This window comes from Burkholderia sp. BCC0044 (genome assembly GCF_902832955.1).
Taxonomy (GTDB): Bacteria; Pseudomonadota; Gammaproteobacteria; order Burkholderiales; family Burkholderiaceae; genus Burkholderia.
The window spans coordinates 1,078,151-1,189,422 of the sequence record NZ_CADFDO010000003.1 but is presented as its reverse complement, the minus strand read 5'-3'; the positions used below and the strand labels follow the sequence as shown (position 1 = coordinate 1,189,422).

General features: G+C 68.5%; 107 protein-coding genes (2 of these 107 running past the window's edge). 57 read left to right on the top strand and 50 right to left on the bottom strand.

Annotated features, from left to right (window positions below):
- Positions 1–345, bottom strand: partial view of an SDR family NAD(P)-dependent oxidoreductase gene (locus HWX14_RS22350; RefSeq protein ID WP_175884524.1) — the beginning only. The gene continues 534 nt to the left of window position 1, outside the view; only the first 345 of its 879 coding nucleotides appear in the window; it begins with the start codon at positions 343–345; the stop codon falls past the left edge of the window.
- Positions 346–512: 167 nt separating this feature from the next.
- On the bottom strand, positions 513–1,091 hold the full coding sequence (locus tag HWX14_RS22345) for a TetR/AcrR family transcriptional regulator (RefSeq protein WP_175884523.1): 579 nt from the start codon (positions 1,089–1,091) through the stop codon (positions 513–515).
- A gap of 202 nt (positions 1,092–1,293) precedes the next feature.
- Between HWX14_RS22345 and zwf the strand changes: the two genes are divergently transcribed.
- Entirely contained in the window at positions 1,294–2,769 is a 1,476-nt protein-coding gene (gene zwf, locus HWX14_RS22340; RefSeq protein WP_175884522.1) for a glucose-6-phosphate dehydrogenase, read from the top strand.
- Positions 2,770–2,839: 70 nt separating this feature from the next.
- Here zwf and HWX14_RS22335 read toward each other — a convergent pair whose 3' ends face one another.
- Positions 2,840–3,781, bottom strand: a complete 942-nt coding sequence (locus HWX14_RS22335; protein WP_175884521.1) for a LysR family transcriptional regulator — start codon at positions 3,779–3,781, stop codon at positions 2,840–2,842.
- 101 nt (positions 3,782–3,882) lie between these two features.
- Between HWX14_RS22335 and HWX14_RS22330 the strand changes: the two genes are divergently transcribed.
- The 7 genes from HWX14_RS22330 to HWX14_RS22300 all read left to right on the top strand — a co-directional run bounded on the left by HWX14_RS22330 (position 3,883) and on the right by HWX14_RS22300 (position 10,187).
- Complete coding sequence (locus HWX14_RS22330) at positions 3,883–5,085, top strand: MFS transporter (RefSeq protein WP_175884520.1); 1,203 nt, start codon at positions 3,883–3,885, stop codon at positions 5,083–5,085.
- A gap of 28 nt (positions 5,086–5,113) precedes the next feature.
- On the top strand, positions 5,114–5,437 hold the full coding sequence (locus HWX14_RS22325) for an adenylate cyclase (protein ID WP_175884519.1): 324 nt from the start codon (positions 5,114–5,116) through the stop codon (positions 5,435–5,437).
- A gap of 19 nt (positions 5,438–5,456) precedes the next feature.
- The gene (locus tag HWX14_RS22320) at positions 5,457–6,407 is read left to right on the top strand and encodes an LLM class oxidoreductase (RefSeq protein WP_175884518.1); all 951 of its coding nucleotides are present in this window, start codon (positions 5,457–5,459) and stop codon (positions 6,405–6,407) included.
- A 149-nt stretch (positions 6,408–6,556) separates the two neighbouring features.
- The gene (dkgB, locus tag HWX14_RS22315; RefSeq protein ID WP_175884517.1) at positions 6,557–7,363 is read left to right on the top strand and encodes a 2,5-didehydrogluconate reductase DkgB; all 807 of its coding nucleotides are present in this window, start codon (positions 6,557–6,559) and stop codon (positions 7,361–7,363) included.
- Positions 7,364–7,431: 68 nt separating this feature from the next.
- Complete coding sequence (locus HWX14_RS22310; RefSeq protein ID WP_175884516.1) at positions 7,432–8,547, top strand: alkene reductase; 1,116 nt, start codon at positions 7,432–7,434, stop codon at positions 8,545–8,547.
- Positions 8,548–8,567: 20 nt separating this feature from the next.
- The gene (locus HWX14_RS22305) at positions 8,568–9,530 is read left to right on the top strand and encodes a cyclase family protein (RefSeq protein ID WP_175884515.1); all 963 of its coding nucleotides are present in this window, start codon (positions 8,568–8,570) and stop codon (positions 9,528–9,530) included.
- Between the two features lie 138 nt (positions 9,531–9,668).
- Positions 9,669–10,187 (top strand): DUF3455 domain-containing protein, encoded by a 519-nt coding sequence (locus HWX14_RS22300; protein WP_175884514.1) that lies wholly within the window; start codon positions 9,669–9,671, stop codon positions 10,185–10,187.
- A gap of 122 nt (positions 10,188–10,309) precedes the next feature.
- Here the strand turns inward: HWX14_RS22300 and HWX14_RS22295 are convergent, their stop codons facing one another.
- Positions 10,310–10,975, bottom strand: a complete 666-nt coding sequence (locus HWX14_RS22295) for an O-methyltransferase (protein WP_175884513.1) — start codon at positions 10,973–10,975, stop codon at positions 10,310–10,312.
- A gap of 49 nt (positions 10,976–11,024) precedes the next feature.
- Between HWX14_RS22295 and HWX14_RS22290 the strand changes: the two genes are divergently transcribed.
- The 3 genes from HWX14_RS22290 to HWX14_RS22280 all read left to right on the top strand — a co-directional run bounded on the left by HWX14_RS22290 (position 11,025) and on the right by HWX14_RS22280 (position 14,355).
- The gene (locus HWX14_RS22290) at positions 11,025–11,702 is read left to right on the top strand and encodes a TetR family transcriptional regulator (protein WP_175884512.1); all 678 of its coding nucleotides are present in this window, start codon (positions 11,025–11,027) and stop codon (positions 11,700–11,702) included.
- A gap of 459 nt (positions 11,703–12,161) precedes the next feature.
- Entirely contained in the window at positions 12,162–13,550 is a 1,389-nt protein-coding gene (locus HWX14_RS22285; RefSeq protein ID WP_244130296.1) for an NCS2 family permease, read from the top strand.
- A gap of 211 nt (positions 13,551–13,761) precedes the next feature.
- On the top strand, positions 13,762–14,355 hold the full coding sequence (locus tag HWX14_RS22280; protein WP_175884511.1) for a hypothetical protein: 594 nt from the start codon (positions 13,762–13,764) through the stop codon (positions 14,353–14,355).
- A gap of 9 nt (positions 14,356–14,364) precedes the next feature.
- Here HWX14_RS22280 and HWX14_RS22275 read toward each other — a convergent pair whose 3' ends face one another.
- Both HWX14_RS22275 and HWX14_RS22270 read right to left on the bottom strand, forming a co-directional pair.
- Complete coding sequence (locus tag HWX14_RS22275; RefSeq protein ID WP_175884510.1) at positions 14,365–14,766, bottom strand: CopD family protein; 402 nt, start codon at positions 14,764–14,766, stop codon at positions 14,365–14,367.
- Positions 14,763–15,071 carry a DUF3817 domain-containing protein gene (locus tag HWX14_RS22270; protein WP_089470733.1) on the bottom strand — a complete coding sequence of 103 codons (309 nt, stop codon included), beginning with the start codon at positions 15,069–15,071 and terminating at the stop codon, positions 14,763–14,765. Before HWX14_RS22270 ends, HWX14_RS22275 begins: the two co-directional genes overlap by 4 nt.
- A gap of 107 nt (positions 15,072–15,178) precedes the next feature.
- On the opposite strand from HWX14_RS22270, the gene HWX14_RS22265 reads away from it, so the two are divergent.
- The 4 genes from HWX14_RS22265 to HWX14_RS22250 all read left to right on the top strand — a co-directional run bounded on the left by HWX14_RS22265 (position 15,179) and on the right by HWX14_RS22250 (position 19,457).
- Entirely contained in the window at positions 15,179–16,126 is a 948-nt protein-coding gene (locus HWX14_RS22265) for a helix-turn-helix domain-containing protein (RefSeq protein WP_175884509.1), read from the top strand.
- Positions 16,127–16,186: 60 nt separating this feature from the next.
- Positions 16,187–17,107, top strand: a complete 921-nt coding sequence (locus HWX14_RS22260) for a LysR substrate-binding domain-containing protein (protein ID WP_175884508.1) — start codon at positions 16,187–16,189, stop codon at positions 17,105–17,107.
- A gap of 226 nt (positions 17,108–17,333) precedes the next feature.
- Positions 17,334–18,116, top strand: a complete 783-nt coding sequence (locus HWX14_RS22255; protein ID WP_124548619.1) for an ABC transporter substrate-binding protein — start codon at positions 17,334–17,336, stop codon at positions 18,114–18,116.
- A gap of 225 nt (positions 18,117–18,341) precedes the next feature.
- The gene (locus HWX14_RS22250) at positions 18,342–19,457 is read left to right on the top strand and encodes a succinylglutamate desuccinylase/aspartoacylase family protein (RefSeq protein ID WP_175884507.1); all 1,116 of its coding nucleotides are present in this window, start codon (positions 18,342–18,344) and stop codon (positions 19,455–19,457) included.
- A gap of 167 nt (positions 19,458–19,624) precedes the next feature.
- Here the strand turns inward: HWX14_RS22250 and HWX14_RS22245 are convergent, their stop codons facing one another.
- A complete protein-coding gene (locus tag HWX14_RS22245) occupies positions 19,625–20,431 on the bottom strand; it encodes a MetQ/NlpA family lipoprotein (RefSeq protein WP_011694873.1) in 807 nt (268 codons plus the stop codon).
- A 310-nt stretch (positions 20,432–20,741) separates the two neighbouring features.
- Here HWX14_RS22245 and HWX14_RS22240 point away from each other — a divergent pair, with 310 nt between their 5' ends.
- The 10 genes from HWX14_RS22240 (at position 20,742) to HWX14_RS22195 (ending at position 30,312) form a co-directional block, all read left to right on the top strand.
- Positions 20,742–21,899, top strand: coding sequence for a porin (locus tag HWX14_RS22240; protein ID WP_175884506.1), 1,158 nt, complete (start codon positions 20,742–20,744; stop codon positions 21,897–21,899).
- 221 nt (positions 21,900–22,120) lie between these two features.
- Positions 22,121–22,381 carry a DUF2866 domain-containing protein gene (locus HWX14_RS22235; protein WP_011548992.1) on the top strand — a complete coding sequence of 87 codons (261 nt, stop codon included), beginning with the start codon at positions 22,121–22,123 and terminating at the stop codon, positions 22,379–22,381.
- Positions 22,382–22,505: 124 nt separating this feature from the next.
- A complete protein-coding gene (locus tag HWX14_RS22230) occupies positions 22,506–22,889 on the top strand; it encodes a DUF6232 family protein (RefSeq protein ID WP_175884505.1) in 384 nt (127 codons plus the stop codon).
- Positions 22,890–23,072: 183 nt separating this feature from the next.
- On the top strand, positions 23,073–23,300 hold the full coding sequence (locus HWX14_RS22225) for a hypothetical protein (protein WP_175884657.1): 228 nt from the start codon (positions 23,073–23,075) through the stop codon (positions 23,298–23,300).
- A gap of 231 nt (positions 23,301–23,531) precedes the next feature.
- The gene (locus HWX14_RS22220) at positions 23,532–25,811 is read left to right on the top strand and encodes a TonB-dependent hemoglobin/transferrin/lactoferrin family receptor (RefSeq protein WP_175884504.1); all 2,280 of its coding nucleotides are present in this window, start codon (positions 23,532–23,534) and stop codon (positions 25,809–25,811) included.
- 49 nt (positions 25,812–25,860) lie between these two features.
- Positions 25,861–26,952, top strand: a complete 1,092-nt coding sequence (locus tag HWX14_RS22215) for a ChuX/HutX family heme-like substrate-binding protein (RefSeq protein WP_175884503.1) — start codon at positions 25,861–25,863, stop codon at positions 26,950–26,952.
- On the top strand, positions 26,949–27,866 hold the full coding sequence (locus HWX14_RS22210; protein WP_175884502.1) for a helical backbone metal receptor: 918 nt from the start codon (positions 26,949–26,951) through the stop codon (positions 27,864–27,866). The genes HWX14_RS22215 and HWX14_RS22210 overlap by 4 nt, the downstream gene beginning before the upstream one ends.
- A gap of 15 nt (positions 27,867–27,881) precedes the next feature.
- On the top strand, positions 27,882–28,970 hold the full coding sequence (locus tag HWX14_RS22205) for an iron ABC transporter permease (protein ID WP_175884501.1): 1,089 nt from the start codon (positions 27,882–27,884) through the stop codon (positions 28,968–28,970).
- A 19-nt stretch (positions 28,971–28,989) separates the two neighbouring features.
- A complete protein-coding gene (locus tag HWX14_RS22200; protein WP_175884500.1) occupies positions 28,990–29,811 on the top strand; it encodes a heme ABC transporter ATP-binding protein in 822 nt (273 codons plus the stop codon).
- A gap of 105 nt (positions 29,812–29,916) precedes the next feature.
- Positions 29,917–30,312 (top strand): VOC family protein, encoded by a 396-nt coding sequence (locus HWX14_RS22195; protein ID WP_175884499.1) that lies wholly within the window; start codon positions 29,917–29,919, stop codon positions 30,310–30,312.
- A gap of 31 nt (positions 30,313–30,343) precedes the next feature.
- On the opposite strand, the gene HWX14_RS22190 is transcribed toward HWX14_RS22195, so the two are convergent.
- Both HWX14_RS22190 and HWX14_RS22185 read right to left on the bottom strand, forming a co-directional pair.
- Positions 30,344–30,955 (bottom strand): trimeric intracellular cation channel family protein, encoded by a 612-nt coding sequence (locus tag HWX14_RS22190; RefSeq protein ID WP_175884498.1) that lies wholly within the window; start codon positions 30,953–30,955, stop codon positions 30,344–30,346.
- An 8-nt stretch (positions 30,956–30,963) separates the two neighbouring features.
- A complete protein-coding gene (locus HWX14_RS22185) occupies positions 30,964–33,099 on the bottom strand; it encodes a PBP1A family penicillin-binding protein (RefSeq protein ID WP_175884497.1) in 2,136 nt (711 codons plus the stop codon).
- 242 nt (positions 33,100–33,341) lie between these two features.
- Here HWX14_RS22185 and HWX14_RS22180 point away from each other — a divergent pair, with 242 nt between their 5' ends.
- From HWX14_RS22180 to HWX14_RS22165, 4 genes are all read left to right on the top strand, one after another.
- The gene (locus HWX14_RS22180) at positions 33,342–34,136 is read left to right on the top strand and encodes an aminoglycoside phosphotransferase family protein (RefSeq protein ID WP_175884496.1); all 795 of its coding nucleotides are present in this window, start codon (positions 33,342–33,344) and stop codon (positions 34,134–34,136) included.
- Between the two features lie 149 nt (positions 34,137–34,285).
- The gene (locus HWX14_RS22175) at positions 34,286–34,552 is read left to right on the top strand and encodes a hypothetical protein (protein WP_175884495.1); all 267 of its coding nucleotides are present in this window, start codon (positions 34,286–34,288) and stop codon (positions 34,550–34,552) included.
- 171 nt (positions 34,553–34,723) lie between these two features.
- A complete protein-coding gene (locus HWX14_RS22170; RefSeq protein ID WP_175884494.1) occupies positions 34,724–35,491 on the top strand; it encodes a hypothetical protein in 768 nt (255 codons plus the stop codon).
- Positions 35,492–35,699: 208 nt separating this feature from the next.
- Positions 35,700–35,924, top strand: a complete 225-nt coding sequence (locus HWX14_RS22165) for a hypothetical protein (RefSeq protein ID WP_175884493.1) — start codon at positions 35,700–35,702, stop codon at positions 35,922–35,924.
- A 712-nt stretch (positions 35,925–36,636) separates the two neighbouring features.
- On the opposite strand, the gene HWX14_RS22155 is transcribed toward HWX14_RS22165, so the two are convergent.
- The 5 genes from HWX14_RS22155 to HWX14_RS22135 all read right to left on the bottom strand — a co-directional run bounded on the left by HWX14_RS22155 (position 36,637) and on the right by HWX14_RS22135 (position 40,793).
- Entirely contained in the window at positions 36,637–37,473 is an 837-nt protein-coding gene (locus HWX14_RS22155) for a bifunctional allantoicase/(S)-ureidoglycine aminohydrolase (RefSeq protein WP_175884491.1), read from the bottom strand.
- 841 nt (positions 37,474–38,314) lie between these two features.
- Positions 38,315–38,752 carry a hypothetical protein gene (locus HWX14_RS22150; protein ID WP_006496212.1) on the bottom strand — a complete coding sequence of 146 codons (438 nt, stop codon included), beginning with the start codon at positions 38,750–38,752 and terminating at the stop codon, positions 38,315–38,317.
- 376 nt (positions 38,753–39,128) lie between these two features.
- Complete coding sequence (locus HWX14_RS22145; RefSeq protein ID WP_175884490.1) at positions 39,129–39,788, bottom strand: isoprenylcysteine carboxylmethyltransferase family protein; 660 nt, start codon at positions 39,786–39,788, stop codon at positions 39,129–39,131.
- 161 nt (positions 39,789–39,949) lie between these two features.
- Positions 39,950–40,114, bottom strand: coding sequence for a hypothetical protein (locus HWX14_RS22140; RefSeq protein WP_162836114.1), 165 nt, complete (start codon positions 40,112–40,114; stop codon positions 39,950–39,952).
- Positions 40,115–40,373: 259 nt separating this feature from the next.
- On the bottom strand, positions 40,374–40,793 hold the full coding sequence (locus tag HWX14_RS22135) for an HIT domain-containing protein (RefSeq protein ID WP_089492911.1): 420 nt from the start codon (positions 40,791–40,793) through the stop codon (positions 40,374–40,376).
- 242 nt (positions 40,794–41,035) lie between these two features.
- Here HWX14_RS22135 and HWX14_RS22130 point away from each other — a divergent pair, with 242 nt between their 5' ends.
- Entirely contained in the window at positions 41,036–42,457 is a 1,422-nt protein-coding gene (locus HWX14_RS22130) for a serine hydrolase (protein ID WP_175884489.1), read from the top strand.
- 78 nt (positions 42,458–42,535) lie between these two features.
- Here HWX14_RS22130 and HWX14_RS22125 read toward each other — a convergent pair whose 3' ends face one another.
- The 6 genes from HWX14_RS22125 to HWX14_RS22100 all read right to left on the bottom strand — a co-directional run bounded on the left by HWX14_RS22125 (position 42,536) and on the right by HWX14_RS22100 (position 48,100).
- Entirely contained in the window at positions 42,536–43,159 is a 624-nt protein-coding gene (locus HWX14_RS22125) for a glutathione S-transferase (RefSeq protein WP_175884488.1), read from the bottom strand.
- Positions 43,160–43,231: 72 nt separating this feature from the next.
- A complete protein-coding gene (locus HWX14_RS22120) occupies positions 43,232–44,731 on the bottom strand; it encodes a TIGR01777 family oxidoreductase (RefSeq protein WP_175884487.1) in 1,500 nt (499 codons plus the stop codon).
- Entirely contained in the window at positions 44,728–45,597 is an 870-nt protein-coding gene (locus tag HWX14_RS22115; RefSeq protein ID WP_175884486.1) for a DUF393 domain-containing protein, read from the bottom strand. Before HWX14_RS22115 ends, HWX14_RS22120 begins: the two co-directional genes overlap by 4 nt.
- Before the next feature lie 94 nt (positions 45,598–45,691).
- Positions 45,692–46,162 carry a DUF2269 domain-containing protein gene (locus HWX14_RS22110; RefSeq protein ID WP_059238660.1) on the bottom strand — a complete coding sequence of 157 codons (471 nt, stop codon included), beginning with the start codon at positions 46,160–46,162 and terminating at the stop codon, positions 45,692–45,694.
- The gene (locus tag HWX14_RS22105; protein WP_175884485.1) at positions 46,159–47,478 is read right to left on the bottom strand and encodes an SDR family oxidoreductase; all 1,320 of its coding nucleotides are present in this window, start codon (positions 47,476–47,478) and stop codon (positions 46,159–46,161) included. Before HWX14_RS22105 ends, HWX14_RS22110 begins: the two co-directional genes overlap by 4 nt.
- An 88-nt stretch (positions 47,479–47,566) precedes the next feature.
- Positions 47,567–48,100 (bottom strand): MarR family transcriptional regulator, encoded by a 534-nt coding sequence (locus tag HWX14_RS22100; protein WP_006480371.1) that lies wholly within the window; start codon positions 48,098–48,100, stop codon positions 47,567–47,569.
- A 164-nt stretch (positions 48,101–48,264) separates the two neighbouring features.
- Here HWX14_RS22100 and fabV point away from each other — a divergent pair, with 164 nt between their 5' ends.
- A complete protein-coding gene (fabV, locus tag HWX14_RS22095; RefSeq protein WP_175884484.1) occupies positions 48,265–49,467 on the top strand; it encodes an enoyl-ACP reductase FabV in 1,203 nt (400 codons plus the stop codon).
- A 61-nt stretch (positions 49,468–49,528) separates the two neighbouring features.
- Here fabV and HWX14_RS22090 read toward each other — a convergent pair whose 3' ends face one another.
- Positions 49,529–50,233 carry an SDR family oxidoreductase gene (locus HWX14_RS22090; protein ID WP_175884483.1) on the bottom strand — a complete coding sequence of 235 codons (705 nt, stop codon included), beginning with the start codon at positions 50,231–50,233 and terminating at the stop codon, positions 49,529–49,531.
- A 341-nt stretch (positions 50,234–50,574) separates the two neighbouring features.
- On the opposite strand from HWX14_RS22090, the gene HWX14_RS22085 reads away from it, so the two are divergent.
- Entirely contained in the window at positions 50,575–51,159 is a 585-nt protein-coding gene (locus HWX14_RS22085; RefSeq protein WP_175884482.1) for a TetR/AcrR family transcriptional regulator, read from the top strand.
- 42 nt (positions 51,160–51,201) lie between these two features.
- Here the strand turns inward: HWX14_RS22085 and HWX14_RS22080 are convergent, their stop codons facing one another.
- From HWX14_RS22080 to HWX14_RS22070, 3 genes are all read right to left on the bottom strand, one after another.
- The gene (locus HWX14_RS22080) at positions 51,202–51,780 is read right to left on the bottom strand and encodes a hypothetical protein (protein ID WP_175884481.1); all 579 of its coding nucleotides are present in this window, start codon (positions 51,778–51,780) and stop codon (positions 51,202–51,204) included.
- A 139-nt stretch (positions 51,781–51,919) separates the two neighbouring features.
- Positions 51,920–52,705 (bottom strand): YhfC family glutamic-type intramembrane protease, encoded by a 786-nt coding sequence (locus tag HWX14_RS22075; protein ID WP_175884480.1) that lies wholly within the window; start codon positions 52,703–52,705, stop codon positions 51,920–51,922.
- Positions 52,706–52,716: 11 nt separating this feature from the next.
- Positions 52,717–53,247, bottom strand: a complete 531-nt coding sequence (locus HWX14_RS22070; RefSeq protein ID WP_175884479.1) for a GNAT family N-acetyltransferase — start codon at positions 53,245–53,247, stop codon at positions 52,717–52,719.
- Positions 53,248–53,444: 197 nt separating this feature from the next.
- Here HWX14_RS22070 and HWX14_RS22065 point away from each other — a divergent pair, with 197 nt between their 5' ends.
- The 3 genes from HWX14_RS22065 (at position 53,445) to HWX14_RS22055 (ending at position 54,863) form a co-directional block, all read left to right on the top strand.
- Positions 53,445–53,810, top strand: coding sequence for a metalloregulator ArsR/SmtB family transcription factor (locus HWX14_RS22065; RefSeq protein ID WP_175884478.1), 366 nt, complete (start codon positions 53,445–53,447; stop codon positions 53,808–53,810).
- On the top strand, positions 53,782–54,267 hold the full coding sequence (locus tag HWX14_RS22060) for an SRPBCC family protein (RefSeq protein WP_175884477.1): 486 nt from the start codon (positions 53,782–53,784) through the stop codon (positions 54,265–54,267). Before HWX14_RS22065 ends, HWX14_RS22060 begins: the two co-directional genes overlap by 29 nt.
- Before the next feature lie 119 nt (positions 54,268–54,386).
- Positions 54,387–54,863, top strand: coding sequence for an SRPBCC family protein (locus HWX14_RS22055; protein ID WP_175884476.1), 477 nt, complete (start codon positions 54,387–54,389; stop codon positions 54,861–54,863).
- Between the two features lie 16 nt (positions 54,864–54,879).
- Here the strand turns inward: HWX14_RS22055 and HWX14_RS22050 are convergent, their stop codons facing one another.
- From HWX14_RS22050 to HWX14_RS22035, 4 genes are all read right to left on the bottom strand, one after another.
- Complete coding sequence (locus HWX14_RS22050) at positions 54,880–55,995, bottom strand: amidohydrolase family protein (RefSeq protein ID WP_175884475.1); 1,116 nt, start codon at positions 55,993–55,995, stop codon at positions 54,880–54,882.
- 1 nt (position 55,996) lies between these two features.
- Complete coding sequence (locus HWX14_RS22045) at positions 55,997–57,307, bottom strand: MFS transporter (protein WP_175884474.1); 1,311 nt, start codon at positions 57,305–57,307, stop codon at positions 55,997–55,999.
- 83 nt (positions 57,308–57,390) lie between these two features.
- Positions 57,391–58,683 (bottom strand): CaiB/BaiF CoA-transferase family protein, encoded by a 1,293-nt coding sequence (locus HWX14_RS22040; protein WP_175884473.1) that lies wholly within the window; start codon positions 58,681–58,683, stop codon positions 57,391–57,393.
- Entirely contained in the window at positions 58,680–59,666 is a 987-nt protein-coding gene (locus HWX14_RS22035) for a hydroxymethylglutaryl-CoA lyase (protein WP_175884472.1), read from the bottom strand. The genes HWX14_RS22040 and HWX14_RS22035 overlap by 4 nt, the downstream gene beginning before the upstream one ends.
- Positions 59,667–59,838: 172 nt before the next feature.
- Between HWX14_RS22035 and HWX14_RS22030 the strand changes: the two genes are divergently transcribed.
- Both HWX14_RS22030 and HWX14_RS22025 read left to right on the top strand, forming a co-directional pair.
- Positions 59,839–60,657 carry an IclR family transcriptional regulator gene (locus HWX14_RS22030; RefSeq protein ID WP_175884471.1) on the top strand — a complete coding sequence of 273 codons (819 nt, stop codon included), beginning with the start codon at positions 59,839–59,841 and terminating at the stop codon, positions 60,655–60,657.
- A gap of 145 nt (positions 60,658–60,802) precedes the next feature.
- Positions 60,803–61,441: a 2-hydroxychromene-2-carboxylate isomerase gene (locus HWX14_RS22025; protein ID WP_175884470.1), complete on the top strand. Its 639-nt coding sequence runs from the start codon at positions 60,803–60,805 to the stop codon at positions 61,439–61,441.
- Between the two features lie 29 nt (positions 61,442–61,470).
- Here HWX14_RS22025 and HWX14_RS22020 read toward each other — a convergent pair whose 3' ends face one another.
- Complete coding sequence (locus HWX14_RS22020; protein WP_175884469.1) at positions 61,471–62,454, bottom strand: LysR family transcriptional regulator; 984 nt, start codon at positions 62,452–62,454, stop codon at positions 61,471–61,473.
- Positions 62,455–62,555: 101 nt separating this feature from the next.
- On the opposite strand from HWX14_RS22020, the gene HWX14_RS22015 reads away from it, so the two are divergent.
- Complete coding sequence (locus tag HWX14_RS22015) at positions 62,556–63,794, top strand: MFS transporter (protein WP_175884468.1); 1,239 nt, start codon at positions 62,556–62,558, stop codon at positions 63,792–63,794.
- A 424-nt stretch (positions 63,795–64,218) separates the two neighbouring features.
- Positions 64,219–64,911: a phosphatase PAP2 family protein gene (locus tag HWX14_RS22010; RefSeq protein ID WP_175884467.1), complete on the top strand. Its 693-nt coding sequence runs from the start codon at positions 64,219–64,221 to the stop codon at positions 64,909–64,911.
- Between the two features lie 96 nt (positions 64,912–65,007).
- Here HWX14_RS22010 and HWX14_RS22005 read toward each other — a convergent pair whose 3' ends face one another.
- Both HWX14_RS22005 and HWX14_RS22000 read right to left on the bottom strand, forming a co-directional pair.
- Positions 65,008–65,667 carry a glutathione S-transferase family protein gene (locus HWX14_RS22005; RefSeq protein ID WP_175884466.1) on the bottom strand — a complete coding sequence of 220 codons (660 nt, stop codon included), beginning with the start codon at positions 65,665–65,667 and terminating at the stop codon, positions 65,008–65,010.
- 127 nt (positions 65,668–65,794) lie between these two features.
- Complete coding sequence (locus HWX14_RS22000; protein ID WP_175884465.1) at positions 65,795–66,865, bottom strand: MBL fold metallo-hydrolase; 1,071 nt, start codon at positions 66,863–66,865, stop codon at positions 65,795–65,797.
- A 304-nt stretch (positions 66,866–67,169) separates the two neighbouring features.
- On the opposite strand from HWX14_RS22000, the gene HWX14_RS21995 reads away from it, so the two are divergent.
- Entirely contained in the window at positions 67,170–68,075 is a 906-nt protein-coding gene (locus HWX14_RS21995) for an HTH-type transcriptional regulator ArgP (RefSeq protein WP_175884464.1), read from the top strand.
- Positions 68,076–68,245: 170 nt separating this feature from the next.
- Positions 68,246–68,458 (top strand): DUF1059 domain-containing protein, encoded by a 213-nt coding sequence (locus tag HWX14_RS21990; RefSeq protein WP_175884656.1) that lies wholly within the window; start codon positions 68,246–68,248, stop codon positions 68,456–68,458.
- Positions 68,459–68,562: 104 nt separating this feature from the next.
- On the opposite strand, the gene ltaE is transcribed toward HWX14_RS21990, so the two are convergent.
- The 3 genes from ltaE to HWX14_RS21975 form a co-directional block, all read right to left on the bottom strand.
- Positions 68,563–69,576 carry a low-specificity L-threonine aldolase gene (ltaE, locus tag HWX14_RS21985; RefSeq protein WP_175884463.1) on the bottom strand — a complete coding sequence of 338 codons (1,014 nt, stop codon included), beginning with the start codon at positions 69,574–69,576 and terminating at the stop codon, positions 68,563–68,565.
- 119 nt (positions 69,577–69,695) lie between these two features.
- Positions 69,696–70,247, bottom strand: a complete 552-nt coding sequence (locus HWX14_RS21980) for a YMGG-like glycine zipper-containing protein (RefSeq protein WP_175884462.1) — start codon at positions 70,245–70,247, stop codon at positions 69,696–69,698.
- Positions 70,248–70,260: 13 nt separating this feature from the next.
- Positions 70,261–70,587: a hypothetical protein gene (locus tag HWX14_RS21975; RefSeq protein WP_023477963.1), complete on the bottom strand. Its 327-nt coding sequence runs from the start codon at positions 70,585–70,587 to the stop codon at positions 70,261–70,263.
- A gap of 469 nt (positions 70,588–71,056) precedes the next feature.
- On the opposite strand from HWX14_RS21975, the gene HWX14_RS21970 reads away from it, so the two are divergent.
- Genes HWX14_RS21970 through HWX14_RS21960 form a run of 3 tightly spaced genes read left to right on the top strand, consistent with a single transcriptional unit; the run spans position 71,057 to position 73,657 of the window.
- Positions 71,057–72,469 carry a cytochrome ubiquinol oxidase subunit I gene (locus HWX14_RS21970; protein WP_175884461.1) on the top strand — a complete coding sequence of 471 codons (1,413 nt, stop codon included), beginning with the start codon at positions 71,057–71,059 and terminating at the stop codon, positions 72,467–72,469.
- A 29-nt stretch (positions 72,470–72,498) separates the two neighbouring features.
- Positions 72,499–73,506, top strand: a complete 1,008-nt coding sequence (gene cydB / locus HWX14_RS21965) for a cytochrome d ubiquinol oxidase subunit II (RefSeq protein ID WP_175884460.1) — start codon at positions 72,499–72,501, stop codon at positions 73,504–73,506.
- Positions 73,478–73,657 carry a hypothetical protein gene (locus tag HWX14_RS21960; RefSeq protein WP_050012191.1) on the top strand — a complete coding sequence of 60 codons (180 nt, stop codon included), beginning with the start codon at positions 73,478–73,480 and terminating at the stop codon, positions 73,655–73,657. The genes cydB and HWX14_RS21960 overlap by 29 nt, the downstream gene beginning before the upstream one ends.
- 210 nt (positions 73,658–73,867) lie before the next feature.
- Here the strand turns inward: HWX14_RS21960 and HWX14_RS21955 are convergent, their stop codons facing one another.
- Positions 73,868–74,062 carry a YqaE/Pmp3 family membrane protein gene (locus HWX14_RS21955; RefSeq protein WP_034206306.1) on the bottom strand — a complete coding sequence of 65 codons (195 nt, stop codon included), beginning with the start codon at positions 74,060–74,062 and terminating at the stop codon, positions 73,868–73,870.
- Positions 74,063–74,204: 142 nt separating this feature from the next.
- Complete coding sequence (locus tag HWX14_RS21950; RefSeq protein ID WP_175884459.1) at positions 74,205–75,881, bottom strand: alkaline phosphatase family protein; 1,677 nt, start codon at positions 75,879–75,881, stop codon at positions 74,205–74,207.
- Positions 75,882–76,132: 251 nt separating this feature from the next.
- Here HWX14_RS21950 and HWX14_RS21945 point away from each other — a divergent pair, with 251 nt between their 5' ends.
- Positions 76,133–76,354: a hypothetical protein gene (locus HWX14_RS21945; RefSeq protein ID WP_175884458.1), complete on the top strand. Its 222-nt coding sequence runs from the start codon at positions 76,133–76,135 to the stop codon at positions 76,352–76,354.
- Positions 76,355–76,407: 53 nt separating this feature from the next.
- On the opposite strand, the gene HWX14_RS21940 is transcribed toward HWX14_RS21945, so the two are convergent.
- Positions 76,408–80,244: a DUF748 domain-containing protein gene (locus HWX14_RS21940; RefSeq protein WP_175884457.1), complete on the bottom strand. Its 3,837-nt coding sequence runs from the start codon at positions 80,242–80,244 to the stop codon at positions 76,408–76,410.
- Positions 80,245–80,395: 151 nt separating this feature from the next.
- Positions 80,396–81,832, bottom strand: coding sequence for a DUF1254 domain-containing protein (locus tag HWX14_RS21935; RefSeq protein ID WP_175884456.1), 1,437 nt, complete (start codon positions 81,830–81,832; stop codon positions 80,396–80,398).
- Positions 81,833–82,200: 368 nt separating this feature from the next.
- On the opposite strand from HWX14_RS21935, the gene HWX14_RS21930 reads away from it, so the two are divergent.
- Both HWX14_RS21930 and HWX14_RS21925 read left to right on the top strand, forming a co-directional pair.
- Positions 82,201–82,524: a toxin-antitoxin system HicB family antitoxin gene (locus HWX14_RS21930; protein WP_175884455.1), complete on the top strand. Its 324-nt coding sequence runs from the start codon at positions 82,201–82,203 to the stop codon at positions 82,522–82,524.
- 194 nt (positions 82,525–82,718) lie between these two features.
- Positions 82,719–85,778, top strand: coding sequence for a heavy metal translocating P-type ATPase (locus tag HWX14_RS21925; RefSeq protein WP_175884454.1), 3,060 nt, complete (start codon positions 82,719–82,721; stop codon positions 85,776–85,778).
- 147 nt (positions 85,779–85,925) lie between these two features.
- Here HWX14_RS21925 and HWX14_RS21920 read toward each other — a convergent pair whose 3' ends face one another.
- The 4 genes from HWX14_RS21920 to HWX14_RS21905 form a co-directional block, all read right to left on the bottom strand.
- Complete coding sequence (locus HWX14_RS21920) at positions 85,926–86,405, bottom strand: GNAT family N-acetyltransferase (protein WP_011548929.1); 480 nt, start codon at positions 86,403–86,405, stop codon at positions 85,926–85,928.
- Between the two features lie 151 nt (positions 86,406–86,556).
- Positions 86,557–86,712: a hypothetical protein gene (locus HWX14_RS21915; protein ID WP_162838117.1), complete on the bottom strand. Its 156-nt coding sequence runs from the start codon at positions 86,710–86,712 to the stop codon at positions 86,557–86,559.
- A gap of 175 nt (positions 86,713–86,887) precedes the next feature.
- On the bottom strand, positions 86,888–88,393 hold the full coding sequence (locus HWX14_RS36570; RefSeq protein WP_244130295.1) for a flagellar hook-length control protein FliK: 1,506 nt from the start codon (positions 88,391–88,393) through the stop codon (positions 86,888–86,890).
- Between the two features lie 105 nt (positions 88,394–88,498).
- Positions 88,499–89,197, bottom strand: a complete 699-nt coding sequence (locus tag HWX14_RS21905) for an MgtC/SapB family protein (protein ID WP_175884453.1) — start codon at positions 89,195–89,197, stop codon at positions 88,499–88,501.
- Positions 89,198–89,312: 115 nt separating this feature from the next.
- Here HWX14_RS21905 and HWX14_RS21900 point away from each other — a divergent pair, with 115 nt between their 5' ends.
- Positions 89,313–90,422, top strand: coding sequence for an AGE family epimerase/isomerase (locus HWX14_RS21900; RefSeq protein WP_175884452.1), 1,110 nt, complete (start codon positions 89,313–89,315; stop codon positions 90,420–90,422).
- Here the strand turns inward: HWX14_RS21900 and HWX14_RS21895 are convergent.
- Positions 90,395–92,014, bottom strand: a complete 1,620-nt coding sequence (locus HWX14_RS21895) for a methyl-accepting chemotaxis protein (protein ID WP_175884451.1) — start codon at positions 92,012–92,014, stop codon at positions 90,395–90,397. The two genes, HWX14_RS21900 and HWX14_RS21895, sit on opposite strands and share 28 nt — an antisense overlap.
- Before the next feature lie 279 nt (positions 92,015–92,293).
- Between HWX14_RS21895 and HWX14_RS21890 the strand changes: the two genes are divergently transcribed.
- A complete protein-coding gene (locus HWX14_RS21890; protein WP_175884450.1) occupies positions 92,294–92,737 on the top strand; it encodes a PaaI family thioesterase in 444 nt (147 codons plus the stop codon).
- 58 nt (positions 92,738–92,795) lie between these two features.
- Here the strand turns inward: HWX14_RS21890 and HWX14_RS21885 are convergent, their stop codons facing one another.
- Both HWX14_RS21885 and HWX14_RS21880 read right to left on the bottom strand, forming a co-directional pair.
- Positions 92,796–93,848: a CaiB/BaiF CoA-transferase family protein gene (locus HWX14_RS21885; protein ID WP_175884449.1), complete on the bottom strand. Its 1,053-nt coding sequence runs from the start codon at positions 93,846–93,848 to the stop codon at positions 92,796–92,798.
- A gap of 86 nt (positions 93,849–93,934) precedes the next feature.
- Positions 93,935–94,699, bottom strand: a complete 765-nt coding sequence (locus HWX14_RS21880) for a helix-turn-helix domain-containing protein (protein WP_175884448.1) — start codon at positions 94,697–94,699, stop codon at positions 93,935–93,937.
- Positions 94,700–94,833: 134 nt separating this feature from the next.
- Between HWX14_RS21880 and HWX14_RS21875 the strand changes: the two genes are divergently transcribed.
- The 7 genes from HWX14_RS21875 to HWX14_RS21845 all read left to right on the top strand — a co-directional run bounded on the left by HWX14_RS21875 (position 94,834) and on the right by HWX14_RS21845 (position 102,348).
- Entirely contained in the window at positions 94,834–95,616 is a 783-nt protein-coding gene (locus tag HWX14_RS21875) for a crotonase/enoyl-CoA hydratase family protein (protein WP_175884447.1), read from the top strand.
- 80 nt (positions 95,617–95,696) lie between these two features.
- Complete coding sequence (locus tag HWX14_RS21870; RefSeq protein ID WP_175884446.1) at positions 95,697–96,917, top strand: CoA transferase; 1,221 nt, start codon at positions 95,697–95,699, stop codon at positions 96,915–96,917.
- Positions 96,914–97,714, top strand: coding sequence for an enoyl-CoA hydratase-related protein (locus tag HWX14_RS21865; protein WP_175884445.1), 801 nt, complete (start codon positions 96,914–96,916; stop codon positions 97,712–97,714). Before HWX14_RS21870 ends, HWX14_RS21865 begins: the two co-directional genes overlap by 4 nt.
- 79 nt (positions 97,715–97,793) lie before the next feature.
- Positions 97,794–98,846 carry a porin gene (locus HWX14_RS21860; protein WP_175884444.1) on the top strand — a complete coding sequence of 351 codons (1,053 nt, stop codon included), beginning with the start codon at positions 97,794–97,796 and terminating at the stop codon, positions 98,844–98,846.
- Between the two features lie 10 nt (positions 98,847–98,856).
- Complete coding sequence (locus HWX14_RS21855) at positions 98,857–100,179, top strand: MFS transporter (RefSeq protein WP_175884443.1); 1,323 nt, start codon at positions 98,857–98,859, stop codon at positions 100,177–100,179.
- A gap of 37 nt (positions 100,180–100,216) precedes the next feature.
- A complete protein-coding gene (locus HWX14_RS21850) occupies positions 100,217–101,371 on the top strand; it encodes an acyl-CoA dehydrogenase (protein WP_175884442.1) in 1,155 nt (384 codons plus the stop codon).
- Between the two features lie 38 nt (positions 101,372–101,409).
- Positions 101,410–102,348, top strand: a complete 939-nt coding sequence (locus HWX14_RS21845) for an alpha/beta hydrolase (protein ID WP_175884441.1) — start codon at positions 101,410–101,412, stop codon at positions 102,346–102,348.
- 58 nt (positions 102,349–102,406) lie between these two features.
- On the opposite strand, the gene prpF is transcribed toward HWX14_RS21845, so the two are convergent.
- The 4 genes from prpF to prpB form a co-directional block, all read right to left on the bottom strand.
- Positions 102,407–103,597, bottom strand: a complete 1,191-nt coding sequence (gene prpF, locus HWX14_RS21840; RefSeq protein ID WP_175884440.1) for a 2-methylaconitate cis-trans isomerase PrpF — start codon at positions 103,595–103,597, stop codon at positions 102,407–102,409.
- 26 nt (positions 103,598–103,623) lie between these two features.
- Positions 103,624–106,218 (bottom strand): Fe/S-dependent 2-methylisocitrate dehydratase AcnD, encoded by a 2,595-nt coding sequence (acnD, locus tag HWX14_RS21835; RefSeq protein WP_175884439.1) that lies wholly within the window; start codon positions 106,216–106,218, stop codon positions 103,624–103,626.
- A gap of 81 nt (positions 106,219–106,299) precedes the next feature.
- Positions 106,300–107,472 (bottom strand): 2-methylcitrate synthase, encoded by a 1,173-nt coding sequence (prpC, locus tag HWX14_RS21830; RefSeq protein ID WP_006480321.1) that lies wholly within the window; start codon positions 107,470–107,472, stop codon positions 106,300–106,302.
- Positions 107,473–107,511: 39 nt separating this feature from the next.
- Complete coding sequence (gene prpB / locus HWX14_RS21825) at positions 107,512–108,405, bottom strand: methylisocitrate lyase (RefSeq protein ID WP_006480320.1); 894 nt, start codon at positions 108,403–108,405, stop codon at positions 107,512–107,514.
- A 170-nt stretch (positions 108,406–108,575) separates the two neighbouring features.
- Here prpB and prpR point away from each other — a divergent pair, with 170 nt between their 5' ends.
- Positions 108,576–110,564, top strand: a complete 1,989-nt coding sequence (gene prpR, locus HWX14_RS21820; protein ID WP_175884438.1) for a propionate catabolism operon regulatory protein PrpR — start codon at positions 108,576–108,578, stop codon at positions 110,562–110,564.
- 60 nt (positions 110,565–110,624) lie between these two features.
- On the opposite strand, the gene HWX14_RS21815 is transcribed toward prpR, so the two are convergent.
- On the bottom strand, positions 110,625–111,272 hold the 3' portion of the coding sequence (locus HWX14_RS21815) for an ABATE domain-containing protein (RefSeq protein ID WP_175884437.1). Its footprint extends 6 nt past the window's final position; only the last 648 of its 654 coding nucleotides appear in the window; its start codon lies off the right edge, out of view — the gene reads right to left on this strand; its stop codon occupies positions 110,625–110,627.

Genomic DNA, 111,272 nt, shown 5'->3' with positions numbered 1-111,272 from the left:
CGTCAGGTTGATCACGCCGAACAGGTTCGTTTCGACCTGGTCGCGGAACACGTCGGCGCCCATCTGCTCGAACGGCGCCGTATGGCCGTAGCCCGCGTTGTTCACCAGCACGTCGATGCGGCCGAACGCGGCGCGTGCCGCCGCGACGGCCTGCTCCGCCGCCGCTTCGTCGGTGACGTCCAGTTCGACCGGCAGCAGGCGGTCGCCATACCGTTCGGCCAGATCGGCCAGGCCCGCCGGGTCGCGCGCGCCGGCCACCAGTCGGTCGCCCGCCGCCAGCACGGCTTCCGAAATCGCTCGCCCGAGGCCGCGCGCGGCCCCCGTTACCAACCAGACTTTCGACATTTTCCACTCCTTGATCGTGGTGAAACGATGAAAATGAATGATTACTCACTCATTAATAGGGGCGATGAAGCGATCCTTCCTGACCTGCATCGCCCTCTCCGATACTCACTGCCCGCCAAAGGGCGACACGCGCAACCGCACGCGTCGCCATGACGTCCATGCTCGACTCACACCGTGTGCAACACGGCCCACATCGCGCGAAATCCGGCTTCCCGGTACGCATCGGCCCGCGCCGGATCGCGTGCGATGGATTCCATCGCGGTTTCCGCGATCGACGTAAACAACGCCGAGCAGAACGCATGCGCTTCGTCGCGGTTCAGCGCGCCCGACGCGGCGACCTGTTCGCGCAGCAGCGTGCCGAGCCCGCCGAAGCCTTCGGCGCCGGCCGCGCGATGCGCGTCGTCGACGCGCCCGCTCACGCTCAACTGCCGCAGCGCGCGCCGGCCGTCCGGATTCGCGACGCCCCACGACACATAGCCGTTCCACGCATGCCGCACCGCCTGCTCGGCCGGCGCGTGTTCCGGAAACCCGGTCATCATCGCCTCGCGCAGGCCGGCCTTCAGGCTCAGATACAGCGCGTTCAGCAACGCATCCTTGGTCTCGAAGTACGTGAACACCGTGCCTTCCGCCACGCCGGCCAGCCTTGCGATGCGCGCGGTCGTCGCGCTCGCGCCGTCCTCGGCGAGCGCCCGCGCGGCCGCGGCGAGGATGGCTTCGTGCTTGTCGGGACTGCGCGGTCGGGCCACGTTCGATTCCTTTAATGAGTGAGCGCTCAATCATAATCGGACCATGATCGGGAAGGCAAGCGCTGTTACATCGGGGGGAACGCATACGCAAACCATCAAAACGGTGCACTATTGCGTTTTGCCGTACCGGCGCCGGCGCATCCGGCGCCTCATTGCCCTCGACGTTCGTTTCACGTTCACCGTTTCAAACCGCGAACCTCCCATGACGAATCAGCCTTCCCAGACCGCGGCCGACCGGCCCGTCGACATGATCATCTTCGGCGGCGGCGGCGACCTGGCCGCCCGCAAGCTGTTGCCCGCGCTGTACATGGCGCACCTGCACTGCAATCTTCCGCCCGAGACGCGCATCATCGCCGTCGGCCGCCGCGACTGGGGCATCGACGGCTATCGCAAGTTCATGGACGAGCAGTCGCGCCCGTTCATCGACGAGAAGGCGTTCGACGCCGATGCGTGGAGCCGCTTCCTCGACCTGTTCAAGTACGTGCTGATCGACGTGAACGCGCCGGACGACTACCTGCGCCTCGCCGAAGCGGCGCGCGGCGACGCGGTGCGCGTGTTCTACCTGTCGACGTCGCCGGAGCTGTTCACGACGATCTGCGACAACCTGTCGGCCGCACACCTCGTCGACGCGCACTCGCGCGTCGTCCTCGAAAAGCCGCTGGGCCACGATCTCGCGTCCGCGAAGGCGATCAACAACGCGGTCGGCAAGCACTTCGAGGAATCGCAGATTTACCGGATCGACCACTATCTCGGCAAGGAAACCGTGCAGAACCTGATGGTGCTGCGCTTCGGCAACCCGATCTTCGGGCCGCTGTGGCAGGCGCCGAACATCCGCAGCGTGCAGATCACGGTCGCGGAAACGGTCGGCGTCGGCAGCCGCGCGGGCTTCTACGACCATACCGGCGCGCTGCGCGACATGGTGCAGAACCATCTGCTGCAACTGCTGTGCATCGTCGCGATGGAGCCGCCCGTGTCGCTCGACCCGGACGCGGTGCGCGACGAGAAGCTGAAGGTGCTGCGCTCGCTGCGGCCGATGTCGCTGTCGGACGTCGCGCGCGACACGGTGCGCGGCCAGTACACGGCCGGCGCGGTCGACGGCCAGCCGGTCAAGGGCTATCTCGAGGAAGACAACGTGCCGGCGGACAGCCGCGCGGAAACCTTCGTCGCGCTGCGCGCGCACATCAACAACTGGCGCTGGGCGAACGTGCCGTTCTTCCTGCGCACCGGCAAGCGGCTGCAGCGCCGCCAGTCGGAAATCGTGATCGAGTTCGCGGACATGCCGTTCTCGATCATCCCGACCGGCCCGCGCAATTACGGCAACCGCCTCGTGATCCAGCTCCAGCCGGAAGAGTCGATCCAGCTGCAGATGCTCGCGAAGGAGCCGGGCAGCGGGATGAACATGGTGCCGGTGAGCCTGAACCTCGACCTGCAGCAGGCGATTCCGGAACGGCGCGCGGAAGCGTACGAACGGCTGCTGATCGACGTGATCCGCGGCCGCCTCACGCACTTCATGCGCCGCGACGAACTCGAAGCCGCGTGGTCGTGGGTCGAGCCGATCCTCGACGGCTGGAAGCAGCTCGGCGACCGGCCGCGCCTGTACACGGCCGGCACGTTCGGCCCCGCGGCTTCGTCGGCGCTGCTCGCGCGCGACGGAATGTCGTGGGCCGAAGAGGCGTAACGCCAGCACGACGGCGTGCCGCCGCGCGGCACGCCCGTTCCCGAAAGGCGGCGCCGCCTGCGCCGCGTCGCTACTGCGGCTCCATCCACGCGGCCTTGCGCCGCGCCGGCGCATCGCCGCCGCTGCCGCCGCCCAGCACCTCGATCAGGTAGTCGACGAACGACGCGATCCGCGACGAGATCGCGGTATTGCGGTAGTAGACCGCGTGAATCGGCTGCTGGACGTCGAGCGTCTGGCGCGCGAGCACCTGCACGAGCCGCCCGGCCTCGCGATCCTGCGCGGTCACGAAATCCGACAGACACACGACCCCGGTGCCCTCCAGCGCGAGCTGCCGCAGCGTCTCGCCGCTCGACGACCAGACGTCGGGTTCGATGCGGTAGGGCTCGCCGTCCGCGCCGAGAATCGGCCATACGTTCAACGATTCGGGCTGCGTGAAGCCGAGCAGCGCGTGCTTCGGCAGATCCTCGACCTTGCGCGGCTGGCCGTGCGCTTCGATGTAGTCGGGGCTCGCGAGGATGCGCACCCGGCTGTTGCCGATGCGCCGGCTGTGCAGCGTCGAATCCTTCAGCCGGCCGATCCGGATCGCGACGTCGGTGCGCCGCTCCAGCAGGTCGATGATGCCCTCGTTGCTGTTCAGCTCCAGTTCGACCTTCGGGAAGCGCTCGCGGTAGCCGCGCACGAGCGGCACGATCACGTGCAGCATGAACGGCGTCGCGGCGTCGACGCGCAGACGCCCCGACGGCATCTCGCGCCGCGCGAGCATCTGCTCCTCCGCGTTCTCGACCGATTCGATGATCGCGCGCGCGTCCTGCAGGAACGCGCGCCCTTCCTCCGTCAGTTCGAGCCGGCGCGTGGTCCGGCGCAGCAGCGTGGTCTTCAGCTTTTCCTCGAGCCGCGCGAGCGTGCGGCTCGTGGCCGACACGGTGAGGTCGAGCTGCTGGGCGGCGGCGGTGATCGAACCGGTGTCGACCACGGCGGCAAAGGCCTGGAGTTCGTCGAGCGTGATCTTCATTGTTGATTTGAAATCAAAACAATTTGGTTTATAGACGAGTTTTTCAGCAAAAGTAAAGGCGGCACACTGCGATCCATTCCTACTGAAACCTGGATCCCGTCATGCCACTCGCGTTGCTTGCGCTGACCATCAGCGCCTTTGCCATCGGCACCACCGAATTCGTGATCGTCGGGCTGATCCCGACGATCGGCGCCGACCTCGGCGTCAGCCTGCCGTCCGCCGGCCTGCTCGTCAGCCTCTATGCACTGAGCGTCGCCATCGGCGCGCCGCTCCTCACCGCGCTCACCGGCCGCGTGCCGCGCAAGGCGCTGCTCGCCGGGTTGATGGCGCTCTTCACCGTCGGCAACCTCGTCGCGTGGCAAGCGCCCGGCTACGAATCGCTGATCGTCGCGCGCATTCTCACCGGCCTCGCGCACGGCGTGTTCTTCTCGGTCGGCTCGATCATCGCGACCACGCTCGTGCCGAAGGAGAAGGCCGCCAGCGCGATCGCGACGATGTTCAGCGGGATGACCGTCGCGTTCGTCGCCGGCATTCCGCTCGGCACCTTCATCGGCCAGCACTTCGGCTGGCGCGCGACGTTCCTGATCGTCGCGCTGTTCGGCCTCGTCGCATTCCTCGGCGCGGTCGCGTTCGTGCCGCGCGGGCTGCCGCAGACGCCGCCCGCCCCGCTCGCCCGCCAGCTGCGCGTGCTGGCCCAGCCGCGCCTGCTGCTCGTCTATGCGATGACGGCCGTCGGTTACGGCGGTTCGCTGATCGCGTTCACCTATATGGCGCCGCTGCTCGAACAGATCGCCGGCTTCACGCCGTCGCAGGTCAGCCTCGTGCTGGTCGGCTACGGCGTGTCGGTCGCGGTCGGCAACGTGTGGGGCGGCAAGCTCGCGGACGCCGTCGGCCCCGTGAAGGCGCTCAAGCGGATCTTCCTGCTGCTCGCGATCGTGCTGCTCGCGCTGACCTTCACGATCCACGTGAAATGGCTCGCGGTGCTGACGATGCTCGCGTGGGGCGCCGTCGCGTTCGGCAACGTGCCGGGGCTGCAGGTGTACGTCGTCAAGCAGGCGCGCCACTTCGCGCCGGACGCCACCGATGTCGCATCGGGCTTCAACATCGCCGCCTTCAACCTCGGCGTGGCCGGCGGCTCGTCGCTCGGCGGCCTGATCGTCGCGAACGTCGGCCTCGGCCACACGCCGTGGATCGCCGCCGTCGTCACGCTCGGCGCGTTTGCGCTCACCGCATTGAGCGGCCGTCTCGACAGCCGTCAGGGCCTGCCGGCACGCACGGCCGAACCCGTCGAACTCGCCCATTGAACGTCACCTTTTCACAGGAGCCACCAGCATGAACGCATCGACCCAACGTCCGCCGTTCGCCGGCAAGACTTTCGAAGTCCGTTACGACGGCCTCACCGCGCTCAACGCGTACGACGAGGACGGCCTCCACATGCGCTACGAGATCACCGAAGGCCCGTACGCGGGCGCGAAGGGTGAAGTCGAATACACGTGGCAACTCATCGCCGGCGAGGCCTACGCGATCTCGTGGCAGGAAGCCGATCGCGCCACCGTCGTGCACATCGACGATTTCGCCGCCGGCACGTCGCGCTCGTTCTTCACCGCGGCGTCGCTCGATTTCTACCGGCTCGACGGCAGCCTGCGCGCGGTCTGAACGGACGGAGCTGCCAACCATGCCCACTTCACTCGACACGCTCGCCGCCGGCGGCTTCAGCATCGGCATCGAACTGCCGCTCGACAACGACTGGACCCCGTCCGGCAACGCGAAACGCCGGCATGACGGCCGCCACCCCGGCGTGCCCGACCTCGACATCCACGCGGAGCTCGCGCAACTGGCCGACACGCTCGGCTTTCGCGCGCTCTGGGTGCGCGACGTGCCGGTGTACGACCCGTCGTTCGGCGACGCCGCGCAGGTGTTCGAAACGTTCTCGTATCTCGGCTACCTCGCCGGGATCACGCGCGACATCCTGCTCGGCACCGCGGCCGTCGTGCTGCCGCTGCGCGAACCGCTGCTGACGCTGAAATCGGCGGCAACGATCCAGGAACTGAGCGGCGGGCGCCTGCTGCTCGGCGTCGCGAGCGGCGACCGGCCGGTCGAATATCCGCTGTTCGGCCGCGATTTCGACACGCGCGGCGCGAACTTCCGCGACCAGATCGCGCTGCTGCGCGACGGCGCGCGCCGGCATCTGCCGCCCGGCCTGGAAGTGCTGCCCGCCGCCCGTTCGCCGGTGCCGCTGCTCGTCGCGGGCCTCGCGCAGCAGACGCCCGCGTGGATCGGCGAGCACATGGACGGCTGCCTCGCGTATCCGGGCACGCCGGCCGATCACCTGCAGCGCGCCGCGAACTGGCGCGCGGTGGCCGGCGACAAGCCGTACGTGAGCTTCATCCACCTCGACCTCGCGGAAGATCCGCACGAACCGCTGCAGCGGCACCGCTTCGGCGCCCGCGCGGGACGCATCGCGCTGACGGAAGAACTCGCGGCGATGCGCGACGCGGGCGTGCAGCACATCGGCCTGCATTTCCGCCGCAACCGGCGGCCGCTGGACGAGACGATGGCCGAGATCGCAGCGGACGTGCTGCCCGCGTTCCATTCGAAGACGAATCCGCAGACGCGCGCCGCATAAGGCCGGACACGGCCCGCACGCGCCCCGGCACGACCAATATTTGACTTCAAATCAAATATTTTTGACTTATGAAGGCGTTTATCTCATCAGTCTGAAGCGCCAGAATGACTTCCATACCGCAATCGTTCCCCCTCTTTCAGGAGCACATGATGAGCAAGATTCCCGCATTCGGCCTCGGTACGTTCCGCCTGCAAGGCCAGGTCGTCATCGACTCGGTCCGCAACGGCCTCGAAGTCGGCTACCGCGCGATCGACACCGCGCAGATCTACGGCAACGAAGCCGAAGTCGGCGAAGCGATCGCCGCGTCGGGCGTGCGCCGCGAAGACCTGTTCCTCACGACGAAGATCTGGGTCGACAACTACGCACCGGAGAAACTGGCGGCCAGCCTCGAGGAAAGCCTGCGCAAGCTGCGCACCGACGTCGTCGACCTGACGCTGATCCACTGGCCGGCCCCGGGCAACGGCGTGTCGATCGACGCGTTCATGACCGCGCTGGCCGACGCGAAGACGAAGGGCCTCACGCGCCAGATCGGCATCTCGAACTTCAACATCGAACTGACGAAGGAAGCGATCGCGGCCGTCGGCAAGGACGCGATCGCGACGAACCAGATCGAACTGAGCCCGTACCTGCAGAACCGCAAGCTGGTCGAGTTCCTGAACGCCGAAGGCATCCACGTGACGTCGTACATGACGCTCGCATACGGCAAGGTGCTCGGCGATCCGGTGATCGGCGCGATCGCGCAGCGTCACAACGCGACGCCGGCGCAAGTCGCACTCGCGTGGGCGCTGCAACTCGGCTACTCGGTGATTCCGTCGTCGACCAAGCGCGAGAACCTCGCGAGCAACCTGCTCGCGCAGACGCTCCGCCTGACCGACGAAGACATGGCGCAGATCGCCGCGCTCGAGCGCAACGGCCGCGAAGTCGACCCGGACGGTCTCGCGCCGAAGTGGGACTGAGCGGGCTGCACTTTCATCCGATATGACCCGTCCGCGGCCCGCCGCCGCGGCACCGACAGGAATTCACCATGACCCAGGACCCGCTTTTCCAACCGCTGCGACTCGGCGCGCTGACTTTGCCGAACCGCATCGTGATGCCGCCGATGACGCGCTCGCGCGCGAGCCAGCCCGGCGACGAAGCCAACGAACTGATGGCCGCGTATTACGCGCAGCGCGCGAGTGCGGGCCTGATCGTCAGCGAAGGCACCTACATCGCGCCGCTCGGCAAGGGCTATGCATGGACCCCCGGCATTCACACGCCGTCGCAGGTGGCCGGCTGGCGCAAGGTGACGGACGCCGTGCATGCCGCGCACGGCCGCATCTTCGCGCAGCTGTGGCACGTCGGCCGGCTGAGCCACACGAGCCTGCTCGGCGGCCAGCAACCCGTGTCGTCGTCGCCGCTCCAGGCGAAGGGCGTGAACGTGTTCGTCGCCGGTGAAGACGGCAGCACGCCGGGCTTCGTGCAGGCGTCCGAGCCGCGCGCACTGTCGATCGACGAGATCCGCGAGATCGTCGACCAGTACCGCGCCGCCGCCCGCCACGCGATCGAAGCCGGCTTCGACGGCGTCGAGCTGCACGGCGCGAACGGCTATCTCGTGAACCAGTTCATCGACTCGAACGCGAACACGCGCACCGACGCGTACGGCGGCTCGCTCGAAAACCGGCTGCGCTTCCTGCGTGAAGTCACGCAGGCGCTGATCGAAGGGACCGGCGACGCATCGCGCGTCGGCATCCGCCTCGCGCCGCTGACCACGCTGAACGGCTGCGTCGACGACGATCCGGAAACGACCTACCTCGCCGCCGCGAAGCTGCTCGGCGAACTCGGCGTCGGCTACCTGCACATCGCGGAAGCCGACTGGGACGACGCACCGCTGATGCCGGTCGCCTTCAAGCAGCAATTGCGCGCCGCGTTCCCGGGCGTGCTGATCTATGCCGGCGCGTACACCGCCGAGCGCGCCCGCGAAGCGATCGCCGCCGGCTGGGCCGACCTCGTCGCGTTCGGCCGCCCGTTCGTCGCGAACCCCGACCTGCCCGAACGCCTGCGTACCGGCGCGGCCCTCACGCCGCACGACCGCAACACGCTGTTCGGCGGCGGCGCGCACGGCCTGACCGACTACCCGACGCTTGCGGAAGCCGCGGCGTGATCGAACCGAAGGAATCCGTCATGAAAGCAACGCTCGCCCGGCTCGTGCTCGCCGCGATCCTGCCGTTCGCGGCAGCCCAGGCGGCGCACGCCACGCCGGCCGCCCCCGCGGCCGACTGGTATCCGTCCGTCTACGGCGCCGATGACGAAATCGGCGCGGCCAACCTGCTGACGCCCGACGTCGTCAAGCAGGCGGTCGGCCTCGTGCAGGCCGGCAAAACCTATCCGCTCGCCGTGCCGGTGGACAAGAACCTGCCGGCGTTCCGCCATCGCAGCTTCCGGCTGTACAACGTGCAGGTCGGCCAGCAGGCCGGCAAGAGCCTCGGCCCGAACCAGTTCACGTTCAACGACGAACTCGTCAACGCATGGGCCGGCGTCGGCACGCAGTTGAACGGCATCGGCCACATCGGCATCGACAACGTGTACTACAACGGCAACCAGGCGGCCGATTTCGTGACCGTCGACGGCGTGAAGAAGCTCGGCGTCGAGAAGGTGCCGCCGATCGTCACGCGCGGCGTCGTGCTCGACATGACCGCCCACTACGGCAAGCCGATCGTGCCGGGCGGCACGGAATTCACGGTCGCCGACATCCAGGCCGTGCTGAAGAAGCAAGGGCTGACGCTGCGCAAGGGCGACGTCGTGCTGTTCAACACCGGCTGGCTGGAGCTGATCGGCAAGGACGACAAGCAGTTCCTCGAAGTCGAGCCGGGCATCGGCATGGAAGCGGCGAAGTGGCTGGCCGACCAGGGGATCGTCGCGTTCGGCGGCGACACGTGGGCGTCGGAGGTCTATCCGAATCCGCACACGCGGGACGAATTCCCGATCAACCAGTACATGCTCGCGAAGCGCGGCATCTACAACCTGGAGCTGATCGACAGCCGCGCGCTGGTGCGCGACCACGCGTGGGAATTCCTGTTCGTGCTCGGCCAGCCGCTGTACGTCGGCTCCACGCAGGTCAACGTCAACCCGGTCGCGATCCGCTGATCGCGCATCCGCCCTCCGGCAATCGCGGCGACTATCGCCGCGATTGTCATTTCCGCATTGCAGCCTGGGCGATCGGCGTCTAACGTTGACGGGATCGACGCCGTACGACCGTCACCCGACCTGAAAGGACGCCCCGTCATGCCAAGCCGCTCCCCGACACGCGACATGCTGCTGGCCCTTGCGGCCGGTTTTTCCCTCGCGGCTTTTACCGCGCCTTCGCACGCCGACGAGCCTGCCGGCCTCACGGCGCCAGCGCCGGCCACGCCGGTGCTGTCGACCACCGCAAGCGGCTTGCAGGTCTACACGTGCGAATACGATGCCGAACACCGGCTCGCGTGGACATTCCAGCACCCCGAAGCGCTGCTGTTCGATGCCGGCGGTACGCTCGTCGTGCGGCACGGCGCGGGGCCGTCGTGGGAAGCGCTCGACGGCAGCCGCATTACCGGCAAGAAGCTCGCGGAAGCGCCGAGCGCCAGCCCGGCCAGCGTTCCGCAACTGCTGCTCGCGGCGACGCCGGCCGCCACCGGCACGCTCGCCGGCGTGCGCTTCGTGCAGCGGCTCGACACGGCGGGCGGCATGCCGCCGGCCGCGACGTGCACGACCGAGCATGCGGTCGGTCGCTTCCCGTACTTCGCGCGCTACGTGTTCCTGAAGTGACGCGCACGGCGTCGCAAGCGACGGGCATCATCCCGTCGCCGTTCGCCACGCCTCCCTTTAATCAGTTTTCCTATATTTGATACAGGGAAGCGTGAAATCGTCGACACCCTCGTTCCGTCTGCTCAGCGTGTCCGCATCGACAATTCGACGTCGCCGCCGAACGGCACGGACAGATAGCCGTTTTCCGGCGCACGCACGTAAGCAAGGTAGTCGGGGCTGTATTCCGCGTTGTCGGCCACGACGAACGCCCCCGCCCTGAGCCGCGGCTCGACCAGCGCGAGTATCTCCGGATACAGCGCCTTCGCGCCGTCGAGCAGCAGCAGGTCGACCGAATCCGGAAGATCGGCAGCCAGCGTGCGCAGCGCATCGCCTTCGCGAATCTCCACGAGATCGGCCAAGCCGGCCGCCGCCAGGTTGGCCTGCGCGCGCACGACCTTCGACGGCTCGAACTCGCTCGTGATCAACCGGCCGCCGCCGTTGTCGCGCAGCGCGGCCGCGAGATGCAGCGTCGAAATGCCGAACGACGTGCCGAATTCGACGATTGTCTTCGCGCCGCCGCTGCGCGCGAGCATGTACAGCAGCGTGCCCGTCTCGCGCGACACGGGAAGCGGATAGTCCTTCAGGCGCGCATACAGCTCGGCGTAGTCCGTCTTGCTGCGCATCAGCCGCGCTTGCTCGTCGCGCGACACGTTGGCGAAGGCCGGGCTCGTCGCGGGCGACGATGCGTCGGCTTCGTCGAACAGGCGCGCCAGCAGCGAAGCCAGCGGGTCGAGCATCAGGGTGGTCATGCGATATCTCCGGTATCGGGTTGAGTGCGTCGTTGCACCCGACTAGAATATGACGAACTATTCAGGTTTTACTATTCGCATTGGCAAACCGCCCATGACCGACCGCCGAAACGCCCCGATCGCCACGCGCAAGCAGCCTCGGCAGGCGCGCTCGACCCGCCTCGTCGAGGACGTCCTGCAGGCGGCTATTCAGGTTTTGGCGAGCGAAGGCGCGCAGCGCTTCACGATGGCGCGCGTCGCCGAGCGGGCCGGCGTGAGCGTCGGCTCGCTGTACCAATACTTCCCGAACAAGGCGTCCGTGCTGTTCCGGCTCCAGCACGACGAGTGGCGGCAGACGCACGACATGCTGTGCGCAATCCTGCAGGACACGCAGAAGACGCCGCCCGAGCGGCTGCGCACTGCCGTCCACGCGTTCATCCGTTCGGAATGCGACGAGGCGCCGATGCGGACCGCGCTCGACGACGCCGCCCCGCTCTATCGCGACGCCCCCGAGGCGCAGGACGTGAAGGCCGAGGGCAACCGGGCGTTCAGCGCGTTCATGCGCGAAGCGCTGCCCGACGTGTCCGACGCCATGCATGCGATCGCGTGCGAACTGATTCTGACGACGCTCACGACGGGCGGCAAGGCGTTCTCCGAAACCGCGCGCACATCGGCGGAAATCGACGCGTATTCGGATGCGATGGCCGACATGTTCTGCACCTATCTCGCGCATCTCGCGCACAGTTGAAAGCCGCGCCGCGCCGGGACGGACACCGCGCACACGCGCCGGCCTCCCGGGCCACCTTGAAAGCCGTTCGTAATATCGAATGCCCCGCCCGGCCCGCCGACCCTGCATTCAAATAGTCGCCTTAACGGATTCGAACTAGGCGTATACACGCGTGTCGGCGCGACGGAGCCCCGTTGCACGCCGATATAAGCGCTGCGACATGCGCTGCATGCTCGTCCCCCGATGGGACGTGATGGGCCGCTCGCCTAACCTTCGCTACGGCAAAGCACACGTGACGGGATCGACACCGCAACGCGTCGCACGACGCGACATCCTCGCGATCGTTTCGATTCGCACGTAACGACACGCATCACGCGTCATGCGTCCCCACGACGTTGCCGATCAATCCAACCAGATACGAGACACCCTGACGACGGTTCGCGACGAGCCGTTTCAGCATGCTGATAAAGGAGCAAGCTCATGAGTGATACCCCGGTGCAGCCGACGGTCGGCGTCGGCGCGGAAGAAACCGGCTTGGGCGCCAACGGCGCCATCGACCGGTACTTCGGCATTTCGTCGCGCGGCAGCACGCAGCGCCGCGAGATCATTGCCGGCGTGACCACCTTCCTCGCGATGGTCTATTCCGTGTTCGTCGTGCCCGGCATGTTCGGCAAGGCCGGCTTCGACACGAGCGCCGTGTTCGTCGCGGTGTGCCTCACCACCGCGTTCGGCTCGCTGCTGATGGGCCTGTGGGCGAAGCTGCCGATCGCGATCGGCTGCGCGATCTCGCTGACCGCGTTCACCGCGTTCGGGCTCGTGCTCGGCAAGGGGCTGCCTCCGACGGTCGCGCTCGGCGCGGTGTTCCTGATGGGCCTCGTGTTCACCGGCATCTCGGTCACCGGCGTGCGTTCGTGGATCCTGCGCAACCTGCCCGCGGGCGTCGCGCACGGCACGGGGATCGGCATCGGCCTGTTCCTGCTGCTGATCGCGTCGAACGACGTCGGCCTCGTGATCAAGAACCCGGGCGCCGGCCTGCCGGTGTCGCTCGGCCAGATCACCGCGTTCCCGGTCATCATGTCGGTCGTCGGGCTCGCCGCGATCTTCGGCCTCGAAAAGCGACGCGTGCCGGGCGGCATCCTGCTCGTCGTGATCGCGATCTCGGTGTTCGGCCTGATCTTCGATCCGGGCGTGAAATACCGCGGCATCTTCGCGCTGCCGTCGCTGAGCGCACCGGGCCACGCGTCGCTGATCGGCGCGATGGACATCAAGGGCGCGCTGTCGATGGCCGTGCTGCCGAGCGTGCTCGCGCTGGTGATGACCGCCGTGTTCGACGCGACCGGCACGATCCGCGCGGTCGCGGGCCAGGCCGGCCAGCTCGACGCGAACGGCCGCATCATCAACGGCGGCCGCGCGCTGACCGCCGATTCGCTCAGCTCGATCTTCTCCGGCTTTCTCGGCGGCGCGCCGGCGGCGGCCTACATCGAGTCGAGCGTCGGCGTGGCCGCCGGCGCGAAGACGGGCCTCGCGGCCGCCGTGGTCGGCCTGCTATTCCTCGTCGTGATGTTCTTCTCGCCGCTCGCGGGCCTCGTGCCGTCGTATGCGACCGCGCCCGCGCTGATGTACGTCGGGCTGCTGATGCTCGGCAGCGTCAGCAAGCTGCACATGGACGACATGGTCGACGCGATGTCGGGCCTCGTGTGCGCGGTGTTCATCGTGCTGACCGCGAACATCGTGACGGGCATCATGCTCGGCTTCTCGACGCTCGTGATCGGCCGCATCGCCAGCGGCGAATTCCGCAAGCTCAACGTCGGCACCGTGCTGATCGCGGCCGTGCTCGTCACGTTCTATCTCGGCGGCTGGGCCATCTGAGCGCGACACCTGCGCGACGTCGCCCGCAGAAGGACGGCGCGCATCGGGACGGCACCGTCTCCTCCACCATCGTTGATGGTCTCCGGCCTGGGAACGCGAGTTTCCAGGCTTTTTTTGTCGATGCGCCGCGGCGCGACGCGCTTCGCGAAAGCGGCGCGACACCCATTCGCGCGCGGTGCTACGATCGCGTTTTGCCCCTTCAGGAGTCGCGATGAACGCGCTTGGCATCGTCTCCGAATCGACCACCCGGGCCTCGGCGCGCAAGCCGCCGTTCATTCCGTCGTTCGGCTTCCACGAAGTACACGAATCGCAACCGATCGACGCGCCGCCCGCATGCATCATCGATGTCGTCGCCTCGCTCGACATGCGTGCCGATCCCGTCATCGACACGCTGCTGACGGTGCGCGAATTCCCGGCGGCCATCGCCGGCGCACTGCGCAACGCGCCGGCCCGCCCCGAACGCGCACGCTTCGGCTTCGACTCCTTCACGCCGCTCCATCGCGACGACACGTCGCTGTCGCTCGGCCTCGTCGGACGCTTCTGGCGCCCGACGCCCGACGTGCGCCCCGTCGCCGATGCCGACGCGTTCGTCCGGCACGACGATCCGCGCGATGCGAAGCTGGTGCTCCGCTTCGAGGTCGTCGGGCTCGCGTCGGGCGCGCACATCCTGCGCACCGAAACCTTCGTCCATTGCCCGAGCACGCGCACGCGCTGGCTGTTCACGCCATACTGGCTCGCGATCCGGCTGGGCAGCGGCTGGATCCGGCGTCGCACGCTGGCGGCGGTGGAGATCGCGCTGGCCTGATTCGCCGCATCAGAACGGCTTGATCACGGCCAGCCCGACGACGATCGCGATCGCGACGATCACCGCGCCCGCCGCGTGCCCGAGCCACGGCGCCGGCACGACGACGAGATCGTCGCGCTCCATGCGCCGCAGCGTGCCGGCCAGGATCCCGTGCAGCACCGACAGCGCGACGACGATCGCGAGCTTCACCGACAGCCACGCGGCGCCGAACCAGTGACCGCTCAGCGCGAGCGCGATGCCAGCGATCCACACGATCGCGAGCGCGGGCGCCGTCATCGTGCGATCCCAGCGCCGCACCGCGCGATGCACGGCGAGGTTCGCAATACGCACCGCGACGGACGACAACAGCAACCCGCCGACGAACGTGACGACGGCGACCAGATGCACGGCCTTCAGCACGAGGTAGATCATTGCGCGTGCCGCCTGCGCGCGATCCAGCCGGCGCTCGCCAGCCCCGCGAACGGCACGACGGCCGACAGCACGAGCCGCGCGACCTCGCCCTTGCTCCACAGCCCGCTCGACGCGGTGCCGACCACCGCCCACACGTACATCGCGAACGCGATGCCGTGAACCGGGCCCATGATCGATACCGCGACCGGATAGCCGGCCAGATGCTTGAGCGGCACGGCCACGCACACCAGCGCGACGAGCGTGGTCGCCTCCAGCAGCGACAGGTATTGCAGGTTCCGCAACGCGTTGCGATCGTCTTGTTTCATCGGCAGGGCTCCGGGTGGGTCCGCCGCGATTGTCGCGTGTGGTGCCGGTTCGAGCCATTGGCTAGAATGACATCTTTCAACGGATTCTGGCCACGGCCGCACACGCCATGCACACGGTCGCCGTTCTTGCGTTGCCCGATGTCGTCCCGTTCGATCTGGGCGTCGCCTGCGACACGTTCGCCCGCGTGCGGGCGCCCGACGTCGCGCAGGCCTACCGTGTACGCGTGTGCAGCGAGCAGCCGCGCGTCGGCGGCGACCTGTTCGAGCTGCGCCCGCCGTTTCGCCTCGCTGCGCTGGCCGACGCCGATACGATCATGGTCCCCGGCACGTCGGTGCCGCTCGCGCCCACGTCGCGCCGCGTGCTCGACGCGCTGCGCGCGGCGGCCGCGCGCGGATGCCGGATCGCGTCGATCTGCAGCGGCGCGTTCGTGCTCGCGGAAGCCGGGCTGCTCGACGGCCTGCGCGCGACGACGCACTGGCTCGCGGCCGCCGAACTCGCGCGCCGCTATCCGAACGTCGACGTCGACCCGAACGTGCTGTTCGTCGACAACGGCCGGATCCTGACCTCGGCCGGCGCGGCGGCCGGCCTCGATCTGTGCCTGCACATGATCCAGGCCGACTATGGCGCGGCGGTCGCCGTCGACGCCGCCCGCAGCGCGGTGGCGCCGCGCGTGCGGGAAGGCGGGCAGGCGCAGTTCATCGCGCCCGAATGGCCGGCCGGCGGCGACGGGCTGCACGACCTGATGGACTGGCTGCACGCGAACCTGCGCCAGCCGCTGACGCTCGACGCGATCGCGCGCAAGGCGTCGACGAGCGTGCGCACGCTGACCCGGCGCTTCCAGGAGCAGACGGGCACGTCGCCCGGGCAATGGCTGCAGACCGCGCGCGTCCGGCATGCGCAGCAGTTGCTGGAAGTGACCGAGCTGTCGATCGAACATGTGGCGACCGAAGCCGGGTTCGGTTCGGTCACCGCGTTTCGCGAGCGCTTCGCGCGCATCGTCGGCACGTCGCCGCAGCGCTACCGGCAGGCGTTCCGCGCGCGCGCCGACGCGTGACCCTCATCGCGCTCGCCACCTGAACCCGCCGCCCCCTTTCGCGCCAACCGGACCCGACCGATGACCCGCATCCGCAATCCCCTGAACATCGCGCAGCTCCAGGCGTTCGTCTCCGCCGCGCACCTGAAGAGCCTGCGCGCCGCCGCGCGCGAGCTCGGCGTCACGCAGCCGGCGATCACGCATACGATCCGCGAGCTCGAAACGGCACTCAACGCGGAACTGCTCGTGCGCAGCGTGCGCGGCGTCGAGCTGACCGCCTGCGGCGCGGCGCTGCTGCCGCGCGCCGAGCAATTGCTCGGCGACGTCCGCCGCACGGTCGAGGCCGTCGAGCAGGTGAAAGGCGAGATGTCGGGCCGCGTCGCGGTCGGCACGATGCCGTCGATCGCGCTGACCGCGTTGCCGCACGCGGTGACGGCGTTTCGCCGGTCGATGCCGAACGTCAGCCTGCATCTGGAGGAAGTGACGGTGCCCGACGCGCTCGCGCAACTGCGCAACGGCACGCTCGACATCGCTGCGATGCACCATGTGCCCGCGCTCGACCGCGATTTCACGCAATTGCCGCTGCTGTCGACCGAATTCACGATCGTGATGCGCGACGGCCACCCGCTCGCGCATGCGCGCCGGTTAGAGGAATTGCTCGACGCCGAGTGGATCGTCACCGTCGGCGCCGAGCAGTTTCCGCACAGCGTGATGGTCGGGATGTTCGAGGCGCACGGGCTGCCGCTGCCGAAACGTCTGCTGCGCTCGCCGATGTCGTTCGCGGTGACGCTCGGGCTCGTCGCGCGTTCGGACGTGATCGGCTGCTTCACGCGCCCGCTCGCCGCGATGGTCGCGCCGCTCGGCATCCGCACGGCCGAACTCGACGAAAGCATGCCGCGCTTCGACCTGTCGATCATCGCGCGGCGCGACCTGCTGCCCACGCCCGCCGTGTCGCATTTCGCCACGTGCCTGCAACGCGCGGTCAACGAAACGCTCGGCTGAATCGTTCCTGTGTGTGAAACGGCGGTGCGTCCGACGCGCCGCCGCCGGGCCCGGTATCGGGGCTTGTCCTAGGCGCCCTGCCGGTATTTTGTCTTGATAATCTTCCGCACGTCGCGCGCCCCCATCGGGCGGGCGAAACGGACTGTCCGACGCGAAGCCGCGACGGGCCGAAGGCTTACGGCGCGGCACAACCGCGCACCCATCGAACAAAACGAGGAGTCACCGAGTGAAAAAGATTCTTGCGGCAGTGACCGTGGCCCTGCTCGCCGTATCGGCCGGCAGTGCATACGCGAAGGACTGGTCGACCGTGCGGTTCGGCGTCGACGCAAGCTACCCGCCTTTCGAATCGAAAGGCGCCGACGGCAAGGTGGTCGGCTTCGACGTGGATCTCGGCAACGAGATCTGCCGCCGCATCAACGCGAAGTGCGTGTGGATCGAAAACGACTTCGACGGGATGATCCCGGCGCTGAAGGCCCGCAAGTTCGACGGCGTGCTGTCGTCGATGTCGATGACGCCGGCGCGCGCCGAACAGATCGCGTTCTCGGCGAAGCTGTTCAACACGCCGACGCGCCTCGTCACGAAGAAGGGCGCCGGCCTGCAGCCGACGGCCGAATCGCTGAAGGGCAAGTCGGTCGGCGTCGAGCAGGGCACGATCCAGGAAACCTACGCGAAGACGTACTGGGCGTCGAAGGGCGTGAACGTGGTGCCTTACCAGAACCAGGACCAGGTCTACGCCGACCTGATCTCCGGCCGTCTGGACGGCGCGCTGCAGGACGCGGTGCAGGCTGAAATCGGCTTCCTGAAGACGCCGCGCGGCGCGAACTTCGACTTCGCCGGCAAGGACCTCGACGATCCGAAGACGCTCGGCAACGGCGCCGGTATCGGCCTGCGCAAGGAAGACACCGACCTGAAGACGAAGATCGACGGCGCGATCGCCGGCATGCGCAAGGACGGCACGTACGACAAGATCGCGAAGAAGTACTTCGATTTCGACGTCTACGGCAAGTAATCCGGCTGAACGACGCGCGATTCGGCGCGATGCAAACGGGCTCCGCAACGGAGCCCGTTTTTTTTGCGCCCGGCGCGGGCGGCGTTATTTTTTCCGCGCCAACCTGATGATTCTCAACGGAAAACCGCGTGGCCTGGCACCGGTTTGATGGCGGCGAGGAAGGCAACGTACAATCGATCTTCCACGCACACGGATCATTCGCGGCTGCGCCGCACTCCCCTCATCATGCAAACGCAGACCCATCCGCTGATTTCCCCCGCCGTCGGTACCGAACGCCAGATCACCAGCTTCCACTACGGCCCGCGCGGCGGCAAGAAGGTCTACATCCAGTCGTCGCTGCACGCGGACGAGCTGCCCGGCATGCTGGTCGCCACGCTGCTGCGCCGCAAGATCGCCGCGCTCGAGACGGCCGGCAAGCTGCAAGGCGAAGTCGTCATCGTGCCCGTGCCCAATCCGATCGGCCTGTCGCAACACGTGTTCGGCGATCACCTCGGCCGCTTCGAGCTCGGCTCGATGCAGAACTTCAACCGCAATTTCCACGATCTCGCGGCGCTCGTGCTGCCGCACGTCGAAAGCCGCCTCACGAACGACGCGCAGCGCAATCTCGCCGCCGTGCGCGGCGCGATGCGCGAAGCGCTCGACGAACAGAAGCCGCGCACCGAACTCGACTCGCAGCGCCTCGCGCTGCAGAAGCTGTCGTTCGACGCCGATATCGTGCTCGACCTGCACTGCGACAGCGATGCGGTGATGCACCTCTACACGAATCCCGATCTGTGGGCGGACGTCGAGCCGCTGGCGCGCTATCTCGATGCAAAGGCGTCGCTGCTCGCGCTGAATTCGGTCGGCAACCCGTTCGACGAAATCCACAGCTTCTGCTGGTCGGATCTGCGCAGCCGCTTCGGCGATCGCTTCCCGATCCCGAACGGCGCGATTTCCGTCACGGTGGAACTGCGCAGCGAACGCGACGTGTCGTACGAGTTCGCGGAAAAGGACGCGCAGGCGATCGTCGAATACCTGACCGAGCGCGGCATCGTCGAAGGCACGCCGGCGCCGCTGCCGCCGCTCGCGCATCCGGCCACGCCGCTCGCGGGCACCGATCCGCTCGTCGCGCCCGTGTCGGGCGTGATCGTATTCCGTACCCCGGTCGGCGCGATGATCGAGGCCGGGCAAGCCGTGGCCGACATCGTCGATCCGCTGACCGATCGCGTCGTCACGCTGAAGAGCAGCGTGTCGGGCGTGCTGTACGCGCGCCAGGTCGTGCGCTTCGCGACGGCCGGCATGGAAGTCGCGCGGATCGCCGGCGCGACCGCGATCCGCACCGGTTCGCTGCTGTCGGCCTGAGCCTGCTGGGCGCGCGGCCCGCACGCCGGGCCGCGGCGCGCATCGCACGCGATCGCACGCCATAGGCTGCATCAAACGAAATCGCCCGCTTGCGCGGGCGATTTGCTTTCCGGAGCGGGCGTCGGCAGCCGACGCTGCACGGCCGGCGCGCTACATGCGAAGGAAGTTCAGAACGCCGGCACGATCGCACCGCCGAACTTCTGGTCGATGAACTTGCGCACGTCGTCCGATTCATAGGCCGCGACGAGCTTCTTCACCCACGGCTTGTCCTTGTCCTGCGCGCGCACCGCGATCAGGTTCGCGTACGGCCCGCGCAGATCCTCGATCGCGATCGCATCCTTCACCGGCGTGAGCCCGGCCTTGACCGCGTAGTCGGTGTTGATCGACGCGGCATCGACGTCGGGCAGTGCGCGCGGCAACTGCGCGGAATCAAGCTCGACGATCTTGATCTTCTTCGGGTTCTCGGCGATGTCGAGCGGCGTCGCGTTCACGCCGTTCGCGCCGACACCCGGCTTCAGCTTGATCACGCCGTACTTCTGCAGCAGCAAGAGCGCGCGGTTGCCGTTCGACGGATCGTTCTGGATCCCGACCTTCGCGCCGACCGGCAGATCCTTCAGCGACTTGATCTTCTTCGAATAGAAGCCCATCGGCGCGGTGTAGGTGAGCCCGACGTTGACGATCTTGTAGCCGCGCTGCTTGATCTGGCTGTCGAGGAACGGCTGGTGCTGGAAGCCGTTCGCGTCGAGGTCGCCCGCATCGAGCGCCGCGTTCGGCTGCACGTAGTCGTTGAATTCGATGACCTTGATCGCGAGGCCTTCGCGTGCGGCGACCTTCGTCACTTCGGTCCAGATTTGCGCGTCGGGGCCGCTCATCGTGCCGATCTTCAGCGTTTGGGAGTCGGCGTGCGCGCCGGGCGCGGCGAATGCCAACGCGGCGGCGAGTGCGCCGAGGCCGGTCAGAATCGAACGTCGCATGTGGTGTCCTCTTGTCCCGTGTCGTTTGTTGGAGGACGGATCGTGGCATAGGGCCCCGAACGCGATCAACCAAGCTTATTTCATGTGCATATTCCTGTTCGGAATCGAACGACAGGCGAATTCGGTATAACCCCCAATGGCACAACCGGGCAGAATTCGGTGTCGCATCGGCACCACACATTCTTCATATGACAGTCACTGTCATATTCATTACGTGGCCCGCCGATAAAGTTGCGCCGGTCCGTGAAAGCGCCCATAGAGAGCGCCGGAACCGCAACTGGACACGCCATTTATTCGCTCGGAGAATCCTTTGAACAAGAAACTGTTGACCCTCGCCGCCCTGGCAGCAACGGCCGGCACGGCGCACGCACAAAGCAGCGTGACCCTGTACGGCGTCATCGATGCCGGTATCAGCTATGTGAACCACAGCAAGACCGCCAACGGCGGTACGGGCAAGCTGTTCAAGTACGACGACGGCGTGGCCCAGGGCAGCCGTTGGGGCCTGCGCGGCACCGAAGACCTCGGTGGCGGCCTGAAGGCGATCTTCGTGCTCGAAAACGGCTTCAACAGCGGCAACGGCACGATCGGCCAGGGTGGCGCGATCTTCGGCCGCCAGGCTTACGTCGGCCTGAGCCAGTCGCAATACGGCACGGTCACGTTCGGCCGCCAGTACTCGTTCTCGACCGACATCCTCGGCTCGAACTACTCGACGGGCGGCAACACGGTCGCGGGTAACTACGCGTACCACGTGAACGACCTCGACCAGCTCACGTCGAGCCGCATCAACAACGCCGTGAAGTTCCAGAGCGCGAACTACTCGGGCTTCACGTTCGGCGCGTTGTACGGCTTCTCGAACTCGACCGACTTCGCCGGCGCACCGGCCACGACGTCGGGCACGACGACGACGGCAGGCTCGTCGCGCGCATACAGCTTCGGCCTGAACTATGCGAACGGCCCGGTCTCGGTCGGCGCGGCGTACACGGACATCCGTTTCCCGAGCCAGTCGACGCCGGCCTTCTCGACGACGATCGCGAACATTGCGACCGGCAACGTCCGCGATCTGCGCACGTACGGCGTGGGTGGCCGCTACGTCTGGGGCCCGGCGACGGCATGGCTGCTGTGGACGCGTACGCAGTTCTCGACGGTGTCGGGCGCGGGCGGCACGTTCTACAACGCGTATGAAGCAGGCGCGAAGTACGCATTCACGCCGGCCCTGTCGGGCGGCCTCGGCTACACGTACACGAACGCGACGCAGAACGGCAACTCGTGGCACTGGAACCAGGTCAACGGTATCGCCGACTACGCACTCAGCAAGCGGACGGACGTGTACGGCCTGGTCGTGTACCAGCAGGCTTCGGGCAAGGGCGTGCAAGCGCAGATCGGTTCGAGCACGAGCTACTTCAATACGTCGGGCACGGGTTCGAAGAACCAGATCGCCGCACGTATCGGTATCCGTCACAAGTTCTAAAGCATCCGCTTAACTGGCCGCGTCACGCGCGGATCAGGACGGCAAGAAGCGCCCCGCTGCATGCGGGGCGCTTTTTTATGGGCTTTTAAGTTTCGCTTAATTCTGGGCTGAGAGGATACTTCCACCCCCCCTGTTGGCCGCCTGAGCATCGGCGGCTTTTTTTTTGAGACACCACTACGGCACCGCCATCAACTGCCCACAAGACAGGATCGGAGGCCACGATGATCGAAGATACCGTTTTCAGCCATCTGCACGCGATTCTGACGTGCCAACACTCGCTGCCGGTCCAGAGCTGCCGCGTCTCGGTGGAAATGCAGCGGCCCTGGGGCCGTCCGTATCGCCTCGTCGAGTGGACGATGCATCTTGACGCACCCGCGCGGCGCCAGATCGTGCCGGCCGAATCGACCGACGAAGAGATCGCCGAGGTCGTCGCGTCGCACGTGCCGGGCCGCCTCTACGGCGACGGCCGGCTGCAGTTCTGAATACGCTCCCGTTCCATCCGCTTCCCGTCTATCGGCCGCGCGGCACGCCTCGTGCGGCAGTCGGTCTCGTTTGACGCGGCAACGAAACCTGCTACGCTGCGCGTTTTCGTCCACGCAACACACGATGGAAAACGCATTCAACGAACGTGGCGTCATGGTCACGCGCAACGGCCTGTCGGCCGCCGGTCAGGTATTCGCACTGCGTGACATCCGCCAGGTCGACGTCGTCAAGATCCCGAAGAACCGTGTCGTGCCGTCGCTGATCTCGCTGATCGGCGCGGCGATCGCCGTCGCGGGCGGCATCGGCGCATCGAGCGCCGCGCTCGTGGTCGGCGTGATGCTCGTCGTCGTCGGCTATCTGTCGTGGGTCACGCAGGACATCACGTACCGGCTGATGGTCGAGATGCCCGACGGCAAGCGCGAAGCGCTGTCGAGCGTCGATGCCGAGTTCGTCGAACGCGTCGCGCAGGTCGTGCGCGATGCGCAGTCCGCCACCGCTGCCGGCTGATTCCATTCGCATGCGCGCACGCTTGGCTTCGCGCGGGCCGCACGCCCGCGGCGAGCATCGGCTCGCGCGGCCTTCCCGGCGAATCGCGTGCCACCGCGACACACGCATCGCGCCGCCACGGCAGACGCCGACCGCCTAGTATGGAAGGAGCGGCTCGCCGCCGCATCGTCCGAGGAGGCCAGCATGAACGCTCAATCGCTGTCCGGCATGCTTCGCGCGCAGGAACTGCTGATCGTGTCGATGATCCGCGCGCTTCCCCCTGACACACGCCGTGCGCTCGTCGAGCTCTACACCGATCAGATCGCGTTCGCCGAACAGGCCGGGATCGAAAGCCACACCGATCGCGCGACGCACGACGCGTTCGTCGCCCATGCGCGCAATCTGCTGATTCGCATCGAAGCGCTGGCTTAGGCCCGTTTCTCTCAAATTTCCGTCACGGCTCGCGCGAGCCCTACATGCGAGCGCTCACTCGTATCGGCCGCTTTGCGATCTTGTATCGATAATGATTCTCATTTACACTGGTAATGTTGTCAGTTACCTTTCAAATCGCCGCTTGCCGCATGTCGCGCGCAAACGGGCCAGCCAGGTGAACGCGTCGCCCAGCCAGCCTTCGGGCTTGTTATCGTCAATGGGAGACCACCTGTGCATTGCTATACGCTGGCGCGGCGGCCGATCTGTGCCGCGCTGTTCGGCGCGTTCGGCCTGTCCGCCGCCCCGGCTCACGCCGATTCGTCGCCGCGAGGCGCCACTCCGCCTTCCGCCGTCCTGACCACCGCCGCCGCGTCCGCGCGCGGCGAGGCGGCGCTGCTCGACCCCGTCACCGTCACGGCCACCCGCACCGCCACCGCGGCGAGCCGCACGGCGGCGTCGGTGTCGGCGATCACCGACGAGGATCTCGAAGAGCAGCAGGTCACCAACATCAAGGACGCGCTGCGCTACGAGCCCGGCGTCACGGTGCGCCGCACCGCGTACCGGCCCGGCAGCGCCGCGCTCGGCGGCGGCCGCGACGGCGATTCGAGCATCAACATCCGCGGCCTCGAAGGCAATCGCGTGCTGCTGATGGAAGACGGCATCCGCCTGCCGAACGCGTTCTCGTTCGGCCCGCTCGAAGCGGGCCGCGGCGACTACGCCGATCTCGACACGCTCAAGCGCATCGAGATCCTGCGCGGGCCGGCGTCGGCGCTCTACGGCAGCGACGGGCTGACCGGCGCGGTGAACTTCATCACGAAGGACCCGAAGGATCTGCTGTCGATCTACCGCAAGCCTTACTACTTCTCGTTCCGGCCGAGCTACGACTCGACCGATCGCAGCATCGGCGCGACCGTGTCGGCCGCGGGCGGCAACGATCGCATCCAGGGGATGATCATCGCCGACGGCCGGCGCGGTCACGAGGTCGACACGCGCGGCGGCAACAACACGGCGAGCACGCTGCGCACGACGTCGAACCCGCAGGACGTGTATTCGGAATCGCTGCTCGGCAAGCTCGTGCTGACGCCCACCGCGCGCGACACGATCAAGTTCACCGCCGAAACGGTGCAGCGGCGCGTGAGCACCGACGTGCTGTCGGCGATCAATGCGCCGGCCACGCTCGGCCTCACGACGAACGACCGGCTCGAGCGCAACCGCTTCAGCGTCGACTACGACTTCCGCGACGACACGTTCCGGTGGTTCCAGACCGCACACGTGCAGTTCTACTACCAGGACGCGAAGCAGGACCAGTACGCGTTCGAGACGCGCGGCAGGCTGCCCTCGCGTTCGCGCGACAACCAGTACAAGGAACGCACGTTCGGCGGCTCCGCGTTCGCCGAAAGCGGCTTTTCGACCGGCCCGCTCGCGCACAAGCTGCTGGTCGGCGTCGACGGCAGCCTGTCGCGCGTGACGAACCTGCGCGACGGCACGGTGCCGGGCGTCGGCGAAGCGTTCCCGAACAAGGCGTTCCCCGACACCGACTACACGCTGTTCGGCGCGTTCGTGCAGGACCAGATCGGCTACGGCCGCCTGCTCGTCACGCCGGGCCTGCGCTTCGACACGTATCGGCTGAGCCCCACCGAAAACGATCCGCTGTTCACCGGCAAGGCCGTGTCGACGAGCGCGAACGAACTGTCGCCGCGCGTCGCCGTGCTCTACGAGATCACGCCCGCGGTCATTCCGTACGTGCAGTACGCGCACGGCTTCCGCGCGCCGACGCCCGACCAGGTGAACAGCAGCTTCTCGAACCCGGTGTACGGCTACACGTCGATCGGCAATCCGAACCTGAAGCCCGAAACCAGCGACACGTTCGAAGCCGGCCTGCGCGGCAAGGCCGGCACCGGCTACGGCGTCGTGCGCTACAGCGCGGCCGCGTTCACCGGCCGCTACCGCAACTTCATCTCGCGCACGACGATCGCGGGCAGCGGCCGGCCGGTCGACCCGTTCGTGTTCCAGTACGTGAACTTCGCCGACGCGCGCATCCATGGCCTCGAAGGCCGCGCCGAATGGGTGATGCCGAACGGCATCACGCTGAAGACGGCGATGGCCTTCACGAAGGGCTCGACGCAGGACAACGGCGCGGCCAGCCAGCCGCTCGACACGATCAACCCGTTCTCGGCCGTGTTCGGCGTGCGGTATGAACCGAGCGAACGCTGGTTCGTACAGACCGACCTGCTGTTCCAGGCCGCCAAACGCGACAAGGACGTCCCGGCGAACGCGTGCCCGGGGGCGAGAACGTCGTGCTTCGCGCCACCGTCGGCATTCGTCGTCGACCTGCGCGGCGGCTACCGCTTCAACAAGCACGTGAGCGCGACGATCGGCATCCGCAACCTGTTCGACCGCAAGTACTGGAACTGGTCGGACGTCCGCGGCCTCGCGTCCGACGCGCAGGTGCTCGATGCGTATTCGTCGCCCGGCCGCACGGTCGCCGTCAGCATGAAAGTGGATTTCTGATGCGCGTTGCCACCGCGCCTACCCCAACCGTTACTCGAAGGACTCCGACATGATGCATTCCGCCCTTCCCGGTCAATCGTCCACGCCGGCCCGCGCGGCCGCCGCGCTGCGCGACGCGTTCGTCAAGCTCAAGACCGAGCGGCAACTGCGCAACCGCGACGTCGCGCAGGCGCTCGGCGTCAGCGAAGGCGAGGCGCTCGCCGCGTTCGTCGGCGAGCACGTGGTGCGGCTCGACGCGCGCTTTCCGGCGATGTTCGAGGAAATGCCGCGCCTCGGCCGCGTGATGGCGCTCACGCGCAACGACACGGCCGTCCACGAAAAGGATGGCGAATATGCGCAGATGAGCCACGACGGCCCGGTCGGGCTCGCGCTCGGCGACATCGACCTGCGCATCTTCTATCGTCACTGGGTGTCGGCGTTCGCGGTGCGCGACGAGACCGCGCACGGCCCGCTGAAGAGCCTGCAGTTCTTCGATGCGCAGGGCCATGCGATCCACAAGGTCTATCTGCGCGCGCACAGCGATCACGCCGCATACGACGCGTTCGTCGCACGCTGGCGTGCGCCGTCGCAGGAGCCGGGCCTCGCGGTCGTGCCCGCCGCGCCGAAAACGCCCGAGCGCGCCGATAGCGAGATCAACGTCGCCGGCTTTCGCGCCGCATGGAACGCGATGACCGACACGCACCAGTTCTTCGGTATCACGCAGCGCTTCGGCGTGAGCCGCCTGCAGGCGCTGCGCCTCGCCGATCCGCACTACGCGTATCCGGTCGAAACCGCGCATGCGTTGCGCCACGTGCTCGAACACGCGGCGAAAAGCGGCCAGCCGATCATGGTGTTCGTCGGCAACGCGGGGATGATCCAGATCCATACGGGCCCCGTCGCGAACGTGCGCGAAGTCGGCGCGTGGATCAATGTCCTCGATCCGGGCTTCAACCTGCATGTGCGCGAAGACCTGATCGCCGCCGCCTGGGTCGTGAGGAAGCCAACGAGCGACGGCATCGTCACGTCGCTCGAACTGTTCGACCGGCAGGGCGACCACGTCGCGCTGCTGTTCGGCGAGCGCAAGCCCGGCAAGGTCGAACGCGACGACTGGCGCGCGCTCGTCGCGACGCTGCCGGCGGCCGCACGCGGGGCCGCGCGATGAGCGCGCGGCCGTTCGATCCGCGCCGCCGTACGCTGCTGGGCGGCGCGGCGGCCGGTGCGCTCGCGGGCGCGCTGCCCGGTGGCGTGCTCGCCCAGGCCGCGGCGGCCGCGCCGAAGCGCGTGATCGTGATCGGCGGCGCGCTGGCGGAAACCGCGTTCGCGCTCGGTGGCGCCGAGACGCCGCGTTACCGGCTCGTCGGCGCCGACACGACCTGCACGTATCCCGACGCCGCGAAGCGCCTGCCGAAAGTCGGCTACCAGCGCGCGCTGTCGGCCGAAGGGCTGCTGTCGCTGCGGCCCGATCTCGTGCTCGCATCGGCGGAAGCCGGCCCGCCGACGGCGATCGCGCAGGTGAAAGGCGCCGGCGTCACGGTGACGACGTTCGGCGAGCGTCACGACGTCGAATCGGTGCGCGCGAAGATCACCGGCGTCGCGCAGGCGCTCGACGTGCGCGACGCCGGCACCGCGCTGCTGCAGCGTTTCGATCGCGACTGGCAAGCCGCGCGCGACGCGGTCGCCGCACGCGTGCCCGGCGGCGCGCAACCGCCGCGCGTGCTGTTCGTGCTGAACCATACCGGCGCCCAGGCGCTCGTCGCGGGCCAGCGCACGGCCGCCGACGCGATGATCCGCTACGCGGGCGCGCGCAACGCGATGCAGGGCTTCGATCACTACAAGCCGCTGACGACCGAGGCGCTCGCGGCGGCCGCGCCCGACGTCGTGCTGATCTCCGACGAAGGGCTCGCGGCCGTCGGCGGCCACGCCGCGCTGCTCGCGACGCCCGGCTTCGGTGCGACGCCGGCCGGCCGCGCGCGGCGCGTCGTGTCGCTCGACGCGCTGTTCCTGCTCGGCTTCGGCCCGCGCCTGCCGCTCGCCGTCACGACCCTGCATCGACGCCTGTCGGATGCGCTCGCCTGATTCCGGATCGACCCGATGCCCGCTCACGCTTCACCCTTCAACGCGCCGTCGCCGCCCTCACGCTCAGGCGCCGCGCGCCTCGGCACGTCGCGCCGCTTCGCGCCGTTCGTCCTGGCCGCGCTCGCCGCCCTGGTGGGCGCGATGTCCGTCGTCGCGCTGTGCGTCGGCGCATACCGCATTCCGCTGGCGGAAGCCTGGGCCGCGCTGAGCGGCGACGCGGCCGCGCAGCAGGCGCGCGCGGTGCTGCTCGACATCCGCGCGCCGCGGGTCGTGCTCGCGCTGCTGGTCGGCGGCGGCTTCGGTGCGACCGGCGCCGCGATGCAGGCGCTGTTCCGCAATCCGCTCGCCGATCCGGGGCTCGTCGGCGTATCGAGCGGCGCCGCGCTCGGCGCGACCACGCTGATCGTGCTCGGCCCCGCGCTCTTTGCCGCGCACGCGAGCGCGGCCGCATTGCCGGTTGCCGCGTTCGCGGGCGGGCTCGCGGTCGCGGCGCTCGTCTACCGGCTGGCCGCGTCGCGCGGCCGGCTGGCGCTGCCGCTGCTGCTGCTCGCCGGCATCGCGATCAATGCGCTGGCCGGCGCGGCGATCGGGCTGCTCACGTTCGTCGCCGACGACGCGCAGTTGCGCTCGCTGACCTTCTGGAGCCTCGGCAGCCTCGGCGGCGCACAGTGGTCGACGCTGGCGGCCGTCGCGCCGTGCGTCGCGCTCGGCTGCGTGCTGCTCGTGCGCGAACGCGATGCGCTGAACGCGCTGCAACTCGGCGAAACCGAAGCGCTGCATCTCGGCGTGCCCGTACAGCGACTGAAGCGGCGCGTGCTCGTCGCGGTCGCGCTCGCGGTCGGCGCGCTCGTATCGTGCGCGGGCATCATCGGCTTCATCGGGCTCGTCGCGCCGCATTGCGTGCGCCTCGCGTGCGGCCCCGACCAGCGCATCGTGCTGCCCGGCGCCGCGTTGCTCGGCGCGTTGCTGACGCTCGCGGCCGATCTTGCCGCGCGCACGATCGCCGCGCCCGCCGACATTCCGCTCGGCGTGCTGACCGCGCTGCTCGGCGCGCCGTTCTTCCTCGCGCTGCTGTGGAAGAACCGCGGCGCGCTCGGCGGATGATCCCTTCTTCACGACGACCATGCTGACTGCCCACCACCTCGACGTCGCCCGCCGGCACGACACGATCCTGCGCGACCTGTCGCTGTCGATCGAACCCGGCCACGTGACCGCGCTGCTCGGCCGCAACGGCGCGGGCAAGAGCACGCTGCTGAAAACCTTCGCCGGCGAGCTGACCGGCAGCATCGCGCCGAACGGCGTGCGCGTGACGGGCGACGTCACGCTGAACGGCGAACCGCTCGCGCGCATCGACGCGCCGCGGCTCGCGTGCCTGCGCGCGGTGCTGCCGCAGGCCGCGCAGCCGGCGTTCCCGTTCAGCGTCGACGAAATCGTGCTGCTCGGCCGCTATCCGCATGCGCGGCGCGGCGGCGCCACGTCACATCGCGATCGCGACATCGCGTGGCGCGCACTCGAACGCGCGGGCGCCGATGCGCTCGTCGGCCGCGACGTCACGACGCTGTCGGGCGGCGAACTCGCGCGCGTGCAGTTCGCCCGCGTCCTCGCGCAGCTGTGGCCGGACCATGACGCGATGGAACCCGGCCCGCGCTACCTGCTGCTCGACGAGCCGACCGCCGCGCTCGATCTTGCGCACCAGCACCGGCTGCTCGATACCGTGCGCGCCGTCGCGCGCGAATGGCAGCTCGGCGTGCTCGCGATCGTCCACGATCCGAACCTCGCCGCGCGGCATGCGGATACGATCGCGATGCTCGCCGGCGGCACGATCGTCGCGCAGGGCGCACCGCGCGACGTGATGACGCCGGCCCACATCGCGCTGTGCTACGGTTTCGCGGTGAAGATGGTGGAAACCGGCGACGGGACGCCGCCGGTGATGGTGCCCGCGTAGCGCGGGCGTGTCTCGCATGATCGTTGCGTCGCTCGACGTCGTGCGCTGCCTTGGACGGCGGCGTTCTCTCCAGGTCTGTCGTCTCTCCCCTTCGAGGAAACCCCCGTGCCGCTTCCGATGACCCGCATCATCCTGTACGTCCGCGACGTCACGTTGCTGAAGACGTTCTATCAACGGCATTTCGCGCTGCCCGTCATCGAGGAAATCGGCGGCGAATGGGCCGTGCTCGACGCAGGCGCGATCGAACTCGCGCTGCATCGGGCCGGCCCGGCGTTCCGTGATGCGGCCACACTTGCATCTGCAAGCACGAACGCGCACGCAGCCACCAGCAACGTGAAACTCGTATTCACGATCGACGCCGATATCAACGAACATCGCGACCGGCTCGCCCGTGACGGTGTGACCGTACGAGATATCAAGCGCTATGACGGCTTCCCGTACCGGATGTATGACGGCGTCGATCCGGAAGGGAACGTCTTTCAGCTGATGCAGCCGGACTGAGTGCCGGCGCGGCAACCTCCAGCGCGAGCGCTCAATGCTCGACGTCCGCCGCACCGAAGGTCCGCATCTTCCAGCCGAGCCGCACCGCGAGCATCCGCATCGAGAAGCCGGCCGCGAGCGCGGCGAGCGTCGCGAACCCCGCGTCGATGCCGACATGCTGCATCCCGACATACAGCCCGCCCGTGACGAACGCGACGCTCGCATACAGCTCCTCGCGCAGGATCAGCGGCATCTCGTTGCAAAGTAAATCGCGCAGCATCCCGCCGCACACGCCCGTGATCGCGCCGGCCAGCACGACGATGATCGGCGCCGTGCCGGTCGACGCGCCGACGTCGCAGCCGATGATCGTGAACGCCGCGAGGCCGATCGCATCGACGGTGACGAACAGCGTCTTCATCCGCGCGACGTGCCGCGCCGCCCACGACGCGACGGTCGCCGCGACGAGCGTGATCACCAGGTATTCGGGATGCGCGATCCAGCCGAGCGGATAGTGGCCGAGCAGCACGTCGCGCACGGTGCCGCCGCCGAGCGCCGTCACCGCGCCGACGAGCGCGAGCCCGAAGCGGTCCATCCCGCGGCGCATGCCCATCAGCGCCCCCGACATCGCTTCCGCGACGATCGCAATCAGATAGAGCGTATGCATCGCGCGCGTCAGTCGTCGGTCCGGAACAGGTCGAGCACGCGTTCGCGCTCGGCCGCATCGACGGCGGCAGGCATCGGTTCGTCGCGCTTGCCGTCGCCGGCCCGCGCGTCCGACGCATCCGACGCATCGCTGGCCGCCGCGCCGCCGCACGCGAAGCGGCTGCGGATATACGCCGGCACGTCGGCCGTGCAGGTGCCGCGCGTGTATTCGGCGTAGACGAAATCGCCGTCGACGAGCGCGACGTCCTGCGGCGGCGCGGCGTCGACCGGTGTGCGCCCGTCGACGGCCGTCTTCATGTAGTCGAGCCAGACCGGCAGCGCGAGCGTCGCGCCGGTCGCGCGCCCCATCGGGCGCGGCGTGTCGTAGCCGAGCCACGCGACCGCGACGATGCCCGACGAATAGCCGGCGAACCATACGTCCTTCGATCCGTTCGACGTGCCCGTCTTGCCCGCCGCGTCGTCGCGCCGCAGCGCGAGCGCGCCGCGCGCGGTGCCGGCCCGCACGACGTCGCGCAGCATGCTGTCCATCACGAACGCATTGCGCGCCGACACGACGCGCTCGCCCGCCGGCACGGTCGCCTCGTACATCGCGCCGCCGTGGCGCTGCTTCACCGACAGGATCAGGCGCGGCTCCATCCGCGTGCCGCCGTTCGCGAACACGCTGTATGCGCTCGCGAGTTCGAGCGGCGTCACGGCGCCCGCGCCGAGCGCGAGCGGCAGCGACGCCGGATTGCGCTGTGCATCGAAGCCGAAATGCACCGCGTGCTGCTGCACGTAGCGCGCGTCGGTGGCCTGCATCAGGCTGACCGCGACCAGGTTCTTCGAGCGCACGAGCCCCCGCCGCACCGGGATGAAGCCTTCGTAGCGATTGCCGAAATTGCGCGGACGCCACGGCCGCGCGCCGGTTTCCGCGTGCGTGAGCGTGCGCTGCGTATCGTCGACGAGCACGCCCGGGAAGTAGCCCTTCTCCAGCGCCGCCGAATAGACGAACGGCTTGAAGCTCGAACCCGGCTGCCGATACGCCTGCAGCGCATGGTCGAACACATTGCGATTGAAATCCGCGCCGCCGACCAGCGCGAGCATGTCGCCGGTGGCCGCATCGAGCGACACGAGCGCGCCTTCGAGCCCGTTGCGCGTATCGCGTGTCGCGCGCGGCTGCCGGCTCAGCGTGCGCTCGAGCGCGGCCTCGGCCGCGCGCTGGTCGCGCATCGAGATCGTCGTCGTCACGTCGAGGCCGAGCGTGTACGCGTCGTCACGAAACCGCTCGACCATCATCCGGCGCGCGCGCTCGGCAACGTACGGCGCCGCGATGATGCCGGGCGGCGGCGTCGTCGCCAGTGCGATCGGCGCGTCGACGGCCGCGCGATACGTCGCGTCGTCGAGCTGGCCGAGCGCGTGCATCCGGCCGAGCACGTAGTTGCGCCGCGCGGTCGCGCGCGCCGGATTGACGACCGGGTTGAACGCGGACGGCGCCTTCGGCAGCCCGGCGAGCATGGCCGCCTCGCCCGCGCTCAGCGCGTCGAGCGGCTTGCCGAAGTACACGTGCGCGGCGGCCGCGAAACCGTATGCGCGCTCGCCCAGATAGATCTCGTTCATGTACAGCTCGAGCAGCTTGTTCTTGCTGTATGCGCGTTCGAGCTTCGCCGCCATCAGGATCTCGGCGAGCTTGCGGCTCAGCACCTTGTCGCGCGTCAGGTAGAAGTTGCGCGCGACCTGCATCGTGATCGTGCTGCCGCCCTGCCCCGGCTGCCCCGTCACGACGTTCGCGAACGTCGCGCGCGCGAGGCCGCCGACATCGACCGGGCCGTGCTCGTAGAACTTCGCGTCCTCGGCCGCGAGCAGCGCATGGCGCATCAGCGGCGGGATGCGTTCGAGCGGCACGAACTCGCGCCGCTCGACGCCGTATTCGGCCAGCAGGTCGCCGTCGCGCGAGAAGATCCGCAGCGGCAGCGCGGGACGATAGACGGCCAGGTGTTCGACGGACGGCAATTGCGTCCAGATGCGATCGATCGTCCAGGCGCCGATGCCCGCGCATGCGAGCGTCAGGCCGAGCAGCGCGCCCGCGAGCGTGCGCCATACGCGACGGCGGCGCGGCGGTACGGATGGCGGCACGGGCGGCGGCGGGTTGGCGGTGGGGTCGGTCATGTCGGGCTCCTTCGTCAGTGCCGCGACGACCGGCGCGCGAGCGGCGCCGATCGGTCACGAAAGGCGCGCATTGTCGAAGGGATGGCGCGAAACCGGAACATTCTTTAGCCAAAGTTTGGCTGGCTAAATTTTATTTAGGAAAGCGCCTTGGGGGCCGCTCGCACCGTGGATGCGGGGTTGCGGCATGCCGTTGCGGTCGAGTGTGCCGGGCGCGCGGGCCGGTTCGCTTGTACCATCGTCGGATGTTCGATCGATACCTCGACCTGTGGAGCCTCGTCCCCGACGGCGGCCCGATCCTGACCGCCAGCGGCGGCCTGCTGCCGGTCGTTTGGCGCACACAGCCCGCGATGCTGAAGGTCGCCACTTGCGACGAAGAGCGGCGCGGCAATGCGCTGATGACCTGGTGGAACGGGCAAGGCGCCGCGCAGGTGTGGCAGCACGACGGCGACGCGATCCTGCTCGAACGCGCGCAGCCGGCCCCCACGCTCTCCGCGTTGTCGGCAGCGGGCCACGACGACGACACGATGCGCATCGCCTGCGATGTCGTCGCGCGGCTGCATGCGCATCGTGCGCCGCAGGTGCCTCCGGTCGTGCCGCTGCATGACTGGTTCTACGCGTTGCTGTCCAACGACGCCGACAACGACGCGTTGCGCCGCTCGGCGACGATCGCTCGTCAGTTGCTGGCTGGGCCGTCCGTCGACGAAGTCGTGCTGCACGGCGACATCCATCACGACAACATTCTTCATTTCGGCGATCGAGGCTGGCGCACGATCGACCCGAAAGGGCTGCGCGGCGAGCGCACGTTCGATTACGCGAACCTGTTCTGCAATCCTGCGCATGACATCGCGGTCGATCCGGTGCGTTTCGAGCGGCGCGTTGTGCTCGTGGCCGATGCTACGCGGCTCGACCGGCGGCGGTTGCTGCAGTGGATACTCGCGTGGTCGGGGCTGTCGGCCGTGTGGTTGATGGAAGACGAGTTGCCGGCCGATACGCGGCTGGAAGTTGCGATGCTTGCCGCGGGTGCACTCGGGCTGTAGCGATACGCACCGACCATGAAAACAGGCCCATCGCGGGTTTCTGCGGGAAAGCTGCGAAGACCACCGGTATTCGGCCAGCTTCAGACACTCGACCATAGGGACTAGATCACCGACAATCTTCAGTACCCGCTTGCCTTTGGTCAATATCGATGAAAGTTTCGAGAGATTTCGGAATCGTTGTCCGGCGGGCTGCGCTAGCAGCCAAGAATGTCGACCTATCCACGGTCATGGTCGAATTCAATTTTCGGGAATATTTTGACGAATCCGATAGCCTCATATCGCTTGGCCCGTTCTTCGGAGGCGATGCGGCCGATGAGTGCACGAAGTCATTGGAACGGCTTGGGCTGACATACATCGACGACTTTTTTGTCTTCGAGACGTTCGTGCCCGACTGGTGTTCGTTCGAAGTATTTTGACGTGAGCGCCGATATCGGGTTTCCGAGGTCGGCTAACGGCCAATTTCGAGCGCTCGACCGCGGTGGCCAAATCGTTGACAATCGAAACGCTCCGGCAATCGGGTGGAGATATCAATAACTATTCGTGGAAGCAGCGGGGCGAGTTAACTAGACGCATGGGAGAGGAATAAAATGATTGCGAATTGGAGCATCAGCGCCGCCACCATTTCTCGGTGGAAGCGCCTCGTCGAGGAAAACAAGAACAAGGACTTGGCGATTCAGCGTCGCGCCCGAAACGTGAAGCGGAGCGAAGCGCTTGACCTCTCGGAAGAGAAAATCTGGCGAGTTCTCGTTGGCTGCAACGTGACCACGCAGCAGCGGTCCGGCCCGAAGTCAGTCGCGAGCAAATTCCTCCAGTCGGACAGCCCGGCTCTCAATTTGGAGAGATGCAGGAATTCCAAGGACGTTCAACGCTTGATCGAGACAGAGTGCACCCAAGCAGGTCTACGGCGCTCGGTGACCATCGCGAAGAATCTTGCGAAGACGCTCAACAACCTTCAGAAGTTGGACGGCTGGGCCGAACTGCAGGCGCAACTGGCAACCCTTGAAAAGAACACGACGTCGCGAAAGGAGCGCCTGGTCGCCGACTATTTGCGCTCCGGCGACTTTCCCGGCCTCGGCCAGAAGCAAGCCCGGAACTTCATTCAATGGATAGGGTTGTCCAGATATGAGGTGCCCTTGGACAGCAGAGTTCTCAAAAGGCTGCGGGAGTTCGGTGCGAACTTCGTGCCCAGAGGCGCTGCCATGACTGACGAAGCGGTATACCTCTTCGTTCAAGACCTGGTGCAGCGGATTGCAAAGGAGCTCGACATCTACCCCTGCGAGCTCGATGCCTGCATCTTCGCCAGCTTTGGTGATGATGAGCCCGCGATTGAAGCGGAGGATACAGACACAGAGTAGGTTTCGCTAGCTGTGCATATTCGACAATCAAGACTGGATCGGCAACAATTCCTCAGTCAAGTCAACACGGCAGCCCTTGCGAGCTACCTACTGCCCGATCATGTGCGTCGACAGTCAGTCTCTTCCGTTTGCGTCAGAGCAAGAGGTTCTTTCTCAAATAGCCCAATTTAGTCCGGCTGGTGGGGACTGGTTGCCGCTCCAGCGTCTTTTGGACGATCTCTGGAGCATCGGGGTGTCGGAGAAGTCGCTGAGTGTTCTATTCGGCCTTTTTGAACGATTCCCCGATAGTGATGGGGCGGGTGTGCTGTGGAGCATTGTTCACGGGATCGAGCATCTTGGCATCGCTTACGAACAAGAGTTGGCGAAGTCGCTCACGCGATGCCCGTCCTTGATGGGTGACATCATGATGTCGCGATTGTTGCGAGCACGCTGAGTTGCAAGTGACCCTTGAGTCGAAATGAATAAGCTCGCTGAGTTCAGCTTAACGAAGACAGAATTCATATCTCGTTTCCAATATGCGTCTATACAGATTATTTTTCTTATGCGCTGTCGCGTTGACAGCATGCGCCACGGTTCACCGTACGCCTACTCCAGCCAATACACCAGTTGACAGTTCATTAACCGGCTCGCCTGACCAAGGTTCGTTTCCTCGGCATACGGAAGCGGAATTGCAGGCAGCTTACGAGCGGACGATGCGGTTCGCTGCGTTTCGTCGCAGATGTGGCATGGTCCCAAGAGTGTTCTATCCTACTGAGTCCGCTGTGGCCGGGGAGCATGGGACGGTGATAGTAGAAATCTTGATCGGCTTGAACGGCGACATCGATCGCACCGAGATTGTCCAAAGCAGTGGCTCCCCGCGCCTCGATCAAGCTGCCATTGATGGAGTCCGATACTTGAAGTGCCGTCCGGAGATAATTGACGGCAAACCTGCTCGCGCAGTCGTACGTATACCAGTTTCCTTTGACCTAAATAAATAGCTACAAGACGATGAATGCCGTGTCCCAGGTCATCGCCGTGAATGTCCGGTTTTTGGGGCAATGAGAGACCGCTCCGGATCGCCACCAGACATCCAGGGAACCCCACGAAGAACCGAAAAAAACCGCCGGCATACACCGACGGGTTTTCATGTCCGACCTGCGCGGCGCTTAGCGCGCCGGATTCAGCGTCAGGTTCATGTGCCGATTCACATCCTTGTACAACAGATAACGGAACCGCCCAGGCCCGCCCGAATAGCACGCCTGCGGACAGAACGCACGCAGCCACATGAAGTCGCCGGCTTCCACCTCGACCCAGTCCTGGTTCAACCGATAAACGGCCTTGCCTTCCAGCACATACAGGCCGTGCTCCATCACGTGCGTTTCGGCGAACGGAATCACGCCGCCCGGCTCGAACGTCACGATGTTCACGTGCATGTCGTGGCGCATGTCGCTCATGTCGACGAAGCGCGTCGTCACCCATGCGCCGTTGGTGCCCGGCATCGGGATCGGCTCGACGTCCTGCTCGTTCGTCACGAACGCTTCCGGCAGCGGAATGCCGTCGACGGCCTGGTAGTGCTTGCGGATCCAGTGGAAACGCACCGCGGCATCGCTGACGTTGTGCAGCGTCCAGTCCGCGCCCGGCGGAATAAACGCATAACCGCCCGGTTTCAGCGTGTGCTGCTTGCCCTGCAGCGTCAGCTCGGCCTCACCTTCGACGACGAACAGCACGGCTTCGGCGTTCTTGTCCTGCTCGGGCTTGTCGCTGCCGCCGCCCGGATTCACTTCGACGATGTACTGCGAGAAGGTTTCCGCGAAACCCGACAGCGGGCGGGCGATCACCCACAGGCGCGTGTTGGTCCAGAACGGCAGCCAGCTCGTGACGATGTCGCGCATCACCCCCTTCGGGATCACCGCGTACGCCTCGGTGAACATCGCGCGATCGGTCAGCAGATCCGTCTGCGGCGGGTGGCCGCCGTGCGGCGCGTAATACGTTGTCTTAGACATAGTGCATCCAGGCAATGGGTTGGTCCGGCCCCGGGCGCAAACGGCATCGGGCGGTTCGCACGCGCGTGGGGCACGCAGGCGACGGCGGGACATCGTTGCCGGGGTGGCTTGAAGGCGCATGCGCCTTCGGTCGGTCGGCCAGGCTTCGCGTCGGGTCCGTCCGGTTCAGCGGACCCGGCGGCCCGGGTCGTCGGGCCGGCGGCCGGGCCGCGGCGCTCGCGATCAGGGCGAGACGCGGACGGCAGCACGGTTCGACTCCGTACACGAGCATCGCCGACGATAGCCAAGTCGATCCCGATCGACCAATTAAATGTTGCGATGACATGCATTCGATTTCCCACTACCGGCCGGCGCCCGCGATGCGCGGTGGGAAGGCGTTGCGGGGCGCGCCGACTATCAGGGAAATCCTGACGGTTGCGACGTCCCGGCGATGCGTCCTTACCTGGCAACGCGCCCCGCACGTGCAGGTTCCGGTGCTTGTCGTTACGCGGATGGAAAGCAGTCGATACGTGCGGGGCAGCGGATTGCTACGAGACGGTCAAGTCCGGTCAGGTCGGAACGAACCGACGTGTCGAAGGAAAAGCGGATGGCATTCGACCGATCCTGTCCGGACGCATTCGGACGCGGCAGACGATGTCGTCGAGAAACGGAGAAAACAGCGGAGGGAAAATTGCCGGCCTGCAAATCGGGCCCATGGCAGCGGCTGATGAAGCCGGAGGAGAATCGCCGGTCTGGCCGGGGAAGCGGCCCGGCAGGGGCGCCGGGCTGAAGCTCGCGTCGGGGTGCCGACGCCGTCAGCGCGCCGGTGCGCGGGTCGCGCACCGTGCCGCGCCAGCGGCGATCAGTCCCAGTCGCGGTGGTGACGATGCTTGCGGTGACGGTAGCCGCGGTCGCCGTGATCGCGATCGTACGAGCTGCGCGACATGTTGCCGCCGAGCGCCGCGCCGGCGCCGCCGCCGACGGCCGCGCCCAGCAGGCCGCCCGTGCGGCCGCCCATCGCGTTGCCTGCCGCGGTACCCGCGCCGCCGCCGAGGGCGCCGCCGATGATCGCGCCGGTGCGCTCGCGACGGTTCGACGTCACCGCGCCGCCGGCGCCGCCGCCGATCGCGCCGCCGATGACGGAGCCCGTGCTGCCGCCGACCGCGCCGCCGACCGCTGCGCCGGCAACCCCGCCGAGCGCGCCGCCGAGCGCGTTGTTCAAGTCACCGGCCATTGCCGGCAGTGCAGTCGCGCCGGTCAACGCGGCGACGACGAGAGCGGGGGCGATTTTCTTCCACATTCCCGTATTCTTCCTTGTTCGCAATTCTGGTTATCGAGGTCCGCTCGGTACGACGATCTGAATCGATCGACGTCGGGCCAGGCATTGTGCCGAACCGCGGACCAATTCATTTCAACGAGCTTGCGGCGAAGAATAGCACCGGTCCCGCATTCGTGCCGTGGACATTGTGGTAACAAGTTGTTTACGAATAACAGACGTTGAAGCGCCCGCCGAATCCGGCTGAAACCCTTGCCGGTATTGGCTTCCGCAACGGTCCGGCCCTGCATTCAGACAGGCCGGTCATGCACCCAGTCGTGCATTCGAGACACACGTGGCAACACATCTGCACACGCCGGGGGCAAGCCTCCGAACGACGGTGAGCGGAAAAATGACGGGGTCAGTACACGCCGGGCAGTAAACGCCACGTCCGCGCGCAATACGCGTCGTATTCGGCGCCGAATTGCGAACGCAGCAATGCCTCCTCCGAGCGGATTCGCGCGACGAGCGGCACCAGCGTCAGCACGACCAGCAGCACGCCAACGCCCGAGCGGAACGCCAGCGCCCAGCCGAACGAATTGACGACCAGGCCGAGATAGCTCGGATTGCGGATACGGCTGTAGATGCCGCCGGTCACCAGCGTATGGCCCGGCTGGATCGCGACGAGTCCGCTGAAGCGCTTGCCGAGCACGAACACGGGCCAGATACGCAGCACGCCGCCCGCGAGGTACAGCACGACGCCGATCCAGCGCACCGTGTCGCCGCCGAAGGTCCACACGTCGAGCCGATCGGTCAGCGCGGGCAGGTATGCGAGCAGGAAGCCGCTCACCGCGAACGCCGCGAGCACCCAGCGGTTGTCGCGGCTTTCGCGCTCGCCGCTGCTCAGGTTGCCTTCGGTGAACAGCGCGGCGACGGCCATCGCGAGCGTCGCGATCGCGACGACGGTCAGTTGCGGATGCGAGAAGAACGCAGCGAACCCGCCGCTGCCGAGCACGGCGAGCCCGAGATAGACGAGTATGGATACGCCCGTCAGGACGATGACCTTGCGGGTGACACTCATGACGGCCTCGCGGAATGCGGTTTCCTGTGAAGTATAGGAACTGCGCACACCCAGTGCCGTGCGTCGCCGTCATGCGTGGCGCGAGTTCGCGCGTATCGTCCGCCTAACGACAGCCGACGGGGCCGGTGTGGCCGGCGCCGGGGCCCTCGCGCTGCGACGGATCAGCGGATACGGAAGTTGCCGCCGATCCCGACGCTGACGGGCGGCGCGTAATACGCGGGCGCATAGCCGTAGTAGGCCGGCGCGGGCGCGTAGCCGTACGGCGGCGCGACGTAGCAGCCGGACAGGCCGCCGATCAGGGCAAGCGTGATGAGAAGTCTGGACATGGCTCGGTTCCCCGCACGAAAGACGAATGGCATCTCACGAAGGCCGCGCCCCGCGCCCGCGATGGGCGGCGGCGCGGCAAGAAGGCGGTGTGCGCCCTTCCCTTCGCTCGATGAAACAATGCGCGGAGTCTAGCGCCGGGCCCGGCCGGCCGAGTTTCCCGGGCGGTTACACGTGTTACCTCACGTGACCGTTGAAACAAGCTTGGGCGGCGCAGCGGCCGGCCGGTGGGCGGCCGCCGCGCCGGCGGCGGTCGGGCTGTTACACGAAGCGGGCACGGATGCGCTGCGCGAGCGCTTCGAGCGTCGCCGCGTCGGCGATGTCGCGCGCATGCATCCGCAGCTCCGCGCCTTCCCAGCGCGGAATCACGTGGAAGTGCACGTGCGGGACCGTCTGGCCGGCGGCCGCGCCGTTGAACTGGCCGATGAACACGCCGTCCGGCTCCAGCGCCGCGCGCACCGCCGCCGCGACCCGCTGCGTCATGCGGATGCCGGCCGCGGCCGCATCGCCGGACAGCTCGAAGATCTGCGCGGCCGGCTCCTTCGGGATCACGAGCACGTGACCGTCGGCCTGCGGCATCAGATCCATGATCGCGAGCGTCGCGTCGTCTTCGGCGACCTTCACGCACGGCAGTTCGCCGCGCAGGATTTTGGCGAACGGGTTGTTGTTGTCGTAGGACATGGCGTTTTCCGATCTCGATTGGACAGTGGGACTGGGACAGCAATGCCGGACGATTATCGGCCGATGGCCGGCCCGATATCAACTCGCGCGACACGCGGCGCCGGCCGAACGACCGGACACGCGGCAGCGCGCACGCTTGCGGCCGTCATCGCGCGTCACGCGGCCGCGATTGCATCGCATCGCCCGAACCTGCGACACTGCCGAATCGTTGCCGGCCGGCACGCCACCGAGGACGCTCGCGCATGACGATCCCCCTCAGGAAGCTGATTCTGCGCGGTGTCGCGCTCGTGCTCGTCGCCGCGATCGGTTACACGGGCTATATGTTGTCCCGGCTCGCGCCGATCGCGACCGGCTATGCGGCCAAGGCGCTGTGTTCGGGCGTGTTCGTGTCGGGCCGGCCGGCCGCGTCTGTGATCGACGTCGACATCATGGCCGGCGTCCATCCGCTGCTGAAACTGGTGCGCCCGTCGCTCGATCCCGACCATCATCGCGCGGTGGCGACCTTCGCCGGCTTCGCCGAACGCGAAGCCGACTTCCGGCCCGGGCTCGGCTGCACGCTCGCACTTGGCTCCCCGACCGGCGCGGCGGCGGCCACCTTGCCCGCCGCGTTGCCGCCCCTCCCCGATCCGCCGCTCGCGCAACCTGACCCGCCCGCACCGGCCACGCCGCCCGCCGGCATCGACGCCCACAAGCTGCAGACCGCGCTCGACCGCGCGTTCGACGAACCCGATCCGGCGCGGCCGCGGCGCACGCGCGCGGTCGTCGTGATGTGGCGCGGCCACGTAATCGCCGAACGCTATGCGCCCGGCTTCACGGCCGATACGCCGCTGCCCGGTTGGTCGATGACGAAGACCGTGACGGCCGCGCTGGTCGGCACGCTGGTCGCGCAACACAAGCTGTCGCCGGACGCGTCGGCGCTGCTGCCCGAATGGCGCGGCAGCGGCGATCCTCGCGCGGCCATCACGCTCGACGAGCTGCTGCGGATGACGAGCGGCCTGCAATTCAACGAGGACTACGACGATCCGCTGTCCGACGTCGCGGTGATGCTGTTCACGCAGCCCGATACCGCGCGGTTCGCGTCGGCGAAGCCGCTCGCCGCGACGCCGGGCGCGCAATGGTCGTACTCGAGCGGCACGAGCGCGATCGTCGCGCGCGTGATGCGCGAAGCGCTGGGCGGCAGCGACGCCGACTATCTCGCGTTTCCGCGCCGCGCGCTGTTCGCGCCGCTCGGGATGCGCAGCGCGGTGTTCGAGCCCGATGCATCCGGCACGCTCGTCAGCGCGTCGTACCTGTATGCGAGCGCACGCGACTGGGCGCGCTTCGGGCAGTTTCTTCTGCAGGACGGCGTGTGGAACGGGCAGCGGCGGCTGCCGGAAGGCTGGGTGCGCTACCTGACGCGCGCGACGCCGCAGTCGTCAAGGCAGGAATTCGGCGCGCAGCTGTGGGTGAAAGTGCCGGAGCCGTTCAACGATCGCGATCCGCACGCGCGCGCGATGCCGGCCGACGCGTTTCACGCGGTCGGCCATGAAGGCCAGTTCGTGAGCGTGGTGCCGAGCCGCGAGCTGGTGGTCGTGCGGCTCGGGCTGTCACGGCCGGAAGCCGCGTGGAATCACGAGGCGTTTCTCGCGCGCGTGCTCGACGCGGTCCCGGCGCCCGGTGCGTGACCGGCGGGTGCGTAGATGAGTCGGTCGTGAAGTGGCGGCGATTGCAATGCCGCCGCTTCACGCGCTACCCGCGCTGCATTACGGATTCGCGCTCCCCGCGTACTGCTTGAACCCTTCGCGCGTCGCGAGACGTTCGATATAGCGCGACACCGCCGGCAGGTCCGGATGCTCGAACGGCGTGCCGAACCAGCGGTTCACCGACAGGCCGATCGGGATATCCGCGAGCGTGAACGTGTTGCCGGCCACGTACGCGCCGGTCTTGTCGAGCTGCGCATTCAGCACGCGCATGTGCGTCGTCCAGCCCGCGATCGACCGCGCGATGTCGTCCGGATCCTGATGATCGGGCGACTTGCGCACGAGACCCAAGAATGCGCCGACCCACGAGCGGTTCAGGTCCGAGCCCTGCCAGTCGATCCACTGGTCGACCCGCGCACGCGCCTGCGGCTCGGCCGGATACAGCGCATCGCCGCCGTAGCGGTTCGCGAGATAGCGGATGATCGTGTTCGATTCCCACAGCACGAAATCGTCATCCTGGATGACGGGCACGAGCGCGTTCGGATTCAGCGCGAGATAAGCCGGATCGTGGGTCGTGCGGAAGCCCGCGCCCCAGTCTTCCTGTTCGAACGGCAGGTTCAGTTCGGTGCACAGCCACAGCACCTTGCGGACGTTGATGGACGGAATCTTGCCGAGGACGTGCAGCATGCAGTCTCCTTGAGGGGTCGGGTGCGGAGCGTTCGGCGCGCACGGCACGCGCCGAACGCGTTCACGCCGAATTTATACACGACCTCGCGGGAAACGGCAGACCGCGGGCGCGAAATCGGTGTGCGGCCGATTCGTCAGGTCGCGCAGCGCGTGCTCGGCCGTTGGAAAGCGGAACATGAATCCGTCCTGATGCAGCCGTGCCGGCACCACACGCTGCCCGTCCAGCAGCAGCTCGGCCATCTCGCCCATCGCGGCGCGCAGCGGCGCGGCCGGCACGTGCAGGAACGCCGGGCGGCGCAACACCTTCGTCACGACCTGCACGAACGCGCGCTGGGTCAGCGGCACCGGTGCGACCGCGTTGTAGACGCCATGCATGCCCGTGTTGGACATCGCTCGCGCGACGATCCGCAACACGTCGTCGCGGTGAATCCAGCTCATCACCTGCGCGCCGTCGCCGAATCGGCCGCCCAGCCCGAAGTAATGCGGCAGCAGCATCGGGCGCAACGCGCCGCCCGGGCCGAACACGATGCCCAGCCGCAGCACCACCGCGCGCACGCCGTGGCGCTCGAGCGGTTGCACGGCCGCCTCCCATTGCCGGCACAGCTCGGACATGAAGCCGGTGCCGGTACGGCTGTCCTCGTCGAGCCGTTCGTCGCCCGGCCGCACGCCGTAGTAGCCGATCGCGGACGCCTGGATCCACGTGCGCGGCTTGACCTCGGCGGCGTCGACCCAGCGCATCAGCGCCTGCGTGACGCCGACGCGGCTGGCGAGCAGCAGCGCCTGCCGGCGCTGGCTCCAGCGTGCGCCCAGCACCGGCGCGCCGGCGAGATTGATCACCGTGTCGAAGCGTTCGTGCGGCTGCAACTGGTCGATGGACGTCACGCTGCGCATGCGGCCTTGAAACAGGTAAGCCGCGCGCAGCGGATCGCGCGCCAGCAACGTGACCGTGTGCCCTGCATCGAGCAGTTGGTTCACGAGCGTTTCGCCGATGAAGCCGGTCCCGCCGGTGACGAGCACGTTGCCCGGCCGCTGCCCCGCGAACGGCTTGGCGGCCGGCGCGCGTCGCGCGATGCGGCACGCGGCGATTCCGTCGCGCACGCCCGACACCGTCACGCCGACGGCGAACAGGCTGAGCAGCCAGCCGCGCCAGCCGACGTCGATCGCGTGCAGCGCGGTCGGTTCGTGCGCCCACACGGCGAGCTGCATCGCGATCATCCCGAACAGCGCGCCGCCGTTGACGGCCAGCAGCGTATGCAGCACGCGCTCGGTCGCCGGCAGCTTGCGGCTCTGGTCCTCGACGACGAAATCCCACAACGTCAGCACCACTTCGACGAGCACGACCGCCGCGAGCGCCGCGACCCACGCGCCGTGAAACGCGACGTTCGCGATCGAAGCGAACACGAGGCCGTACAGCACGGACCGCACCGCGTGAATCGCCAGTTCGCGCCGCGCGCGTGGGCTGTGCGGCAGGTCCTGCGTGAGTTCGTGGTGGTAAAGCGTATCGAATGCGCCCATCGCGCCCTGCGCGATCAGCAGGTTGAGCGCCCAGTCGAAAGCCGGCAACGTGTTCATGCGGTATCCCTCCTCCACAACCAGACAAGCGGCGGCACCATCGCGACGAGCGCGGCCACATCGATCGCCACGTGCCCCCACACCTGCGCCTGCCACGACAACAGCATGTCCTGCGGCGCCCAGATCAACAGGCCGGCCAGCAGCCAGCCCCATACTTCCCGCGTCCGCAACCGGTTGCCGAGATGGACGAGCGCGAGCATCCACACCGCCGCGCACTGCACCGTCGCGCCGAGCAGCGACATCCACCAGACCTGCTGGGCGCGCGCGGCTTCGGGCGCCGCTGTCGACCAGAAATGCCGCTCGATGCCGCGGTGATACGCGTCGAGCCATGGCGCGCCGGCAATCCACGGAATCACCACGCCGACGAGCAGATGCGCGATTGCGGCTGCGTACATCGCGTTCACAGCGACGCGGCGCAGCTTGTCGCGCGGCGGGCGATGCGCCGCCGCGCTGTCGGCGTTCCTGCCGATGCTGCACACATCGCCTTCGCAGCAGGCTTGCGCGCGATATCCGAGCCAGCGCGATACGGCATATCGGTTGCGTGCGAGGCGGCGATACAGCGGCGCGAACACGGCACGCATCGCCGGTACGCGAAGCAGCCAGGCGAACCCGCGCCGCCCGACCAGCGCATGGGCGGCCACGATGCCGTCGATGCCGGTCAGCATGCGTCCGTCGGGCAGACGCGCATGCAGCTCGCGATTGAGCGCGGGCAGGTCGACGCCCAGCGGCGCCGGATCGAAACCCGGCTCGGCGATATCGACGAACGCCAGCCGGTGTCGCGCGTCGCGCTCGCCGAGACGCCGGATTTCCGCGACGCATAACGGACATCGCCCGTCGAAATACAGCACCAATTCATTTTCATTCATGCTTTGCACTCCTTCTTGTTTTCGCAAGCATCATGAACCGATCGATCGACTGCTTTCCCGCGTACGCCGCCGCTCCTGCGCGACGACGACAGGCTTACATCGGCTTGACCACCATCAGGAAATACACGGTCAGCATCGCGAAGAACGCCGGATAACCGAGCAGTTCCCAGCGCTTCGCATAGCGCCAGTAGCGCTCCGGCAACGCAGCGTCGCCGTTCGCGTGCGCAAGCTTCGCCATCGATGCAAGTTCGAGCTGCAACCACACGACCGGCAGCCAGCATGCACCGGCGACCGCGTACAGCACGATCGACGCGAGCAGCCACGGCGTATGCCACGGCCAGCCGGCCGTATGCGCGAGCCACAGCCCGGACGCCGGCTGGAAGATCACGGCCGGCGTCGTGAACCACCAGTCCGCGCGCACCACGAGCCGCGACACGGCCGCGATCGCGGGCACCGACCGCGTGCGGTTCGCGAAGAACAAGTAGAACGCGGTGCCGAACCCCGTGCCGACCAGCAGCACCGAGGACAGGATGTGAAGCGCCTTGATGACGAGATAGGTATTCATGCGTGTTCTTCTTCTGAATAGAGGATCAACAGGATGGCGAGAATCGGTACGTTCTTCAGCACGGGGCCGAACGGTTCGGCCAGCAGGCCGGGCATCGTGACCGCGATGACCGCCGAATACGCGACGATCAGCGCTGCTTGCGCGGCCCACAGGCGCCGCGACGGCGCGACGACGGTCGCGATGCCGAACGCGAAATCCAGCGCGCTGGCCGCGTAAAGCGCGATCAGCGCGGGCAGGCCCGTCACGTGCGCGGGCGCAAGCAGCGCAAGGCTCGCGCGCAGCGGATGGATGAAGGCGCTCGCGATCGCCGTCCAGATCCACACGATCGCGAGCGCGCCCATCAGCAACGGGCGCCGCCACATCGAGAGCGCGTCGTGGCGCAGCGCGGCGGCTTCCGCGCCGATGAAGCTGCCGAGGCCGCGCGGCGGCCGGCCGAGCACGGCCGTGGCGGCCGCCGGATCGCCGGTGTTGCCGCCGCGCAGCATCGTCCACGTGTCGCGCGTCAGCATCGCCCCCGGCAGCGCGCCGAGCAATGCGGCCGTTGCCCCGACCAGCGGGCCGGGCAGCGTCACGCGGGCCGCCGGCGGAAAACCCAGCGCGGCGCGGTAGCCCGCCAGCATCTCGCGGTATTCGACTTCGTCGCTGCCGACCACGTCGATCACCCCGCTGCCGGCCGCCCGCGAATCGCCCGTTTGCACGACGAGCCGCGCAACGATTTCGGCGAGATCGTCGACATGCACCGGGCGCAGCCGCTGACGGCCGCCCGCCGGCAGTACGTGCACGGGCAGGCTCGCGAGCATCCGGAAAAACCGCGCGGACGCGCCGGCCGCCCCGTAGACGAGCGCGGGGCGCACGATGCGGAAGTCGATCGGCAGCGTCTGCAGGAACCGGTCGGCCGCCTGCTTGCTCGCGAAGTACCGCGTGTCGCCGCGCTCGACGCCGAGCGCCGAAATCTGGATCACGCGCCGCACGCCGGCCAGGCAAGACGCGATAAAGAGCGCGCACGGCGCGGCGCGATGCACGGCGTCGAGCGTCGCGCCGCGTCGATCGGCCAGCATGCCGACCGCGTTGATCACCACGTCGACGCCCTTCAGCCGCGCGAGCCACGCTTGCGGATCGACGTCCTGCGCGAAGTCGATCGCGACGTCGTGCGGGCCGGCCGCGCGACGCACGCCGCGCAGCACGCGATGCCCGCCGGCTTCGAGCTGCGCGCACAGCGCCCGGCCGATGAAACCGTTCGCGCCGCAGACGAGCACGGTCATGCCGCGCGCGCCGGTGCGCTCGGGCAGGCAGGTCGACGGCAACGTTGCGCTCATTTTCATCCTCTTATTACAGTTATTTCTGTAAAAACAGAAATATCAACCCCGAAAAAAGCGGGCTGCCTGCCCGCTCTGCCGTTACCGCTTACTTCGACGGCTTGCGCCTGACCGTCTGGCTGATCTTCGCGCCGATGCCCAGCGCCTTCATCAGCGTATCGGGCTTGAGCCGCAGCATCTCGTCGGACCAGGTCGTCAGCGTCTCGACGAACTGCAGCGTGTCGCGAATCCGCTGTTCGGTCTCGCGGCTCTCGTTCGCGATCTCCGGATTCGTCAGGCAATCGCGCAGCACCGTGAGCGTCGGCTCGATCTCGCGCTGCCGCCGCCCTTCGACGATCAGCTTGAACAGCTCCCAGATGTCGGTCGACGTCTCGAAGTGGTCGCGGCGATCGCCCAGCACGTGCACGACCTTCGCGAGCCGCCACGCCTGCAGCTCCTTCAGGCTCGTGCTGACGTTGGAGCGCGCGACGTTGAGCGTCTCGGCGATCTCGTCGGCCGCAACCGGCCGTCCGGCCAGGTAGAGCAGCGCGTGAATCTGCGAGACAGTGCGGTTGACGCCCCACCGCGAGCCCATTTCGCCCCAGTGGAGAATGAATCGTTCGGCAATCGGTGTGAGTTCCATGGTGGGGAATTTAGTTTTTTCAGTTATTTCTGTCAATAGAGAAATAACTGACCGATCCGGCGCGTTCCGGCCGCGCCCGCCCGCGATCGGCCGCTTCCTTTACAATGCGCGGGATTTTTCCGATTTCAGGCCGTCCCCGCCTTTCTGATTAGACTGAGGTTTTCATGATCATCAAACCGCGCGTGCGTGGCTTCATCTGCGTGACGACTCATCCGGTCGGCTGCGAAGCCAACGTCAAGGAACAGATCGACTACGTGACTTCGCACGGCCCGATCGCCAACGGCCCGAAAAAGGTGCTCGTGATCGGCGCGTCGACCGGCTACGGCCTCGCCGCCCGGATCTCCGCCGCATTCGGCTCGGGAGCGGACACGCTCGGCGTGTTCTTCGAGCGCGCCGGCAGCGAAACGAAGCCGGGCACGGCCGGCTGGTACAACAGCGCCGCGTTCGAGAAATTCGCCGCCGAAAAGGGGCTGTATGCGCGCAGCATCAACGGCGACGCATTCTCCGACAAGGTCAAGCAGGTCACGATCGACACCATCAAGCAGGATCTCGGCAAGGTCGACCTGGTCGTCTACAGCCTCGCCGCACCGCGCCGCACGCACCCGAAGACGGGCGAAACCATCAGCTCGACGCTCAAGCCGATCGGCAAGGCCGTCACGTTCCGCGGTCTCGACACCGACAAGGAAGTGATCCGCGACGTGTCGCTCGAACCGGCGACGCAGGAAGAGATCGACGGCACCGTCGCGGTGATGGGCGGCGAGGACTGGCAGATGTGGATCGACGCGCTGGCCGAAGCCGGCGTGCTGGCCGACGGCGCGAAGACCACCGCGTTCACGTACCTCGGCGAGCAGATCACGCACGACATCTACTGGAACGGCTCGATCGGCGAAGCGAAGAAGGATCTCGACAAGAAGGTGCTGTCGATCCGCGACAAGCTGGCCGCGCACGGCGGCGATGCCCGCGTGTCGGTGCTGAAGGCGGTCGTCACGCAGGCCAGCTCGGCGATCCCGATGATGCCGCTGTACCTGTCGCTGCTGTTCAAGGTGATGAAGGAAACCGGCACGCACGAAGGCTGCATCGAGCAGGTGTACGGGCTCCTGAAGGACAGCCTGTACGGCGCGACGCCGCACGTCGACGAAGAAGGCCGCCTGCGCGCGGACTACAAGGAACTCGATCCGCAAGTGCAGGCGAAGGTCGTCGCGATGTGGGACAAGGTGACGAACGAGAACCTGTACGAGATGACCGACTTCGCCGGCTACAAGACCGAGTTCCTGCGCCTGTTCGGCTTCGAGATCGCCGGCGTCGACTACGACGCGGATGTGAACCCGGACGTGAAGATCCCGGGCATCATCGACACGACGGTCTGACGATGACGCTCGCCGCCGCCGCGCTCATGGCGCGGGCGGCGGGTTCGCATTGCCGGCAGCGTCAACGCGGCGCCGGTTCTTCCAGATAGACGCCCGACGACAGCGTGGCCTTCACCTGCCGCGTGAACTCGTCGGTCGACACTTCCTCCGCCCCTGCCTCGATCGCGTCGTACGCCTGGCGCACGACGTCGGACGGCGTGGCCTTCGGCACGTCGAGGCCGGCCGTCAGGTCGGTGTCGATGAAGCCGGCATGCAGCCCGACCACTTGCGTGCGCTGCTCGCGCAGCGAATGGCGCAGGCCGTTGGTCAGCGCCCATGCGGCCGACTTCGATACGCCGTAGCCCGACAGGATCGGCCGGTTCACCCAGCTCGCGACCGACAGGATGTTCAGGATCGCGCCGCCGCCATGGGCCGCGAGGGTTCCCGCGAATGCGCGCGACATCGCCAGCATCCCGAACACGTTGGTCTCCAGGTGAGCGCGCAATGCGTCGACCGCGCCGTCGTCGGTCAGACTGCCGAGCCGCGCGATGCCGGCGTTGTTGATCAGCAGCGTGACGTCGCGCGCCGCATCGGCCGCCGCGGCGACGGACGCCGGGTCGGTCACGTCGAGCTTCACGGGCACCACGCCCGGCAGCGTCACGCTGGCCGGATCGCGTGCGCCCGCATAGACCTTGCGCGCGCCCCGTTCGAGCGCCTGCTTCGCGAACTCGAGGCCAAGCCCGCGGTTCGCGCCCGTGATGAAAACGACTGCACCTTCGATCTTCATGACCCATCCTTTCGGAGATTGAATCCCGTGCGCGCCGGTTCGCCGCACGCCCGGAATCCGGTGAAAAACCACGCTGCCATCGCGTACCGAACCGTTGCCCCGCCGGTGCCGCAAGCCGGGCCGTCCCGCCGCCCGCGCCTCGCCGCACCCTGGAGCCAGACCGACTTCGATCCATGTTGCGCCGGTTGCTTCGCTTCGTCCGCGAAGTCGGCTACACTCGAATCTCAATGTCGATCACCCTCGTCTTTGCGATGCATGGTGCCAGCGCGATGACGGCACGTCAATGGTGATCGCCATTGTGATTTTCAATCGCGATAATTGCTGGAATGAGGGAGGGATCGATGGGCGTCTCGAGACAACAGGCTGCCGACAACCGCAACGCGATCGTCGCGGCGGCCGAGCGGCTGTTCCGCGTGCGCGGCGTCGACGCCGTCGGGCTGACGGAATTGATGAAGGAAGCCGGCTTCACGCAGGGCGGCTTCTACAACCATTTCAAGTCGAAGGACGCGCTGGTCGCCGCCGTGATGGACAAGGCGATGCAGGATCGCGCGGATTCGCCGAATGCCGGCAGCGTCGCAAAACAGGTGACGGCGTACCTGTCGGGCGCGCATCGCGACAACGTCGAAGGCGGTTGCCCGCTGTCGGGCTTCGCGGGCGATGCGCCGCGGCTGACCGATGCGGCGCGCGCCTGCTACACGCGCGGCGTCGCCGCGTATCTCGACCGGCTGGAACGCATGGTGGCCACGGAGGGCTCGGCCGCGGCCGACGCGCGCGGCGACGCGATCGCCGTCCTCAGCCGGATGGTCGGCGCGCTGGTGCTGTCACGGGCGGTGGCCGGCATCGATCCCGCATTCGCCGACGAGATCCTCGATGCGACGCGCCGCACGCTCGTCGGGCAGCCGGACGATCCGGCCGTGCCGGCATAGCGGCACGTCGCCATTCGCGCGCGACCGCGTCGCCGTCGCCCGCTATCGGACTGCCCGCGCGGCATCCCACAGCGGCTGCGCGCCGCGCGCCGCATTCCACGCGGCAAACTGCGTGCGCCACGACTCGAACGGTTGCGCGAGCGGATGGCGCGGATCGTCGCTGAGCGCATACGCCATCCCTTCGATCAGCCAGCGCGGCTTCGTCACGACCGCCACATTGCCGAGCACTTCCGCCTGGCGATGATGAATCAGCTCGTGCGCGAGAAAGTAGGTCTGCCAGCCGCGCGGCGCGATCACCACGCCGAAATCGCCGAGCGTCAGCCCCGCGCGCGGGCCGAGGCCGAACGCATCGGCGCACGTGCGCGTCGAGCAGAACACGACGCGCGGTGCGGCGCGGAACGCGCCGACGGCCGCCGCCGCACGCGCGTAGCCGTCGCGATAGAGCTGCTGCGCGTCGCCGAGCTTCGCGGCATCGTCCGTGCAGATGTCGGCGCTCGGGCACGACACGCCGGGAATCAGCGCCGGCGCGACGACGCGCAGCGGCTTGACGAGCGCATACGCGGCAATCGGCAGCGCGACGAGCAGGCCCGTGAGGGCGAAGGCGACATGGGAGCGTTTCATCGAGGCGGCGGTTGCGTGGCGTGTTGTTGGTGTGCTTCTGCGTGACCGTGAATATATCGGACCGGAGCTGCGTCCGGCCCTGCTTTTCATTCCGGCTGGTTTCCGTTCGCGAGGCGGCAGCCGACACGTGCGAAACCCGTCACGCGACGTGCCCCGTATGCGTGTCGCCTGCACCGGCGCTCAGGCGGCTCCAGCGCACGCCCAACCGCAGCAGCGCAACGCTGCCGACGAACAGCAGCCCCTCGACCAGCACGGTATCGACGTGCCAGTACCGTGTCAGCAGCACCGCGGCGAGATCGAACGCGAAATGAAGCGCGATCGCATACGCGAGCCAGCGTTTCGCGCCGCGCACGAACGTCTGCAACACGATCAGCGACAGCCCGACATGCGCAGCCATCGCACTCACGCGCTCGAACAGCGCGAGAAACGGCGACGCGAGCGTCATCCCCACGAACTGCGACCCGATCAGCGACTGCGCGCGCTCCGGCACGACGACGCCCGCATGCGCGAGCAGATAGCCGGTACTCAGCACGACAAACCCGACGCCGACCAGCAACATCGCCTCCAGCCCGCCGTGCCCGAGCCCGAGCATCACGGCCGTTGGCGCGTCGTGCCGCTTCGGCAGCAGATACCGGAACGCGACCCAGCGCCCGCATTCCTCGAAAAGCCCGGCCGTCAACGCGGCGAACACGAGCATCGGCAGATGCCAGCGCGGACCGGTGCCGAGCCAGTGGAACAGCGGCGCCTGCCACGACAGGCGCAATACGGGCTGGAACACGAAGAAGGTCAGCATCCCGTAGCAAAATACGCGCAACGGCACCTGCGTGCGGCGCCGCCACACGGTGGCGAGCCACGCCGGCGCGATCAATGCCACCACACCGGCCGCAAGCGTGGCGAACAGCAGCGCCGGAGCAATCGGATGCATCGCGGCTTCCGTTACGCGAGCTGCTTGTGGAAATACGTCGTCGCGCACAGCGCGCCGTCAGGCATCAGCGCGTAGTTCGGCACGACGCCGACGCGCTGCCAGCCGGCCCGTTCGTACAGCCGCTCGGCGTCGCCGCCCGTCACCGTGTCGAGCACGAGCACGGTCTTGCCGGCGTCGCGCGCGGCCGCGTCGGCCGCCGCCATCAGGCGCGCGGCGACACCCTGGCGGCGCGCGTGGCGCGACACGAGCATCTTCGCGATGTCCGCGCGGTGCGGCTGGTTCTCGGGCAGCGCGGTCACGACCTGCACGGTGCCGACGATCCGGCCGGACGCATCCTCGGCGACGAGCAGGATGCGCTCGTCGTTCGCGACGCCTTCGGCCACACGCGTCCAGAACGCGACGGCGGTCGACCGCTCGATCGGCAGCATGAAGCTGACGGATGCGCCGCCTTCGACGCAATCGATCAGCACGTCGGCCAGCGCGTCGACACAAGCCATCGCTTCGCTCGCGCCGACGCGGCGGACGGTAACAGGTTCGGTCATGCCATCTCCGGTAGTCAGGTGGGCCGCACGCGCGGGTTCGGCATGGGGCGGAATCGGCAGGAACGCCGGCCGGGGCGTCGAGGCTCACGCCATGGCGGCCGGCAATGCGGCGCCCGCTCGGCGCGCGTTACCGCCCCATCATCGTACGCGACGAAAATTGTCGCTGCATCGCTGGCACATCGCCTACACTTAGCCAAATGGATAACTTTCAACCCGGCATCAGCGACGTGTTCCATGCGCTCGCCGATCCGACGCGCTGCGCGATCGTCAGCGCGCTCGGCCACGGCGAGCGGACCGTCTCCGCGCTGGCCGCGCCGTTCGACATGGCGCTGCCGTCGTTCATGAAGCACGTCGCCGTGCTCGAGCGCAGCGGCCTCGTGGAGACCCGGAAAACCGGCCGCTCGCGCACCTGCGCGCTGGTCGGCAGCCGGCTGACCGAGGCCGAGGCATGGCTCGCCGCGCAGCGCGCGCAGTGGGAAGCGCGATCCGATCGTCTCGTCGAATTCGTCGAACGCCGTCACCAGGAGGAGCAAGATGTCAGCCAGCCACGTCGAACCCGCTGAAGCCCACGATCTCGTCATCACGCGCACGCTGCGCGCGCCGCGCCACGCGCTGTGGCGCGCATGGACCGACCCGGAACTGCTGAAGGAATGGTGGTGCCCGAAACCATGGACCACCGAGGTACGCGCGTTCGACCTGCGGCCGGGCGGCGCCTTTCATACGTTCATGCGCGGCCCCGACGGCGGCACGAGCGACAACCCCGGCTGCTTCCTCGACATCGTGCCGGAATCGCGCATCGCGTTCACGTCGATGCTCGCGGGCGGCTGGCGGCCGCAGGCGCCGTGGCTGGGCTTCACGGCGATCGTCACGATGGCCGACGACGACGCGGGCAGCCGCTACGAGGCGCGCGTGATGCATCCCGACGCCGCGACGCGCGAGCGCCACGAAGCGCTCGGCTTTTTCGAGGGCTGGAACACCTGCATCACGCAGCTCGACGACTTCGCCGCCGCCCTGCGCTGAACGCCGCTTCGCGTGCGGTCATTGCATGCCGCCGCACCCGCGCCTAGGATTCCTGAAGGAAGCATGACGACACGCCGGGCGCCGGCGTGCACCGTCTCGCACGCTTCGCGGGAGGCGACATGTTGCACACGCACACGCATTCGACCCGGGTCAGCCGGCACCTGAACGCGCCGCGCGGGCGCGTCTATCGCGCGCTGCTCGACCCGCACGCGGTCGAGCAATGGAAGGTGCCCGACGGCATGACCTGCCGCGTGCACGCGTACGACACGCGCGAAGGCGGCGCGCTGCGCGTGTCGCTGAGCTACGACGCGCCGTCGACCGGCACCGGCAAGACCACCGTGCACACCGACACCTATCACGGCCGCTTCGTCACGCTCGTGCCCGACGAGCGGATCGTCGAGATCGATGTATTCGAAACCGACGACCCGATGCTGCGCGGCGCGATGACGATCACGATCACGCTGTCCGACGAAGCGGGCGGCACGCGCGTGGACGCGGTGCACGACGGCGTCCCGCCCGGCGTGCCGGCCGCCGACAACGAGACCGGCTGGCAGATGGCGCTGGCGCGGCTCGCGGCGCTGGTGGAAGCCGGGTGACGCCGCGGCACACGCGTCAGCCGAGCCGGTAAGCGCGCGTGACCGTGCCGCGGAACAGCGCGTCGCGCTCGTCCGCGCCGGCCTGCGCGGTCAGCCGCTTGAACGCGTTCCAGCCGTTCACGAACGAATACGAGCCCTTGTCGACCGGGAAATTGCTCTCGAACATGCAGCGCCCGGGCCCGAACGCATCGATGCAGGTCATCATCCACGGCTTCCACGCGTCGGCAAGCTGTTCGGACGACGGCGGTTTCGCGCCTTTCTCGAAATCGAAGCCGTTGATGCGCATCCCGAGCCCGCCGACCTTCACGTATACGTTCGGCAATTGCGCGAGCGTGCGCATCGACGCCGACCAGCGCGCGAACACCTCCGGCCGCTTGTCCGCATAGCTGCCGATCCGCACGACGCCGCCGCAGTGGTTGACGATGATCCGCGTGTCGGGGTTCGCTTTCGCGAGATCGAACAATTCGGGCAACTGCGGAAAGAACAGCCACGCGTCGTACGACAGGCCAAGCGGCGCGAGCTGCGCGACGCCGGCCCGGTACGCGGGATCGAGCAGCAGCCCGCGCGGCACCGCCGACAGCGGATTGGCGAGCGTCGGATCGGCATCCCACGTGCTCAGGTGCCGCACGCCGCGAAACCGTCCGCGCCCCGCTTCGACATGCGCTTCCAGCACGTCGCGCACGCGTTCGCCGAGCCGCAGGTCCGCGTGGCCGACGATGCCTTTCGCGACGGCCACGGGGCCGTGCTGCAGCGGCTCGGTCACGCCGGCGACATAGGCCGTCTCGCCCACCGGCTTCAGCTCCGCCGGGCCCGAATCGCGATAACGCGTCTGCGCCTGCATGTAGACGGATGCCTGGATGTTGTGGCCCGAGCGCGCGTCCTGCAGATAGTCGTCGAGCAGGTAGATCCAGCCCGGCCGTTCGTAGAAGTGATGATGCGCATCGACGATCGGCAGGTCGGGCTCGAGCGCGGGTTCGAGCGCCGACGCGAGCCAGTCGGGACGGACCGCGAGGTAGTTGCTTTGCGTCATGCGGGGAACTCCATCGTTGGCTGCCGTCTCGGCGAACGCGGGCAGCGCGAGCGAGGCGGCGGCCGCGCCGATCAACCGGCGCCGCTTGATCGAAAAGGTCATGTCATTCGCTCCGGTCGAACGCGTACAGCGACAGCGTGAGCAGCGTCGTAATCGCCAGCACGATCGCGAGGCCGAGCATCCCGGCCGTGAAGGTGCCGAAGCTGTCCTTCAGGTAGCCGACGAGATAGGGGCCCGCGAAGCCGCCGAGCGCGCCGATCGAATTGATCAGCGCCAGCCCGCCGGCCGCGGCCTGGCCGGACAGGAAGCGCGACGGCAGCGTGTAGAAGATCGTGCGGCCGGCAATCGTGCCGATCAGCGCGAGCGTGATGCCGACGAGCGCGGGCCCGAGCGTCAGGAAATGGGTCGACACGCCGAGCGCCACCGCGCCGATACACAAGCCGATCGCCAGGTTCGCGACCGGGGCGCCGCGACGGTCCACCCGCTTCGCCCACCACAGCAGCGCGATCGTGGCGAAGAAGTACGGCACCGCGGAGAGCCAGCCGGTCTGCATCGTCGACATCCCGTGCGCCTTCAGCATTTGCGGCAACCAGATGCCGATCCCGTACGAGCCCATCGTGAAACCGAACGAGATCAGCGCGAGCACGTACACGCGCACGTCGCGCAGCGCGACGCCGAAGCGCTTCTTGCGGCCGGCGGCCGCCGCGCCGTCGCGCTCGAACGCACGCTGCAGCGCCGCACGCTCATCGTCCGACAGCCACGCGGCATTCGCCGGCGAATCCGACAGCAGCTTCAGCACGAGGAAGCCGAGCGCGCACGCGGGCAGCCCTTCGACGATGAACATCCACTTCCAGCCGGCGAGGCCGAGCACGCCGTCGAGCTGCAGCAGCCACGTCGACAGCGGCCCGCCGATCAGCGACGACAGCGGCGTCGACACGGTGAACCACGCGAGCACGCGCGTGCGGTAGCTCGCCGGAAACCACACGGCGAGGAAGAAGATCACGCCCGGAAAGAAACCGGCTTCCCCGATGCCGAGCAGCAGCCGGATCGCGTAGAAACTGGTCGGCCCGGTCGCGAGCGCGGTCGCGGCGGCCATCAGCCCCCACGTGATCATGATGCGGGCGAGCCAGCGGCGCGCGCCGAAGCGGTACAGCGCGAGATTGCTCGGCACTTCGAACACGCAGTAGCCGGCGAACATGATCCCCGCGCCCCAGCCGAACTGCGTCGCGGTCAGCCCGAGATCGCGGTTCATCGTGAGCGCCGCGAATCCGACGCTCGTGCGATCCAGATAGTTGAAGAAATACGCGAGCGCGAGCAGCGGAATGAAGCGCCACGCGGCCTTGCGCACGGCCCGTTGCTCGATCGACACGTCGGTCTCGCGATCGGCGGGCAGCGCCGGGGAAGCGGATGTCATGGTTGTCTCCGTGGATGCGGCGCTCCTCTGCCGCGCGGTGCGCGGCCCGGACGCCTTTGTTCGTTCGATGAATCGCGGCTGCGCTACGCGCTCGCCACTTCGTTCGCCGACGGCGCGCCGCCCGGCGCGTCGCCGTGCGCGGCGACGTCCGCGCCGTACCGCCCCGCGACGACGCCGGCCTCGATCAGCGCACGCGCGTCGTCCGGCGTGTAGCCGAGTTCGCCGAGCAGCGCGCACGTGTCCTGGCCGAGCGCGGGCGGCGCCGAGCGCAGCCGCAGGCGCTCGCCCGCGAGCGTCAGCGGCAGCAGCGCGGTGCGCGTGTCGACCGGCCGCCCGGCGCTGCTCGCGTCGGCCGGCAGCGTCACGGCTTCGAGGCCGCCCGTGGCGAGCAGATGCGGATCGTCGAACAGGTCCTGCGGCTTCGTGATCGGCGCATACGGCAGGCCGGTCGATTCGAAGATCGCGCCGATCTCCGCGGCCGAGTACGGCGCGAGCCGCGAACGCAACTCGGGCAGCAGCCATTCGCGCGCCTGCACGCGCAGGTTGTTGGTCGCGAGGCGCGGGTCGTCCTTCAGCGCGGTCAGGCCGAACGCGTCGCAGAACAGCGCCCACTGCGTGTCCGACACGACCGCGAGAAAAATCTGTTCGTCGTCCTTGACGGAGAACACGTCGTAGACGGCCCACGCGGAAATCCGGCTCGGCATCGGCGACGCGGCCTGCCCCGTCACCGCGAACTGCATCATGTGCTGCGCGACGAGGAACACGTTGTTCTCGAACAGCGAGCTCTGCACCTGCTGGCCGCGGCCCGTGCGCTCGCGCTGCGCGAGCGCGGCCATCGCGCCGATCGCGCCGAACATGCCGCCCATGATGTCGTTGACGCTCGCGCCCGCACGCAGCGGCCGCCCTTCGGGGCCGGTCATGTAGGCCAGGCCGCCCATCATCTGCACGACCTCGTCGAGCGCGGTGCGATGCTCGTACGGCCCCGGCAGGAAACCCTTGTGCGACACGTAGACGAGGCGCGGATTCAGCGCGTCCAGTTGCGGGTAGCCGAGCCCGATCCGGTCCATCGTGCCGCTCTTGAAGTTCTCGCTGAAGACGTCCGCCGTCGCGACGAGCCGCCGCACGATCTCCAGCCCGCGCGGGTCCTTCACGTCGACCGCGACGCTCTTCTTGTTGCGGTTGAACATCCCGAAGAAGCCCGCGCCGGAACCGCGCAGCGCCCGCGTGCTGTCGCCCGCGATCGGCTCGATCTTGATCACTTCCGCGCCCAGATCCGCGAGCAGCATCCCGCACGTCGGGCCCATCACCATGTGCGTCATCTCGATCACGCGCACGCCCGCGTACGGCAGCGCGGCAGCCTGTTGTCGATCGTTCATCGTGCGACTCCCGTCACGCATCCTTCCGGTTGCGCGGCCGACGGCGCGCGCCCATCCGCATAGCGGAAGCCCTTCGGCAACCCGGCGTCGGGCACGTGGCCGTACAGCGCGTCGGACGGCAGCGCCGCATGCAGGATCGCGCGTGCGGCGAGCAGCGCGTCGACGTCGATGCCCGTGTCGTATCCCATCGCTTCGAGCAGGAACACGAGATCCTCGGTGACGATGTTGCCGGTCGCGCCCGGCGCATACGGGCAACCGCCGAGGCCGCCCTGGCTCGCGTCGATCGTCGTCACGCCGGCGTCGAGCGCCGCGACGACGTTCGCGAGCCCCTGCCCGCGCGTGTTGTGGAAATGCGCGCCGCCGGCCTTGTCGCCGACTTCGCGCTGCAGCCGCGTGAACAGCCGGCGCACCTGCGCGGGATTCGCATAACCGCTGGTGTCGGACAGGCCGATCTCGTCGACCCCGCATTCGGCCATCGCGACGGCCATCGCGATCGTCTCGTCGTCGGAGACCGCGCCCGCAATCGTGCAACCGAACGCGACCGACACGCCGGCCTCGATCTGCACCGACGGAAAGCGCGCGTCGCGCAGCGCGACGATCGCGCGCACCTCGTCGATCATCTGCGCGGGCGTCTTGCGGATGTTCGCCAGCGAATGCGCTTCCGTTACCGAGACCGGCAGCGTCAGCTTGTGCACGCCCGCGTCGAACGCGCCCTCGGCGCCGCGCAGGTTCGGCGCGAGCGCAGCGACGTGCAGCCCGGGAATCGCAAGCGCATGCGCGACGACTTCGCGCACGTCGGCCATCTGCGGCAACAGCGTGGCCGGCACGAACGACCCGACCTCGATCTCGCGCAGGCCGGCCGCGGCCAGCGCGGCGATCCAGCGCAGCTTGGCGGCCGTCGACATCACGGTCTTGATGCTCTGCAGCCCGTCGCGCGGGCCGACCTCGCTGACCAGCACCTTTGGATTTTCAGCAACCTTCATTGAACACCTCATCGTTCTATCTGAAAGAACATAGTTCTGTTTGACAGAACTTTAAGCCTGCGTCGAATGGGCGATAAGCGGGGTATACCCGTGAAATTGCGTTTTTCTGGAACTTGCGTTCTGTCAGATAGAACGATATAGTCCGCCGACCATCATTCGAAGGAAGCAGGCCGTGCCCAGGAACCCAGCAGATCACGCCGGCGACGCAGCCGATCCGGCGACGGAAGAAGCGTCCAGCGGCGTCGCGGTGCTCGACCGCGCGTTCGCGATCCTCCGCGCGTTCGGCCAGACCGACGACCGGCTGTCGCTCGCCGAGTTGTCGCGCCGCACCGGGCTGTACAAGAGCACGCTCCTGCGCCTGCTCGCCGCGCTCGAGCATGGCGGCTTCATGCGCAAGCTCGACGACGGCCAGTACGCGGTCGGGCACGAGCCGTTGCGGCTCGCCGCGCTGTACCAGCGTTCGTTCCGCGTCGGCCCGGTGGTCGAGCCGCTCCTCGAGACGCTGAGCCGCGAACTCGGGGAAACGGCATCGTTCTATGTGCGCCAGGGCGACGTGCGTTCCGTGCTGTATCGCGTCGAGCCCGCGCGGGCGGTGCGCGTATCGATCCGCGTCGGCGAGGAGTTTCCGGTCGGCCAGGGCGCATCGGGCAAGGTGCTGCTGGCCTTCACCGACACGCACGACGCCCGCTGGAACGACGTGCGCGAACAGCTGTGGGCCGCGTCGTACGGCGAGCGCGACCCGGAAACGGCATCGGCGTCCGTTCCCGTGTTCGGCGCGGCCGGCGAATGCGTCGGCGCGCTGACGGTGTCGGGCCCGAAATCGCGGCTCGCCCCCGCGCCGGCGATGACGGCGGCGCTCGCACTGCTGCTGCCGCTCGCGCAGAAGGCGACCGTCGCCCTCGGCGGCGCGGGCGCGCGCTACGACGCGGCGGCCGTGCGCGACAGTCTCGCGCGGCTCGCGTCGTCGGCGGATGCGGACGGCGGGTCGTAGGAAGCCGCTTGCGCGCGGCACGCGATACGGCAGCGCGAAAGGCGGCCGCGTGCGACACTGGCCGCCGATGCACGCAGCGCGCCGTTCGCCGACGACGCACCGAACGTGCAACCGTCAACCGGATCCGCCCGAGGAGACTCCCGCGATGAACGCCGCGCGCACCGCCAGCTGGTATTTCGATTTCGTTTCGCCGTTCGCCTACCTGCAACAGGAACAGTTCGACCGGTTGCCGCCCGCCGCCGCGTTCGAGCCGCGACCGATCGTGCTCGGCGCGCTGCTCGCGCACTGGGGCCAGAAAGCGCCGGCGGAGATCGCGGCCAAACGCGTGTTCACCTATCGGCATGCGCAATACCGCGCGGACAAGCTCGGCATTGCGTTCCGGATGCCGCCCGCGCACCCGTTCAATCCGATCAAGCCGCTGCGTCTCGCGATCGCGATGGGCAGCACGCGCGACGCGATCCGGCGGATCTTCCGGCATATCTGGCGCGACGGCCAGGACGTGTCGACGCCGGCAGGCTTCGCCGCGCTGTGCGAAGCGGTCGGCTTTCCGGACGGCGTGACGGCCGTCGAGGCCCAGCCGGTCAAGGACGCGCTGCGCGCGAACACGGATCGCGCGATCGCCGAGAACGTGTTCGGCGTGCCGACCTTCGTACTCGACGGCGACCTGTTCTGGGGCGAGGACGCAACCGACATGTTCGTCGACTGCGCGACGTCGCGCGCGTGGCTCGACTCGCCCGAAGTGCGCCGCATCAGCGCGCTGCCCGAAGGCGTCCGGCGCGGCTGACGGCGAGCCGCCGCCCGGCGCCGCCCGCCTCAGCCGTCGCGCCCTTCGACGAGCGCCGGCACGGCCTCGCGCATCATCGCGGCGAACCGCACGAGCCGCGACGGATAGAACTGCGCATGCGGATAGGTCAGGTAGACGGGCAGCGGCGCGGCCTGCCATTCGGGCGCGAGGTGCACGAGATCGCCGCGCGCGAGATCGTCGGCCAGCATCCATGACGATCCGACGCACGCGCCGACGCCCAGCAGCGCCGCGCTGCGCAGCGCATACAGGTTCGCGGTGGTGATGCGCGGGCGGATCGCGATGCGCCGCGTGTCGCCGCTGGCCGCATGCGTCAGCGCGAGCTCGGTGCGGTAGTACGTGCGCAACGCGAGCCACGGCAGCGCGGCGAGCGCGTCGGGATCGGCCGGCACGTCGGCGCCGTTCAGCACGGACGGCGCGGCGACCACGAAGCGCGGCACCTTCGTCAGCCGGATCGCGACCACGCCCGGATCGGTCGGCTCGCCGACCTGGATCGCGCAATCGATGCCGCTGCCGACGAAATCGCGCACCTCGTCCTGCAGCAGCCACTCGACCGACACGCGCGGATAGTCGCGCAGGAACTGCGCGAGCGGCGCAACGAAACGTTGCTGGCCGAACGCATGCGGCACCGCGACGCGCAGCAGCCCGTCCGGCTCCTCCTGCGCGCCGCGCAAATCGGCTTCGAATGCCGCCCAGCTCGCCAGCAACTCCTTCGCCTGCTTGAAGCACCGCTCGCCGTCGACGGTCAGCCGCATCGTATGGGTCGTGCGTTGCAGCAGCCGCATGCCGAGCGAATTTTCCAGCGCCTGCAGCCGGCGGCTGATCGTCGGCTGCGTCGTATGCAGCTGCACGGCGGCCGCCGACAGGCTGCCGGCCTCGACTATGCGCACGAAGGTTTCCATCAGCTCGAAACGATAGCCGGCGCCGTCCACCGGCACCGCCTGAACGCGCCGAGACCCGCCAGCAGCGGGAGAAGGAGAAGATTTTTCGGTCATTCGTGGAGCGTATAACAAATCTGCGCCGTGCGGCACTACCGTCGCCAGCCGCGTACCGCCACACTCGCGTCCATCCCATTCTTCAACCGAGGATGTACGCGATGTCCACCCCGACCCGTCTCGATGCCGCGCCCCGCGCGGCGCATGCCCCGGCCCGTCCGGCCGCGGCCGTTCATTCGATGCCCGATCGCCGGCTCGTGCTGCTGCTCGCGGCCGCCGCGGGCCTCGGCGTCGCCCCGCTCTACTACGCGCAGCCGATGCTTGGCGCGCTCGCGCCCGATCTCGGCGCGTCGGCGCGGGCGATCGGCTTCGTGCCGACGCTCACGCAGCTCGGCTATGCGCTCGGCATCCTGCTGCTCGCGCCGCTCGGCGACCGCTTCGACCGGCGCCGCGTGATCGTGACCAAGGCCGCCGCGCTGGTCGTCGCGCTGCTGCTCGCGTCGATCGCGCCGTCGCTCGGGCTGCTGCTCGCGGCGAGCTTCGCGATCGGCCTCGCCGCGACGATGGCGCAGGACGTCGTGCCCGCCGCCGCGACGCTCGCGCACGACACGCATCGCGGCCGCATCGTCGGGACGGTGATGACGGGGTTGCTGCTCGGCATCCTGCTGTCGCGCGTCGTGGCCGGGTTCGTCGCCGAGACGGCCGGCTGGCGCGCGATGTTCGCGCTCGCGGCCGCGAGCGTCGCCGCGATCGGCGTCGTGGCCGCGCGCGGGTTGCCGCGCTTCGAGCCGACCACGCGGCTGCCGTATCGCGCGCTGATCGGCTCGCTCGGCGCGCTGTGGCGCGCGCATTCAGCACTGCGCCGCGCCGCCCTCGCGCAGGGGCTGCTGGCCGTCGGGTTCAGCGCGTTCTGGTCGACGCTCGCGGTGATGCTGCACGGCGCGCCGTTCCATCTCGGCAGCGCGGCCGCCGGCGCCTTCGGCCTCGCGGGCGCCGCCGGTGCGCTCGCCGCGCCGATCGCCGGCCGCCTGGCCGACCATCACGGCCCCGAGCGCGTCACGCGGATCGGGATCGGCATCGCGACGCTGTCGTTCGCGTCGATGGCCGCCGCGCCGCTGATGTCGCCGCATGCGCAGCTCGTGCTGCTCGCGGTCGCGACGATCGGCTTCGATCTCGGCGTGCAGGCCACGCTGATCGCGCACCAGTCGATCGTCTACCGGATCGATCCCGCGTCGCGCAGCCGCCTGAACGCGGTGCTGTTCGTCGGCATGTTCATCGGGATGGCGGCCGGCGCCGCGATCGGCAGTTCGTTGCTCGCGCAACTGGGCTGGAATGCGGTGACCGCGCTGGCCGTCGCGTCGTCGCTGGCCGCGCTCGTCGTGCGGATGTGGCGCAACTGAGGTCGGGCATCGCGTCACGTCGGCGGGCAAGCCCATGAGGCTTGCCCGTTTTTTTTATTTTTGACCGGCGCGCATGACGCTGCGCCGCCCGGCAGATTCGCGCCGCGCCAGCACGGCAATCATTCATCCGGCGCAAGGTCCGCACCGGCCTGCCGAATTGTCCAGTTCACCCAAATATTTTTCCGGCGTCCGTGCATGCCCGCACGCAAACGTCGGACGATTCGGCCTTCCCGCGCGGCACGGCGCGCTCCCATCCGGCCCCACCACCAAGCCCCGCTTTATCAGGGGAATCCCGGTATTTTTTCGCATTTTCTTCGAAATAACGGGTGACATACTTGCCCCCCATTGCGCTCCGTGCGAGCGCGCTTTTCGATCCAGCCCGCCGCCTGTGATGCGCTGCGCGGCCGCCCGGGTCGCACAGGACATGAATAACTTCGACACCACGATCCAGATCTTCCTCACTCACGTGACGTTCGGCCCGTTGATGAATCACGCGATCCGCGTGGTCGCGGGCCTCTACACGTTCAAGGGCTTCGTGCTCGTTCCGGTGCTGTGCTGGCTGTGGTTCCAGCCCGGCCCGAACCGCGAGCGGCAACGCGAGCTGGTGGTCGCCACCGTCGCGAGCGGGCTCGTCGCGCTCGCCGTCGGCCGCGTGCTCGCGCAGGTGCTGCCGTTCCGCGTGCGGCCGATCTACAACCCCGATCTGCACCTGCACTTTCCGTCGGCCGGACTGCGCGCGGCGACACTGCAGACCTGGAGTTCGTTTCCGAGCGATCACGCGATGCTGTGGATGGCGATCGCGACCGGCATCTTCATCATCGCGCGCCGCGTCGGCATCGTCGCGCTGCTGTATTCCGTCGTGTTCATCTGCCTGCCGCGCGCGTATCTCGGCTTTCACTATCCGACCGACCTGATCGCGGGCGCGGCGATCGGCATCGCGATCGCGTGGCTGCTGACGCGCGACGCGATCCGCTCGCGCTTCGCGCCGCAGGTGCTGGAGATGATCCGGCGCTTCCCCGCGCCGGCCTATACGCTCGCGTTCCTGCTGTGCTTCGAGTTGATCACGCAGTTCGACGAACTGCTGACGCTCGCGCAGTCGGCCACCCGCACGATGTGACGGGCGCCTGCGCGATGCTGCTGCTGTCGTTCCGTCGCCCCGGCGCGCGCTGCCGGCCATGCGCGGCAGCGGCGCGCCGTGCGACGGCCGCGCCCGTCAGTCGCGATCGGGCGCGCCGAGCGGAAAGAACGAACGATATGGCCGCGCCTCGTCGACCGCGCGCGCAAACGACGGCCGCGCGAGCAGACGCTGGCGGTACGCGATCACGTTCGCGAATGCCGGATCGATCCGGTGCGTCCAGTCCGCATAGAACAGGAACGGCGCCGCGCCACAATCGGCGAGGCTGAAACGATCGCCGGCCGCCCATTCGCGATCGGCCATCGTCTTGTCGAGCCACGCATACGACGTGTCGAGCATCGCACGCGCATCGGCCACCCCGCGCGCATCGCGCTCGGCTTCCGGCCGCAGCGCATCGAACACGACCTTCTGCTGCGGCGTCGCCACGTAGTTGTCGAAGAAGCGGTCCATCGTCCGCACCTCGAGCGCGGCGCGCGGATCGTCGGGCAGCAGGCGCACGGGGCCCGGATGGGTCAGGCCGAGATACTCGATGATGATCGACGCCTCGATCACCGTGCGGCCCGCATCGACGAGCACCGGGAAGCGCTTCAGCGGCCACAGCGCGGTCAGTTCCTGCATCGGCTTCGGATCGTCGTGCGCGAGCACGCGATACTCGAACGGCGTGCCGTTCTCGTACAGCGCGGTCAGCACCTTCTGGCAGTAGGACGAAAAGGGATGGGCGTAAAGCGTCGGCATCATCGCGAGGTCTCTCTGGGTTTCGGCGCCACGCCGTGCGGCGCCACGTGATCGGATACCTTGACGACGAACGGCGCCCGGCCGTTTCGACATCGGTCCGACATTTTTTTTCGAGGGACTGCCGGGGCCGCTACGACCGGCCGTCCATCACGACGCGCCCTTCGGCGCGCCAGCGCAGCATCCCGCCGCCGAGATTCGCGACCGCGTCGAAGCCGGCCTTCTTCAGGATCACGGTGGCCTGCGCGGAGCGCCCGCCGGCCCGGCACACGGTCACGACCGGCCGGTCGCGCGCGATCTCGCCGGTGCGCGCGGCCAGTTCGCCGAGCGGGATCGGCGTCGCGCCGGGCAGATGGCCGAGCGGGCCCGCGAATTCGTCCGGTTCGCGCACGTCGACGACCTGCACGGCCGGCAGATGATCCTCCAGCCATTGCGGATCGATTTCCCAGAAGCCGGCGAACGTATAGACGAGCGGCGCCCAGTCGGCGGCCGCCTGCGCGTCGGGCGCGTTCGCGGCGACGCCGCACTGCAGGTTCGCCGGCACCGCGACGTCGATCTGGCGCGGATGCGCGAGCCCGAGGTTGCGCATGTAGCCGGCGAAATCGTCTTCGCTGAGATCGCCGCCGAGGCGCGGGTTGAAGCGCCGCTCCTCGCCGACGCTCGTCACCGTGAGCCCGCGATAGTCGTGCGCCGGATACAGCAGGCACGCGGCCGGCAGCGTGAAGAGCCGGCCGTGCACCGCGCGATACAGCGCGCGCGGGTCGCCCTGCTGGAAGTCGGTGCGGCCGGTGCCGCGGATCAGCAGGCAATCGCCGGTGAACGCCATCGATTCGTCGTCGAGCACGAGGCTGATGCAGCCGCTCGTGTGGCCGGGCGTCGCGCGCACGGTCAGGTAGCGCGCGCCGAACGCGCAGCGGTCGCCGTCGTTCAGGTAGCGGTCCGCGCCCTGCGCGCCGCTCGCGGCCGAGATCGCGATCGCGCTGCCCGTGTGCTGCTTCAGCAGCCACGCACCCGTCACGTGATCGGCATGCACGTGCGTGTCGACGGTCGCGACGAGCCGCAGCCCGAGTTCGTCGAGCAGCGCCGCGTCGCGGCGCACCTGCTCGAACACGGGATCGATCAGCAGCGCTTCGCGCGAGGCGCTGTCGGCGAGCAGATACGTGTACGTCGACGATTGCGGGTCGAAAAGTTGCCGGAAGATCATTGCTCGGTGGCTCCGTCGCGGGTTCTTCAGTGGGGTGTAGTCGGATCGGCGTGCTGCATGGCGTCGTCGGGCACCGGCGTCGGCATGACGACATCGCCGCCGCGCGAGCGGCATCGCGTCCGCCGCGTTTCGCCCATTCATACAGCGTAGATGAAAATGCCCGCGCCGCCGCGGATCCCATACGCGGCGACCGATTCCGACGACGAATCGCGCATGGCGGGACGATGCGCCGCGCCGGGACGGCTGCGCACGCTGCCTTACACTACCGCCTGTTCTCGTCTCCGATCACAGGAATTGCACCGACATGTCGATGACGATCGATCCGAAGCAGGCCGCCGCGCTGCTGGCCGTCGCCGACACCGGCAGCTTCGAGCAGGCCGCCGTGCGCCTGCACGTGACCGCGTCCGCCGTCACGCAGCGGGTCCGTGCGCTGGAAGCGAGCCTCGGCACGCCGCTCGTGCTGCGCACGCGGCCGTGCCGCCCGACGGTGGCCGGGCAGCGCGTGCTGCAGCACCTGCGCCGCGTCGCGCTGCTGCAGGCCGATCTGCAGAGCACGCTCGCGGCCGAGCGCGAATCGCCGATCTCGGTCACGATCGCACTCAACTCCGACAGCCTCGGCACGTGGTTCCTGCCCGCGCTGACGTCGGTGCTCGCGGGCGAGCGGATCCTGTTCGAGCTGATCGTCGAGGATCAGGATCACACGTTCGCGCTGCTCGAAAGCGGGATGGCGGTCGGCTGCGTGACGACCGAGCCGAAGCCGATGCGCGGCTGCATCGCGACGCCGCTCGGCACGATGCGCTATCGGCTGCTCGCGGCCGCCGCATTCGCGGCGCGCTGGTTTCCGCGCGGGCTGAACCGCACGAGCGCGCGCCGCGCGCCCGTCGTCGCATATTCGCGGCGCGACACGCTGCAATCGTCGTTCCTGAAGGAGAAGTTCGGGCTACCCGAAGGCGCGTACCCGTGCCACTACGTGCCGGGCACCCATTCGCACTTCGCGGCGGTGCGGCACGGGCTCGGCTACGCGATGGTGCCGGAGCCGCTGATCGGCACCGCGCCGCTCGATGCGCAAGGGCTCGTCGATCTCGCGCCCGCGCATCCGACCGACGTCACGCTGTACTGGCACGCATGGACCGTGCAGTCGCCGACGATGGCGTCGCTGTCCGCACGGGTCGTCGAAGCGGCGCGCCGGCTGCTCGCGCCATTGCCGTAACGCGGCTGGCTGGCGTGAGCTGGCGCGCGGGTGATCGGCACTGCCGGCGCAATAAGCACCGCGACGAGAAAGTCGGCCGCGCCGCCTATACTTTTTCCATCGGCCTCGCGAACGCGCCGCGCGGCCGATCATCCAGGTCCGGCCGTTCCCTTTCATGTGAGGAGAACATCATGTCCCGCCGCTATATCGATTGCCGCGAGTTTCCCAGCGCGATGAATTGCTCGGTCGCGATTTCCGCCGACTCCGACAACGAATTGCTGGAGGCCGCCGTGCAACACGCGGTCTCGGTGCACCAGCACACCGACAGCGCCGAACTGCGCACGCAGCTGAAATCGCTGTTCCACGACGGCACGCCGCCCACCGACACGCCGCGGCAAGCGTAATCCGCCCGCACGGCAACGATCGATCGACGACGCGCCGCGTCACCCCTCCGTGTGTTTCATCCTGCCACGTCGCGCCGGCCCGTCGCCGGCCGGCGTATTCCGCTTCACGCGCGACGCTGCGAGAAATACTCGCCGACCGCGCCGAGGAACGTGTCGATGTCCGCGCGCGACACGTCGCAATGCGTGACGAAGCGCGACGCGTACAGCATCTGCGTGAGAATCCCGCGTTCCTTGAGCCACGCCTCGAGCGGCGCGCAATCGGCTTCGGGGAATTGCGCGAACACCATGTTCGTCGCATGCGACAGCACCTTCACGCCGTCGATGCGCGCGAGGCCGGCCGCGAGATGCGCGGCGTTCGCGTGATCGTCCGCGAGCCGCTCGACGTTGTGATCGAGCGCATACAGGCATGCCGCCGCGAGAATGCCCGACTGCCGCATCCCGCCGCCCAGCACCTTGCGCCAGCGCTGCGCGCGCTCGATCAGCGCACGGCTGCCGACCAGCACCGAGCCCACCGGTGCACCGAGCCCTTTCGAGAAGCAGATCGACACGGTGTCGAACGGCGCGCACAGCTCGGCGATCGGGCGCCCCGACGCGACGGCCGCGTTGCACACGCGCGCGCCGTCGAGGTGCGTGGCCAGCCCACGGCTGCGCGCGAACGCGACGGCTTCCTGCACATAGCCTTCCGGCAGGACCTGGCCGCCGATCGTGTTTTCGAGCGCGAGCAGGCGCGTGCGGGCGAAGTGATTGTCGAGCGGCTTGATCGCCGCGGCGATCTTCGCGAGCGGCAGCGTGCCGTCCGGCGCGTTCTCGATCGGTTGCGGCTGGATGCTGCCCAGCACGGCCGCGCCGCCGCCTTCGTACTTGTAGGTGTGCGCGAGCTGGCCGACGATGTACTCGTCGCCGCGCTCGCAATGCGACATCAGCGCGGCCAGGTTGCTCTGCGTGCCGCTCGGGAAGAACAGGCCGGCTTCCTTGCCGGCCCGCTCGGCCGTCACCGCCTGCAGGCGCAGGACGGTCGGGTCGTCGCCCCAGACGTCGTCGCCGGTTTCGGCGGCAGTCATTGCGGCCAGCATCGCCTGGCCCGGACGTGTCACGGTATCGCTGCGTAAATCGATCATCGCTGTGCCCTGAGTGAACGCGGGCCGGCCTTCGTGCGCCCGGCCCCGCCGAAAACGAGACTCAGAGTGTACGCAATTCACGCGGCATGTGCCGATGGACGCAGCGCGACTCGCGCGCGTCAATATCGCGGCGGCGGCGGCTGGACGCCCGCCGGCGGCATCGGCGGCGCCGCGCGCGGCGCGGTGCCGTATCCGCCCCCGCCATACCCGCCGCCACTACCGCCGCTCATCCCGCCCGGCACCGGCACGCGATTGCCGGTCGCATACATGCACTGCAGATACGCGTAGTCGTAGCGGCGCTGGACATCATAGGCCGAGCCCTGCGCGGCGCCCGCGCCGACGACGCTGCCCGCGAGCAGCCCCGCGCCCGCGCCGACCGCCGCGCCGGTGCCGCCGTTGAACGCGGCGCCGGCCGCCGCGCCGAGCGCGGTGCCGACGGCCGCGCTGCCGACCGCGCTCGCGGTCGACGCCTGCCCGGCGCTCATGCCGCCCGATTGCTCGAACGCATACTGCCGGCAACTGCCGTCGTCGGCGCGGAACTGGTCGAACGACTTGCCGGTGCCCGGCAGCGCCATCACGCTCGGGCCGGTCGGCAGGTAGGCGCACGCACCGAGCAGCGCGGCGAGCGCCAGCACGGCCGGCACGCGCAGCGGTCGAAATACGGTTTTCATGGTTGCGCCTCCGTCACTGCGGCCGCGCCGGCACCGAGCGCCAGCCCGACTTGCAGGTCTTCACGTACGGGTAGTAATGCTTCGACGCGTCGCAGTAGTACCAGAGGTTCGCGTCGCCGTTGTCCTGTGGCTGCCCCTGCTCGACATACTCGGGCGGCGGCGGCGGAGCGACCGGCACCGCGACGACGGGCGGCGGGTAGTAGTACGGCGCAGGTACGACGGGCGCGTAATACGGGTAGCCGGGGCCGATATAGACCCCGACCCGGGCGGCATGCGCCACGCCGCCCGTCGCGACCGCCAGCGCGGCCGCCGCGCCCAGTGCGAGCTTCAATCCATTCACGTCACGTTCTCCGGCAGGCCGGTTCGCCGATGCGAACCCGGCATCCCGAACGCTACGCCGCACGCGATCCGGCATCCATTACGGGCGAGCGCGCGAATGTTGCGCGACGTTACCCGTGTGACAAACGGCCCCGCGCGTCCGGACGGTCGCGTTACGCGCTAACGGATCGAAACCGATCGCCGTCCCGGCACGCGGTTGGCGCGCACGCAAAACCGTTCCGATGACGCGACGCGCCATATTGCCGCACGTGCGGCAGACCGCCACGCCGCGGCCGCGTGCGCGGCGAACGGCGTTCTTGATACGAATCAACGATTTATCCGGAAATGGCGCGCGACGGGCTGGACATCTGCGACGAGTTGGCGCATTTCGCAGTGCAACATCGCGGCCCATACTCCAGCCAACCCCGACGCCCGTCCGCCGGGGTCCGCCGGCACCCGTCGGCGGGTATCGTCAGCCTCGGTCATCTGGTATGGACACCGCACTTTCGGCCCTCGATCTGGCCCGCCTGCAATTCGCGTTCACCGTCTCCTTTCACATCGTCTTTCCGGCGCTGAGCATCGGCCTCGCCAGCTTCATCGCCGTGCTCGAATATCGCTGGCTGAAGACCGGCAAGCAGTACTACAAGACGCTCTGCCTGTTCTGGTCGAAGATCTTCGCGGTCGCGTTCGGGATGGGCGTCGTCTCCGGCGTCGTGATGAGCTATCAGTTCGGCACCAACTGGTCGGGCTTCTCGAGCTTCGCCGGCGCCGTCACCGGCCCGCTGCTGATGTACGAGGTCATGACCGCGTTCTTCCTCGAAGCCGGCTTCCTCGGCATCATGCTGTTCGGCTGGAACCGCGTGAGCCCGCGCGCGCACTTCGGCGCGACGCTGATGGTCGCGATCGGCACGCTGATCTCGACGTTCTGGATCCTCGCGTCGAACAGCTGGATGCAGACGCCGCAGGGCTTCGAGATCGTCGACGGCCGCGTCGTGCCGACCGACTGGTTCGCGATCATCTTCAACCCGTCGTTCCCGTACCGCCTGTTCCACATGGCGATCGCCGCGTTCATCGTCGCCGCGCTGGTGGTGGCCGCGACCGGCGCGTGGCACCTGCTGAAGGGCCGCCGCGACAAGGGCGTGAAGAAGATGTTCTCGATGGCGCTGTGGCTGCTGCTGGTGCTCGCGCCGCTGCAGGCCGTGATCGGCGACCAGCACGGCATCAACACGCTGAAGCATCAGCCCGCGAAGATCGCTGCGATCGAGGGGCTGTGGGAAACCGAGAAGGGCGGCACCGCGCTGAACCTGTTCGGCATTCCGGACATGCAGGCCGAAACGACCCGCTACGCGGTGAAGGTGCCGCACCTCGGCAGCCTGATCCTCACGCACAGCTGGGACGGCGAGATCCGCGGGCTGAAGGACTTCCCGCCTGAGGACCGCCCGAATTCGACGGTCGTGTTCTGGAGCTTCCGGATCATGGTCGGCCTCGGCTTCGCGATGATCGGCCTCGCCGCGCTCGCGTGGCTGCTGCGCCGCCGCGGCCGCCTGTATGAATCGAAGTGGTTCCAGCGCTTCGCGCTCGTGATGGGCCCGACCGGTTTCGTGTCGCTGCTCGCGGGCTGGGTCACGACTGAAGCCGGCCGCCAGCCGTGGGTCGTGTATGGCGTGATGCGCACCGCGCAGGCCGTGTCGCCGCTGTCGGTGCAGCAGGTCAGCCTGTCGATGATGACGTTCGTGATCGTGTACTTCCTCGTGTTCGGCACCGGCGTGTACTACATGCTGAAGCTGATGAAGGCCGGCCCGGCGCTGCCCGACGCCAAGCACGACGATAAACCGGACACCCGCGCCGATCACACCGCGCGCCGCCCGATGTCGGCCGTCGACGACCTGATCGAGACCGTCTGAGCCCACCCCATTCGCAAACGAGAAAACCTATGGACGTCACCGTAATCTGGGCCGCGATCATCGCATTGGGGCTCTTCATGTACGTCGTGCTCGACGGCTTCGACCTCGGCATCGGCATCGTCTTCCCGTTCTTCCCCGACGAAAAGGAACGCGACCTGATGATGAACACCGTCGCGCCCGTGTGGGACGGCAACGAAACGTGGCTCGTGCTCGGCGGCGCCGGGCTGTTCGCGGTGTTTCCGATCGTCTATTCGACGGTGCTGTCGGCGCTGTACCTGCCGCTGATCTTCATGCTGGTGTGCCTGATCTTCCGCGGCGTGTCGTTCGAGATCCGCGCGAAGGCGCGGCGCACGAAGCAGCTGTGGGATCTCGCGTTCATCGGCGGCTCGGCCGGCGCGACGCTGTTCCAGGGGATCGCGCTCGGCGCGTTCCTGCAGGGCATCGACGTGAAGGACGGCGTGTACGCTGGCGGCGCGTTCGACTGGCTCACGCCGTTCAGCCTGCTCACCGGCCTCGGCCTGATCGTCACGTACGCGCTGCTCGGCTGCTGCTGGCTCGTCGCGAAGACCGAAGGCGACCTGCAGCGCCGCCTGCATCGCGTCGTGTGGCCGCTGACCGTCGTGCTGCTCGGCTTCATCGCGGTGATCAGCCTGTGGACGCCGCTGCAGGACCCGGCCATCGCACAGCGCTGGTTCGATTCGGGACTGTTCTGGCGCCTGCTGCCGGTGCCGTTCCTGGTGGCCGCGTGCGCGGTGTGGATGCGCCGCGCGGTGCGCGACCGGCACGACATGACGCCGTTCGTGCTCGCGCTGGCGCTGGTGCTGCTCGGCTACGTCGGCCTGCTCGTCACGCTGTTCCCGTATGCGATTCCTCAGACGATGACGATCTGGGAAGCGGCGGCGCCGCATTCGAGCCAGACCTTCACGCTGGTCGGCGCAGCGGTTATCCTCCCGATCATCATCGCCTACACGACGATGGGTTACTGGGTATTCCGAGGCAAGGTGCGCCATGAAGACCAGCATTACTACCACCACTGATTCCACTGCCGGCCAGCCCGGCGCGCCGCGGCCGCGGATGCGCGGCTGGATGTGGTTCGTCGTTCTGTGGGCCGGCGGCGTGATCGGCGCCGTCACGCTCGGCTATGCGTTCAAGATCTTCATGAATTTGACGCTGTTTGCGGTGAAGTAGGCGGGGTGGCCGCCCGGGTCGAACGATGGCCCGGGCGGCCGTTTTGTCGTTGGGCTGCGGCTTCGGCCGGCTGCATCAAGCCGCACAGCGCACGAATCCGCCATTTAGGCAGAAATCCATACAAATCACATCGTCGATGTGAACAAGATAGATAGATTTCTACCGAAATACGAACCACGCGGCTGAATCACCCCACCGCGCACTGCGCGTCTACCCCCGCCCGCGCAACGCCGCTTCGATCTTGCGATCGGTCTTGTACTGGCTCAGCGCATACACCGACCAGATCGCGGCCGGCAGCCAGCCGATGATCGTGAGTTGCAGGAGCAGGCAGATGATCCCTGCGATCGGGCGGCCGATCGTGAAGAACTGGAACCACGGGAGCAGCAGGGCAAGCAGTAGGCGCATGAACGATCCTCTTGGTACGTCGTTGAACGGGTGATGCGCGACGAATATGCCGGTGCACGCGCCTGAATTCAAGCCATGCACCAGCATCGCGGCGCCGTGATGCGCCCGGGTCATGCCGCAGGCGTACCGCCCTTCCCCACGCTCAACGCCCGATACCAAGCCCTGGCAGCACGCGCGTATTCTCCGCCACGACCGCCTGCAGCAGGCGCGGATCGGCGCCGAGCAGCGCGAGGATCGTCGGCGCGACCTGCTTCGTGCCGACGAGATCGTTCACCGTGCGCGCACGATGAATGCCCGGGTACGACACGAGCAGGCCGAGGTGGCTGTCGTCCGGCGCGTTGCCGCCGTGCTCCTCGTCCTTCTTCGTGCTCGACGTGTAGATCACGCCCGGATTCGGCTGGACGACGATGTCCGGCGTGCGGCCGTTGGCCGGATCGCCGAAGCGGTCGGCCAGCGCCGCGCCGTACAGCACGTATGCCTGCGGGCCGTCCGCGCAGATCCCGGGCGCGTTGCAGCCGAGGTTTGCCTTCAGCGTCTGCACGACGGCCGTGCGCTGGCTGCGGTCGCGCAGCCAGATCAGCCCGACGTCGTCGGTCTGCACGAAGCCCGTGCCGACCAGGCCCGAACCGTCGTTCAGGTTGCCCGTCGTCGTATTGTTCTGGCCGAAGTTGCCGTTCGGATCGAGGAAGTCGTTCGCTTCGAGCAGCTTCGTCAGCGTGTCGCCGTTCTTCACGAGCTTCGTGTGATCGCTCGGCGACTGGCCGTGCTTCGCCGTGACGATCACGGCCGTCGACGTGTACAGGTTCGCCTGCTTCAGCGCCGCGACGACATGGCCGATCGCGTCGTCGACATACGTGATCGCGTTCGCGACCTGCCCGTTCGGCGTGAAGTCGGCGTCGAGATAGCCGCCGCCCTTCGCGACCGGCGCCTTCTGCGCGACGCTCAGTGTCTGGAAGTTCGCGCCGAACAGCGTCGGCACCGGCGCGGTCTTCGTGCCGCTCGAATCGCGGCCGCCGATCTGGTGGATCAGCGCCTGCACGTGCAGGTTGTCGAAGCGCGCGGTGTGCGAGTAGACGTCCGTATAGTCGGTGTTGGTCGCCGGGTCGATCGAATTGATCTCGGTGCGCATCAGGTCGTCGACGCCGGTGCCCGATGGGCCGTTCAGCCAGTCGTAACCCCACGCGTGCTTGTCGGCCCACGCGGTGTGCGCATTCGGCACGCCGGCCTTCACGGCCTCGAACACCGTGTTGGTCTTCACGTAGTTGTGCGGGTAGACGGGCACGCACTGCCCGTTGACCTTCGCATGCGGGATCGCCTGCGGATTGAACGCGCCGCCGCCGTCGAGGTGCAGGAGCGCGCCGCCGTTCTGCGCATCGATGCCGGTCGTCTCGTCGAACACGACGTTCCAGCCCTGCTTGCCCGAGCACGTCGTGTCGCTCGGCGCGTACAGGTTGCGGTCGTACGACACGTCGTAGAACAGCCCGGCCGTCTTCGGCGAGCCGCCCGTCACCAGTGCGGCGAGGCCCGGGAACGAATCCGACAGCCCCGGCGTGTACGCATTCGCGTACGTCACGCCGCTCTTCGCGAGCACCGCGAGGTTCGGGCACGTATTCGCGCCGATGCAGCGCGCCAGATCCTGCTCGTGCAGGCCGTCGATGCTCAACAGCAAAACGTGCTTCACGACGCGGCTCGCCCGGCCGTTGCCCTCGCCCTGAGCGTTACCGTCCTGTTGCGCCGCGTGCACGCCTGCGCTTGCGAGCGCCAGCGCACCCGCCACCATCACCGCCATGTTTCGTTGCTTGACGAACCTGGAAATCATCACCCCACCTCATCGATTGATGTTGAACCGCGTGACCTGCCATCAGGCGCGCAAAATATCGCCGGATCGTGCGGCGGTCGGATGAAGCGGGGCTTTCTGTTCTCTGTCAAACGTAACCAATCGCAAATGACACGAAGCGGTCGCAATCCGCGGCCGTCGCGTGCGCCGGCCCGCGCGGCCGGATTTTTTTTCGGGTTGGCCCGCGACTATTGGCGTGGCATAAAGGGTTTTCCCTGACCCGGAGCACGAGTATGTCGACCCTGGAAGCCCTCCGGTTCGTGCTGGACGATGCACGTACCCCCGAAATCATTCGCCATCACGTCGTCGACGCGCTGCAGTACGCGTTGCGCAACTACGGACAGGTGTTTACCGCGAAGGAAGTCGAATGGCTGACGCAGTGGGACGACGCGCGTCTGCCGCTGGCCGCGAGGAAGGAGCTGGACAAGCGCGAACCGGCCGTCGCCGGCCGCTGAAAAAAACCGCCGCGCCCGGCGGGTACGGGCGCGGCGGCGGATGGCGATGACGCTTACTGCAGCCCGAAGTCGACGCGGGTGGTCGCGCCCTTGTCCGAGATGCCCTTCGCGTCGAGCTTCGGCGCGACGACGAACATGCGGCTCGAATCGATCTTGCCGTCGAGATACTGGCGCACGGCCTGCGCGCGCTGCTGCGCGAGCGCACGCAGCGCGTTGTCGTCGGCCGGTGCGTGATCGGCGAGCGCCTGCTTCATGTCCGCATCGGGCAGCGTCTTCTGCAGGCCGACCAGGTTGCGCGGCTTCTTGAAGTCGGCGGCCTTGTATGCGCGCGTCAGGTACTTCGAGTATTCGGCCTTGTCGACCTTCACCGACATCGGATCGACGCTCTCGCCCTGGCCGATCACGTCCTTCAGCTTCTGCTGGCGCACCAGCCGCTCGACGTACGCGTCGCGCAGCCCCGGCGTGTCCTGCGCCGGATCGACGCGGCCGATCAGGTCGAGGCGGATCGACGGCTTCTCGGTCAGCATCTTCACGACGGTGTCGAGCTTCTTCTGTTGCGCGTCGGTCAACTCGTACGAACCCGGCGCGAACTCGACGTAGCCGAGATCCTCGCCGCCGCCCCCGCCGAACGCATTCGCGAGCAGCGTGAACGGCGACGTGACGGCCTTCGCGATCAGGTTCAGCACCGCGTGCCAGATCAGCCCGCCGACGCTGAACTCCGGATTGGACAGCGAGCCCGACACCGGCAGGTTCACGTCGATCTGGCCGCGCGTGTTCTTCAAGAGCGAGATCGCGAGCTTCACCGGCAGCTTCGTCGCGGTGTCGTTCTCGACGCGATCGCCGAACGTGAGCTGGTCGATGAAGATGTGATTGTTCGCCGACAGCTGGTCGTTCGCGAGCTGGTAGTGCAGATCGACGTTGAGCTTGCCCTTCGTGATCGGATAGCCCGCGTACTTCGCCGAATACGGCGTCAGGTTGGTCAGCTCGATGTCGTGTGCGGTCGCCGTGAGGTCGAGCGCCGGCTTCTCGATCAGCGGGTTCACCGAGCCCTTGATCGAGATCGGCCCGTTGCCCGCGAGGTTCGCGGCGACGTCGACCGGCGCGGACGTCGTCGAATCCGTGCCGAACGCACCGACCGTGCCCTTGATCGCGACGAGGTTCGCCGTGTAGTTCGGCTTGATGAAGTTGTCCGTGTACGTGACGCGGCCGTTCTGCAGCAGCAGTTCGCCGAAGTGCATCCGCACCGGGTTCTGCGGCTGCGGCGCGGCCTTCACGACCACCGTCGCCGACGCGGCGGCCGGCACGGACGCCTGCTGCACGGCCGCGGCCGAGGCGGCCTGCGCGGCGGCCGGCGGCGTCACGCCCGGCGACAGCGGCACCGGTTCGCCCTTGCTCGCGTCACGCGTGAGCGACTGCGCGGGGCCCGTCTCCTTCGCGACCACGTCCTTCAGGTTCAGCCGGCCCTGCGCGTCGAGCAGCACGCGGCCGTAGAAGTTCGAGAACGTCACGCGCGCGGCGTCGACGTCGGTGCCCTTCTCGTCGTAGTTCGCCTTCAGGTTCGACAGCGCGAGCGAGCGCCAGCCGGCGAACGGGTCGGAAGTCGCCTTGTCGAGCATCCGCACGTCGACCAGCGCGAGGTCGCCACGATAGGTCGCGCGCGGCTTGTCCTTCACCTGCGCGAACGTCAGGTTGCCCTGCGCGTTGAGCAGCGCGCTCGCGATCGTCGCGTTCAGCGCGCTGCCGAAGTACGGCTCGAACGCGGCCGCGTCGAGGCGGTTGCCGTTGATCTTCAGGCCGAGCTTCAGCGGCTGCGCCGTCACGTCGCCCGACACGTTCAGCGAGCCCTTGCGGTTCAGCGTCGCCTTCAGCTGCACGGGCAGCGGCTTCGTCAGGTCGTCGCTCACCTTCTGCACCGACAGCTCCAGCGGCTTGATCGCCAGCTTCGCCGGGCGCGGCGTCGACAGGTCGGTGAAGTTCGCGGACGCGTCCTTCACGTTCAGCGCGTCGATCCGGTAGTGCCACGACGGCGCGGCGGCCTGCGCCTTGCGCGCGACCGTGCGCTGCGGCACCGCGGCTTGCGCCGGTTCGGCCAGCGCCGCGAGATCGATCTTGCCGTCCTTCAGGCGCTTCACGTCGAGCGCGAGCCCGCTCGCGTCGACGCTCGCGATTTCCGCGGTGCGCGCGGCGACGTCGACCTTCGCGATCTTCGCGCTCGCGTCGGGCAGCACGATCGCCGGCGCCTTGTTGTCCGGCGCGGCGATCTTCAGCGACTTCAGCGTGACCGTGCTGTCGGCGACTTCCGCGGCCAGCGGCGTCTTGCCCCAGTCGGTCTTCGCGTTGACGGTCGCGCCGAACGTGCCGTCGAGCACGCGCGCGCGCGTCGCCTCGCCGAGGTACGGCTGCAGCGCCGGCAACGCGAGCGCGGCGACCGTCAGCTTCGTGTCGGCCTGCTTCGCGGCGAGATTGAACGACCCTTCGGCGTTCACGTCGCCGCCGCGCGACAGCGACGTCGACAGCGTGTATTTTGCGGGCGTCTTGCCCTGCAGCGTGAAGCCGTCGAGCGTCGCGGCGAGTTTCGTCAGCGACAGCGCGGTCGGCGTGGCCGGCACGCGGTCGTCGACGTTGATCGTGCCGCCGTCGATCGCGACATGACGGATCGTCAGGTCGAGCGGCGGCGCGGCCTTCGCGGCGGCGCTGGTGGCGGCCTTCGCGCCGCTGGCGGCGGCGACGGCGGCAGCGGACGACGCGCCGGAAGCGGTCGCGGCAGAAACGGCGGCGGCCGACGCGGCCGGCTTGCCGGCTTCGGCCTTCGGCGCGGCGGCCGGCTGCGCGACGAGCTTCTCGACGTTCAGCACGCCCTGCTTGTCGCGCGACAGGTCGACCACCGGCTGGTCGAACCGGATCTCGTCGAAGTGCATCGCGTTGCGCAGCGGTTCCAGCCCGGCCGCCGCGACGTGCACGCCGCGCGCGGCGAACAACGGCGCGGACGCGCGGTCGGTCACCTTCGCGTCGTTCAGGTCGACGGTGCCCGACACGCGCAGCGCCGGCGTCTCGCCGCTCATCACGAAATTGACCGTCAGGTCGCTGCTCAGCAGGCCGCTCGTGACGGCCACCGGCAGCTTCGCCGGCACGTACGAGATCAACTTCGGCACGTCGAGCCGATCGAACTTCAGCGCGATCTCCGATTCGCGCGACTGCGCGAACGGCTTGGTCTTGCCGTCGATCGAGATCGGGCTGCCGTCGAAGCGCGCGCGCAGCTTCGGTTCGACGAAGATGTCGGTCTTCGAGGCGAGCGTCGCGATGTACGGAATGCCGAGCGTCCAGTTGTCGACCACGTGCTTTTCGTTCAGCAGGCGATCGTCGAAATCGATCCGGCCGTCATTGACCTGAATGTTCGACACCGAGAACTGCGCCGGCTTGCTGTCGGGGGTCGGCGACGGCGACGAGAACTTCTCGATCAGGTCGGTGAAGTTGAAGCGCTGCGCGTCGTAGCGGACGATGTGAAAACGCGGCGAGTCGAGCCGGACCTCGTTGACGATCGGCGCGCCGCGGAACAGCGACGACCACGACGGCCTCACGACGAGCTTGCCGATGTCGACGAAGTCGCCCTGGCCGCCGCGCTCGCCGAGGTGGACGCCGTCGGCTTCGAGGTTCAGCGTGTACGGGTTCAGCGCGATGCGCTGGATCGTGGCCGGCCGGTCGAGCTGCTTGCTCAACTGCTGTTCGGCGACATGGCGGATCAGCGGCGGCGCCGCGAAGAAGCCGAGCAGTCCGAACAAAACGATGAAGATCAGCACGCCGATGCCGATACGCCGGGCCCGGCGCGAGCGTGCAACGCCGCCGAGGGCATGGAGGGTCGAGGGTAGGGTTTCTTTGTCTGCGCTTGCCATGCTTGAATGCCTCGGGAATGGATGCCGGGCCGCACCGGAGAACCGGGCGGCCGTGCACGCTATCCCGAAAGTATAGGCTCAGGAGGTGACGGTACGGAGATCGGGCGCCGCCGCCGCGCCCGCCGGTCGGACAACGGCGGCGGTCAACCGTTCACTTCCGGACGACGACGGGCGGCATCCACGACCCGTCGCTCGCCTGCGGCTTCGGCGCGTACAGGCGCAACGCGAGCGCGAAATCGGTACGCGGCGCCGGCAGCCAGTTGGCCGCATGCGCGCCGCCCGGCGACGCCGACACGACGATGTCGATCGAGCCGTCGTGGTTGCGGCGCAGCCGGTCGCGATCGCCGAGCGAGCGGCGCGCCGACCCGACGTCGGGCAACGCGCCGCCGGTCGTGTACGGTGTGAGCGTCCAGAATGCGCGCACCGGCGGCAGCGCGCCCGGCGCGAAATGCAGCACATAGCGGTTCGCGCCGTTCAGCGCGTGGCCGTCGCTGTCGACGCGGGTGATCGCGAGCGTCTCGTCGTCGCGCGTCGCGGTGCCGAACTGCGTGTAGGCCGCATACGCGCGCAGCGCGTAGTCCTGGCCGTACTTGCCGGCCGTATCGCCGATCCAGGTCCAGCCGTTCGCGTTCAGCAGGTTCGACGGCGGCGTCGCGAGCCGCGCGCGCGCTTCGGCCACGCCAGCCGTCGCGGCCGTGAGCCGGTCGCCCGTCCACAGCACCGGATAGCCGGCGGTCACGCCGATGTCGCCGAGCGATTCCTGCGCGTGCGCATCGTCGGCCGATGCCGGATTGTCCTGCAGCGCCCGCGCGAAGCGCGTGAAGAACGCCTTCGGGTCGAGCGCGGCCACCTGCTCGGCCGGCGTGCCGCCGCTCACCGCCTCGGACGGCGCGCTGCCCGCATGGACCGCGACCGACGCGCCGCGCTCGGCGCCGGTGTAGACCGACAGCGGCACCACGCGGATCGCGCGCTGCAGCTTCTTCACGTTCGTCAGGTCGCGCCCGCCGCTCGTCTGCAGCCGCACTTCGAGCCACGCATTGGCGGACGGCACGTCGACGCGCAGCACGCCCTTCGGCAGCGTGCCTTGCCAGTCCTTCGCGGCGAAGGCAATCGTTTGCGATCGCGCGGCGCCACGAGCGCCGCGCGCCGCGACGCTCGACGACGACCACAGTACGTTCGTCCACATGTCGAGCGCGCGCGCGTCCCAGTAGCGGCCGCGCGTGTCGGGCAGCGCGACGATCACGGGTTCGGCGGCGACGTCGAGCCAGCCGGTCGAGTCGAGCGTGTCGACGCCCGGCAGCGGCGGATTGACCGCGCCGACGGGCGGCAGCGCCTGCGCGTGGCGCAGCGTGTTGAGCGGCGCCTGCCCGGGTTGCGCACCGTCGCCGCCCGTCGCCGCTTCCTTCGCGACGTCCATCAGCACGAGCGGATACGCATAGATATAGGAGTCGGCGACTTCCGCGCGCATCCAGCCGGTTTTCCGCTGGATCGCGTCCGGTTGCGACGCGCATCCTGCAAGCAACGCCGCCATGGCCAGCGACGCGCATGCGCGTCGCAGAGAAACTGATTCTCGCTGGTTTTCAATCATCGATTACTGGCCGAATATCGTTCTTTTCAGTCAACGCCCTGTTCGTCTCGCGAACGGCGAAGCAAGGCACCCCAGCGTGCCCGGATGACCGTTCCGTGACGTTTCGTAACGGTGGGCGCTGATGTCAGGCCGGTATCATAGCGCCTAAGGGCATCCCCCAATATGCCGAATAACGGGTAAAACGCTAGCCGAATCGTCAAGAAATCTGAAATAGTTCACGGGATTCCGCAAAAATCCGAAACGGCGCGATCGCGCTGGAATGAGGGTCGGGCGAGGACCGCCGGCGAGGATGGATAAACGGTGTCACTATTGACACCATAGGCTGTGGCAGGATCCTCGACCAATGATCGACTGAAGGCACCAAAATCATGACCCAAGACCACTTTACGTACCGCGTAACGTGGTCCCCGGAGGACGGGGAGCACGTCGGCCTCTGCGCGGAGTTCCCGTCTCTTTCGTGGCTCGATGCAACACCCGAGGGCGCACTGGTCGGCATTCGCCAGCTCGTCGCCGACGTCGTGGGCGAGATGACGGCGAACGGCGAGAAGGTACCCGAACCGATCGCCGACCGAGCCTACAGCGGCGAATTCAAGGTCCGCATCCCGCCGCAAGCGCATCGCGCGCTGGTCATCCAGGCCGCCGAACAGGGCGTCAGCCTCAATCGCCTCGCGAGCGCCAAGCTCTGCGCCTGAGCGCGTACGCGTGCACCACGCACGATCGCCCGGCTCGTCCGTCTCGAAGCCGGGCGATCGCTTTTTCCGGGTTGTGACACCCTGTGCGCATCGACCTGCGTCGCATCGTCGTCGCCGACGCTTGACCTTACCATCATGGGAATGTTGATACTGGAACCATTCGCGGCACGAACCGCGCTTTTGGGAAATCCGACATGACTGAACCACTTGCTTCCGCAGCGCTGCAAACGATCGAACTGAGCGTCGACGGCATGCATTGCGGCGGCTGCACGGGCCGCGTGCAGCGCGCGCTGGCCGCCGTGCCCGGCGTCGTCGAGGCGGCGGTCGATCTGGATGCGCATGCAGCGACCGTCACCGCGCAGGAAACCGTCGAGCCGAACCAACTGATCGACGCCATCCGTGAGGCCGGCTACGGCGCAGCGGTGCGCGAAGCGGAGGTCGAGGCCGTCGCGGCCGCGCATGTGGCGGACGCGGCAACGCCGCTTGCGCCGGCTGCCGCCGCGACGATCGAACTCGATATCGACGGGATGACCTGCGCGTCGTGCGTGTCGCGCGTCGAGAAGGCGCTCGCGAAGGTACCGGGCGTCACGCGCGCATCGGTCAACCTCGCGACCGAACGCGCGACGGTCGACGCATCGGCTGGCGTTTCGGCCACGCAATTGGCGGACGCCGTGAAGCAGGCCGGCTATGGCGCGACGCCGACTGTGTCGGACACCGTCGTCCCGGCCGCCGCCGCCGCTGCCCTGCCCGCCGCGCCCGCAAGCATCGAACTCGACATCGACGGGATGACCTGCGCGTCGTGCGTGTCGCGTGTCGAGAAGGCGCTCGCCAAGGTGCCGGGCGTCACGCGCGCATCGGTCAACCTCGCGACCGAACGCGCGACGGTCGACGCGTCGGCCGACGTATCCGCCGCGCAGCTTGCCGACGCGGTGAAGCAGGCCGGCTACGGCGCAACGCCGACCGCCGTCTCGGCTCGGCCCGCGACTTCCGCGGCCACGCCCGCTCCCGCCGACGTCGAACTCGACATCGGCGGCATGACCTGCGCGTCCTGCGCCGGCCGCGTCGAAAAAGCGCTGGCCGCGGTGCCGGGCGTCGCGCGCGCGACGGTCAATCTCGCGACCGAGCGTGCATCGGTGCACGGCGCCGGCGCACTCGACGCCGCCACGCTGATCGCGGCGGTCACTACAGCCGGCTACCGTGCGTCGCTTCCCGCCGCGTCACCCGCCGGCGCAACGGCCGGCGCCGACTCACAAGCGGCCAGCCCCCCGCAGGACCCCGACGCACGCAAGCGCCGCGAAGCGATCCGCGAACGCAACCTCGTGATCGGGGCCGCCGTGCTGAGCGCGCCGCTCGTCGCGCCGATGCTCGCCGCGCCGTTCGGCATCGACCTGATGCTGCCCGGCTGGCTTCAGCTCGTGCTCGCGTCGATCGTGCAGTTCGGCTTCGGCGCGCGCTTCTACCGCGCGGCCTGGCATGCGGTGAAGGCGCGCACCGGCAACATGGACCTGCTCGTCGCGCTCGGCACGTCGGCCGCGTACGGGCTGAGCCTGTGGATGCTGCTGCGCGACCCGGCGCATCCCGGCCATCTGTATTTCGAAGCGTCGGCCGTCATCGTCACGCTCGTGCGCTTCGGCAAGTGGCTCGAATCCCGCGCGAAGCGCCAGACCACCGAGGCGATCCGCGCGCTGAACGCGCTGCGCCCCGACCGTGCTCGCGTCGTCGAGCATGGCGTCGAACGCGACGTGCCGCTGTCGCAGGTGCGCGTCGGCACGCACGTCGGCATCCGACCCGGCGAACGCGTGCCCGTCGACGGACGGATCGTGTCGGGCCGCTCGCACATCGACGAATCGCTGATCACCGGCGAAAGCCTGCCCGTGCCGAAGGACGACGGCGACGCGGTCACGGCCGGCTCGATCAACGGCGAAGGCGCGCTCGTCGTCGAAACCACCGCGATCGGCGCGGAAACGACGCTCGCGCGCATCATCCGCCTCGTCGAATCCGCGCAGGCCGAGAAGGCGCCGATCCAGCGGCTCGTCGATCGCGTCAGCGAGGTGTTCGTGCCGGCGATCCTCGGCATCGCCGTGCTGACGCTGGTCGGCTGGCTGATCGCCGGCGCCGGAACGGAAACCGCGATCCTCAACGCGGTCGCGGTGCTCGTGATCGCGTGCCCGTGCGCGCTCGGTCTCGCGACGCCCGCCGCGATCATGGCCGGCACGGGCGTCGCGGCCCGGCACGGCGTGCTGATCAAGGACGCGCAAGCGCTCGAACTCGCGCAGCGCACGACGGTGATCGCGTTCGACAAGACCGGCACGCTGACCGAAGGCAAACCGTCCGTGACGGCGTTCGACGCCGTCGACGTGCCGCGCGCCGAAGCCCTCGCGCTCGCGGCGGCCGTGCAGCGGCAGAGCGACCATCCGCTCGCGCGTGCGGTGGTCGCCGCGCATGACGCGGACGTGGCCGCACGGGGCGGCGCGGCCGAGTCGGTCGTCGCGACCGATGCGCGCGCGGTGGCCGGGCGCGGCGTGGAAGCGCAGGTCGGCGGGCAGCGGCTCGCGCTCGGCAGCACGCGCTGGCGCGACGAACTTGGCATCGCGGTGCCGCCGGCGCTCGACGCGCGCGCGGCGGAACTCGAACGCGCGGGCAACACGATCTCGTGGCTGATGCGTGCCGATGCGCCGCGCGCGGTGCTCGCGCTGATCGCCTTCGGCGACACCGTGAAGCCGGGCGCCCGCGACGCGATCGCGGCGCTGTCGGCGCGCGGCGTCGCGAGCGCGCTCGTGACGGGCGACAACCGCGGCAGCGCGGCGGCCGTCGCGGCGGCGCTCGGCATCGGCGAAGTGCACGCGCAGGTGCTGCCCGACGACAAGGCCCGCGTCGTCGCCGAGCTGAAGCGCACGCACGGCGGAGTCGTCGCGATGGTCGGCGACGGGATCAACGATGCGCCCGCGCTCGCCGCGGCGGACGTCGGCATCGCGATGGCGACCGGCACCGACGTCGCGATGCACACGGCCGGCATCACGCTGATGCGCGGCGACCCGGCGCTCGTCGCCGACGCGATCGACATCTCCAAACGCACATACCGCAAGATCCAGCAGAACCTGTTCTGGGCGTTCGTCTACAACCTGGTCGGCGTGCCGCTCGCGGCGCTCGGCTTGCTGAACCCGGTGATCGCGGGCGCGGCGATGGCGTTTTCGAGCGTCAGCGTCGTGACCAACGCGTTGCTGCTGCGGAGATGGAAGGGCCGCGCGCGTTGATGCGGCGGGCGGCGAATGGCGGATGGGTGCTCGGTGTGGGCGTTCGGCGCTCGACCGACAGGAAGGATCGGAAGGCATGCCTGCGTTTGCCGGCTACGCGGCGTGCCGAGCCGGCAGCCTGTGACGACGCATCGCCAGTCAGCGGATTCAGTCCGACACGACCGGTTTGATCAACGTCGTAGTGATCGGCACGAAGCCGCATGAGCGATACAGCGCACGCGCCGCCGCGTTGTGATTGAACACCGACAGCCCGATCTCGGTGACGCCGTAGCGACGCGCCTCGGCGTCGAGCGCATCGAGCGCGCGCGTGGCCCAGCCCTGGCGACGCCGGGACGGGACGATGTCGAGGTCGTAGATGAACAGCGTGCGGTTCGGCCCTTCGGGGACGATCGCGTACCAGAGGTCGCCCACCGTGTCGCCGCTGGCGCCGTCGATGAGCGTGACGAGGGTCTGGCCGGCGGTCAGCAGGCCGTCCGGCAGCAGCGTGTCGAAACAGGCGCGCGCACGATCGGCCGCGTCTTCGACAGCATTTTGCCCGGAGGAAACGAGATCGCTCGCGTAGCCGTGGATGGCTCGCGTGCGGTACGCGTGGAATTCGCCGGCCGTCATCGGCCGCATCTGCAGCATGGCCCGGTCGCCGTTAACGGAATCGGACTTCCAGTGTAGCGGGACAGTCGCTCCGGCGCGCGAGGCGGCGGCGGAAAACAGGCAGGCAGGTACGGCGGCCGCCGCGCCGAATCAGCGAATCAGCGAATCAGCGAATCAGCGAATCAGCGAATCAGCGACGGTACAGGACGATCGGCACGAGGTGCGCGCGGCGCACACGCTCGGCTTCGGCGTGACGCGCGGCATACGAGTATTCGGCGTCGAGCGGCAGGTGCGGGGAGACGAAAAGGTCGTCGATTTTTTGCAGCAGGGCGAAGATGAAGCTCATGTGAGACTCCTGACAGATGTGGCTAGGGTTTTCCCTTATAACGCCTCCATTCTAAGGGTTTTCCCTGAACTCTGCCAGTGAGCTGCATCGGTTTGCCGCACGCGCGCGACAGCCGATCGCCGGTGCGGAACGGCGATCGTTGCTGCGTCGGGCTTCCAGGATAGGGTCGAAACGATTAACGCGTACGATGAACCCGCTTCGCGACGGCCGCCTCGCGGTTCGCATTGCGCTGCAGCCGGTCGACTTGCGACAGGAGCGCTTCGTGGTGCTCCTCGAGCGTCATCAGCGTGGCTTGCTGCGTCGACAGATCGGCCGCGAGGCGATCGATCCGCTGCTGCTTGGCGGCGACGTCCTGCTTCAGATGCGCGATCTGCCGCGTTTGCAGCACCAGCGCGACGAGCCCCGCCAGCACGACGACGGCCAGCGCCAGCAGCAGGCGGTTGACGCGGCGCATCTCGCGATCGGCCGCCCGCGTCAGGCCGTCCACGTCGGATTGCAGCGCGGCGAGCCGGTCGGTCAGCGGGCGCAGGTGCGTGTCCGGGTCGAAGGCCGGCGCGGGCGGTTGCGTGCGCTCCGACGAGGGCTTGGTCACGAACGACGCGACGGACGCCACCGGCTGCGCGACCGGCGACGGCGAAGCGTCGGGCTGCCGGGCCGTGTCGCGAGGCTGCGTGGAAGGTGTGGCGATTGCCGGTTCGAGCGGCCGTACCGACTGGGTCGGCTGGGTCGGCTGGGTCGGCTGGGTCGGCTGAGTCGACTGGCTCGACTGGCTCGACTGGCTCGACTGGCTCGACTGGCTCGACTGGCTCGACTGGCTCGACTGGCTCGGCTGGCTCGGCTGGGTCGACTGGGTCGGCGTCTGCGGCTCGACCGGCGCGGCAGCGACCGGCGGAAGGTTCGATTCAACCGCTTCAGGCTTCGAATCGACGCTCGTCGCAACCGGTGTGGTTTGCGTCGCCGCCGCTTCGTTGGCGCCGGCAGCCGCCCGTCGTTTGCCGCCCGATGACGCGCGGCGCTCCTTCACGGCGTCGCCCGACGATTTCCCTTCGCGGGATTTGACGACTGCCGCCTCGACGACAGCCTTCGCGACTTGACCATCTGCCGCTTGCAATTCCGCCGCCTGCGCCGCAGCGCCATCGGCGGCTTGCAGCTTCGTCTCCGCGTTCGCGGCGCCGTCGACCACGGGCACGTTGCTCCGCGTTACGCCGCCATCGCCCGCGGGCAAATCGGCTGCCTTCGTTGCAAGACCCTCTGCCGATGCGCCGTCGACGTTCGCGGCCACGTCGCGTTCAGGCGTCGAAACAACCTTGGCCGCTACATCCGTCGTCGCCGTACCTTCGGCTTCCGCATGCCTTGCCGCATCCGCATCCGCATCCACAGGCGAGACGAACCCGTCCAGCGTGGCCTGCCGCCCGTCGTCGACACCGGCCGCCGCCTCGGCTTCCACGCTCGCTTCATCGCGCGCCGCCACCGGCATGTGCTCGCCCGGCTCCAGCACCGGATCGCCGAACAGGTCGAGCGTCCGTTCGTCGCGCGGCGCGTCGGCCGCCGGCGTACTGCCGGACCGTACCGTCGCCCTGGCGGACGTGCTGCCTGCGGCAGCGGCCGAGCGCTGGCGCGAACGGGCCGACGAACGGGGGGAACGGGAGCGGGAGCGAGGCATGGAAACGGATTCGGTCATGGAAATCGGATAGCGGGGCCCACAGGCGCGAACCCATATGTCGAACGGAATCGGTGGTCGGTCATTGTCGCACGCCCCGCAACCGAGTCACGCAACCAAGTCACGCTATTCGTCGCCCGCCAGCCCGTTCCCGCCGTCGAAGCGCGTGACGCCCGGCAGCGCGCGCAGCTTGGCGCAGATCGCCTTGTATTCGAGTTCCGACACCCGCGCCAGCGCGATGCGCACTTCGTCCTGCTCGCCCGTGTCGTCGGCACGCTGCACGATGAACTGCTTCACGCGCGCACTGTCGGGGCCGAGCGCCGCGTGCAGCGAATCGAACGTCAGCGTGCCGCTCGCCACCGTCAACGCAAGCTGGCGCCGCTGGCGCACCGTGAAATAGCGCCGCTCCAGCGGCTTGATGCCGGCCAGGATGATCAGGATGATGATCGTCGCCGAAATCGCCGCGACATAGAGCCCGCCGCCCACCGCGAGACCGATCGCGGCAACCGACCACAGGCTCGCGGCCGTCGTCAGCCCGCGCACGATCTCGCCGCGCAGCAGGATCGAGCCCGCGCCGAGGAAGCCGATGCCCGACACGACCTGCGCGGCGATCCGCGACGGATCGAGCACGACGTGGTCGCTGGCGCCGAGCACGTCGGCGAAACCGAACGCCGACACGATCATGATCAGCGTCGAGCCGACGCACACCAGCATGTGCGTGCGCAGGCCGGCCGCCCACGACAGGCGCTCCCGCTCGAAGCCGATGACGCTGCCGAGCGCCGCCGCGAGAACGAGCCGCATCACGAGTTCCAGGTTGCTGAGCATCCGATTTCTCTCCTTTTTTTGGTGCCGGCCACGCGGAATGTTTTATCCTTGGCCCCGGCCGCGCCGATTCTCCGGGCCGCGCCGACACGTTTCGATCCAAGCGCTCAACCCCGCCATGTCCGTTTCCGACTCCGCTTCCGCCCAGGCCGCCCAGCTGCGCCACCATTTCGCGCACGTCGTCTTGCCGATCTGGCGGGGTTCAGGGTTCGACTCGGCGCTGCAACTGCCGTTCGAGGCCGTCGATCCGGGCAGCCACGCGCCGCTGCCCGTGACCCGTTATCGCGCAATGGCGTGCGCGAGGCAACTGTTCGTGTTCGCGCAGGCCGGCGACACCGCGCACGCGGCCACGCTGTTCGACGCGCTGTGCCGGCACTTTCGCGACCCGCGCCACGGCGGCTGGATCTACAGCGTCGACGCGCAGGGCGCGCCGCTCGATACGTCCAAGGATCTCTATACGCACGCGTTCATCGTGTTCGCATGCGCCGCGTGGCATGCGGCGTCGGGCGACGCCGCCGCGCGCACGGTGGCCGAAGCCACCGCCGCGCTGATCCAGGACCGCTTCGCGCCGCGCCCCGGCGACGCGTTGCTCGATGCCGCGCGCCACGCCGATTTCTCGTCATCCGGCAGCGGCGCGCTGCAGAATCCGTTGATGCACCTGACCGAAGCGTGGCTCGCGGCCGCCGACGCGTTCGGCGACACGGCGTTCGACGATGCGCTCTTGCGCACCGCGCAGGCCGTCGAGCGCACGTTCGTCGATGCGACGACCGGCTGCGTGGCCGAGCTGCCGCTCGGCGCGGCCGACAACCGTTTCGAGCCCGGCCATCAGTTCGAGTGGTTCTATCTGGTCGACGCGGCCGGGGCGCGGCTCGCGCGGACCGGGCTGCCCGCGGCGCTGTCGCGCGCGTTCGCGTTCGCCGAGCAATACGGCATCGATCCGCAGACGGGCGGCGTGTGCGCGGCGCTCGACGCGCAAGGCGCGTGCATCGACGGCACGCAGCGGATCTGGGCACAGACCGAATACCTGCGCGCGCTTGCGACGCACGGCGGCACGCCGGCGTCCGCGCCGCTCGCGCGGCAGATCGAGCGGTTCGCCGCGCGCTTCCTGCATCCGCGCGGCTGGTTCGAGTGCAAGACCGCGGACGGGCAGGTGTCGCGCGCCGACATGCCGTCGACGACGCCCTACCACCTCGCGACCGCCTACGCGGCGCTGCCGGCCGGTTCGTAATCCGTCGCGACGAACGACGGCGCTGCGCGGCTGCCGTGCGCGGCGCGCCCGTCGCCCAGTTCGAACACCGACACCGCCTGCATCAGGTGCGCGGTCTGGTCGTTCAGCGATGCGGCCGCCGCCGCGACTTCCTCGACCAGCGCCGCGTTCTGCTGCGTGAGCTGATCCATCTGCGTGACGGCCTGGTTCACCTGCTCGATCCCGACGCTTTGTTCGACCGACGCCGCCGTGATCTCCGACATCGTCTGCACGACGCGTGTGATCGATGCCGACACCGTGCGCATCGCATCGCCGGCGCGTTCGACGAGTTCCGCGCCGCCGTTGATCTGCGCGACCGAATCCTCGATCAGCGCCTTGATCTCCTTCGCCGATTGTGCGCTGCGCTGCGCGAGCGAGCGCACTTCGCCCGCGACCACCGCGAAGCCGCGCCCCTGCTCGCCGGCCCGCGCGGCCTCGACCGCCGCGTTCAGCGCGAGGATGTTGGTCTGGAACGCGATGCCGTCGATCACCGAGATGATCTCCGCGATGCGCCCCGAGCTCTGCGCGATGCCGCGCATCCGGTCGATCACGCTGTCGACCACGCCTCCGCCGTGGCCCGTCGCTTCGAGCGCCGCATCGGCCAGCGCGCTCGCCGCGCGGGCGCTGTCGGTGTTCTGCCGGACGGTCGCGGTCAACTCCTCCATGCTCGCGGCGGTTTCCTCGAGCGACGCGGCTTGCGTGCCCGTGCGCGCCGACAGGTCGGCGTTGCCGCCCGCGATCTCGCCCGCGCCGAGATGGATCGCGTCGGACGCCTGGCGCACCGTGCGCACGGTGCCCGCGATGCTCGTCTGCATCGTGGCGAGGCCGCGCAGCATCCGGTCGATCTCGAACACGCCGCCCGCCTGCACGGCTTCGTCGAGACGGCCCTGCGCGATCCGCTCGAAATGGCGGCCGGCCTGCTCCAGCGGCGCGACGACCGCGCGCCGCGCGGCCGCGTAGATCGCCGCGCTCGCCGCGAGCATCGCCACCAGCAGCACGATGCCGACCGACTTGAACCACAGCATGCCGCCGTCGATCGTGTCGAGCGCCGCGCGGCTCGACGTGCCGCCATAGTCGGTGAAGCGATGCAGTTCGGCGATGTACGCGTCCTGGAAGCCCTGAGTCGGCTGGTCGAGGAACGCCTGGATGTTGTCGGCGTTCAGGAACTGCACGAGCTCGCCCAGCGCGCCGCGCAGCGCGCGATAGCGCTCGGCGAGCGCCGCGACGCGCGCGCGGTTCGTGTCGTCGATCGACTGCGCGGCCGTCAGCACGGCGAACGCCTTGTCCGCTTCCGCGAGCGATGCGCCGGCATGACGGATGATGTCTTCGGGTTTCGGGCCGCCGCGCACCATCCGCGTGCCGGCACGCGACAGGTTGATGCGCGCGTCGAGCAGTTGCTCGGTCGCCCGGCTGGCCGCGTCGACCTGCGCGATCGCGACGTTCGACAGATCGTCGACGCCGCTGCGCGTCGACGTGAGCGCCCAGAAGCCGAGCGCTTCGATCGCGAACAGGAAGAGGCAGAACACGGTCAACACGCCGAGCAGACCCGACGCGAGCTTGATTTTTCCGAACATGGGGATTCCTGGAGAGCGGAAGATGAGGCAATGCCCCGGCATTAGCGGCATTTCTTCGTCGGACTTTAGGCGGAATGAGCGGCAACACAGGTCAATCGCGCGCTTCGCTCGCGCATTCGCGTCGAATCGCCCGCAAACGCGGAGATCTTGCGTATTCAACGCAATAATCGCGTCGCATCGCGCCGGGATTTGCACGAAACGCGGACGAATTTCCTTGCTTATCCGGAGCCCCCTTCCTAGAGTTCAGCGCAAGCGGGCACTCATTTCCAAGGAAGTTCAATGACCGACATCACGGACCACGCGCGCGGCGCATTGCGCGCGCAGCCGTTCAGCATGCTGCTGGGCACGGAGCTGATGCATATCGGCAACAACGAAGTGTCGCTGTGCCTGCCGGTGCGCGAGGAATTGCGGCAGCAGCACGGTTTCGTGCACGGCGGCGTCATCAGCTATCTCGCGGACAACGCGCTGACGTTCGCCGGCGCGCTCGTGCTCGGCCCGCGCGTGATCACCGCCGAATACAAGATCAACTACCTGCGGCCGGCCGTGAACGGCACGCTCGTCGCCCGCGCGAAGCTCGTCTACGCGGGCCGGCATCAGGCGACGTGCCAGTGCCATGTGTTCGTCATCGACGGCGATCACGAGCGGCTCGTCGCGATCGCGCAAGGCACGATCAACCGCGTCGGCGACGGCAAGATGCCGGATGCGCCGGAGGAAACGGCGTGAGAACGGCCTGAACGGCCGGTGCACAATATCGCGGCCGCCTGGCGCCTGAGTCGCGCCGCTAGGCCGCGTCATCCCCCGCCAACGGCAAAAACCGCGGCGCCACCCGCGCCCGCACGTTCCCGTGCTCATCCGTCCGATAGATCCCGCGCGCCGCGTTGTGCGGATGCACGACCGCGTCGGCCACGCTCAGCACCGGCGCAAAACACGCGTCGGTGCCTTCGAGCAGCGCGCGCCAGTGCGCGGACGGCTGTTGCGCGAACACCGCCGCGAAACGCGCCTTCAGCGCAGGCCAGTGCGCGCGGTCGTACTGCGACGCGGGGTCGACGTCGGTCAGCCCGAGCCGTTCGACCAGCAGTGCGTAGAACGGCGGTTCGAGCGCGCCGATCGTCACGCATTCGCCGTCCGCGCAGCGATACACGTCGTAGAACGGCGCGTCGTGGAACAGGCTCGGCTGCGCGCCGTCGAGCTGCCCGTTCGCGCGTGCCCACAGCGCAAGCGAACCGAGCATCGACACGATGTCGACGATCGCGCCGTCGACGACGCGCCCCGGCCCGCCGCCGCGCACGTCGAGCAACGCGCAGGCGATCCCGAACGCGAGCCCGAGCGCGCCGCCCGCATCGCCGACGACGGTCGGCGGCAGGCCCGGCCGGCCGTCGCGCGGCGCGGACAGCGACAGCAGCCCGGTCAGCGCGACGTAGTTCAGGTCGTGCCCGGCCGCGGCCGCGAGCGGGCCGTGCTGGCCCCAGCCGGTCATGCGCCCGTAGACCAACTTCGGATTGCGGCGTGCGCAAACGTCGGGCCCGAGGCCGAGCCGCTCCATCACGCCGGGCCGCAAGCCCTCGATCAGCGCATCGGCCTGCGCGATCAGGTCGAGCGCGGCGTCACGCCCGGCCGGCGCCTTCAGGTCGAGTTCGACGATCGTCTTGCCTTCGCGCAACAAGTCGCCGTCGCGGGCCCGCAGCGCGTCCGGCGCGCTCGTGCGGCCGGACGGACGCGCGATCAGCGTGATGCGCGCGCCCATGCCGGCGAGCATCCAGCCCGCAAGCGGGCCGGGGCCGAGACCTTCGAATTCGACGATGTGGATGCCGGAAAGCGGCGCGTTCAATGGCATGGCGACCTCGCTGAAATGCTGTCGGGACAGGACCGGCGAAACGTTCCGATTCTATGCGAATGCCTGTGCGCGCCGGCTTCGCGCCGCTAGCGAGGCCCGTCGCCCGCGCGCTCGGCCAGCGCCGCGCGCATCGCGCGCACGATCGCGTCCCGATGCGGGTCGATCCGCTCGACGGGCCCGGCCACGCCCATCGCGAGCGGCAGCCCGTTCCAGCCGTCCGCGATCACCATCGAGATCATCGCTGCGCCCTGCGTGACGGTATGCGCCGAATACGAATAGCCGAGCCGGCGGGTCTGTTCGACCTTGTCGAGCACCACGTCCTCGTCGATCGTCCTGCCCGACTTGCCGATCCGGCGGATGCTGCGCGACACGAGCCGGCGGATCGTGCTGTCCGGCTGGAGGCTCAGCAGCGCCCAGCCGAGGCCCGACATGCAGATCTCGCGCCGCGTGCCGATCGGCGCATAGAACTGCACCGGAATCGAATGCGAGCCTTCGACCGCATCGATGTACTGCACGTACAAGTCGCTCTGCACCGCGATCACGACCGCCTCGTGCGTGCGCGCCGCCAGCCGCTTGGCGACGGCATGCCAGTGCCGCCGGCTGCCAGCCGCCGAATCGACCAGCGCTTCGCCGAGATTGACGAGCCGTGCGGTGGGCGCATACGCGTGGGTCGAGTCGTCGTATGCGAGGTAGCCGAGCGTCTTCATGCTGGTCAGCAATGCCGCCGCACTCGACCCCGGATACCCGCAGCGCGTGGCGATCTCGCGCACGCTCAGCGGCCGCTGCAAGGCGCTGAAGAGTTCCAGCACCTCGAACACGCGCGCCGCGCTCTTGACCACGTTTCCGCTCATCCCGCCTTCTCCGCAGCGACCGGCACGGGCCTTCCACGTATGTGGAACGGAATTTCCCGCTGCCAACCGTCGTGACGATACTAGGCTTCGGCCCGCGGCGTGAAGTCCCGCGGCACCGAATACACGGAGACACCATGGCAGCCTTTTTGATCCTTGAACGGCAGGGCGCGATCCTGACCGTCACGATGAACCGTCCCGACACCCGCAACGCCATTTCGGATACCGATGCGATCGACGCGCTGACCGAATGCTGCGACGAAGCGAACCGCGACGAATCGATCCGCGTGCTGATCCTGACCGGCGCCGGCACGACGTTCTCGTCGGGCGGCAACGTGAAGGCGATGCGCACGTTCATGGAATCGGGCCCGCACGACCCTGCCGCGATCCGGACCGGCTATCGGCGCGGCATCCAGCGGCTCGCGCACGCGTTCCAGCGTCTCGAAGTGCCGGCCATCGCGGCAGTCAACGGCCCGGCCATCGGCGCCGGCACCGATCTCGCGTGCATGTGCGACATCCGCATCGCCGCCGACAGCGCGCGCTTCGCGGAGAGCTTCATCGCGCTCGGCCTCGTGCCGGGCGACGGCGGCGCGTGGTTCCTGCCGCAGATCGTCGGCGCCGCGGTCGCCGCGGAAATGTCGTTCACCGGCGATGCGCTGGACGCGCAGGCCGCGCTGCGCTGCGGGCTCGTGTCGCGCGTCGTGCCCGACGGCGACCTCCTCGAGCATGCGCACGAATTGGCCGGCCGCATTGCTCGCCATTCGGGCACCGCGTTGCGCCTGACCAAGCGGCTGCTGCGCGAAAGCCGCCACGCGAGCCTCGACACGCTGCTCGACCTGTCGGCGTCGTACCAGGCGTTCGCGCACGCCAGCCCCGAACATCGCGCGGCGGTGAACGCGCTGTTCGCCGCGCGCGGCTGAACCCGCGACGCATCGCGGCCGTGCAACCGGCGCATGCCGGCCTGCCGGCCCGTCGAATCCACATCGAAGGAGACATCGTCATGACCAGCAGCAACGAAGGCGCACTTGCAGGCGTGCGCGTGGTGGACCTGAGCCGCGTCTACGCGGGGCCGTTCTGCGCGCAGACGCTCGCCGACCACGGCGCGGACGTCATCAAGATCGAACCGCCGCAGGGCGACGAAACGCGCGACTGGGGGCCCGCGATGCCGAACGGCATCTCCAGCTACTACTGGGGGCTCAACCGCAACAAGCGCAATCTCGCGCTCGACCTGTCGCATCCCGACGGACGCGACGTGCTGTTGCGCGTGCTCGAAACGGCCGACGTGCTGATCGACAACTTCAAGCAGGGCACGCTCGAACGCTGGGGCATCGGCTACGAAGCCTGCCTGCGCGAGCGCTTCCCGCGCCTCGTCCACTGCTCGATCTCCGGATACGGCACCGACGGCCCGCTCGCGCGGTTTCCGGGCTATGACGCCGTCGCGCAGGGCCTCGCCGGCTTCATGTCGATCAACGGCGAACCGGGCGGCATGCCGCTCAAGGTGCCGTTTCCGGTCGTCGATTACGCGGCCGGCCTGAGCGCCGTCTCGAGCATCCTGGTCGCGCTGGTCGAACGGACGCGCTCCGGCCTCGGGCAGCACGTCGACATCGACCTGTTCAGCACCGCGCTGTCGATGCTGCATCCGGTCAGCACGAGCTGGATGGCGACCGGCGACGTGCCCGTCGCCACCGGCAACGTGTACGGCGCGATCGCGCCGTACGGCGTCTATCCGTGCAAGGACAAGCCGGTCGCGACCGGCGCGGGCAACAACCGCACGTTCGCGCGGCTCGTCGAGGCGCTCGGCGTACCCGAACTGGCGCGCGATCCGCGCTTCGCGACCAATGCACAGCGCGTCGCGCATCGCGATGCGCTCGACACGCTGCTCGGCCAGCTGACCGGCGAACTGCATGCGGACGACGTCGTCGAACGGCTGCTGCACGCGGGCGTCGCGACGGGGCCGGTGAACACCGTGGCCGATGCGTTCGGCCATCCGCAGGCGGCACGCAACGCGATGTTCGTCGATACCGATACGTACACCGGCGCGGGCATTCCCGCGAAACTGTCCCGCACGCCCGGCTCGATACGCCGGCCGCCCCAACCGTTTGCCGCCGACACCGACGCCGTGCTCGACGCGTTCGGGATCGACGCGGCGCGCCGCGACGCGTTGCGGCAGGCGGGCGTGCTGCACGACCAGCGGGCCGACGCCGCCAGGAGCGCGTCATGACCACCCGGCGCTCGTTTTCTTCGCTGACGGACGACGATGCCCCGTCGATCCTGCGCAACGACGCCGACGGCATCGCATGGCTGACGATCCATCGCCCGCACGTCGCCAATGCGCTGTCCGCCGAAGCGATCCGCCGCCTGTGCGACGAGCTCGTCACGCTCGACGACAACCCGGCGATTCGCGTCGTCGTGATCCGTGGCGCGGGCGAACGCGCGTTCAGCGCGGGCGTCGATCTCGGCGACCCGGAGATCCGCGGAATGCAGCCGATGCGCGGGCTCGCCCGCAACGTGCACGAGCTGATCCTGGAGCTGCGCAAGCCGACCATCGCGGCCATCAACGGCTACGCGATCGGCGGCGGCTGCGAAATCGCCCTCGCGTGCGACCTGCGGATCGCCGCCGATCACGCGACCTTCGCGTTGCCCGAAGCGCGGGTCGGTATGGGCGCGAACTTCGCGAGCGTGCTGCTGCCGCGCATGTTGCCGCGCGCGATCGCGATGGAGCTGCTGTTCACGGGCCGCCGCTTCGACACGGACGAAGCGCAACGCGCCGGCCTGCTCAACCGCGTCGTGCCCGGCGCCGCGCTCGACGACACCGTGCGCGAGCTCGCGCAGACGATCGCCGCGAACGCGCCGCTCACGATCCGCCGCATCAAGGAAACCGCGACGCGCAGCCAGGGGCTGCCGGTGGCCGCCGCGCTGCGGCTGGACGTCGGCCCCGACGTCTACGCCAGCGAGGACCGGATCGAGGGCGCCCGCGCGTTTCTCGAGAAGCGCAAGCCGGTGTTCAAGGGCCGCTGAGCCCGGCGCCGCACCGCAGCACCCGCGCGCACCGCCCCAGAACGCGGGCGCGCCCAAAAACATGGACGGAGACACCTTCATGCAACGGAAAGCATTCCTGGTCGGCGCGTGCGTGCTGTGCACGACGTCGGCGCACGCGTCGTCGGTCACGCTGTACGGGATCGTCGACAGCTACGTCGAATTCGACCGCATCGGCAGCCTGTCGACCCTGCGGCAAAGCGGCGGCGGCTCGTCGACGAGCCGCGTCGGGCTGACGGGCGTCGAGGATCTCGGCGGCGGCACGTCGACGAAATTCGTGCTGGAAAGCGGTTTCTCGCCGGCCGACGGATCGTTCCAGGGCGGCACGCTGTTCTACCGGCAGGCCTATGTATCGCTGCAGAACACGCGCTACGGCGACCTGCGGCTCGGCCGGCAATACACGCCCGCGTTCTACGTCGTGTACGACGGCGATCCGTTCGGACTCAACGAGCGGATGTCGCCGCTCGCGCTGCTCGCCACGTCGACCGACACGATCACGAGCAACACGACCCCGCCGATTCCGCGCTTCAACCAGGCGGCGTCGTATCTGAGCCCCGACTGGAACGGCCTGCGCGTCATGGCCACGTACGGCTTTCCGACGCCGAACGCACTCTCGACGCAGGCCGGACGCAACTACGGCGCCGGGCTTCAGTACCGGATCGGCGGGCTCTACGTCGGCGCCGGCTTCCAGGGCGATACGTCGGCCGGCAATCTGGCGCCCGTCGTCTCCCCGTCGACGACCCGCCACTACGTGTTCGCGGCCAACTACGCATTCGCGCGCGTCAAGCTGTACGCCGCGTTCCTGTACGGCGTCGGCACGGCGGCGCGCCTGCCCGCGTTCTCGACCGCGAGCGTCGGCGCGTCGATCAACGTCGGCGCGCTCGATCGCGTGCTCGTGTCGGTCGTGCGCCGCGACGTGAAGGGCTCGGCGAACGATGCGACCGCGCTCGGCGTCGGCTACGACCATCCGCTGTCGAAGCGAACGTCGCTCTACGCACGCTACCTCTATATGAAGAACGGCGGCGACGCCCGCAACACCGTCGTCGCCGGTCTGCAGCCGCAACCCGGCGGTACCGAGCAGGTGTTTGCGCTCGGCATCGCTCATCGCTTCTGACGGAGTGCCCATGCCCTCGACCCTTTCGATCCACCCGGCCGCCGTCGACGATGGCGCGACGCAGGCGCTCTACCGCCGAATCTCGCGCCGGCTGCTGCCGTTCCTGATCCTCTGCTACACGCTGTCGTTCATCGACCGGATCAACATCGGCTTCGCGCACGCACAGATGGCCGCCGAACTGCATTTTTCCGACGCCGTCTACGGGCTCGGCGCGGGCATTTTCTTCATCGGCTACATGGCGTTCGAGATTCCGAGCAACGCGTGGCTCGCGCGGATCGGTGCGCGCCGGACGATTGCCCGGATCATGGTGCTGTGGGGCCTCGGCTCGGCCGCGACGATGTTCGTCGCGACGCCCGCGCAGTTCTACGCGTGCCGCTTCCTGCTGGGCGTGTTCGAAGCCGGTTTCTTCCCCGGCATCCTGTTCTATCTCGGCGCGTGGTATCCGCCGCGGCAGCGCGCCAAGGCGTTCGCGCTGTTCATGACCGCGCTGTACCTCGCGGGGCTGATCGCCGGCCCCGTGTCGGGCGCGATCCTGTCGTACTTCGACGGCATGGCCGGCCTGAGCGGCTGGCAATGGCTGTTCGTCGTCGAAGGGCTGCCGAGCAGCGCGCTCGGTCTCGTCGCGCTGCGCTTTCTCGACGACCGGCCGGACGACGCACGCTGGCTGTCTGACGCCGACAAGGCCGCGCTGCGCGCCGCGCACGCGCAGGCCGAAGCCGGTACGCCGGCCGCGAACGCGGCGCGGCCGTTGCTCGCACATCGCGATTTCTGGCTGCTGTGCGCGGCCAATTTCGCAATCGCGGCCGCCGGCTACGCGCTCGTGTTCTGGATGCCCGTGATCCTGCATCGCGGCGGCCTGCATGGCGCGATGCAGATCGGGCTGCTGTCCGCGCTGCCCTACCTGTGCGGCATCGTCGGCATGCTCGCGATGGGCTGGCGCACCGAGCGCCGGCGCGAATGGCGCAAGCACGGCGCAGTCGCGATGCTCGCGTGCGCGGCGGCCCTCGCCGGCCTCGCGAGCAGCGCCGGCACGTCGCACCTGATGATCGCGCTGTGCATCGCGGTCGCCACGCATGCCGCGGCGCTGCCCGCGTTCTGGGTGCTGCCGGGGCTCGCGCTGCCGAAGCGCTCGATGGCGGTCGCGATCGCGGCGATCACGATGACCGGCGCGATCGGCGGGTTCGCGAGCCCGTTCCTGATGGGCGTGCTCAACACGGCCACCGGATCGATGCGCGGCGGCCTCTATTTCAATGCCGCGCTGCTGGGGGCCGGCGCGCTCGCGTTGCTCGGGACGCTGCGCGCCCGCGCGGCGGCGCGCGCGAACGCCGGCTGACGGCACGGCTTCTTCCTCTCCTGTACGGGCCTACCTCATGAATTTCGAACTCGAACTCGAACACCGGATGATCCGGGACCTCGTCGCGCGTTTCGTGAAGGACGAACTGATTCCGCTCGAAGCGGCGGTGATGGCGCGCGAGGCCGACGGCCAGCGCTTCGGGCTGCTCGCCGACGAACGTGCGCGACTCGACGAGCGCTCCCGGCAACTCGGCCTGTGGGGACTCGACGCGCCGCTCGACGCGGGCGGCTCGGATCTGCCGGCCGTCGCGATGGTCGGCGTGAACGAGGCGATCGGCACGACCGTGACTCCGTACATCCTCCCGCCCGACTCGCCGAACCTGCGGATGCTGTGCGACGCGGCCGACGCGGCGCAACGCGCGCGCTATCTCGACCCGTACGCACGCGGCGCCACGCGTGCGGCGATGGCGATCTCCGAGCCCGGCGCCGGCTCCGATCCGGGCGCGCTGTCGACGATGGCCGTGCGCGATGGCGACACCTGGGTGCTGAACGGCCGGAAGATCTGGATCAGCCACGCGGCCGAAGCCGACTGGACGATCGTGATGGCGCTGACCGATCGCAGCAAGGGCAAGCGCGGCGGCATGTCGGCGTTCATCGTCGAGCGCGACACGCCGGGCTTCGTCATCGAGCGCCGGATCCCGATGATCGGCGGCCTGTCGACCTACGAAATCGTGCTGGAAGACTGCCGCATTCCCGCCGCGCAATTGCTGGGCCGGGAAGGCGCCGGCTTCGCGCCGATGCAGGCCCGGCTCGCGAACCGGCGGCTGGAGATGGCCGCATGGTGCATCGGCCGCGCCGAGCGCGCGGTCGCGCTCCTGTGCGACCATGCGAAACAGCGCACGACCTTCGGCGTGCCGCTCGCGGAGCGCCAGGCGGTCCAGTGGTGGGTCGCCGACGCGCTCACGCAAATCCACGCGTGCCGCCTGATGACCTACGAAGCGGCCGCGCGCGTGGATGCCGGGCAGGATGCACGCACGCAGATCTCGATGGTCAAGGTGTTCGCGACCGAAATGGCGTCGACCGCCATCGATCATGCGATGCAGACGCTCGGCGCGATGGGCATGACGAAGGAAATGCCGTTGCAGCAGATGGCCAGCGAAGCGCGGCTGATGCGCATCTTCGAAGGCCCGACCGAGGTGCACCGTTGGGTCGTCGCGCGCAGCGTGCTCTGACCGCGGCGCGCCGTCCACTTCCACGATGGAGCCCTGCGTTGAACACCCTGCCTCTCGTCGATCCCGAAATCCGCCCTTTGCTCGAGACCTGGCCGACCGTCACGCTCAGCGCCGACAACCTCGCACAGTCGCGCCAGCGCGTGCTGCCGCTGCCGCCGCCCGACCCGGCCGGCAGCACGCTCGAACGCCGCACGGTACCGGGCCCCGCCGGCGCGCCGGACGTCCCGGTCCTCGTCTATTTGCCCGACGGCCACGCGCGCCCGCTCCCGGCGATCGTCCACATGCACGGCGGCGGCTACGTGCGCGGCGCGGCGAAGGAGCTCGAAGCGGTGCACCGGTCGCTCGTGACGCAGCTCGGCTGCGCGCTGATCTCGATCGACTATCGCCTCGCGCCGGAAACGGTGTTTCCCGGCGCGATCGAAGACTGCTACGCGGCGCTCGCGTGGGTATTCCGTCACGCCGATCCGCTCGGCATCGACGCCGCACGGATCGGCGTGGCGGGCGAAAGCGCGGGCGGCGGGCTTGCCGCCTCGCTGGCGCTGCTGGCCCGCGACCGCGGCGAATATCGGCTCGCGTTCCAGCACCTGATCTATCCGATGCTCGACGATCGCACCTGCACGCGCCCGCCGCATCCGCACGCCGGCGAATTCATCTGGCATGCGGCCAACAACCGGTTCGGCTGGACCTCGCTGCTCGGTCACGCGCCGGGCATCGACGGCGTGTCGCCGTACGCGGCGGCCGCGCGCGCCACGCGGCTCGACGGCCTGCCGCCCACGTTCCTGTCGATCGGCTCGCTCGACCTGTTCCTCGACGAAAATCTCGACTACGCGCAGCGCCTGCTGCGCGCGGGCGTGCCGACCGAACTGCACGTGCTGCCTGGCGGCGTACATGGTTTCGACATCGTGCCCGGCGCACGCATCTCGGAAACGGCTCGCCGCCTCAGCCACGACGCGCTACGCCGCTTCCTGCACGGCTGACGAAAACGACGCGGGCGGCCGAAGCCGCCCGCGTCCTCGCCGATACGACCGCCGACGCTCAGAACGCATCCCCCGGCACCCGCACCCACCCTTCCATCAGCACGCGCGCGCTGCGGCTCATGATCGCCTTCGTGACCGTCCACTCGCCGTTCTCGCGCCGCGCTTCCGCGCCGACGCGCAGCGTGCCCGACGGATGGCCGAAGCGCACCGCGTTGCGTTCGCCGCCGCCCGCCGCGAGATTGACGAGCGTGCCCGGGATCGCCGCGGCCGTGCCGATCGCGACCGCCGCCGTGCCCATCATCGCGTGGTGCAGCTTGCCCATCGACATCGCACGCACCAGCAGGTCGACGTCGCCCGCGTTCACGCGCTTGCCGCTCGACGCGACGTAGTCGGCCGGCTTCGCGACGAACGCGATCTTCGGCGTGTGCTGCCGCGTCGCGATTTCATCGAGCGTGTCGATCAGGCCCATCCGCAACGCGCCGTGCGCGCGAATCGTCTCGAACTTCTCGAGCGCCTGCGCGTCGCCGTTGATCGCGTCCTGCAGCTCGGTGCCCGTATAGCCGATCGCTTCCGCGTCGACGAAGATCGTCGGGATGCCCGCGTTGATCATCGTCGCCTTCAGCGTGCCGATGCCCGGCACGGCCAGGTCGTCGACGAGATTGCCGGTCGGGAACATCGAGCCGCCCGCGCCTTCTTCCTCGGCGGCCGGGTCCATGAATTCGAGCTGCACTTCGGCGGCCGGGAACGTGACGCCGTCCAGTTCGAAGTCGCCCGTCTCCTGCACCGCGCCGTTCGTGATCGGCACGTGCGCCACGATCGTCTTGCCGATGTTCGCCTGCCAGATCCGCACGGTCGCGACGCCGTCGCGCGGCACGCGCGCGGCATCGACGAGCCCGCCGCTGATCGCGAACGGGCCGACCGCCGCCGACAGATTGCCGCAGTTGCCGGTCCAGTCGACGAATGCCTTGTCGATCGCAACCTGGCCGAACAGGTAGTCGACGTCGTGGCCCGGCCGCGTGCTCTTCGACACGATCACCGTCTTGCTGGTGGACGACGTCGCGCCGCCCATCCCGTCGATCTGCTTGCCGTACGGATCGGGACTGCCGATCACGCGCAAGAGCAGCGCGTCGCGCGCGGCGCCCGGCGCCTGCGCGGCGTCCGGCAAATCCTGCAGCCGGAAGAACACGCCCTTGCTGGTGCCGCCGCGGATATAGGTCGCGGGAATCCTGATTTGAGGAATGTGAGCCATGTTTGCGTTATCCCTGTGTGCGCCGGTCAAGCCGCCTGCGACGATTCGAGGAAGTCCTGCGCGAAACGCTGCAGCACGCCGCCCGCTTCGTAGATCGACACTTCCTCGGCCGTATCGAGCCGGCACGTCATCGGCACTTCCACTCGCTCGCCGTTCCTGCGGTGAATCACGAGCGTCAGGTCGGCGCGCGGCGTGCGCTCGCCGATCACGTCGAAGGTCTCGGTGCCGTCGATGCCGAGCGTCGTCCGGTTGGTGCCCGGCTTGAACTCGAGCGGCAGCACGCCCATCCCGATCAGGTTCGTGCGGTGAATCCGCTCGAAGCCCTCGGCGGCGATCGCCTCGACGCCCGCGAGCCGCACGCCCTTCGCGGCCCAGTCGCGCGACGAGCCCTGGCCGTAGTCGGCGCCGGCGATCACGATCAGCGGCTGCTTGCGATTCATGTACGTCTCGATCGCTTCCCACATCCGCATGACCTTGCCTTCCGGCTCGACGCGGGCGAGCGAGCCCTTCTTCACCGCGCCGTCGACCACTGCCATCTCGTTGACGAGCGTCGGGTTCGCGAAAGTCGCGCGCTGCGCGGTCAGGTGGTCGCCGCGGTGTGTCGCGTACGAGTTGAAGTCTTCTTCCGGCAGGCCCATCTTCGCGAGATATTCGCCGGCCGCGCTATCCAGCAGGATCGCGTTCGACGGCGACAGGTGGTCGGTCGTGATGTTGTCGCCGAGCACCGCGAGCGGCCGCATGCCCTTGAGCGTGCGCTCGCCGGCCAGCGCGCCTTCCCAGTACGGCGGACGGCGGATGTACGTGCTCTGCGCGCGCCAGTCGTACAGCGGCGCCGCGCGCTCGCCGGCGTCGGCGCTGCGCGCGAACATCGGCTCGTAGACCTTGCGGAACTGCTCGGGCTTCACGCTCGACGCGACGATCGCGTCGATCTCCTCGTCGGTCGGCCAGATGTCCTTCAGCGTGACGGGCTTGCCGTCCTGATCGTGGCCGAGCACGTCCTTCTCGATGTCGAAGCGGATCGTGCCCGCGATCGCATACGCGACGACGAGCGGCGGCGAGGCAAGGAACGCCTGCTTCGCATACGGATGGATGCGGCCGTCGAAGTTGCGGTTGCCGGACAGCACGGCCGTCGCGTACAGGTCGCGCTCGACGATCTCCTGCTGGATCTTCGGATCGAGCGCGCCCGACATCCCGTTGCAGGTCGTGCACGCGAACGCGACGATGCCGAAGCCGAGCTTCTCGAGTTCCGGCAGCAGGTTCGCTTCTTCGAGATATAGCTCGACCGCCTTCGAGCCCGGCGCGAGCGAGCTCTTCACCCACGGCTTGCGCGTCAAGCCCTTCGCGTTCGCGTTGCGCGCGAGCAGCGCTGCGGCGATCACGTTGCGCGGGTTGCTGGTGTTCGTGCAGCTCGTGATCGCGGCGATGATCACCGCGCCGTCGGGCATCTCGCCCGGCTTCTCTTCCCACTGGCCGGCGATCCCGCGCGCGGCGAGATCGGACGTCGGCAGCCGCTTGTGCGGATTCGACGGGCCGGCCATGTTGCGCACGACGCTCGACAGGTCGAACGTCAGCGTGCGCTCGTATTGCGCGTTCGCGAGCGTATCGGCCCACAGCCCCGCCGCCTTCGCGTAGGTCTCGACCAGCTTCACCTGCTCGTCGCTGCGGCCGGTGAGGCGCAGGTAGTCGGTCGTCTGGCCGTCGATGAAGAACATCGCGGCCGTCGCGCCGTATTCGGGCGCCATGTTCGAGATCGTCGCGCGATCGCCCAGCGTGAGGCTCGCCGCGCCTTCGCCACGGAACTCCAGGTACGCGCCGACCACCTTCTCCTTGCGCAGGAACTCGGTCAGCGCGAGCACGACGTCGGTCGCGGTGATGCCAGGCTGGCGCTTGCCGGTCAGCTCGACGCCGACGATGTCGGGCAGGCGCATCCACGACGCGCGGCCGAGCATCACGTTCTCGGCCTCCAGCCCGCCGACGCCGATCGCGATCACGCCGAGCGCATCGACGTGCGGCGTGTGGCTGTCGGTGCCGACGCAGGTGTCCGGATAGGCGACGCCGTCCTGCGCCTGGATCACCGGCGACATTTTCTCCAGGTTGATCTGGTGCATGATGCCGTTGCCCGGCGGGATCACGTCGACGTTCTCGAACGCCTTCTTCGTCCACTCGATGAAGTGGAAGCGATCCTCGTTGCGGCGATCCTCGATCGCGCGGTTCTTCGCGAACGCGTCCGGATCGAAGCCGCCGCATTCGACGGCGAGCGAGTGGTCGACGATCAGTTGCACCGGCACGACCGGGTTCACTTTCGCCGGGTCGCCGCCGCCGTCCGCGATCGCATCGCGCAGGCCGGCGAGATCGACGAGCGCCGTCTGCCCGAGGATGTCGTGGCACACCACGCGCGCCGGGAACCACGGGAAATCGCGCTCGCGCTTGCGCTCGATGATCTGCTTCAGCGAATCGGCGAGGATCGCCGGATCGCAACGGCGCACGAGGTTTTCGGCGAGCACGCGCGACGTGTACGGCAGCGTGTCGTACGCGCCGGGCGCGATCGCGTCGACCGCGGCGCGCGCGTCGAAATAGTCCAGCGACGTGCCGGGCAGGGGTTTGCGGTAGGCGGTATTCATGATGTGGGGCGGAATTCGGGGTAAGACGTGCCGCATGCGCCGGCCGCCCGCATCACGGGCGCCGGCGCATGCGGCGGGCGATCAGCGCTTCTCGATCGGCACGAACTGCAGGTCTTCCGGACCGGTGTAGTTCGCGCTCGGGCGGATGATCTTGTTGTCGATGCGCTGCTCGATGATGTGCGCGCTCCAGCCCGACGTGCGCGAGATCACGAACAGCGGCGTGAACATCGCGGTCGGCACGCCCATCATGTGATACGACACCGCGCTGAACCAGTCGAGGTTCGGGAACATCTTCTTCGCGTCCCACATCACCGATTCCAGGCGCTCGGCGATGCTGTACAGCTTGGTGTCGCCCGCTTCCTTCGACAGCTTGTGCGCGACGCCCTTGATCACCTTGTTGCGCGGATCGGAGATCGTGTAGACCGGATGGCCGAAGCCGATCACGACTTCCTTGTTCTCGACGCGGCGGCGGATGTCGGCTTCGGCGTCGTCCGGCGAGCTGTAGCGGCTCTGGATCTCGTACGCGACTTCGTTCGCGCCGCCGTGCTTCGGCCCGCGCAGCGCGCCGATCGCGCCGGTGATCGCCGAGTAGATGTCCGAGCCCGTGCCCGCGATCACGCGGCCGGTGAACGTCGACGCGTTGAATTCGTGCTCCGCGTACAGGATCAGCGACGTGTGCATCGCCTCGACCCACGACTTCGACGGCGTCTTGCCGTGCAGCAGGTGCAGGAAGTGGCCGCCGATCGAGTCGTCGTCGGTTTCGGTTTCGATGCGCTTGCCGTTGTGCGAGAAGTGATACCAGTACAGCAGCATCGAGCCGAGCGACGCCATCAGGCGGTCGGCGATGTCGCGCGCGCCCGGCAGGTTGTGGTCGTCCTTCTCCGGCAGCACGGTGCCGAGCACCGACACGCCGGTGCGCATCACGTCCATCGGGTGGGCCGACGCCGGGATCTGTTCGAGCGCGGCCTTCAGCGCGCTCGGCAGGCCGCGCAGCGCGCGCAGCTTGGTCTTGTACGCGGCCAGTTCGGTCAGGTTCGGCAGCGTGCCGTGCACGAGCAGATGCGCGATTTCCTCGAATTCGCACGATTCGGCGACGTCGAGAATGTCGTAGCCGCGGTAGTGCAGGTCGTTGCCGGTCTTGCCGACCGTGCACAGCGCCGTGTTGCCGGCCGTCACGCCCGACAGCGCCACCGACTTCTTCGGCTTGAATGCGCCTGCGGCGGCCGGTGCTGCTGCGTCTTTCGTCTCGCTCATGTCTTCTTTCTCCAATGGGTATCGGGGGTGCGGGCCGCGTTACTTCTTGCCCTGCGCGAACAGTTCGTCGAGCTTGCGCTCGTATTCGTGATAGCCGAGGAAGTCATACAGCTCGGCGCGCGTCTGCATCGTCGGCACGGCCGCCTTCTGCGTGCCGTCGCGGCGCAGCGTCTCGTAGAAGTTCAGCGCGGCCTTGTTCATCGCGCGATACGCGCCGCAGCAGTACAGCGCGATGTCGACGTTCGCCTCGCGCAGTTCGTCGACGGTGAACAGCGGCGTCGAGCCGAACTCGGTCAGGTTCGCGAGGATCGGCACCTTCACGGCGGCCTTGAAGCGGCGGTAGTCGTCGAGCGTCTTCATCGCTTCGGGGAAGATCATGTCCGCGCCGGCTTCGACGTATGCGACCGCGCGCTCGATCGCCGAATCGATCCCTTCGGCGGCAGCCGCATCGGTGCGCGCCATGATCACGAACTGGTCGTCGGTACGCGCATCGACCGCGGCCTTCACGCGATCGACCATTTCGTCGATCGGCACGACTTCCTTGCCCGGACGATGGCCGCAGCGCTTCTGGCCAACCTGGTCCTCGAGGTGCACGGCCGCGACGCCGGCGTTGATGAACGAACGGACCGTGCGCGCGATGTTGAACGCGCCGCCCCAACCGGTGTCGATATCGACCAGCAGCGGCAGGTCGGTCGCGTTGGTGATCCGGGTCGCGTCGATCAGCACGTCTTCCATCGTGCTGATGCCGAGGTCGGGAATGCCGAGCGAGTTCGCGGCGACGCCGCCGCCCGACAGGTACACGGCCTTGAAGCCGACGGCCTGCGCCATCTTGGCCGCGTACGCGGTGATCGCGCCGACCACCTGCAGCGGCTGCTCGGCCGCGACTGCCGCGCGGAACTTCGCGCCGGCGCTCTGAAGATGCGTATTGCTCATGAACGGCCTCCTGATGGAATGCCCGATAACAGCAAGGTCCGGGCCAGCTTGCGGAACGTCGCTAACCCACTGATTCTTAAGCAACCGCCTTGGGCGCTGCATCGCCCGTCGATTTCAATTCGGCAATCTCATGTTTCAAAAATGAAATCGCGCGCGCATAATCGGTCGTCATGGACCTCTCCTCGACCAAGCCCGTCGGCCCGGCCGACCGCACGGTGCGTCCGCGCATCTGGGCGATGGGCATCAGCCGGCTGCGCGAGCTGTTTCGCGAGATCGCCGGCGAATTCGACGAACGCGCGGACGTGCGCATCGTCACGCGCGCCTATGAAGATGCGCTGAGCGCGATCGCGGAGGCCGGCACCGCGCGGCCCGACGTGATCGTCGCGGCCGGCTCGAACGGCGGCTTCCTGAAAACGCGCGCGCAGGTGCCGGTGGTGGTCGTGTCGCCGACCGGCTTCGACGTGATGCAGGCGCTCGCCCGCGCACGGCGCGACGCCACGCGGATCGCGCTCGTCAGCGCCGGCGAGACGCCGCCCGAAGTGCGCCGCTTCGTCGCCGCGTACGGCCTCGACGTGCAGTTTGCGTCATATCAGTCCGCCCAGGAAGCGGAAGCCTGCGTGCACGACCTGCGCGATCGCGGCATCGAGACGATCGTCGGCCCGGGCCTCGTCACCGATCTGGCGGCCAGCGTCGGCATGGGCGCGGTGTTCCTGTATTCGCATGCGTCGGTGCGCAAGGCCGTCGAGACGGCGCTCGAAGTCGCGTATGCGACGCACGCCGAGGCATTCCGCCGCCAGCGGCTCGACACGCTGCTGCAGCATCTGCGCGACGGCGTGGTCGCGCTCGACGCGCACGGCCGCGTCGAGGCGATCAACGAGCGGCTCGCGTCGGCGCTCGGGGTCGAACCCGCGGCGGCCGTCGGCCGCGCGCTCGTCGATCTGCGGCCCGAGTTGCGCACGCTGCGCGGCGAGGACGGCGACGCGCTCGCGACCGTGCGCGGCGTGCGCTACGTCGTGCATCGCGGGCCGCTGGTCGATCGCGGCGTCACGTCGGGCAGCGTGCTGACGTTCCAGGAATCGCGCGCGGTCGAACGGCTCGATCGCGCATTGCGCTCGCAGCCCACCACGCAGCAGTTCGCCGCGCGCTACGCGCTCGACGACGTGGTCGGCGCATCGGCGCCGATGGCACGCGTGCGCGACCTCGTGCGCCGCTACGCGAAATCCGACGCGACCGTGCTCGTGCTCGGCGAAAGCGGCACCGGCAAGGAAATGATCGCGCAGAGCCTGCATGCGCTGTCCGCGCGGCGCAGCTATCCGTTCGTCGCGGTCAACTGCGGCGCGTTTCCGGAAGCGCTGCTCGAGAGCGAGCTGTTCGGCTATGAAGAAGGCGCGTTCACCGGCGCGCGGCGCGGCGGCAAGACCGGGCTGTTCGAGGCCGCGCACCGCGGCACGCTGTTTCTCGACGAGATCGGCGAAATGCCGCTGTCGCTGCAGAGCCGGCTGCTGCGCGTGCTGCAGGAGCGCGAGGTGATCCGCCTCGGCTCGACCGAGCCGATCCGCATCGACGTGCGCGTGATCGCCGCGACGCACCGGCCGCTGCTCGCGGCCGTCGAGGCCGGTACGTTCCGCGCGGATCTCTATTACCGGCTCAACATCCTGAACATCGGCCTGCCGCCGCTGCGCGAGCGCGCGGCCGACATTCCCGCGCTCGCGGCGACGCTGCTCGTGCAGGCCGCGCGGCGCGAGCCGCGTCTCGCCGACCGCGTGCGCGACGCCGACGACGCGCTGCGCGTGCTCGACGCGACGCAGGCGACGCTCGCGCGCTACCGCTGGCCCGGCAACGTGCGCGAACTGCAGAACGTGGTCGAGCGGATCGCGGTGGAACTGGCCGAGGAAGTCGACGAGAGCGATCCGGCCGCCGCGTGCGCGGCGCTCGCCCCCGGCGCGCTGCAAGTGATCGCGCCCGAGCTGTTCGCCGCGCCGTCCGATACGGCCGGCGCCGGCGACGACGATGCACGGACGCTCCACGCGCGCCGCCGTCGCGCGGAAGCCGACGAGATCCGCGCGGTGCTCGACGCGTGCGGCGGCGACCGCGACCGCGCCTGCGCAATGCTCGGCATCAGCAAGACGACGCTGTGGCGGAAGTTGTCGGCGAAATAGGTTCGAGGTTCGGGCGGGATTCGCGCGATTGCCGCGTGACGTGCCGGATGCGCGTCGCCGTCAATCGGCCTTGTGATAGTGACGATACGCCTTCGCGCGATTGCCGCACGACGACATCGAGCACCAGCGGCGGCTGCCGTTCTTGCTGTCGTCGATGAACAGCCACTGGCATTCGTCGTTCGCACAGCGCTTGACCTTCGCGAGCCGCGCACCGCCGAGCAGGTCGATCGCCGACCACAGCACCGGGCTCAATAGCCCCGCGAGCGTCGCTCCCGACGCGTCGATCCGCCACGCATAGCGGCCGTCGACGCGGGCCAGCGCCACGCGCGGCGACGCTTCCGCCAGGAAGCCGCCGAGCAGCGCGAGATCGTCGGGCTGCGGCTCGCGCTGCTCGGCCTGGGCATGAAACAGCCGGTACAGCGCCTCGCGCAACGCGAGTGCACGCGCCAGCATCGCCGGCTCGTCGCCCTTCTCTTTCTCCTTGTCGGGCACGCGACATGCGCCGGCCAGTGCGGCCGGTACGCCCGCCTGATCGCGGCACCACGCCAGCAGGTCGTCCAGCGAGCCGAGGCTTTCCGTCGGCGTGTCGGCGCCGCGCCAGTACAGCGTGTTCGCGAAATCGAGGCTCAACGTTTCGGACGGCGCGGGAATCAGATAGTCCGTCGTGACGGAAGGTTGCGTTTTACTCATGACGCGATCGTATCTAAC

Bases quoted from the DNA above. Each gene is read 5' to 3' on its own strand.
- HWX14_RS21995 (WP_175884464.1), top strand. From the start codon at position 67,170: ATGTCGATGACGATCGATCCGAAGCAGGCCGCCGCGCTGCTGGCCGTC.
- HWX14_RS22275 (WP_175884510.1), bottom strand. From the start codon at position 14,766: ATGATCTACCTCGTGCTGAAGGCCGTGCATCTGGTCGCCGTCGTCACG.
- HWX14_RS22265 (WP_175884509.1), top strand. From the start codon at position 15,179: ATGCACACGGTCGCCGTTCTTGCGTTGCCCGATGTCGTCCCGTTCGAT.
- HWX14_RS21870 (WP_175884446.1), top strand. From the start codon at position 95,697: ATGACCAGCAGCAACGAAGGCGCACTTGCAGGCGTGCGCGTGGTGGAC.
- HWX14_RS21950 (WP_175884459.1), bottom strand. From the start codon at position 75,881: ATGATTTCCAGGTTCGTCAAGCAACGAAACATGGCGGTGATGGTGGCG.
- HWX14_RS21955 (WP_034206306.1), bottom strand. From the start codon at position 74,062: ATGCGCCTACTGCTTGCCCTGCTGCTCCCGTGGTTCCAGTTCTTCACG.
- HWX14_RS22295 (WP_175884513.1), bottom strand. From the start codon at position 10,975: ATGACCACCCTGATGCTCGACCCGCTGGCTTCGCTGCTGGCGCGCCTG.
- HWX14_RS22005 (WP_175884466.1), bottom strand. From the start codon at position 65,667: ATGATGCCGACGCTTTACGCCCATCCCTTTTCGTCCTACTGCCAGAAG.
- HWX14_RS21915 (WP_162838117.1), bottom strand. From the start codon at position 86,712: ATGAGCTTCATCTTCGCCCTGCTGCAAAAAATCGACGACCTTTTCGTC.
- HWX14_RS21850 (WP_175884442.1), top strand. From the start codon at position 100,217: ATGAATTTCGAACTCGAACTCGAACACCGGATGATCCGGGACCTCGTC.
- HWX14_RS22190 (WP_175884498.1), bottom strand. From the start codon at position 30,955: ATGCATACGCTCTATCTGATTGCGATCGTCGCGGAAGCGATGTCGGGG.
- HWX14_RS21945 (WP_175884458.1), top strand. From the start codon at position 76,133: ATGTCGACCCTGGAAGCCCTCCGGTTCGTGCTGGACGATGCACGTACC.
- HWX14_RS21865 (WP_175884445.1), top strand. From the start codon at position 96,914: ATGACCACCCGGCGCTCGTTTTCTTCGCTGACGGACGACGATGCCCCG.
- HWX14_RS22300 (WP_175884514.1), top strand. From the start codon at position 9,669: ATGCCAAGCCGCTCCCCGACACGCGACATGCTGCTGGCCCTTGCGGCC.
- HWX14_RS22035 (WP_175884472.1), bottom strand. From the start codon at position 59,666: ATGAAGGTTGCTGAAAATCCAAAGGTGCTGGTCAGCGAGGTCGGCCCG.
- prpF (WP_175884440.1), bottom strand. From the start codon at position 103,597: ATGGCTCACATTCCTCAAATCAGGATTCCCGCGACCTATATCCGCGGC.
- HWX14_RS22305 (WP_175884515.1), top strand. From the start codon at position 8,568: ATGAAAGCAACGCTCGCCCGGCTCGTGCTCGCCGCGATCCTGCCGTTC.
- HWX14_RS21885 (WP_175884449.1), bottom strand. From the start codon at position 93,848: ATGCCATTGAACGCGCCGCTTTCCGGCATCCACATCGTCGAATTCGAA.
- HWX14_RS22010 (WP_175884467.1), top strand. From the start codon at position 64,219: ATGAATAACTTCGACACCACGATCCAGATCTTCCTCACTCACGTGACG.
- HWX14_RS21900 (WP_175884452.1), top strand. From the start codon at position 89,313: ATGTCCGTTTCCGACTCCGCTTCCGCCCAGGCCGCCCAGCTGCGCCAC.
- HWX14_RS22280 (WP_175884511.1), top strand. From the start codon at position 13,762: ATGAACGCGCTTGGCATCGTCTCCGAATCGACCACCCGGGCCTCGGCG.
- HWX14_RS22080 (WP_175884481.1), bottom strand. From the start codon at position 51,780: ATGAAACGCTCCCATGTCGCCTTCGCCCTCACGGGCCTGCTCGTCGCG.
- HWX14_RS22270 (WP_089470733.1), bottom strand. From the start codon at position 15,071: ATGAAACAAGACGATCGCAACGCGTTGCGGAACCTGCAATACCTGTCG.
- cydB (WP_175884460.1), top strand. From the start codon at position 72,499: ATGGACGTCACCGTAATCTGGGCCGCGATCATCGCATTGGGGCTCTTC.
- HWX14_RS22235 (WP_011548992.1), top strand. From the start codon at position 22,121: ATGATCGAAGATACCGTTTTCAGCCATCTGCACGCGATTCTGACGTGC.
- HWX14_RS22065 (WP_175884478.1), top strand. From the start codon at position 53,445: ATGGATAACTTTCAACCCGGCATCAGCGACGTGTTCCATGCGCTCGCC.
- fabV (WP_175884484.1), top strand. From the start codon at position 48,265: ATGATCATCAAACCGCGCGTGCGTGGCTTCATCTGCGTGACGACTCAT.
- HWX14_RS22225 (WP_175884657.1), top strand. From the start codon at position 23,073: ATGAACGCTCAATCGCTGTCCGGCATGCTTCGCGCGCAGGAACTGCTG.
- HWX14_RS22230 (WP_175884505.1), top strand. From the start codon at position 22,506: ATGGAAAACGCATTCAACGAACGTGGCGTCATGGTCACGCGCAACGGC.
- HWX14_RS22185 (WP_175884497.1), bottom strand. From the start codon at position 33,099: ATGACCGACCCCACCGCCAACCCGCCGCCGCCCGTGCCGCCATCCGTA.
- HWX14_RS22180 (WP_175884496.1), top strand. From the start codon at position 33,342: ATGTTCGATCGATACCTCGACCTGTGGAGCCTCGTCCCCGACGGCGGC.
- HWX14_RS22205 (WP_175884501.1), top strand. From the start codon at position 27,882: ATGCCCGCTCACGCTTCACCCTTCAACGCGCCGTCGCCGCCCTCACGC.
- HWX14_RS21930 (WP_175884455.1), top strand. From the start codon at position 82,201: ATGACCCAAGACCACTTTACGTACCGCGTAACGTGGTCCCCGGAGGAC.
- HWX14_RS22055 (WP_175884476.1), top strand. From the start codon at position 54,387: ATGTTGCACACGCACACGCATTCGACCCGGGTCAGCCGGCACCTGAAC.
- HWX14_RS22250 (WP_175884507.1), top strand. From the start codon at position 18,342: ATGCAAACGCAGACCCATCCGCTGATTTCCCCCGCCGTCGGTACCGAA.
- HWX14_RS22125 (WP_175884488.1), bottom strand. From the start codon at position 43,159: ATGCTGCACGTCCTCGGCAAGATTCCGTCCATCAACGTCCGCAAGGTG.
- HWX14_RS22090 (WP_175884483.1), bottom strand. From the start codon at position 50,233: ATGAAGATCGAAGGTGCAGTCGTTTTCATCACGGGCGCGAACCGCGGG.
- HWX14_RS22245 (WP_011694873.1), bottom strand. From the start codon at position 20,431: ATGCGACGTTCGATTCTGACCGGCCTCGGCGCACTCGCCGCCGCGTTG.
- HWX14_RS22320 (WP_175884518.1), top strand. From the start codon at position 5,457: ATGCCCACTTCACTCGACACGCTCGCCGCCGGCGGCTTCAGCATCGGC.
- HWX14_RS22085 (WP_175884482.1), top strand. From the start codon at position 50,575: ATGGGCGTCTCGAGACAACAGGCTGCCGACAACCGCAACGCGATCGTC.
- prpC (WP_006480321.1), bottom strand. From the start codon at position 107,472: ATGAGCGAGACGAAAGACGCAGCAGCACCGGCCGCCGCAGGCGCATTC.
- HWX14_RS21880 (WP_175884448.1), bottom strand. From the start codon at position 94,699: ATGAGCGGAAACGTGGTCAAGAGCGCGGCGCGCGTGTTCGAGGTGCTG.
- HWX14_RS22060 (WP_175884477.1), top strand. From the start codon at position 53,782: ATGTCAGCCAGCCACGTCGAACCCGCTGAAGCCCACGATCTCGTCATC.
- HWX14_RS22025 (WP_175884470.1), top strand. From the start codon at position 60,803: ATGAACGCCGCGCGCACCGCCAGCTGGTATTTCGATTTCGTTTCGCCG.
- acnD (WP_175884439.1), bottom strand. From the start codon at position 106,218: ATGAATACCGCCTACCGCAAACCCCTGCCCGGCACGTCGCTGGACTAT.
- HWX14_RS22285 (WP_244130296.1), top strand. From the start codon at position 12,162: ATGAGTGATACCCCGGTGCAGCCGACGGTCGGCGTCGGCGCGGAAGAA.
- HWX14_RS22130 (WP_175884489.1), top strand. From the start codon at position 41,036: ATGACGATCCCCCTCAGGAAGCTGATTCTGCGCGGTGTCGCGCTCGTG.
- HWX14_RS22260 (WP_175884508.1), top strand. From the start codon at position 16,187: ATGACCCGCATCCGCAATCCCCTGAACATCGCGCAGCTCCAGGCGTTC.
- HWX14_RS21925 (WP_175884454.1), top strand. From the start codon at position 82,719: ATGACTGAACCACTTGCTTCCGCAGCGCTGCAAACGATCGAACTGAGC.
- HWX14_RS22335 (WP_175884521.1), bottom strand. From the start codon at position 3,781: ATGAAGATCACGCTCGACGAACTCCAGGCCTTTGCCGCCGTGGTCGAC.
- HWX14_RS21960 (WP_050012191.1), top strand. From the start codon at position 73,478: ATGAAGACCAGCATTACTACCACCACTGATTCCACTGCCGGCCAGCCC.
- HWX14_RS36570 (WP_244130295.1), bottom strand. From the start codon at position 88,393: ATGACCGAATCCGTTTCCATGCCTCGCTCCCGCTCCCGTTCCCCCCGT.
- HWX14_RS22140 (WP_162836114.1), bottom strand. From the start codon at position 40,114: ATGTCCAGACTTCTCATCACGCTTGCCCTGATCGGCGGCCTGTCCGGC.
- HWX14_RS22150 (WP_006496212.1), bottom strand. From the start codon at position 38,752: ATGTGGAAGAAAATCGCCCCCGCTCTCGTCGTCGCCGCGTTGACCGGC.
- HWX14_RS22210 (WP_175884502.1), top strand. From the start codon at position 26,949: ATGAGCGCGCGGCCGTTCGATCCGCGCCGCCGTACGCTGCTGGGCGGC.
- HWX14_RS22290 (WP_175884512.1), top strand. From the start codon at position 11,025: ATGACGAACTATTCAGGTTTTACTATTCGCATTGGCAAACCGCCCATG.
- HWX14_RS22120 (WP_175884487.1), bottom strand. From the start codon at position 44,731: ATGAACACGTTGCCGGCTTTCGACTGGGCGCTCAACCTGCTGATCGCG.
- HWX14_RS21905 (WP_175884453.1), bottom strand. From the start codon at position 89,197: ATGCTCAGCAACCTGGAACTCGTGATGCGGCTCGTTCTCGCGGCGGCG.
- HWX14_RS22110 (WP_059238660.1), bottom strand. From the start codon at position 46,162: ATGAATACCTATCTCGTCATCAAGGCGCTTCACATCCTGTCCTCGGTG.
- HWX14_RS22135 (WP_089492911.1), bottom strand. From the start codon at position 40,793: ATGTCCTACGACAACAACAACCCGTTCGCCAAAATCCTGCGCGGCGAA.
- HWX14_RS22325 (WP_175884519.1), top strand. From the start codon at position 5,114: ATGAACGCATCGACCCAACGTCCGCCGTTCGCCGGCAAGACTTTCGAA.
- HWX14_RS21920 (WP_011548929.1), bottom strand. From the start codon at position 86,405: ATGCTGCAGATGCGGCCGATGACGGCCGGCGAATTCCACGCGTACCGC.
- HWX14_RS22145 (WP_175884490.1), bottom strand. From the start codon at position 39,788: ATGAGTGTCACCCGCAAGGTCATCGTCCTGACGGGCGTATCCATACTC.
- HWX14_RS21860 (WP_175884444.1), top strand. From the start codon at position 97,794: ATGCAACGGAAAGCATTCCTGGTCGGCGCGTGCGTGCTGTGCACGACG.
- HWX14_RS22330 (WP_175884520.1), top strand. From the start codon at position 3,883: ATGCCACTCGCGTTGCTTGCGCTGACCATCAGCGCCTTTGCCATCGGC.
- HWX14_RS22100 (WP_006480371.1), bottom strand. From the start codon at position 48,100: ATGGAACTCACACCGATTGCCGAACGATTCATTCTCCACTGGGGCGAA.
- HWX14_RS22040 (WP_175884473.1), bottom strand. From the start codon at position 58,683: ATGAACGATCGACAACAGGCTGCCGCGCTGCCGTACGCGGGCGTGCGC.
- HWX14_RS21875 (WP_175884447.1), top strand. From the start codon at position 94,834: ATGGCAGCCTTTTTGATCCTTGAACGGCAGGGCGCGATCCTGACCGTC.
- dkgB (WP_175884517.1), top strand. From the start codon at position 6,557: ATGAGCAAGATTCCCGCATTCGGCCTCGGTACGTTCCGCCTGCAAGGC.
- HWX14_RS21970 (WP_175884461.1), top strand. From the start codon at position 71,057: ATGGACACCGCACTTTCGGCCCTCGATCTGGCCCGCCTGCAATTCGCG.
- HWX14_RS22070 (WP_175884479.1), bottom strand. From the start codon at position 53,247: ATGACCGAACCTGTTACCGTCCGCCGCGTCGGCGCGAGCGAAGCGATG.
- HWX14_RS21855 (WP_175884443.1), top strand. From the start codon at position 98,857: ATGCCCTCGACCCTTTCGATCCACCCGGCCGCCGTCGACGATGGCGCG.
- zwf (WP_175884522.1), top strand. From the start codon at position 1,294: ATGACGAATCAGCCTTCCCAGACCGCGGCCGACCGGCCCGTCGACATG.
- HWX14_RS21940 (WP_175884457.1), bottom strand. From the start codon at position 80,244: ATGGCAAGCGCAGACAAAGAAACCCTACCCTCGACCCTCCATGCCCTC.
- HWX14_RS22310 (WP_175884516.1), top strand. From the start codon at position 7,432: ATGACCCAGGACCCGCTTTTCCAACCGCTGCGACTCGGCGCGCTGACT.
- HWX14_RS22015 (WP_175884468.1), top strand. From the start codon at position 62,556: ATGTCCACCCCGACCCGTCTCGATGCCGCGCCCCGCGCGGCGCATGCC.
- HWX14_RS22045 (WP_175884474.1), bottom strand. From the start codon at position 57,307: ATGACATCCGCTTCCCCGGCGCTGCCCGCCGATCGCGAGACCGACGTG.
- HWX14_RS22215 (WP_175884503.1), top strand. From the start codon at position 25,861: ATGATGCATTCCGCCCTTCCCGGTCAATCGTCCACGCCGGCCCGCGCG.
- HWX14_RS21890 (WP_175884450.1), top strand. From the start codon at position 92,294: ATGACCGACATCACGGACCACGCGCGCGGCGCATTGCGCGCGCAGCCG.
- HWX14_RS22170 (WP_175884494.1), top strand. From the start codon at position 34,724: ATGATTGCGAATTGGAGCATCAGCGCCGCCACCATTTCTCGGTGGAAG.
- HWX14_RS22020 (WP_175884469.1), bottom strand. From the start codon at position 62,454: ATGACCGAAAAATCTTCTCCTTCTCCCGCTGCTGGCGGGTCTCGGCGC.
- HWX14_RS22200 (WP_175884500.1), top strand. From the start codon at position 28,990: ATGCTGACTGCCCACCACCTCGACGTCGCCCGCCGGCACGACACGATC.
- HWX14_RS21980 (WP_175884462.1), bottom strand. From the start codon at position 70,247: ATGAAAACCGTATTTCGACCGCTGCGCGTGCCGGCCGTGCTGGCGCTC.
- HWX14_RS21935 (WP_175884456.1), bottom strand. From the start codon at position 81,832: ATGATTGAAAACCAGCGAGAATCAGTTTCTCTGCGACGCGCATGCGCG.
- HWX14_RS22075 (WP_175884480.1), bottom strand. From the start codon at position 52,705: ATGCATCCGATTGCTCCGGCGCTGCTGTTCGCCACGCTTGCGGCCGGT.
- prpB (WP_006480320.1), bottom strand. From the start codon at position 108,405: ATGAGCAATACGCATCTTCAGAGCGCCGGCGCGAAGTTCCGCGCGGCA.
- HWX14_RS22000 (WP_175884465.1), bottom strand. From the start codon at position 66,865: ATGATCTTCCGGCAACTTTTCGACCCGCAATCGTCGACGTACACGTAT.
- HWX14_RS22155 (WP_175884491.1), bottom strand. From the start codon at position 37,473: ATGTCTAAGACAACGTATTACGCGCCGCACGGCGGCCACCCGCCGCAG.
- HWX14_RS22115 (WP_175884486.1), bottom strand. From the start codon at position 45,597: ATGAATGAAAATGAATTGGTGCTGTATTTCGACGGGCGATGTCCGTTA.
- HWX14_RS22050 (WP_175884475.1), bottom strand. From the start codon at position 55,995: ATGACCTTTTCGATCAAGCGGCGCCGGTTGATCGGCGCGGCCGCCGCC.
- HWX14_RS21990 (WP_175884656.1), top strand. From the start codon at position 68,246: ATGTCCCGCCGCTATATCGATTGCCGCGAGTTTCCCAGCGCGATGAAT.
- HWX14_RS22105 (WP_175884485.1), bottom strand. From the start codon at position 47,478: ATGAGCGCAACGTTGCCGTCGACCTGCCTGCCCGAGCGCACCGGCGCG.
- prpR (WP_175884438.1), top strand. From the start codon at position 108,576: ATGGACCTCTCCTCGACCAAGCCCGTCGGCCCGGCCGACCGCACGGTG.
- ltaE (WP_175884463.1), bottom strand. From the start codon at position 69,576: ATGATCGATTTACGCAGCGATACCGTGACACGTCCGGGCCAGGCGATG.
- HWX14_RS21895 (WP_175884451.1), bottom strand. From the start codon at position 92,014: ATGTTCGGAAAAATCAAGCTCGCGTCGGGTCTGCTCGGCGTGTTGACC.
- HWX14_RS22175 (WP_175884495.1), top strand. From the start codon at position 34,286: ATGAAAGTTTCGAGAGATTTCGGAATCGTTGTCCGGCGGGCTGCGCTA.